The 107,770-nt window shown below is 63.4% G+C and carries 113 protein-coding genes, 1 tRNA gene, 1 pseudogene and 1 riboswitch (1 of these 116 cut by a window edge); of the genes and pseudogenes, 54 read left to right on the top strand and 61 right to left on the bottom strand.

Going from position 1 to position 107,770, the window contains the following annotated elements:
- Positions 1-85 precede the first annotated feature (85 nt).
- Entirely contained in the window at positions 86-1,678 is a 1,593-nt protein-coding gene (locus NKI67_RS21830) for an alkaline phosphatase family protein (RefSeq protein WP_352646711.1), read from the bottom strand.
- A gap of 208 nt (positions 1,679-1,886) precedes the next feature.
- Between NKI67_RS21830 and NKI67_RS21825 the strand changes: the two genes are divergently transcribed.
- The 4 genes from NKI67_RS21825 (at position 1,887) to NKI67_RS21810 (ending at position 5,001) form a co-directional block, all read left to right on the top strand.
- Entirely contained in the window at positions 1,887-2,819 is a 933-nt protein-coding gene (locus NKI67_RS21825) for a VOC family protein (RefSeq protein ID WP_352646709.1), read from the top strand.
- Positions 2,820-2,829: 10 nt separating this feature from the next.
- Positions 2,830-3,465 (top strand): alpha/beta hydrolase, encoded by a 636-nt coding sequence (locus tag NKI67_RS21820; RefSeq protein WP_023678554.1) that lies wholly within the window; start codon positions 2,830-2,832, stop codon positions 3,463-3,465.
- Positions 3,458-3,757: a GNAT family N-acetyltransferase gene (locus NKI67_RS21815; protein WP_023678555.1), complete on the top strand. Its 300-nt coding sequence runs from the start codon at positions 3,458-3,460 to the stop codon at positions 3,755-3,757. Before NKI67_RS21820 ends, NKI67_RS21815 begins: the two co-directional genes overlap by 8 nt.
- A 185-nt stretch (positions 3,758-3,942) precedes the next feature.
- Complete coding sequence (locus NKI67_RS21810; RefSeq protein ID WP_023678556.1) at positions 3,943-5,001, top strand: dipeptidase; 1,059 nt, start codon at positions 3,943-3,945, stop codon at positions 4,999-5,001.
- Between the two features lie 42 nt (positions 5,002-5,043).
- On the opposite strand, the gene NKI67_RS21805 is transcribed toward NKI67_RS21810, so the two are convergent.
- Both NKI67_RS21805 and NKI67_RS21800 read right to left on the bottom strand, forming a co-directional pair.
- Positions 5,044-5,304, bottom strand: coding sequence for a hypothetical protein (locus tag NKI67_RS21805; protein ID WP_023678557.1), 261 nt, complete (start codon positions 5,302-5,304; stop codon positions 5,044-5,046).
- A 2-nt stretch (positions 5,305-5,306) separates the two neighbouring features.
- The gene (locus NKI67_RS21800; RefSeq protein ID WP_352574940.1) at positions 5,307-5,522 is read right to left on the bottom strand and encodes a hypothetical protein; all 216 of its coding nucleotides are present in this window, start codon (positions 5,520-5,522) and stop codon (positions 5,307-5,309) included.
- Between the two features lie 113 nt (positions 5,523-5,635).
- Between NKI67_RS21800 and betI the strand changes: the two genes are divergently transcribed.
- From betI to NKI67_RS21775, 5 genes and pseudogenes are all read left to right on the top strand, one after another.
- Positions 5,636-6,352, top strand: a complete 717-nt coding sequence (betI, locus tag NKI67_RS21795) for a transcriptional regulator BetI (protein ID WP_502909355.1) — start codon at positions 5,636-5,638, stop codon at positions 6,350-6,352.
- Between the two features lie 76 nt (positions 6,353-6,428).
- Positions 6,429-7,730, top strand: coding sequence for a flavin monoamine oxidase family protein (locus NKI67_RS21790; protein WP_352589800.1), 1,302 nt, complete (start codon positions 6,429-6,431; stop codon positions 7,728-7,730).
- 20 nt (positions 7,731-7,750) lie between these two features.
- A pseudogene (locus NKI67_RS21785) lies at positions 7,751-7,933 on the top strand (aspartate aminotransferase family protein); the annotation flags it as partial.
- Positions 7,934-8,099: 166 nt separating this feature from the next.
- The gene (locus tag NKI67_RS21780; protein WP_502896713.1) at positions 8,100-8,246 is read left to right on the top strand and encodes an SDR family oxidoreductase; all 147 of its coding nucleotides are present in this window, start codon (positions 8,100-8,102) and stop codon (positions 8,244-8,246) included.
- 155 nt (positions 8,247-8,401) lie between these two features.
- Positions 8,402-9,196: an inositol monophosphatase family protein gene (locus tag NKI67_RS21775; RefSeq protein WP_352570624.1), complete on the top strand. Its 795-nt coding sequence runs from the start codon at positions 8,402-8,404 to the stop codon at positions 9,194-9,196.
- Here NKI67_RS21775 and NKI67_RS21770 read toward each other — a convergent pair.
- The 8 genes from NKI67_RS21770 to NKI67_RS21735 form a co-directional block, all read right to left on the bottom strand.
- Entirely contained in the window at positions 9,186-10,262 is a 1,077-nt protein-coding gene (locus NKI67_RS21770) for an ABC transporter ATP-binding protein (RefSeq protein WP_352589796.1), read from the bottom strand. The genes NKI67_RS21775 and NKI67_RS21770 overlap by 11 nt on opposite strands.
- Positions 10,262-12,550, bottom strand: a complete 2,289-nt coding sequence (locus tag NKI67_RS21765) for an ABC transporter permease (RefSeq protein ID WP_352574854.1) — start codon at positions 12,548-12,550, stop codon at positions 10,262-10,264. Before NKI67_RS21765 ends, NKI67_RS21770 begins: the two co-directional genes overlap by 1 nt.
- A gap of 3 nt (positions 12,551-12,553) precedes the next feature.
- A complete protein-coding gene (locus NKI67_RS21760; protein ID WP_023678566.1) occupies positions 12,554-13,582 on the bottom strand; it encodes an ABC transporter substrate-binding protein in 1,029 nt (342 codons plus the stop codon).
- Positions 13,583-13,763: 181 nt separating this feature from the next.
- On the bottom strand, positions 13,764-16,295 hold the full coding sequence (locus tag NKI67_RS21755) for an NAD-dependent epimerase/dehydratase family protein (RefSeq protein ID WP_352646705.1): 2,532 nt from the start codon (positions 16,293-16,295) through the stop codon (positions 13,764-13,766).
- A 190-nt stretch (positions 16,296-16,485) separates the two neighbouring features.
- Positions 16,486-17,373: an arginase family protein gene (locus tag NKI67_RS21750; RefSeq protein WP_198023590.1), complete on the bottom strand. Its 888-nt coding sequence runs from the start codon at positions 17,371-17,373 to the stop codon at positions 16,486-16,488.
- 376 nt (positions 17,374-17,749) lie between these two features.
- Complete coding sequence (locus NKI67_RS21745; RefSeq protein WP_023678569.1) at positions 17,750-18,250, bottom strand: DUF6496 domain-containing protein; 501 nt, start codon at positions 18,248-18,250, stop codon at positions 17,750-17,752.
- A gap of 122 nt (positions 18,251-18,372) precedes the next feature.
- Positions 18,373-19,050, bottom strand: a complete 678-nt coding sequence (locus NKI67_RS21740; RefSeq protein WP_352621582.1) for a dienelactone hydrolase family protein — start codon at positions 19,048-19,050, stop codon at positions 18,373-18,375.
- Positions 19,051-19,061: 11 nt separating this feature from the next.
- Positions 19,062-19,796 carry a phosphoribosyltransferase gene (locus tag NKI67_RS21735; protein ID WP_023677861.1) on the bottom strand — a complete coding sequence of 245 codons (735 nt, stop codon included), beginning with the start codon at positions 19,794-19,796 and terminating at the stop codon, positions 19,062-19,064.
- Here NKI67_RS21735 and NKI67_RS21730 point away from each other — a divergent pair.
- Positions 19,795-20,523, top strand: a complete 729-nt coding sequence (locus NKI67_RS21730) for a CBS domain-containing protein (protein WP_352646703.1) — start codon at positions 19,795-19,797, stop codon at positions 20,521-20,523. The two genes, NKI67_RS21735 and NKI67_RS21730, sit on opposite strands and share 2 nt — an antisense overlap.
- Positions 20,524-20,611: 88 nt before the next feature.
- On the opposite strand, the gene NKI67_RS21725 is transcribed toward NKI67_RS21730, so the two are convergent.
- Positions 20,612-21,091, bottom strand: a complete 480-nt coding sequence (locus NKI67_RS21725; RefSeq protein ID WP_023677863.1) for an Hsp20/alpha crystallin family protein — start codon at positions 21,089-21,091, stop codon at positions 20,612-20,614.
- Positions 21,092-21,356: 265 nt separating this feature from the next.
- Between NKI67_RS21725 and NKI67_RS21720 the strand changes: the two genes are divergently transcribed.
- Both NKI67_RS21720 and NKI67_RS21715 read left to right on the top strand, forming a co-directional pair.
- Positions 21,357-21,794 carry a DUF2267 domain-containing protein gene (locus tag NKI67_RS21720; protein WP_023677864.1) on the top strand — a complete coding sequence of 146 codons (438 nt, stop codon included), beginning with the start codon at positions 21,357-21,359 and terminating at the stop codon, positions 21,792-21,794.
- A gap of 49 nt (positions 21,795-21,843) precedes the next feature.
- Positions 21,844-22,314 carry a YbhB/YbcL family Raf kinase inhibitor-like protein gene (locus NKI67_RS21715; RefSeq protein ID WP_023677865.1) on the top strand — a complete coding sequence of 157 codons (471 nt, stop codon included), beginning with the start codon at positions 21,844-21,846 and terminating at the stop codon, positions 22,312-22,314.
- Between the two features lie 21 nt (positions 22,315-22,335).
- Here NKI67_RS21715 and NKI67_RS21710 read toward each other — a convergent pair whose 3' ends face one another.
- From NKI67_RS21710 to NKI67_RS21680, 7 genes are all read right to left on the bottom strand, one after another.
- Positions 22,336-23,811, bottom strand: a complete 1,476-nt coding sequence (locus NKI67_RS21710) for an FAD-dependent oxidoreductase (RefSeq protein WP_352621584.1) — start codon at positions 23,809-23,811, stop codon at positions 22,336-22,338.
- A 1-nt stretch (position 23,812) separates the two neighbouring features.
- A complete protein-coding gene (locus NKI67_RS21705; protein WP_352646701.1) occupies positions 23,813-24,808 on the bottom strand; it encodes a hypothetical protein in 996 nt (331 codons plus the stop codon).
- 351 nt (positions 24,809-25,159) lie between these two features.
- Positions 25,160-26,530: a TRAP transporter large permease gene (locus NKI67_RS21700; protein WP_352458292.1), complete on the bottom strand. Its 1,371-nt coding sequence runs from the start codon at positions 26,528-26,530 to the stop codon at positions 25,160-25,162.
- Positions 26,531-26,533: 3 nt separating this feature from the next.
- A complete protein-coding gene (locus NKI67_RS21695; RefSeq protein WP_352458293.1) occupies positions 26,534-27,634 on the bottom strand; it encodes a TRAP transporter small permease subunit in 1,101 nt (366 codons plus the stop codon).
- A gap of 58 nt (positions 27,635-27,692) precedes the next feature.
- A complete protein-coding gene (dctP, locus tag NKI67_RS21690) occupies positions 27,693-28,976 on the bottom strand; it encodes a TRAP transporter substrate-binding protein DctP (RefSeq protein ID WP_352458295.1) in 1,284 nt (427 codons plus the stop codon).
- Positions 28,977-29,381: 405 nt separating this feature from the next.
- Positions 29,382-29,458, bottom strand: a tRNA-Arg gene (locus tag NKI67_RS21685).
- Positions 29,459-29,505: 47 nt separating this feature from the next.
- Positions 29,506-30,198, bottom strand: coding sequence for a winged helix-turn-helix transcriptional regulator (locus NKI67_RS21680; RefSeq protein ID WP_352457625.1), 693 nt, complete (start codon positions 30,196-30,198; stop codon positions 29,506-29,508).
- Between the two features lie 174 nt (positions 30,199-30,372).
- On the opposite strand from NKI67_RS21680, the gene NKI67_RS21675 reads away from it, so the two are divergent.
- The 4 genes from NKI67_RS21675 to NKI67_RS21660 all read left to right on the top strand — a co-directional run bounded on the left by NKI67_RS21675 (position 30,373) and on the right by NKI67_RS21660 (position 31,962).
- The gene (locus tag NKI67_RS21675) at positions 30,373-30,699 is read left to right on the top strand and encodes a DUF1330 domain-containing protein (protein ID WP_023677873.1); all 327 of its coding nucleotides are present in this window, start codon (positions 30,373-30,375) and stop codon (positions 30,697-30,699) included.
- Between the two features lie 121 nt (positions 30,700-30,820).
- A complete protein-coding gene (locus tag NKI67_RS21670; protein ID WP_352574899.1) occupies positions 30,821-31,351 on the top strand; it encodes a hypothetical protein in 531 nt (176 codons plus the stop codon).
- 135 nt (positions 31,352-31,486) lie between these two features.
- A complete protein-coding gene (locus NKI67_RS21665; RefSeq protein WP_352451191.1) occupies positions 31,487-31,777 on the top strand; it encodes a hypothetical protein in 291 nt (96 codons plus the stop codon).
- A gap of 41 nt (positions 31,778-31,818) precedes the next feature.
- Positions 31,819-31,962 carry a glycine zipper domain-containing protein gene (locus NKI67_RS21660; protein ID WP_198023575.1) on the top strand — a complete coding sequence of 48 codons (144 nt, stop codon included), beginning with the start codon at positions 31,819-31,821 and terminating at the stop codon, positions 31,960-31,962.
- Between the two features lie 72 nt (positions 31,963-32,034).
- Here the strand turns inward: NKI67_RS21660 and NKI67_RS21655 are convergent, their stop codons facing one another.
- Positions 32,035-33,198 (bottom strand): M20 aminoacylase family protein, encoded by a 1,164-nt coding sequence (locus NKI67_RS21655; RefSeq protein ID WP_352574901.1) that lies wholly within the window; start codon positions 33,196-33,198, stop codon positions 32,035-32,037.
- 270 nt (positions 33,199-33,468) lie between these two features.
- Between NKI67_RS21655 and NKI67_RS21650 the strand changes: the two genes are divergently transcribed.
- Together NKI67_RS21650 and NKI67_RS21645 are read left to right on the top strand one after the other, a co-directional pair.
- A complete protein-coding gene (locus tag NKI67_RS21650) occupies positions 33,469-34,647 on the top strand; it encodes a D-alanyl-D-alanine carboxypeptidase family protein (RefSeq protein ID WP_352646723.1) in 1,179 nt (392 codons plus the stop codon).
- Between the two features lie 4 nt (positions 34,648-34,651).
- Entirely contained in the window at positions 34,652-35,779 is a 1,128-nt protein-coding gene (locus tag NKI67_RS21645; protein WP_352646698.1) for a CobW family GTP-binding protein, read from the top strand.
- A gap of 157 nt (positions 35,780-35,936) precedes the next feature.
- On the opposite strand, the gene NKI67_RS21640 is transcribed toward NKI67_RS21645, so the two are convergent.
- From NKI67_RS21640 to NKI67_RS21620, 5 genes are all read right to left on the bottom strand, one after another.
- Complete coding sequence (locus NKI67_RS21640) at positions 35,937-36,209, bottom strand: sulfurtransferase TusA family protein (RefSeq protein WP_352646696.1); 273 nt, start codon at positions 36,207-36,209, stop codon at positions 35,937-35,939.
- A 5-nt stretch (positions 36,210-36,214) separates the two neighbouring features.
- Complete coding sequence (locus tag NKI67_RS21635; RefSeq protein WP_352646721.1) at positions 36,215-37,540, bottom strand: L,D-transpeptidase family protein; 1,326 nt, start codon at positions 37,538-37,540, stop codon at positions 36,215-36,217.
- A gap of 212 nt (positions 37,541-37,752) precedes the next feature.
- Positions 37,753-38,703 (bottom strand): acetyl-CoA carboxylase carboxyltransferase subunit alpha, encoded by a 951-nt coding sequence (locus tag NKI67_RS21630; RefSeq protein WP_352451195.1) that lies wholly within the window; start codon positions 38,701-38,703, stop codon positions 37,753-37,755.
- A gap of 99 nt (positions 38,704-38,802) precedes the next feature.
- Complete coding sequence (locus tag NKI67_RS21625; RefSeq protein WP_352621597.1) at positions 38,803-39,720, bottom strand: site-specific tyrosine recombinase XerD; 918 nt, start codon at positions 39,718-39,720, stop codon at positions 38,803-38,805.
- The gene (locus tag NKI67_RS21620; protein ID WP_023677884.1) at positions 39,717-39,866 is read right to left on the bottom strand and encodes a hypothetical protein; all 150 of its coding nucleotides are present in this window, start codon (positions 39,864-39,866) and stop codon (positions 39,717-39,719) included. Before NKI67_RS21620 ends, NKI67_RS21625 begins: the two co-directional genes overlap by 4 nt.
- Positions 39,867-40,024: 158 nt before the next feature.
- On the opposite strand from NKI67_RS21620, the gene NKI67_RS21615 reads away from it, so the two are divergent.
- Genes NKI67_RS21615 through NKI67_RS21600 form a run of 4 tightly spaced genes read left to right on the top strand, consistent with a single transcriptional unit; the run spans position 40,025 to position 43,506 of the window.
- Entirely contained in the window at positions 40,025-40,627 is a 603-nt protein-coding gene (locus NKI67_RS21615; RefSeq protein ID WP_352457618.1) for a shikimate kinase, read from the top strand.
- Entirely contained in the window at positions 40,624-41,766 is a 1,143-nt protein-coding gene (gene aroB / locus NKI67_RS21610) for a 3-dehydroquinate synthase (protein WP_023677886.1), read from the top strand. Before NKI67_RS21615 ends, aroB begins: the two co-directional genes overlap by 4 nt.
- Positions 41,763-42,659 carry an HlyC/CorC family transporter gene (locus NKI67_RS21605; RefSeq protein WP_023677887.1) on the top strand — a complete coding sequence of 299 codons (897 nt, stop codon included), beginning with the start codon at positions 41,763-41,765 and terminating at the stop codon, positions 42,657-42,659. Before aroB ends, NKI67_RS21605 begins: the two co-directional genes overlap by 4 nt.
- A gap of 40 nt (positions 42,660-42,699) precedes the next feature.
- Complete coding sequence (locus tag NKI67_RS21600) at positions 42,700-43,506, top strand: alpha/beta hydrolase (RefSeq protein WP_023677888.1); 807 nt, start codon at positions 42,700-42,702, stop codon at positions 43,504-43,506.
- 3 nt (positions 43,507-43,509) lie between these two features.
- Here the strand turns inward: NKI67_RS21600 and NKI67_RS21595 are convergent, their stop codons facing one another.
- The gene (locus NKI67_RS21595; protein WP_023677889.1) at positions 43,510-43,812 is read right to left on the bottom strand and encodes a BolA family protein; all 303 of its coding nucleotides are present in this window, start codon (positions 43,810-43,812) and stop codon (positions 43,510-43,512) included.
- A gap of 133 nt (positions 43,813-43,945) precedes the next feature.
- Here NKI67_RS21595 and NKI67_RS21590 point away from each other — a divergent pair, with 133 nt between their 5' ends.
- The 6 genes from NKI67_RS21590 (at position 43,946) to NKI67_RS21565 (ending at position 49,656) form a co-directional block, all read left to right on the top strand.
- The gene (locus NKI67_RS21590; protein ID WP_036238769.1) at positions 43,946-44,575 is read left to right on the top strand and encodes a J domain-containing protein; all 630 of its coding nucleotides are present in this window, start codon (positions 43,946-43,948) and stop codon (positions 44,573-44,575) included.
- A 123-nt stretch (positions 44,576-44,698) separates the two neighbouring features.
- Entirely contained in the window at positions 44,699-45,685 is a 987-nt protein-coding gene (gene cobS, locus NKI67_RS21585) for a cobaltochelatase subunit CobS (protein WP_352451201.1), read from the top strand.
- An 11-nt stretch (positions 45,686-45,696) separates the two neighbouring features.
- Positions 45,697-47,595, top strand: coding sequence for a cobaltochelatase subunit CobT (cobT, locus tag NKI67_RS21580; RefSeq protein WP_352646694.1), 1,899 nt, complete (start codon positions 45,697-45,699; stop codon positions 47,593-47,595).
- A complete protein-coding gene (locus tag NKI67_RS21575) occupies positions 47,592-48,617 on the top strand; it encodes an esterase-like activity of phytase family protein (protein ID WP_352570587.1) in 1,026 nt (341 codons plus the stop codon). The genes cobT and NKI67_RS21575 overlap by 4 nt, the downstream gene beginning before the upstream one ends.
- Before the next feature lie 188 nt (positions 48,618-48,805).
- Entirely contained in the window at positions 48,806-49,174 is a 369-nt protein-coding gene (locus tag NKI67_RS21570) for an ArsR/SmtB family transcription factor (RefSeq protein WP_352646719.1), read from the top strand.
- A complete protein-coding gene (locus NKI67_RS21565) occupies positions 49,171-49,656 on the top strand; it encodes an SRPBCC family protein (RefSeq protein ID WP_352646692.1) in 486 nt (161 codons plus the stop codon). The genes NKI67_RS21570 and NKI67_RS21565 overlap by 4 nt, the downstream gene beginning before the upstream one ends.
- Before the next feature lie 57 nt (positions 49,657-49,713).
- Here NKI67_RS21565 and NKI67_RS21560 read toward each other — a convergent pair whose 3' ends face one another.
- The 3 genes from NKI67_RS21560 to rpmB form a co-directional block, all read right to left on the bottom strand.
- A complete protein-coding gene (locus NKI67_RS21560; RefSeq protein WP_352646690.1) occupies positions 49,714-50,388 on the bottom strand; it encodes a spermidine synthase in 675 nt (224 codons plus the stop codon).
- A 2-nt stretch (positions 50,389-50,390) separates the two neighbouring features.
- Entirely contained in the window at positions 50,391-51,071 is a 681-nt protein-coding gene (locus NKI67_RS21555; RefSeq protein ID WP_352646688.1) for a queuosine precursor transporter, read from the bottom strand.
- A gap of 82 nt (positions 51,072-51,153) precedes the next feature.
- Positions 51,154-51,450: a 50S ribosomal protein L28 gene (gene rpmB / locus NKI67_RS21550; RefSeq protein ID WP_006328411.1), complete on the bottom strand. Its 297-nt coding sequence runs from the start codon at positions 51,448-51,450 to the stop codon at positions 51,154-51,156.
- A 789-nt stretch (positions 51,451-52,239) separates the two neighbouring features.
- Between rpmB and NKI67_RS21545 the strand changes: the two genes are divergently transcribed.
- Genes NKI67_RS21545 through NKI67_RS21535 form a run of 3 tightly spaced genes read left to right on the top strand, consistent with a single transcriptional unit; the run spans position 52,240 to position 54,628 of the window.
- Entirely contained in the window at positions 52,240-53,031 is a 792-nt protein-coding gene (locus NKI67_RS21545; protein ID WP_352646687.1) for a DUF3108 domain-containing protein, read from the top strand.
- Positions 53,032-53,072: 41 nt separating this feature from the next.
- Positions 53,073-53,960: an aromatic amino acid exporter YddG gene (gene yddG, locus NKI67_RS21540; protein ID WP_352646686.1), complete on the top strand. Its 888-nt coding sequence runs from the start codon at positions 53,073-53,075 to the stop codon at positions 53,958-53,960.
- Entirely contained in the window at positions 53,957-54,628 is a 672-nt protein-coding gene (locus NKI67_RS21535; RefSeq protein ID WP_352646684.1) for a lysoplasmalogenase family protein, read from the top strand. The genes yddG and NKI67_RS21535 overlap by 4 nt, the downstream gene beginning before the upstream one ends.
- A 4-nt stretch (positions 54,629-54,632) precedes the next feature.
- On the opposite strand, the gene NKI67_RS21530 is transcribed toward NKI67_RS21535, so the two are convergent.
- Both NKI67_RS21530 and gloB read right to left on the bottom strand, forming a co-directional pair.
- On the bottom strand, positions 54,633-55,061 hold the full coding sequence (locus tag NKI67_RS21530) for a cupin domain-containing protein (RefSeq protein ID WP_352591166.1): 429 nt from the start codon (positions 55,059-55,061) through the stop codon (positions 54,633-54,635).
- Positions 55,062-55,082: 21 nt separating this feature from the next.
- Positions 55,083-55,850 (bottom strand): hydroxyacylglutathione hydrolase, encoded by a 768-nt coding sequence (gloB, locus tag NKI67_RS21525; protein ID WP_352451211.1) that lies wholly within the window; start codon positions 55,848-55,850, stop codon positions 55,083-55,085.
- 98 nt (positions 55,851-55,948) lie between these two features.
- On the opposite strand from gloB, the gene NKI67_RS21520 reads away from it, so the two are divergent.
- The 3 genes from NKI67_RS21520 to NKI67_RS21510 all read left to right on the top strand — a co-directional run bounded on the left by NKI67_RS21520 (position 55,949) and on the right by NKI67_RS21510 (position 59,564).
- Positions 55,949-56,731 carry a class I SAM-dependent methyltransferase gene (locus NKI67_RS21520; protein ID WP_352646682.1) on the top strand — a complete coding sequence of 261 codons (783 nt, stop codon included), beginning with the start codon at positions 55,949-55,951 and terminating at the stop codon, positions 56,729-56,731.
- A gap of 117 nt (positions 56,732-56,848) precedes the next feature.
- Positions 56,849-58,681 (top strand): ABC transporter ATP-binding protein/permease, encoded by a 1,833-nt coding sequence (locus NKI67_RS21515; protein ID WP_352646680.1) that lies wholly within the window; start codon positions 56,849-56,851, stop codon positions 58,679-58,681.
- 76 nt (positions 58,682-58,757) lie between these two features.
- Positions 58,758-59,564 carry a DUF1194 domain-containing protein gene (locus tag NKI67_RS21510; protein ID WP_023677905.1) on the top strand — a complete coding sequence of 269 codons (807 nt, stop codon included), beginning with the start codon at positions 58,758-58,760 and terminating at the stop codon, positions 59,562-59,564.
- An 18-nt stretch (positions 59,565-59,582) separates the two neighbouring features.
- On the opposite strand, the gene NKI67_RS21505 is transcribed toward NKI67_RS21510, so the two are convergent.
- Both NKI67_RS21505 and NKI67_RS21500 read right to left on the bottom strand, forming a co-directional pair.
- On the bottom strand, positions 59,583-60,608 hold the full coding sequence (locus NKI67_RS21505) for an RNA polymerase subunit sigma-70 (protein WP_352577240.1): 1,026 nt from the start codon (positions 60,606-60,608) through the stop codon (positions 59,583-59,585).
- Positions 60,609-60,650: 42 nt separating this feature from the next.
- Positions 60,651-61,397, bottom strand: a complete 747-nt coding sequence (locus NKI67_RS21500; protein ID WP_352452472.1) for an SDR family NAD(P)-dependent oxidoreductase — start codon at positions 61,395-61,397, stop codon at positions 60,651-60,653.
- A 192-nt stretch (positions 61,398-61,589) separates the two neighbouring features.
- Here NKI67_RS21500 and NKI67_RS21495 point away from each other — a divergent pair, with 192 nt between their 5' ends.
- Positions 61,590-61,952, top strand: coding sequence for a DUF1330 domain-containing protein (locus NKI67_RS21495; protein WP_352646717.1), 363 nt, complete (start codon positions 61,590-61,592; stop codon positions 61,950-61,952).
- A gap of 25 nt (positions 61,953-61,977) precedes the next feature.
- Here the strand turns inward: NKI67_RS21495 and metW are convergent, their stop codons facing one another.
- Positions 61,978-62,592 carry a methionine biosynthesis protein MetW gene (metW, locus tag NKI67_RS21490; protein ID WP_023677909.1) on the bottom strand — a complete coding sequence of 205 codons (615 nt, stop codon included), beginning with the start codon at positions 62,590-62,592 and terminating at the stop codon, positions 61,978-61,980.
- Positions 62,593-62,707: 115 nt separating this feature from the next.
- Positions 62,708-63,877 (bottom strand): homoserine O-acetyltransferase MetX, encoded by a 1,170-nt coding sequence (gene metX, locus NKI67_RS21485; protein WP_023677910.1) that lies wholly within the window; start codon positions 63,875-63,877, stop codon positions 62,708-62,710.
- A gap of 92 nt (positions 63,878-63,969) precedes the next feature.
- A riboswitch (SAM riboswitch) is annotated at positions 63,970-64,047 on the bottom strand.
- Between the two features lie 138 nt (positions 64,048-64,185).
- Here metX and hisC point away from each other — a divergent pair.
- Positions 64,186-65,295: a histidinol-phosphate transaminase gene (gene hisC, locus NKI67_RS21480; RefSeq protein WP_023677911.1), complete on the top strand. Its 1,110-nt coding sequence runs from the start codon at positions 64,186-64,188 to the stop codon at positions 65,293-65,295.
- Positions 65,296-65,301: 6 nt separating this feature from the next.
- Positions 65,302-66,237 (top strand): prephenate/arogenate dehydrogenase family protein, encoded by a 936-nt coding sequence (locus NKI67_RS21475; RefSeq protein WP_352646677.1) that lies wholly within the window; start codon positions 65,302-65,304, stop codon positions 66,235-66,237.
- A 134-nt stretch (positions 66,238-66,371) separates the two neighbouring features.
- Here the strand turns inward: NKI67_RS21475 and NKI67_RS21470 are convergent, their stop codons facing one another.
- Complete coding sequence (locus NKI67_RS21470; protein WP_352621622.1) at positions 66,372-67,373, bottom strand: DUF2125 domain-containing protein; 1,002 nt, start codon at positions 67,371-67,373, stop codon at positions 66,372-66,374.
- 114 nt (positions 67,374-67,487) lie between these two features.
- Between NKI67_RS21470 and NKI67_RS21465 the strand changes: the two genes are divergently transcribed.
- Positions 67,488-68,021: a gamma-glutamylcyclotransferase gene (locus tag NKI67_RS21465; RefSeq protein WP_352616048.1), complete on the top strand. Its 534-nt coding sequence runs from the start codon at positions 67,488-67,490 to the stop codon at positions 68,019-68,021.
- Positions 68,022-68,065: 44 nt separating this feature from the next.
- Here NKI67_RS21465 and NKI67_RS21460 read toward each other — a convergent pair whose 3' ends face one another.
- Positions 68,066-69,046 (bottom strand): quinone oxidoreductase family protein, encoded by a 981-nt coding sequence (locus tag NKI67_RS21460; protein WP_023677915.1) that lies wholly within the window; start codon positions 69,044-69,046, stop codon positions 68,066-68,068.
- Positions 69,047-69,390: 344 nt separating this feature from the next.
- Between NKI67_RS21460 and NKI67_RS21455 the strand changes: the two genes are divergently transcribed.
- Entirely contained in the window at positions 69,391-70,338 is a 948-nt protein-coding gene (locus tag NKI67_RS21455; protein ID WP_352570571.1) for an aldo/keto reductase, read from the top strand.
- A 78-nt stretch (positions 70,339-70,416) separates the two neighbouring features.
- Complete coding sequence (locus tag NKI67_RS21450) at positions 70,417-71,037, top strand: LysE family transporter (RefSeq protein ID WP_352456698.1); 621 nt, start codon at positions 70,417-70,419, stop codon at positions 71,035-71,037.
- A gap of 27 nt (positions 71,038-71,064) precedes the next feature.
- Here the strand turns inward: NKI67_RS21450 and NKI67_RS21445 are convergent, their stop codons facing one another.
- Both NKI67_RS21445 and NKI67_RS21440 read right to left on the bottom strand, forming a co-directional pair.
- Positions 71,065-71,865, bottom strand: coding sequence for a lysophospholipid acyltransferase family protein (locus tag NKI67_RS21445; RefSeq protein ID WP_352456697.1), 801 nt, complete (start codon positions 71,863-71,865; stop codon positions 71,065-71,067).
- A gap of 107 nt (positions 71,866-71,972) precedes the next feature.
- A complete protein-coding gene (locus NKI67_RS21440; protein ID WP_352570569.1) occupies positions 71,973-72,881 on the bottom strand; it encodes a LysR family transcriptional regulator in 909 nt (302 codons plus the stop codon).
- A 131-nt stretch (positions 72,882-73,012) separates the two neighbouring features.
- Here NKI67_RS21440 and NKI67_RS21435 point away from each other — a divergent pair, with 131 nt between their 5' ends.
- Positions 73,013-73,633 (top strand): pyridoxamine 5'-phosphate oxidase family protein, encoded by a 621-nt coding sequence (locus NKI67_RS21435; protein WP_352570568.1) that lies wholly within the window; start codon positions 73,013-73,015, stop codon positions 73,631-73,633.
- Between the two features lie 15 nt (positions 73,634-73,648).
- Here NKI67_RS21435 and NKI67_RS21430 read toward each other — a convergent pair whose 3' ends face one another.
- From NKI67_RS21430 to ftsE, 3 genes are all read right to left on the bottom strand, one after another.
- Complete coding sequence (locus NKI67_RS21430) at positions 73,649-74,413, bottom strand: YdcF family protein (protein ID WP_352570567.1); 765 nt, start codon at positions 74,411-74,413, stop codon at positions 73,649-73,651.
- 88 nt (positions 74,414-74,501) lie between these two features.
- Positions 74,502-75,485, bottom strand: a complete 984-nt coding sequence (locus NKI67_RS21425; protein WP_352646673.1) for a cell division protein FtsX — start codon at positions 75,483-75,485, stop codon at positions 74,502-74,504.
- A complete protein-coding gene (ftsE, locus tag NKI67_RS21420) occupies positions 75,478-76,137 on the bottom strand; it encodes a cell division ATP-binding protein FtsE (RefSeq protein WP_023677923.1) in 660 nt (219 codons plus the stop codon). Before ftsE ends, NKI67_RS21425 begins: the two co-directional genes overlap by 8 nt.
- A 236-nt stretch (positions 76,138-76,373) precedes the next feature.
- On the opposite strand from ftsE, the gene NKI67_RS21415 reads away from it, so the two are divergent.
- The 3 genes from NKI67_RS21415 (at position 76,374) to NKI67_RS21405 (ending at position 77,962) form a co-directional block, all read left to right on the top strand.
- Positions 76,374-76,664: a hypothetical protein gene (locus NKI67_RS21415; protein WP_352646671.1), complete on the top strand. Its 291-nt coding sequence runs from the start codon at positions 76,374-76,376 to the stop codon at positions 76,662-76,664.
- Between the two features lie 186 nt (positions 76,665-76,850).
- Entirely contained in the window at positions 76,851-77,393 is a 543-nt protein-coding gene (hpt, locus tag NKI67_RS21410) for a hypoxanthine phosphoribosyltransferase (protein ID WP_254816654.1), read from the top strand.
- A gap of 197 nt (positions 77,394-77,590) precedes the next feature.
- Entirely contained in the window at positions 77,591-77,962 is a 372-nt protein-coding gene (locus NKI67_RS21405) for a response regulator (protein ID WP_023677925.1), read from the top strand.
- A gap of 19 nt (positions 77,963-77,981) precedes the next feature.
- On the opposite strand, the gene NKI67_RS21400 is transcribed toward NKI67_RS21405, so the two are convergent.
- Positions 77,982-78,932 carry a DMT family transporter gene (locus tag NKI67_RS21400; protein WP_352646669.1) on the bottom strand — a complete coding sequence of 317 codons (951 nt, stop codon included), beginning with the start codon at positions 78,930-78,932 and terminating at the stop codon, positions 77,982-77,984.
- A gap of 223 nt (positions 78,933-79,155) precedes the next feature.
- Here NKI67_RS21400 and NKI67_RS21395 point away from each other — a divergent pair, with 223 nt between their 5' ends.
- On the top strand, positions 79,156-80,013 hold the full coding sequence (locus NKI67_RS21395) for a LysR substrate-binding domain-containing protein (protein WP_023677927.1): 858 nt from the start codon (positions 79,156-79,158) through the stop codon (positions 80,011-80,013).
- A gap of 73 nt (positions 80,014-80,086) precedes the next feature.
- Here the strand turns inward: NKI67_RS21395 and NKI67_RS21390 are convergent, their stop codons facing one another.
- A complete protein-coding gene (locus NKI67_RS21390) occupies positions 80,087-82,702 on the bottom strand; it encodes a TIGR02302 family protein (protein WP_352646665.1) in 2,616 nt (871 codons plus the stop codon).
- A 210-nt stretch (positions 82,703-82,912) separates the two neighbouring features.
- Positions 82,913-83,854, bottom strand: coding sequence for a threonine/serine dehydratase (locus NKI67_RS21385; RefSeq protein ID WP_352646663.1), 942 nt, complete (start codon positions 83,852-83,854; stop codon positions 82,913-82,915).
- 63 nt (positions 83,855-83,917) lie between these two features.
- Here NKI67_RS21385 and NKI67_RS21380 point away from each other — a divergent pair, with 63 nt between their 5' ends.
- A complete protein-coding gene (locus NKI67_RS21380; protein ID WP_352646661.1) occupies positions 83,918-84,220 on the top strand; it encodes an ArsR/SmtB family transcription factor in 303 nt (100 codons plus the stop codon).
- A gap of 10 nt (positions 84,221-84,230) precedes the next feature.
- Here the strand turns inward: NKI67_RS21380 and lysA are convergent, their stop codons facing one another.
- The 3 genes from lysA to argH all read right to left on the bottom strand — a co-directional run bounded on the left by lysA (position 84,231) and on the right by argH (position 87,193).
- A complete protein-coding gene (gene lysA, locus NKI67_RS21375) occupies positions 84,231-85,499 on the bottom strand; it encodes a diaminopimelate decarboxylase (RefSeq protein ID WP_352646658.1) in 1,269 nt (422 codons plus the stop codon).
- A 15-nt stretch (positions 85,500-85,514) separates the two neighbouring features.
- Positions 85,515-85,721, bottom strand: a complete 207-nt coding sequence (locus NKI67_RS21370) for a hypothetical protein (protein ID WP_023677931.1) — start codon at positions 85,719-85,721, stop codon at positions 85,515-85,517.
- A gap of 71 nt (positions 85,722-85,792) precedes the next feature.
- Complete coding sequence (gene argH, locus NKI67_RS21365) at positions 85,793-87,193, bottom strand: argininosuccinate lyase (protein WP_352570557.1); 1,401 nt, start codon at positions 87,191-87,193, stop codon at positions 85,793-85,795.
- Positions 87,194-87,228: 35 nt separating this feature from the next.
- On the opposite strand from argH, the gene tlpA reads away from it, so the two are divergent.
- The gene (gene tlpA / locus NKI67_RS21360; RefSeq protein ID WP_023677933.1) at positions 87,229-87,912 is read left to right on the top strand and encodes a thiol:disulfide interchange protein TlpA; all 684 of its coding nucleotides are present in this window, start codon (positions 87,229-87,231) and stop codon (positions 87,910-87,912) included.
- A 2-nt stretch (positions 87,913-87,914) separates the two neighbouring features.
- Here tlpA and NKI67_RS21355 read toward each other — a convergent pair whose 3' ends face one another.
- Positions 87,915-90,347 (bottom strand): bifunctional diguanylate cyclase/phosphodiesterase, encoded by a 2,433-nt coding sequence (locus NKI67_RS21355; RefSeq protein ID WP_352646656.1) that lies wholly within the window; start codon positions 90,345-90,347, stop codon positions 87,915-87,917.
- 298 nt (positions 90,348-90,645) lie between these two features.
- On the opposite strand from NKI67_RS21355, the gene ugpB reads away from it, so the two are divergent.
- The 4 genes from ugpB to ugpC all read left to right on the top strand — a co-directional run bounded on the left by ugpB (position 90,646) and on the right by ugpC (position 94,854).
- Positions 90,646-91,956 carry a sn-glycerol-3-phosphate ABC transporter substrate-binding protein UgpB gene (ugpB, locus tag NKI67_RS21350; protein ID WP_352570556.1) on the top strand — a complete coding sequence of 437 codons (1,311 nt, stop codon included), beginning with the start codon at positions 90,646-90,648 and terminating at the stop codon, positions 91,954-91,956.
- 81 nt (positions 91,957-92,037) lie between these two features.
- Entirely contained in the window at positions 92,038-92,922 is an 885-nt protein-coding gene (gene ugpA / locus NKI67_RS21345) for a sn-glycerol-3-phosphate ABC transporter permease UgpA (protein WP_023677936.1), read from the top strand.
- Between the two features lie 8 nt (positions 92,923-92,930).
- Complete coding sequence (gene ugpE, locus NKI67_RS21340; RefSeq protein ID WP_352570555.1) at positions 92,931-93,779, top strand: sn-glycerol-3-phosphate ABC transporter permease UgpE; 849 nt, start codon at positions 92,931-92,933, stop codon at positions 93,777-93,779.
- Between the two features lie 7 nt (positions 93,780-93,786).
- Positions 93,787-94,854 carry a sn-glycerol-3-phosphate ABC transporter ATP-binding protein UgpC gene (ugpC, locus tag NKI67_RS21335; RefSeq protein ID WP_352452447.1) on the top strand — a complete coding sequence of 356 codons (1,068 nt, stop codon included), beginning with the start codon at positions 93,787-93,789 and terminating at the stop codon, positions 94,852-94,854.
- A 22-nt stretch (positions 94,855-94,876) separates the two neighbouring features.
- Here the strand turns inward: ugpC and NKI67_RS21330 are convergent, their stop codons facing one another.
- The 3 genes from NKI67_RS21330 to NKI67_RS21320 form a co-directional block, all read right to left on the bottom strand.
- Positions 94,877-95,959: an ABC transporter ATP-binding protein gene (locus NKI67_RS21330; protein WP_352570553.1), complete on the bottom strand. Its 1,083-nt coding sequence runs from the start codon at positions 95,957-95,959 to the stop codon at positions 94,877-94,879.
- Positions 95,956-97,539, bottom strand: coding sequence for an ABC transporter permease (locus tag NKI67_RS21325; protein WP_352570552.1), 1,584 nt, complete (start codon positions 97,537-97,539; stop codon positions 95,956-95,958). Before NKI67_RS21325 ends, NKI67_RS21330 begins: the two co-directional genes overlap by 4 nt.
- A 169-nt stretch (positions 97,540-97,708) precedes the next feature.
- The gene (locus NKI67_RS21320) at positions 97,709-98,716 is read right to left on the bottom strand and encodes an iron ABC transporter substrate-binding protein (RefSeq protein WP_352577252.1); all 1,008 of its coding nucleotides are present in this window, start codon (positions 98,714-98,716) and stop codon (positions 97,709-97,711) included.
- A 202-nt stretch (positions 98,717-98,918) separates the two neighbouring features.
- Between NKI67_RS21320 and NKI67_RS21315 the strand changes: the two genes are divergently transcribed.
- Both NKI67_RS21315 and NKI67_RS21310 read left to right on the top strand, forming a co-directional pair.
- Positions 98,919-99,461 (top strand): sigma-70 family RNA polymerase sigma factor, encoded by a 543-nt coding sequence (locus tag NKI67_RS21315; protein WP_352570551.1) that lies wholly within the window; start codon positions 98,919-98,921, stop codon positions 99,459-99,461.
- A 1-nt stretch (position 99,462) separates the two neighbouring features.
- Positions 99,463-100,101, top strand: coding sequence for an NrsF family protein (locus tag NKI67_RS21310; protein WP_352646653.1), 639 nt, complete (start codon positions 99,463-99,465; stop codon positions 100,099-100,101).
- An 8-nt stretch (positions 100,102-100,109) separates the two neighbouring features.
- Here NKI67_RS21310 and NKI67_RS21305 read toward each other — a convergent pair whose 3' ends face one another.
- From NKI67_RS21305 to NKI67_RS21275, 7 genes are all read right to left on the bottom strand, one after another.
- Positions 100,110-100,988, bottom strand: a complete 879-nt coding sequence (locus tag NKI67_RS21305) for a 3-hydroxybutyryl-CoA dehydrogenase (RefSeq protein WP_352570549.1) — start codon at positions 100,986-100,988, stop codon at positions 100,110-100,112.
- 114 nt (positions 100,989-101,102) lie between these two features.
- The gene (locus tag NKI67_RS21300) at positions 101,103-102,032 is read right to left on the bottom strand and encodes an electron transfer flavoprotein subunit alpha/FixB family protein (protein WP_023677946.1); all 930 of its coding nucleotides are present in this window, start codon (positions 102,030-102,032) and stop codon (positions 101,103-101,105) included.
- Positions 102,033-102,187: 155 nt separating this feature from the next.
- On the bottom strand, positions 102,188-102,937 hold the full coding sequence (locus NKI67_RS21295) for an electron transfer flavoprotein subunit beta/FixA family protein (RefSeq protein WP_023677947.1): 750 nt from the start codon (positions 102,935-102,937) through the stop codon (positions 102,188-102,190).
- 208 nt (positions 102,938-103,145) lie between these two features.
- The gene (locus NKI67_RS21290) at positions 103,146-103,949 is read right to left on the bottom strand and encodes a rhomboid family intramembrane serine protease (RefSeq protein ID WP_352570548.1); all 804 of its coding nucleotides are present in this window, start codon (positions 103,947-103,949) and stop codon (positions 103,146-103,148) included.
- Positions 103,950-103,974: 25 nt separating this feature from the next.
- Positions 103,975-104,556 (bottom strand): cob(I)yrinic acid a,c-diamide adenosyltransferase, encoded by a 582-nt coding sequence (locus NKI67_RS21285; protein ID WP_023677949.1) that lies wholly within the window; start codon positions 104,554-104,556, stop codon positions 103,975-103,977.
- 29 nt (positions 104,557-104,585) lie between these two features.
- Positions 104,586-104,777: a twin transmembrane helix small protein gene (locus tag NKI67_RS21280; RefSeq protein WP_023677950.1), complete on the bottom strand. Its 192-nt coding sequence runs from the start codon at positions 104,775-104,777 to the stop codon at positions 104,586-104,588.
- A 23-nt stretch (positions 104,778-104,800) separates the two neighbouring features.
- Positions 104,801-105,667: an SDR family oxidoreductase gene (locus NKI67_RS21275; protein ID WP_352646650.1), complete on the bottom strand. Its 867-nt coding sequence runs from the start codon at positions 105,665-105,667 to the stop codon at positions 104,801-104,803.
- Positions 105,668-105,724: 57 nt separating this feature from the next.
- Between NKI67_RS21275 and NKI67_RS21270 the strand changes: the two genes are divergently transcribed.
- Positions 105,725-106,579, top strand: a complete 855-nt coding sequence (locus tag NKI67_RS21270) for a YihY/virulence factor BrkB family protein (RefSeq protein WP_031212039.1) — start codon at positions 105,725-105,727, stop codon at positions 106,577-106,579.
- Here the strand turns inward: NKI67_RS21270 and NKI67_RS21265 are convergent.
- Positions 106,546-107,436 carry a DMT family transporter gene (locus NKI67_RS21265; RefSeq protein ID WP_352570546.1) on the bottom strand — a complete coding sequence of 297 codons (891 nt, stop codon included), beginning with the start codon at positions 107,434-107,436 and terminating at the stop codon, positions 106,546-106,548. The two genes, NKI67_RS21270 and NKI67_RS21265, sit on opposite strands and share 34 nt — an antisense overlap.
- 149 nt (positions 107,437-107,585) lie before the next feature.
- Positions 107,586-107,770 carry the final stretch of a tRNA glutamyl-Q(34) synthetase GluQRS gene (gluQRS, locus tag NKI67_RS21260; protein ID WP_352619544.1) on the bottom strand. Its footprint extends 691 nt past the window's final position, so 185 of the gene's 876 nt are visible here — the last part of the coding sequence; its start codon lies off the right edge, out of view; its stop codon occupies positions 107,586-107,588.

Raw genomic sequence — 107,770 nt, 5'->3', positions numbered from 1 at the left:
AATCGATATAAACCGCTAATTATCATGCCATAAGCTGCGCACAGGCCGACACTTAAGCCCGCGCCGGCAAGGGGGGGGGCTTTGCTTATCTCGAGGGGAAGCCGGCGACATGGCCGGCAACGCCATTGTCCGTCAATTCGGCGAGCGCCAGCGACTGATCGAGATGCTCGGCCCGCCAGGCGAGCAACTTCTCGGCAAATTCCAGCCGTGCCAGCAGATAGGCTGGGTCGTCAGCGACATTGGTCAACTCGCGCGCATCCTTCTCCAGGTCGAAGAGCAAGGGCGGCAGGCCGCCGCCGAAATTCACATATTTGAACTTTTGCGTGCGGATGACGGCGAGATTGCACTGGCGTGAACCGATGCCGAAATACCGTTCGGCATCACCATCCGCGATCGAGCGGAAATCGAACTCCCAATGCGCCGCGTCGCGCCAATCGTCTGGCTCCGTCGCGTCCAGGAAAGGCGCCAGCGAGCGGCCGTCGAGATGCGGCAGCACTTCGCCGCCAGTGAGCTCGAGCCTAGTGAGATCGAGCAAGGTCGGTGCCAAATCCACCGCCTCAGTGAAGCGGTCGACACTGCTGCCGGCAGCCTTGCGGTGGCGCGGATCGCGAATGATCAGCGGAATATGGAAGCTGCCGTCGAAGAAACCGCCCTTGCCCAGCATGAAATGATCGCCCATCATCTCGGCGTGGTCGGAGGTCAGCACGATGACGGTGTCGTCCCATGCATCGGCCGCCTTGACCGCTTGCCAGACCCGGCCAAGCTGCGCGTCGACCTCCGAGATCATGCCGTAATAGAGCGCCCGGATGCGGCGAAAATTGTCGTCGCCCCAGTCGCGCACCTTGCCCTCCGAGCCGGGACGGAATTTCGACCGTTCCTGCCGGTCAAGTTCATAGGCGAGATAAGGGTGGCTTGCTGCTTCGGCCTGCCAGCTTTCGGCGCGGTCAAAAGCTGGACCAATGGCCGGATCGTACATGGCGTTGTAAGGCGCTGGCACGATGAAGGGCGGGTGGGGGCTGATGAAGGAAAGATGCGCGAACCACGGGGCATCGCGCTCCTGCTCGCCGAGCCAGCGGATGAATTCGCCGGCCAGGAAGGCCGACGGCGTCTCGTCCTTCGAATAGATTGGCGGACCGTTGCTGATCGCGCCGTCGTTTTCCAGGATTTCGCCCGCCGGGCGGTGAATGGCGGGGGAGCCGGCGCCGGCATCGACGCCGCGCGCCTTGAGCCATGACAGCCAGGGCTTCTGGTGCTCGGGCAGAAGCTGGCGCACGGTGAAGCCGGGCAGCACGCCTTCATAGCTTTTCAGCTGCGGGTCGCCAGGCGCCAGCGTGCGCGGGTCGCGCGCCATGTCGGTATAACCGAACAGCGTCGGATCATAGCCGAGGGCGCGTGCCCAGAGGGCTATGTTGCCGTGGCGGGCGTCGAGCGGCGTGCCGTTGCGGCAGACACGATTGTTCATCTGGTAGAGGCCGGTGTAGAGGCAGGCGCGCGCCGGCGAGCAAGGTGCGGCGCCGCCATAGTGCTTCTGGAACAAAACGCCCTCGGCAGCCAGCGCGTCGGCATTCGGCGTCCTTACCACCTTGTGGCCAGCAGCTGACAGGCAGTCGCCCCGCCACTGGTCGCAGGTGATCAGGAGAATATTGGGGCGTTTTCCACTCAACCGCTGTATCCTCATGCTGGCTACATGCGTCGCTCATGGAGCGCAATTTCGGCGAGTATGCAAGCCGGTCCAGTTTGCCGAATGGTGAACAAAACCTGCTTCGTCGTTCACTTTAACAGCACAGTCCATTCTGTGTTTGCCGCCTTTGCGGCCAGGAGGCGGATGCTCATATTTGCGTGGACAGCGGCAAGGGCCGCACCGGCACAAGGAAAGGAGCAGAAACATGCTCGACCAAGTCAAGGGCCTGCATCACGTCACCTCGATGGCCAGCGATGCGCGCCAGAACAATGAATTCTTCACCGGGACGCTCGGTCTGCGGCGGGTCAAGAAAACCGTCAATTTCGACGCACCCGATGTCTACCACCTCTATTACGGCGACGAGGTCGGCACGCCCGGCTCGGTGATGACCTACTTCCCGTTCCCGAACATCGGCAAAGGCCGCCATGGAATCGGCGAAGTCGGTACCACCGCTTACTCGGTGCCCGAAGGCACGCTCGGTTATTGGGAGAAACGGTTTGCCGAGCAAGGTGTCACTGGGCTGTCCCGCGAGGAGACGTTTGGCGCGAAGCGTCTTGCGTTCGCCGGTCCCGACGGCGACGGGTTTGCGCTGGTCGAGGACAGAGCGGACAACCGTGCGCCATGGGCCAAGGGTGGCATTCCCATCGACGAGGCGATCCGCGGCTTTCACTCGGTGTCGCTCAGGCTGAAAGATGGCGGCGCCACCGAAGAGCTGCTGAAATTCATGGGTTATGAGGAGGTCGACAAGTCCGGCAACGTCAGGCGGCTGGCGGTGAGGAACGGCAACGGCGCCGACGTCGTCGATATCGAATCGCTGCCAGGGGCCGGCTTCGCCAATCTCGGCGCCGGCTCGGTCCACCATGTCGCTTTCGCCGTCGAGAACCGCGCCAAGCAGATCGAAGTGCGCAAGGCGCTGCTCGATACAGGTTATCAGGTGACGCCGGTGATCGACCGCGATTATTTCTGGGCGATCTATTTCCGCACACCGGGCGGCGTGCTGTTCGAAGTCGCCACCAACGAGCCGGGCTTCGACCGCGACGAGGATACCGCCCATCTTGGCGAGGCGCTGAAGCTGCCGTCGCAACACCAGCATTTGCGGCCCTATCTCGAGCAGCATCTGCAGAAACTGGAAGACTGAGGGCAAGGTCATGAGCAAGGATTCGTATATTCACAAAGTGCTGCCCGGTTCGCCTGATGGACCGCTGCTCTTCGTCTTCCATGGCACCGGCGGCGACGAGGCCCAGCTTCTGTCGCTTGGACGCGATCTCGCGCCGCAAGCGACGATCGTCGCTCCGCGCGGCGATGTCTCGGAACAAGGCGCCGCACGCTTCTTCCGCCGGACCGGCGAGGGCGTTTACGATATGGGCGACATCACGCGAGCGACGGACAAGATGGCCGGCTTCGTCAAGGCACATGTCGAGACGGCAAGGCCATCTTCGGTGCTCGGCCTCGGTTACTCCAACGGCGCCAACATCCTGGCCTCGGTGCTGTTTGCCGAACCGTCGCTGTTCGACGCAACGGTGCTGATGCATCCGCTGATCCCGTTCGAGCCGGAGGTCAAGGGCAGCCTTGGCGGCAGCCGCATCCTGGTCACCGCCGGCAGGCGGGACCCGATCTGTCCGCCTGATTTGACGGCGCGGCTTGAAGCCTATTTGCGCGCCGATGGCGCCGATGTCACAGTCGAGTGGCATGACGGCGGCCATGAGGTGCGGCCGAGCGAGATCGAGGCGGCGCGGCGGTTGTTCGCCCTTGCGCCGGATGAAAGGACCGCAAGCCATGTCTGACCTATTGCCCGAGATCGAGATGGAGGACCGCGGCTCGAAGGGCCGCTACCTCCTGCGTGGGCCGGGCGGCGCCGAGGCTGAGATGACCTTCACCAAGATCGGCGAGCACCAGATCATCATCGACCATACCGAAGTGCCGGATGCATTTCGCGGCCAGGGCGCGGGGCTTCGCCTGGTCACCCGTGCCGTCGAGGATGCACGTGCGGCGGGCAAGACGATCATCCCGCTTTGCCCGTTCGCCAATGCCCAATTCCGCCGCCATCCGGAATGGGCGGACGTGCTGAAGCGGTAAGCACAGCCCCTCGATGAATGACAGGAGAAGGGGTGCGCGGCTTTACCGCGTGCCCCTTTGGCCATTGGAGGCGTACAAACACAGCGGCAACATGCGGGATTTGCGCAGAGCGCCAACCTTGCCTAAGTATTGCCAGCAACCGGCTCGCCGTCCGCGGCCCGACCACTTCAACCGAATGGCTCTCCATGACCGAATCCGATCTCGTTCCCGTCTTCGACGGCCACAACGACACGCTGCTCCGGCTCTACCAGTCGAAGGATGCGGACGTCGAAAAGCTGTTCGTCGAGGGGACGCCAGGTGGCCACATCGACCTGCCGCGCGCGAAGAAAGGCGGGTTTGCCGGCGGCATGTTCGCGATCTTCCCGCCGCCTGTCGAGAAATCCAAACGCGGCGCGGTGCCGCTGGCGCCGAGCGACAGCGAGCCCTTGCCACCCGAGATTCCGCGCGCCGATGCGCTCAACTCCACCGTAGCGATGGCCTCGATCCTGTTCAGGCTGGAGCGGGCTTCGGCACTTACTGTATGCCGCAGCGCCGGCGATGTGAGGAAGGCGATGGCGCAAGGCTCGATCGCGGCGGTCTTCCATATCGAAGGGGTCGAGGCGATCGACCCTGAGCTCACCCTGCTCGACGTTCTCCACGCAGCCGGCCTGCGCTCGCTCGGTATCGTCTGGAGCCGTCCCAATGCCTTCGGCCACGGCGTGCCGTTCCGTTTCCCGTCATCGCCCGATACAGGGGCGGGGCTGACCGATGCCGGCAAGGCGCTGGTGAAAGCCTGCAACCAGCTGAAGATCATGATCGATCTTTCGCATCTCAACGAAAAAGGTTTCCGCGACGTCGTCGAGATCAGCGACGCACCGCTGGTCGCGACCCATTCCAACGTGCACGCGATCTGCGGCCATTCGCGCAACCTCACCGAATGGCAGCTCGGCGCGATCCGCGACTCCGGCGGCATGGTCGGGCTGAACTTCGCCACCGGGTTCCTGCGCGAGGACGGCAGGATGAACGCCGACACCGGCCTCGACGTCATGGTGCGCCATGTCGATTCGCTGCTGCAGGCGCTGGGCGAAGACGGCGTCGGCCTAGGCTCGGATTTCGACGGCGCCATGATCCCGGCCGTGATAGGCGATGTTGCCGGCCTGCCAAGACTGCTCGACGCATTCGCGGCACGCGGCTTCGGGCGCGCGCTGATCGAGAAGATCGCCTATCGCAACTGGCTAGGCATGCTGGAAAGGACCATCGGCTAAGCGGGTGATGCCGGCTTGACCGGAACGCGTTTTGGGAGCGGACTATTCGAAACCCATGCGTTTAAGCCAGTCCTGGCCAATGCCGCGATCACGGATGATCGGCAGCGGATCCGTCGAATCCAGGCGTGCGCAGATGCGGTAGACCTCGAGCGTCTCGGCGTTCATCTCGCCGCGTTTGTAGAAGAACATGGCCGCGGCATAGCGGGTGCGGCCCGACCATTTTTCGCCGAGCGGCGTGTTGATCAGCTGCCACTGTTCGGCGGCTTCGGTGTCGAGTTCGGGACTGTCGGTGTCGTCGGCCATATTTAGAAATCCGCGGGCGGACTGGTGCGGCGGTCGAGTTTGATGACCAGCCGCGGCGCCAGTTTGGCACGCCTCAGCAGCTTTTGATATTGCAGCTCGCGCCTGGCGTAGATCTCGACCCAAGGTCCGCTGCAGGCGGGCTCGGCGGCGCTGATCTGGTCTGCATCGCCGGGATCGCTGCCTTTCGCCGACGGTGCCTTCGACGTCGTTTTCTCCAAGGATGCAATCTCGACGAGAACATTCGAATATGGGCAGCCGTGCAGAAGGTGCTTGACAGTGGCAAACACCGTCCCACTGATCTTCGCGGCCGAAGCCGATCGGCTAGCCGGCGATGCTGGAGACCATCACCCCGATGAAGACAACAGAGGCGCGCGAAGCCCTCCTCGAACCGGCGCGAAAAAGCGATTCCGATAAGCGCGGCCGCAAGGCGTCGAAAGAGACCAGGCAGCTTCAATTGATCGAAGCGACGATCGATTCACTGGCCAAGCGCGGCTATTCGGAGACGACGATGGCCGACGTTGCCGACGGCGCCGGCCTGTCTCGCGGCATCGTCAATTTCCATTTCGAGAGCAAGGAGAAGCTGCTCGTCGCGACCTTGCAATACATGTATGACGAGTATTCGGCGCATTGGCGCAGCGCCTTGCAAAAGGCCGGCGATGATCCCGCCTGCCAGTTGCAGGCATTGGTGGCGGCCGATTTCGACCGCTCGATCTGCAACAAGCGCAAGCTGGCTGCCTGGTGTGCCTTCTGGGGCGAGGCCAAATCGCGACCGAAATATCAGGCGCTGAGCAGCGCACGCGATGCCGTCTACCAGAACATCTTCATCGATCTTTGCGCGGCGCTCAAGCAGAGCGGCTTCTATGCCTATGAGCCGCAAGTCATGGCGCTGGCGCTCAGCGCCATGCTGGATGGTCTGTGGCTGCGTTTGATGATGGGCACCGAGGACGCCACACGCGAGACGGCGCTGCAGGCCGCGAACGAGTTCCTGTCTGCGGCATTCCCCAAGCACTATTCGAACTCTGCAGCCCGCGGTGGCAGGCCGGCGTGAACCATCAAAAAGAGGGTGGACCAGCAATGAAGACAATGATCCGGCCCCTGACATTCGAGAAGAGCAAGGCCGGCTAATGAAGTTCAAGATTGAACGAGCCGATGTGGCCATCGTCGGCGCCGGCTTCACCGGCCTGTCGGCCGCGCGTGAATTGAACCACGCCGGCATCGATGTCGTGCTGCTCGAAGCCCGCGACCGTGTCGGCGGCCGCGTCGAAGCCGTGCAGAACGGGCTCGGCGAGCGGATCGACAGCGGCGGCCAGTTCCTGTGCGAAGACATGCCGGAATTAATGGCGCTGGTGCGAGCGCGCGGCAAGACATTGGTCGAGACCCATGTCGCAGGCGAATTCGTCACGCAGCCGCGAATGAGCGAGGCGCAAGCCGGGCGCACTAACGGCACCGCGATGCGAATGCGCGAGCGGATGAATGCGATCGCACCGACCGACCCGACCATTGTCGGCTTGACGGTCGCGGCATGGCTCGATCGCCAGGCCGATCCCGACGATGCGAAGGCCGCCTTTCGGTCGATGATCGAGGGCCTGTGGTGCCTGGCAATGGAAAGGCTGCCGCTGTGGTACTTGATCGACAATGATCGCCGCATCACCAACGAGGTGTCGGAGCTGCAGTATTTCGTGGGCGAAACCATGCATTCGCTAGCGGATGATCTTGCGCGGGATCTCGGCGATCGACTGCGGCTGAATACAGCTGTCGAGGCCATTGAGCACGGGCCGGGAGGGGTTCGCGTCGTTTCGCCTGCCGGCGCGATCGAGGCACGAGCGGTACTGGTCGCCGTACCGCCGATGATGGCCTCGAGAGTGGATTTCGTGCCGCCGCTGCCGGCTGTGCTGAAGAGAGCCCTCGGCGTCTGGCAAAGCGGCGCGGTGATCAAAATGCTGGTGCGCTACCCCAAGGCTTTCTGGCGCGACAGGGGCTTGAGCGGCATGGTGATGTGGCGCGACCCGCACGGGCTTTTTGCCTGCGATGCCAGCAGGGACGAGGATCACGCAGCCCTTGTCGTCTTCATCGGCGGGCCGCTGGCGCAGCGCTGGCGGGATCTGGACGACGCGGCGTTGCGCGCAAAGGTGACGTCAAAGCTGGAAGAGGCGCTCGGTATCGAGGCGGCCGGCATCATCGATCTCAGTTATCGCGACTGGACTGGGGATCGCTGGAGCGGCGGCGGTTACAGTGATCTGATCGTCGATGCGACGGCAACCGATGCCGAACGCATTATCCGCGCCGGCGCGTCGCGGATCCATTTCGCCTCGTCGGAGCTGTCGCCATCATTTCCGGGCTACGTCGAGGGCGCCATCGTCGCCGGCCGCATTGCTGCGCTAAGAATTATTCAGTCTGCCATCGCCAGCAGAGCCTCGGGGTCATAAGCGAGGCGGATCAAGGTGCCGAGCGCATCGACGCGCATTGCCACGAGCTCGGCCTGCTGGTCCGGCCACTGATCAACATGCGCGTGATGTCGCCGCCATTGATCATCACGCGCGACCAGATCGACGACATGGTGTCGATCCTGCGCGAAGGCATTTCGCGCACGATGGACGATCTGCGCCGCGAAGGTGCCTGGCGGGGATAGGCGTTTATCGCCGGCAATCTCGCCATTGCTGACAACGATCGTCCGCGCCTACGATGTCCGGCAGGGGCCTCGATCGCCTGTCTCTGGCCGCATCTCTGGGGAAACAAAGCATTGATGACCTATCGGGCCTGTTCGGCCTCGCCGGTAAAACCGCCTTAATTTCCGGATTGAGCCGCGGCATTGGTCGGCCGCTGGCAACGTGGGCGAGGTCGATGAACTGGGCGGTGCCGCGATCTTCCTGGTTTCCGACGCGTCGAGCTTCATGACCGGCCAGATGATCTATGTCGACGGCGACATGACCGGACCCGTATGAGCGTGACTGTCGCTGTCGGGCGCATGGAAGATCGGTCGGCCTCGGGCCCGCCCCGCAAAAGGCAGGGCTCGTCATTTGCACACTCTTATCTTCACCGCTAAGCTTCTCTGGCTGGGGTATTTTCCTCAGATCACATTCGCCATCCCAAGGATATCATGACACCCGACACAGCAACGCGCGAACAGTTCGCCATCGATCTCGCGCGGCGCGCCGGCGCGCTCGGCCTGAAGTATTTTCGCGACCTCGACAGCCTCGCCATCGAGAGCAAAGGTCATCAGGACATGGTCTCGCAGGCTGACCGCGAGGTCGAGCTGTTCATCCGTGCGGCAATGAAAGCCGCCTACCCGACCGATGGAATTGTCGGCGAGGAGCATGCCTCGGTCACCGGATCGAGCGGGCATGTCTGGGTGATAGATCCGATCGACGGCACCGCGAACTTCGTGCGGGGCATCCCGGCCTGGTGCGTGGTCATCGCCTGCGCCAAGGACGGCGACACTGTCGTGGGTGTCATCCACGAGCCCTCTACCGGCGAAACGTTCCATTGCCGCAAGGGCGGCGGCGCTTTTCTCAACGGCAAGCCGATCAGGGCAAGCGCGGCCACCAGCCTGACCGACGGCTCGTTGGGCACCGGCTTTTCCAACCGCGCCGAAATGCAAAACGTCGCAACGCTCATCGGCTTGCTGTTTTCAAAAGGCGGCGTGTTTTTCCGTAACGCATCCGGCGCGTTGATGCTCGCCTATGCGGCCGCCGGCAGGCTGCTCGGCTATGTCGAAGAGCATATGAACGCCTGGGACTGCCTGGCAGGCATGCTGCTGGTGGAAGAAGCCGGCGGCACGATCGTCAAGCCCGACCCAAAGACGGTTCTGGAAAACGGCGCGCTGGTGATTTGCGCCGGCAGCGGTGTGTTCGCCCAGGTCCGCCAGCTCTGCGTGCAATCCTTCAAGCTTTGATCAGAACCGGTCCGCGCTCCGGAAAGCCGATGCCGACGCTGTCGCCTGCCTGAAACGGCGCATCGATGTTGTGCGATATTGCAAACACCTGGCCGTGCGGCGTGGCGATGACAAGCTCGAGATGGCTACCGATATAGGTGACCTTTTCCAGCCTGCCCGCGATCGTCCGTGGTGCACCGGCAGGGCCGATCTCGATGCGGCTCGGACGGACGGCCAGCTTCGCCGGGCCGACCAGCTGGCCTCGCGCCGGCAGTTTCAAGGCCAGCGAACCCAGCCGGACGGCAGCTTCATCACCTTCTACCGAAACCACCTCGCAATCGAGGATATTGGCTTCGCCGATGAAGTCGGCGACGAAAGCGTTGGCCGGTGCGTCGTAGAGTTCGCGTGGCGTGCCGTCCTGTGCGATCACCGCTTTGTTCATGACGATGATACGATCCGAAACCGCCAGCGCCTCTTCCTGGTCGTGTGTGACATAGACCACCGTCAGCCCAAGCTTGATCTGGATTTCCCTGATTTCCTCGCGCACGTGCCGGCGCAGCTTGGCGTCGAGATTTGACAGCGGCTCGTCGAACAGCAGCACTTGCGGTTCGAGCACCAGCGCGCGCGCCACCGCCACGCGCTGCTGCTGGCCACCCGACAGCTCGCTTGGCAGACGCGCCTCGAAACCGGTCAGGCCGACCAATTCCAGCCCGGCACGGGCCCGAGACGCAGCCTCCTTCTTGTCATGGCCGGAGAAGCGCAAGCCATAGGAGACGTTTTCCATCACCGTCATGTGCGGAAACAGTGCATAGGACTGGAAAACCATGGACACGTCGCGGTCGGTGGCGGGCAGGCGGGTGACATCTTTGCCGCCTATCAGAATGCGGCCGCTGGACGGCATTTCAAGGCCGGCGATCATGCGCAGCGTCGTCGTCTTGCCGCAGCCGGAGGGCCCGAGAAGCGTCACCAGCTTGCCGGCTTCGATCGCAAGCGAGATGTCGTCGACCGCCGGCATGCTGGCGCCCGGATATGTCTTGGTGACATGGTCGAAGGTTACCGAGGCGGCGTTGCTGCGAATTTCGGCCATCACCCGGCTCCTGCTATTGTGGTCGGGCCGCCGGCCGTTCCGGGCAGGCTGACATTGGTGCGCACGCTCCAGCCGCCGTCGCCCTGCTGGATGCCGCGCCGGCCGATATTGCGGCTGCCGACAAGCAGCTGCATCAAGCCAATTACCATCAGCATGACGACGATCAGCACCGTCGAATAGGCGATGGCGATGCCGTATTCATTGTTCTCGACACGTCCAACGATGTAGCTGGTCGAGAGATCGTAGCGCGCGCTGACCAGAAAGATGACGGCGCTGATCGCGGTCATGGCGCGCACGAAGGAATAGACGAGCGCCGCCAGCATTGCCGATCTCAGCAAAGGCAGGATGACGCGCCTGAAGGTCTGCCACGAGTTGGCGCCAAGCGTCAGTGAGGATTCATCCAGGCTACGGTCGATCTGCGACATCGAGGCGACGCCGGCGCGCACGCCCACCGGCATGTTGCGGAAGATGAACGACAGTACGAGGATGATGCCGGTCCCGGTCAGCTCGATCGGCGGCACGTTGAAGGCAATAATGTAGCTGACGCCGATGACGGTTCCCGGAATCGCGAACGAGAGCATGGTCGCAAATTCGAAGGCGTTCTTGCCGCGGAAATTCTGGCGGACCAGAAGATAGGCGGTCAGAAGCCCGATCCCGGCCGTCAGAGGCGCCGATATCAGCGCGATCTCCATGGTCGTCCAGAAGGAGCTCCATGCCGAGCCCGACCAGTGGATGCCGAATTCGTTCCAGCCGACGGAGAACGCCTTCCGGTAGTGCTCCAGTGTCAGGCTCTGGTCGACCCCCCACAGCTTGACGAAGCTGCCATAGAAGATCACCGTGTAGACCAGTACGGTGAATGCCGTCCACAGTCCGGCGATGACATAGAGCGCGTATGTCAGCCCGGCAGGCAAGCGCGGATGGACGCCGGCGTCGCCCTTGCCGGTGACGGTGGTGTAAGAGCGCCTGCCGATCCAGAAGCGCTGCGCATAAAAGGCGCCGAGCGTGAAGGCCAGCAGCACCAGCGCCAGGATCGCGGCAAGTGCCGCATCGTTCTGCGCGCCGACAATGGCAAAGAAGATTTCTGTCGACAGCACGTCGTAATTGCCGCTCAGCACCAGCGGATTGCCGAAATCGGCCATGCTCTCGATGAAGCCGAGCAGAAAGGCGTTGGCAAGGCCCGGCCGCATCAGCGGCAGGGATACGGTCCAAAAGGTCTGCCAGCGGCTGGCTCGGAGCGTCTGGGAGGCCTCTTCCATGGACGGGCTGACGCCTTCGACGACGCCCATCAGCACCAGGAAGGCGATCGGCGTGAAGGCGAGAACCTGGGCAATGAGCAGGCCGGGAAGTCCATATACCCAGCGTGTCGGCTGGAAACCGAAGAGACCGGCCACGCTCTGCGTCACTGCCCCTGACAGTCCGAACAACAAGATGATGGCAAGGCCGATGACGAAAGCCGGCGTGATGATCGGCAACACGGTCAGGGCGCGGAGCAGCTTGCCGTGGCGGAAACCGGTACGGGTCACGACCAGCGCGAACACCAGCCCCAGAAACATGGTCAGCAGGCCGACGAGCACGGCCAGCAGCAGCGAATTCCAGGCCACGCCGCAGCGGCTGCCGCCGGCAAGACAAGCCAGGCTCCACAGCCGCGAACTGAACAGCTTGGCCAGGAACGCGACAGGCGAGTAGCCGCCGTCGTCGGTCTGCATGGCATTGGCCAGCATCATCAGGATCGGCATGAAGATGAAAATGGCAACCATGGCGACGACAAAGCCGATCGAGCCGACGACGAAGACGTCGCCAGAGACGGCGCCGCGCGCGGCAACACCCAGGGTGAAAAGGAACAGAAAGGCACCGCTGACCAGCAAGGCGCCGTAGCCCATGCCGAATTGGCGGTCGCCAAGTTCGCCGAACAGGCTGGTGAGCCAGCCGAACTGCCAACCGCGCAGCCCGATGGCGAAGCCCTGGAACAACAGCCAGCCAAATCCGGCGGCGCCGACAATGATCAGCAGCCGGCTGAAAACCGGATCGGATTTGGTGCGGCCCCACAGAAGCAGCGGCACCACCAGCAGCAGGCCGAGCGGCGCCAGCCACAGTTTCTCGCCCTTGAGGGCCAGAACCAGTGCCGGCGCGAATTCGCTGTCGGACGGGTAACCGTCGAACAGCCAGGAAAAGCCGAAGAACCCGTCCTCGATGCCGTACCAGGGCAGCACGGCAAACCCCAGCCATCCGACCGCCATCCAAAGGACGGCGACCGGTTCAATCGGCCAGCGGGTTTCGCGGAAGCGCATCTGCTATTGCGGCAGCGATGCGACCTCCTCGTCCCATTTTTTCAGCAGCCGCTTCCGCTCTTCGCTCGAGCCGTACTTCTTGAAGTCGTAGTCGATCAGCTTGATGGTGGAGAGGTCGGGCGCCTTGTCGGAGGTTTTTGCCGCCTTGTTCGACGGAACCTGGAACGACCCCGCCTTTTGCGCCATGGACTGGACGTCGGCCTCGAGCGCCCAGTCGTAGAATTTTTTCGCAGCCTCCAGGTTCCGCGCCCCCTTGATGATCGATTCCGAGCCGATCTCGTAGCCGGTTCCCTCGCAAGGGGTGACCGGAACGATCGGGAAACCTGCGACGACCTGCGACACGGCGTCGTGGATGAAGACGATGCCGATGGTGGTCTCGCCGAGACCGGCGGCCTTGATCGGCGCCGAACCCGACTTGGTGTACTGGTTGACGTTCTTGTGCAGGGCTTTCATGTATTCGAAACCCTTGTCCTCACCAAACAGCTGAACGATGGTCGCCAGCATATTGTATGCGGTCCCCGAGGAATTGGGGTTGGCGACCTGGATGTGCCCCTTGTATTCGGGCTTGATCAGATCGGCCCAGCATTTCGGTTCGGGCAGATTGTTCTTGGCCAGCAAATCCTTGTTGTAGCCGAAGCCCAGCGCACCCGAATAGATGCCGACCGTGCGGTAGCCGGACGTTTCCGCCTGCTTGATCGCCCAGGGCTGCAACTGGTTGAGCAGCGGCGATTTGTATTCCACTGTCAGGCCCTCCTCGGATGCCTGCAGATGCGGATCGCCGGTGCCGCCCCACCAGATGTCTGCCTTTGGGTTGGCGGCCTCGGCGCGCAATTGCGCATAGATTTCGCCAGCGCTCTTGCGGGTCATATTGACGGTGATGCCGGTCTTCTCCTCGAACGCCCGCGCCGTCTGCTGGCACCAGACCTCGTCAACGCCGCAATACATGGTCAGGCTTTCGGCGGACGCCGATGACGACGCGGCCCACATACCGGCGGCGAGGATGCCGGCGCCGAGAATTGCCCTTTTTATCATGTTGAAATTCCTCCCTAAGTTATTTGCCGACTTATGAAACCCAGATACGCGGAAAATTCAAGTTGGAAGGGTACGGCCGCCTTTGCGCCTTTCGCCGACTTCCCGCTCGATATGTTCGACAGGTTGATGCGGATCAATCTTTGCAGTCACCTGGCCGATCGTCCAGCGCTGCTGAACATCCTCAGACGATGGCCCGGTCCCAGCCGCCATAATGCGCAGCGCTGCGCGTGCCGCGCGGCAGGCTGAGCCCGACCAGGAGGGCTCCGATCGCCAGATTGGCGAGGCTCGCGGCCGCACCGCCGGCGAGGATGAACGGAGAGAGGGCAATCCAGGCTCCAAGCGCGATGTTCAGAAAGCGGACGGCGCGCGCCACCTCGGCCATCGCGGTAACGGCTACCATGATGACCAGGCAGCCGATGACATGGTCGCTGAAGTAGAGCGGCGGGCTTGTGCCGAAGCTGAGCGGCGTGATCATCAGCAGGGCGCCGGCGAGCGTGCTGGCGACAAGGGTCCACGGGAAGTTCACACCGCCGGTGACGAAGTCCAGCGCCACTGCCGACAGCGGCCGGTCGAGGTCGGGCGTCGGCGTCTGGTCTTCCGAAAGTGCCGCTCCTCCGCACCAGAATGTGCGCCAGAACGGCTCTCCCGCCTGTTTGGCACGCCAAAGATACTGGCAGCTCGCCAGCACCTCGTCGACCGAATAGGGGATGAGCACGACGGTGACGGCAGCCTGGACGATGCAGAGCGTGCACAGCGCCCCGATGAGCGGTGGCTGGATGATGATGAAGCCGACGCTGACCACGCCGAGCGGGACGACCAGCAAGCCGAACAAAAGCACCATCCATGGCATGGTGCGCCAGCGGCGGCGGTCGCCGATCGCGCCGGCGAGGATATCCAGCGCATAGGCGAAGGCGCCCAGCCCGGCATCGGCGATCGGAAAGCCCTTGGAGACCCAGGAGGTGACCACCGCCTCGCTGCCATTGCCGGCCGGCGTTTCGCCCGGGCCGAAGAACGGTTCCCAAAGGCCATCGATATGGCCAAGCTGATAGGCGGCGAGATAACGCGAGACGAACAGGCCGACAAAGGCGAGGCCGATTATGGGAATGCGCTGGGTGAAGAGGGAGGGCGAATAGCTCCAGCCGAGCGGGCGGTCGTCATCGGCGGCAAGGGCACGCCGGCTGATACCCGGCGTCGGCGGGATCATCACCGCGAACGCGACGATCAGCATGCCGGCCAACGTGTCGGTCGCGTAGGCTCCGGCGCTGGTGGTCCAGAACAGCAGCGGCGCGAACATCACCCAAACCCCGATCGAGGCGGTGAGCCATTGCAGCCCGTGCCAGCGCCGGCGCATGCCGACAAGCGCCAGCGACAGGATGGCGAGGCCGGATACAATCTCACTGATGCCGAGCCTGCCGTCGCGCGTCTCCGGCGAGGCGATCTCATGTCCGAGCGCCGGCGGAATCGGTGCTGAAGCGGGATCGAACAGGCCGAGCGTGAAGGGCGACGCCACGAGCCACAGCCCGACCGCAACGTTGGTCAGCGGCGCCCAGAGCGTTGCGGCCCGGTGGCGTTCGGTTTCGGCCTCGACCTCGTCGTCCGAGCGCTCGAGCGGGCGCTGCAGCCGTTCGGCGGCCTGGTCGAGCTCGGGCGCGGAAGCGGCGACCGCCGACGGTTCAAGCTTGTTCTTCTTGTACCAGTCGGTAGGATCCGCCTTCAGCCGCCGGATCATTTCCGGCAATGTAGCGGTCAGGCTGTGCCGCGGCTTCCAGCCAAGCAGGCGCCTGGCGCGGGAGATGTCGATCTCGTAGTGATCGTCGGCGTTCTCGATCATCCATGGCTTGATGTCGGTCTCCTGGTCGAAAACCTTCTCCTGCATCCAGGCGCCGAGCTTCGTCACCTCTTTCGGCAGGGACAGGGTCCGCCAGGTCTCGCCGTGCAGGAGCTGCCCGATCTGCTTCTGCATCTCGTCGTAGGACGGCGTCTCTTCTTCGCCGATCAGCAGTACGGTCTCGTCGGGAAGCGCGCTGCGCCGGTCGACGGTGCGCACCACGGCGTCGACGAGATCGTCCAGATGCAGGTAGGGCTGGCCGGTGGTGATGTCGCCGGTGAAAAGATAGGCGGTCGGCATGCGCTCGAAAATGCGGGCGATCTGCTGGGCGATGAAGGCCGCGTGACAATCCTCGTCATAGACGCCCGCCAGTCGCAGGATCGCAACCTTGACGTTGCCGTGCTCTTTCAGGATCAGCGTCTCGGTCTCAGCCTTCGATCTCGGATAGGCCCAGGCCGGATCGATCGGAGACTCTTCGTCGATCCTGGCGCCCTTTGCCGGGCTCGCCGCATGCACCAACAACGTGCTCGAAAACACGAACTGCTCCGTCTCGAGCCCTCTCAGCGCGTTCAGCAGCCGGCGCGTTCCCTCGACGGTCACCGCGCCGTATTTCGGATTATCCTCGCCGGTCGTGTCGTAATAGGCCGCAAGATGGATCACCGAGGCAACGCGGCCGCCGCTCCGCTCGCGCACCTCGGCCAGTGCCTTCGCCACGCTCGCGTCCGAGGTAAGGTCGATCTCGATCGTCTCGACGCCGGGCAAGGATCGTCTGGCAACATCAAGGCCGATGATGTCGTAGCGCTCCATCAAGCCGCGAGCGATGGCTTGGCCCAGAAACCCGCTGCTGCCTGTGATCAGGACGGTGGGACGGGTTTTGCCGGTCATGGCGAATCTCCTTGGCGATAGCCGGGTAGAAGAGGCCGAATGCTTCGGTCGCACACTCGGAACCATGTTCGTTGAGAACGGTTCCCGATGAGGTAGCACCACAGAATGGGTGCGCGCGGCGATCCGTCAGACCGACGGCCATTCGTGCCGGCGGATTGCGTTCGTGCACAAGTGCAGGACTCCCATTGGTCTACCGGCCGCGAAGGGAAGCGACCAGAATGTCGATCAGCAGCTTGCCGCAGCGACGATCCGGATCGCGGTCGGGATCATAGATCGTCACCTCCATCCCAATCACGCGTGGATCGTTGCACCATGTGCGAAGGGCTTCGACAGCTTCGTCGGGCAAGACACCGCCGGCCTCCGGCGAATCGACAGCCGACATGATCTCGCTGTCCAGCACGTCGACATCGAAGTGAACGAATACACCCTCGACGTCCTGCCCTGCGACCGCGTCAAGCGCTATCCGTGCCGCATCGGCGATGCCGCGCCGCCGCACTTCTGCCAAATCCATCCGGTGAACATCGGTGTCGAAGATGGCCTTGGACGTGTAAGTCGCGGGGTCCTGCACATCGCGATAGCCAAACGCGACTACGTCGGCCTCACGGACCAAAGGAGTGTGCTCGCCGAAATCGGTCAGGAGCGTCGGGCCATGACCGGTTACGAAGGCCAAATCCATGCCCGCGGCTCCCTTTGACGGCGAGGTAACCGGCAATTTGAAATCGGTGTGCCCATCGAAGAAGATAAGGCCGTAGCGGCCACGACGCCGTAGCGCGAGCGCAGGGCCAAGCAACACACTGCAATCGCCGCCGAGCATGAGCAGGAACCCTCCCGAGTTCAGCTCCTCGTCGACCGCTTCGGCAAGCGTCTTGGAATACTGGCGCAGGGCCTGGGCATTGCGCACGCCCGTCGCAGGATCCACCTCAGGCCGATAAAGCGGAGCCCGAACCGAGCGCAACGGACCGGCGCCCAAACGGTCGGCGAGACCAAGCGATTGAAGTGCCTCCGGCGCCTTCCACACGCCGGGCTCCGGCCCACCCTCCTGCGGCATCAGCCCAAGATTAGAGGGCGCGCCGAGCAAAGCGATGTGTCTCGTCTGAGTGGTGGCTCGCGGCATTGTCGTGCTGGCAGCTGAGGTCATGATCAGAGTTCTCCGCGTTATGGGCGATACGCATCATGCTCAAGAAACAGGCTGCGCTTTCCTGACCGGTCTCCCGCTGCCCTTGCCGCCGAGTACCTCCGGTCGGTGTCACGCGTCAGGCAGCATCGCGAGCGACGAGTATTGCTCGTTCAGCGCCACCGTGTCGTCAGCGGTGATTTCGAAGTCGATGTTGTCCCGCAGATGCAGGCTCTGGTTCGCCTTGGGCAGCGGCGTTGTCCCGCGCTGCCGGGGCAGAGCTCGATACCGGTCGTTTGGGCCATATCGGATTTCCAGGAGGCGAACTGCCGTCTTTGGATTATGCGTGGTGTGCGCGCGTTCTGGCGGCCTTCTGCGCCGCCGCCTTCCTTCCGCTGGCGCCTTTCGTCTCGGCGGCCTTCTTGGCGGCGGCCGAGCGCTCCTCAGCCGTCCGGCGCGAGGCCGCACGCTTGGCCTGCTGCGCCAGCGCCTCGTGCGACGCCGTGCTCTTCGGCTCGTGCTCGAGCACCTTGGAGACGGCTTTCGAGACCCGCGGGCGGCGTTTCGGCGTGCGTTCACCCTGGCCGGCCTCATAGGCGTATTCGGCGCTTTTGCGCGTGCTCTCCTTCACCTTGCCCTTTTTGGGCGGGGGCAGGTCTACGCCTGCGCGTCTCGCCTCGGAAAGCCCGATGGCGATGGCCTGCTGGGTCGAGCGCGCGCCGTGCTCGCCGCGGCGGATTTTATCGATCTCCTCGTGCACGAACTCGCCGGCCTGTGTGCTCGGCGATTTGCCCTCGCGCTTGTCCTTTCGGGCCTTCTCGATGGTTTTCTTGTCTGGCATTGTCTTTCTCCCACATACGGGTTGCGACAGCCATTCGGGTTGCAGCTGCGCGCGGTCTTATGAGGATCATAACGCGTTGAGGACGCAAATGATCCCGGCACTGGTGATCCAAGCCCCAGCCGTCAGGACGTTGACGCCGATCTGTCCGAAACCAGATGGCGCAAGAACCATCGGCTCGCCAGACCCGCGACTTCGTCCAGGGCGCCAGGCTCCTCGAACAGATGTGTCGCGCCAGGGACGATGGCGAGCTCCTTCTCGCTGCGGAGCGCCGCCAGCGCCGAGCGGTTGAGTGCGATCACTTGCGTGTCCGCGCCTCCGACGACGAGCAAGGTCGGCGCCCGGACGCGCGGCAGGGCGTGCGCTGCAAGATCGGGCCGGCCACCACGCGAAACTACGGCCGCGGCCTGGTCGGGCCGCTCGGCCGCCGCCACCAGGGCGGCACCGGCGCCCGTGCTCGCGCCGAAATAGCCAAGACGCAACCCCGACGTGTCCGGCGAGGCGCCGAGCCAATCCGTGACGCCGACCAGCCGGTCGGCGAGCAGTCCGATATTGAAGCGCAACTCGGCCGTGACCTGGTCGATCCGCTCCTCTTCGGCCGTCAACAGGTCGATGAGGAAGGTGGCGAGGTTCGCCTCGTTCAGCCTTTCGGCCACGTGGCGGTTGCGCGGGCTGTGGCGGCTGCTTCCGCTGCCGTGGGCGAAGAGCACAAGGCCGCGAGCATCCGGGGGCAACGAAAGATTACCCTCAAGCGTGACAAGCCCCGCGGGAACATGCACGACGTGCTCGCTATCCCGGTCCATATCCACCTCCGCTATGTCGATCTGGTGCCAGGCGCCGGACCCGCGCTCGCGCGCCCAGCCAATTCCTCTTCGGAAGCGGCAGGCTTGTGGGAAGCCGCAGGCTTGGGCACGGACCTGGCGAGGAGCGCGCGGACCTCTTCATCGCTCGTCTGCGAGAAATCCACGTACCAGCGCCCGACACCCAGCAACGGCTCTGGTGTCGTCGCGCAAACGACCTCGTCGGCGTCCGCCCGCATCGCGTCGCAAGTGTCGGGGCTACCGACGGGAACGGCCGCGACAATATGGGCGGCGTGGTTTTTTCGCAGCGCCTTGATCCCGGCCCGCATGGTCGATCCGGTCGCAAGCCCGTCATCCACGAGGATAATGGTTCGTCCATTCAACTGCGGTGGGGGTCGCCCGTCCCTATAGAGGTGCTCGCGGCGCAGAAGCTCTTTTTCCTCCTTTGCAGCGACCGCGTCGATGACATGTGGCGGGATCGCGAGACCGTTGACGATTTCGTCGTTCAGGACACGTACACCTGAGGGCGCGATCGCCCCCATGGCCAGTTCCTCGTGACCGGGGACGCCGAGCTTGCGCACGACGAAGACGTCGAGCGGTGCCTTGAGTGCCTGCGCGACCTCGTAGCCGACCGGCACGCCGCCTCGGGGCAGCGCCAATACGATCACATCGTCGCGGCCGGCAAAGCGAACGAGTTCCCCGGCGAGTTGCCGCCCGGCCTCGCGGCGATCTGAAAAGATGATAGCCATGACCTTCAATCCGCGTGCATCTGTTTTCCCGGTGGATGTTTTTTTCACCAGCCTGCGGCCACATTCCGTGGGATGGCTGCGGCACCGGTACCATTTTGGAACTCGCTCGCTGCCTGGACGTTCCAAGAATAGTTTCGATCGCGAGGTGCCGGCACCGGCACGCGCCTCAGCGCGGATCGGGAAGATCGAAGATAGTGATCCGTACATGCCTCGTCCGGCCAGCTGGCAATCTAGCGATGCGTGGCAACAGGCCCGTCTGGCGACTTGTTGCCTCAGCAATCAGGGAAAGGAATATCCCATGCAAGTTCAGGAGATCATGAGCCGTCGGACCGAACTGGTCGGCCCGAACACGACAATCAGGGATGCCGCCCGGAAAATGCGGGCCGACAATCTCGGCGCCCTTCCGGTCGGCGAGAATGACAGGCTGGTCGGCATGGTGACAGACCGCGACATCGTGATGCGCGGCGTCGCCGAGGAGCGCTCAGCCGGCAACACGACCGTTCGCGAGGTCATGTCCGAGCATGTCTATTGGTGCTTCGATGACGCCGATATCACCGATGCGGCGAAGATCATGGCCAAGCATCAGGTGCGTCGTCTTCCGGTGATCAATCACGACAAGCGCCTCGTCGGCGTCATTGCCCTGGCCGACCTCGGGCGGACCGATGAGGAAGCCGCCAAGATCGCTCTCGAAGGCGTTTCCGAGGCAACGGACGATCCCCGGCGGTAGACGCTCGCCTGGGCGGTTGCCGCCGTGCTTGCCGTTCTTCTCCATCTGGGCTGAACGCCGCCTGCTCAGGCAGCCTTCAGTTTGGCAACTATCGCGCTTTCACTTCTATGCGGCGTGTCTTGTCCTTTGCAGCGGGGTTCTTGGGAAGCTCGACAGCCAAAACGCCGTTCCTGAAAGTGGCCTGCACCTTGTCGGCATCGATCTCCGCTTCCAGGGGGATGGTCCGCTGAAACCGGCCATAACTGCGTTCGCTGTAGGTGCGGCCGCCGTCGCCTTCCTTGTGCTCCGAACGCTTCTCGCCCGTGATAAAAAGGGTGTTTTCGCGCAGCTTGAGCTCAACGTCCTTCTGCTCGAGCCCCGGCAATTCGGCGGTGACCTTATAGGCTTGGTCTGTTTCATGTACGTCGACGCTCGGCCAAAGATCGCCGGCCGTAGTCGCTTCGGCCATCGGCGCGAAGAAGTCGTCGAACAGGCGGTCGATCTGCCGGTGGAATGACGTGAGCGGGTCGCGCGCGGATGGGTAGAGGCTGCGCGATGGCGTCCGGGGCGCCAAATCGTGATGTGCCATGGTTCTTCTCCTGTTTTTTGTGTCTGCATCACTCGTCGCCATGTGATCGGCGACGGCAAACAAAACTCGTCCACCCATGAGGATGTTCCGGGTGCCGGCCAAGAAAGGTGGTCGAAAAACAGCGGCAAAAAAGCCGGCCCGAATTCCCCCATGACGGGACCTCCGACAATAAATGCGCATCAGGACATGCGCATCGGGGAACAACGGGCAGGTACGGCTGTTTGGTCACATCACCTAGTCGGATTTGAACGGAAGGAGGATTTCGATGAATGCCACCGGACTCGACGTATTCGACAAGACACTGCAGACCACGAACATCTGGCTCGACGAGATCATGGACGAGATTGGACCGGATCGGCAGGTCGCCTGGCACGTTCTCGGAGCGGTGCTGCACGCCCTGCGCGACCGTATGCAGCCGGATCTTGCAGCCCACCTCGGCTCGCAGCTGCCGATCCTGGTGCGCGGCGCCTTCTATGACCAATATCAGCCTTCCAAAGCTCCCGAGAAGATGCGGTCGCTCGACGAGTTTCTGGCCAAGATCAAGGCGGAGCTGGAATTTACCCGTCCGGTCGATTCCAAGGATGCATTCAGGGTCGTGTCCAAGGTGCTCGCCCATCACGTCGGAGAAGGACAGATGCACAAGGTCTGGGAATCCCTGCCAGGCGAGATAAGACGCGTCGCCGAAGCTCAGCAAGCGGCGTGAACGGCGCAGGCGCGGGCTTCTCGGTCGCAACCTCCTTGGGGAAATAGCAATGCCACTCACCCTTATCAGCCCGGCGTTCCGGGCAGGCGGAAGACTTCCCGAAAAATATGCGCGTGACGGCCAGAACGTCTCGCCGCCGCTGAAGTGGTCCGGTGTCCCGGATGGTACCAAGAGCCTTGTTCTTGTCGTGCGGGATCCCGATGCACCAAGCGGAATTTTCGGGCACTGGGCGGTGTTCAACATCCCGCCGGATGCCGGCGGACTCGCCGAGGCCGAAGACGGCAAGCCCGGCCCGTCGGCACTCAGGCAAGGCACCAACGATTTCGGCAATGCCTATTACGATGGTCCGCAGCCGCCTGCAGGGCACGGCGTCCACCATTACCACTTCCTGCTGGCCGCGCTCGATGTGCCGAGCCTCAGCGTACCAGGACAGGCGGGCGTGCATCAGGTCTGGAAGCAAGCCCAGAAACACGCATTGGAGGAGACGGAGTTGGTCGGAACCTACGAACGGCCGGCGTGACGCGGGCCGTGTCGGCCGCCTTCACAATGTAATCTGGGCAAGCGGTTTTCGGGCAGGGCCGTGGATGACCGAACCGTCGGCGGCGAAGATCGAGCCGTGGCAGGGACAATCCCAGGTGTGGTCCGCATTGTTCCAGGTTACGGTGCAGCCCTTGTGGGTGCAAATCGCCGAAACCGCCTGGAGTGCGCCTTCGGTGTCTCTCCACGCCGCAATCTTTTCGTCTCCCCTGACGATCACGCCACCCATGCCAGGCGCAATGTCGTGGGTGCTCGAGACTATCGATTGACTGCGGCCGTTCTTGTGGAAGTCCTCGGGATAGGGCCGCGCCGGATCGTAGAGTTTTTGCCAAGGGCTCGGGCGGCCGCAGATCAGGTCGGCGATCATCGTGCCCACGGCCGTCCCGTTGGTGATGCCCCAGGCGTTGAAACCCGTGGCAATGTGGAAGCCGGCGGCCTTGGCGGGATCGGGCTCGCCGGCATATGGAATCCTGTCGGCCGTATCATAATCCTCGTTGCACCAGCGCCACGCGACGTCGCCGACCGGAAGGTTCTTTCTTGCCCATTTTTCCAGTTCGACAAACCGCCTCGCCACGTCGCCGTCCCAGCCGGTGTTGAACTTGGGGCCGAGCGTGACCAGCAGTGGACCTTCGGCATCACGGCCCGTCCGGATGGAATGCGTCGGGTCGTCGATGCCGATGAACATGCCGTCGGCAGGGAGGGGATCATCGATCCGAAAGGCCATGGCGGTGTGGCAGCGCGGTTGCGTCCGGTTCGCCATGCCGACGGGGCTCTTCACCGTCATGTTGGTGGCGACGACGACGTGCCCGGCATCAACGGCGCCGCCATCTGTGACGACGCGCCAGCGGCTTGCCTCGTCGATCGAGGTGGCGCGGCTGTTTTCGAAGATCCGACCGCCACGGGCCGTCACCGCTTCCGCCAGGCCAACCAGATACATCGCCGGATTGAACTGCGCCTGGTCGGGGAACCGTAATGCCGCCGCCGTTTCGAAAGGCAGCGGTACGCGTTCGAGGACCTCGGCCTCCAGCCCGACCTGGCGCGCTGCCTTCGCCTCGGCCGCGACCTCCGCGCGCCGGCTTTCATCGCAGGTGTAGCTATAGGCGTCCTTGCTCTCGAGATCGCAGGCGATAGCGTAGTTGTTAACCCAGTCGCGGATTTGTCGGGCGCCGGCGGAATTCGCATCGGCATAGGTCTGCGCCAGGTCCCGGCCTACGCTGTCAATGAGATGACGATAGATCAGCGCATGCTGCGTGGTGATCTTGGCCGTCGAGCGGCCGGTCACCTGGCCACCTGTCCGCAAGCCTTCCAAGACGATCACCGACCGGCCCGTCTCGCAAAGGCGAAGCGCCGTCGTCAGCCCGACGATTCCAGCCCCCACGACAACGGCGTCCGCACGGACCAAACCTTCGAGCTGGGGATAGTTCGTGGAGGTGGCCGTCGCCACCCAACAGCTCCCCGGTTTTCCCAAGAGAGTGGCCATTTCAACCGCGTTCCTTGCTTTTGCTTTTCGATGCACTTTCATCGACAACCGCGCCGGCTGAGGAACGTTCCCCAGGTTCGTCGCTTTCAATCGTTCTCTCGCCACCCCGGGTCAGAAAAGCACCGGGAAGGTGCGAGGTGCAGGCCATCACCCAGGTGATCGCCTCGCGGTCGTATTCGTCGCCGGAGCGCCAGTCCTCGAAGAAGGCGTTCAGCCTATCGACACGCCCCGGCCAGATACCGGCGGCCTGCAGGCCGAGCGAAACGCCGTAATTGGTGAAGGCGAACTTGGTATCGCGCAGCCATGGCGCGCGGCTGAAATAACCGGGCGGGTCGACCCACATCGTTTCCAGGGTTCGCAGCGAACGCCTCGTCTGGGCCTCGGCCCACGGCTCGTCGGGAAAGAAATGGGCGAGCCACAGCATCATGCCGAGGCCGAGGTCCTGGTCGATGTCGAGGCTGCGCCAATCGCGCTCCATCAGGTCACGCATCTGCGCGATCTCGGGCGCCAGTTCCTCGTCGTCGAGCATTCGGTAAGAGACGTAGCCGTCATAGGCATCCATGCTGCCGAGGCCGTAGCCGGGGTAAGGACCGCTCAAATCCTCCTGCATCTTCCAGATCACGCCGCGGCCGGGGACCACAAATGCCGGGTGAATGCCGCGCGCCAGCGCAATGCCGCGCTTGCGGTATTCCGGCTTCAGATCGCCGAGACGCGCCAGGGCGAACAGCCACATCGCCAGATAGTGGAAATACTGGCCGTCGCGATCCGCCGCTTCGCCGATCCTCAGTCCGCGCCGGCGGCCGAGCATACGCTCGACATCGGCCACCAGCCGCTCGGCTTCGCCCAGCCAGCGCTCTTCGCCAGTTTCCGCATAAAGCGAGACGTAGAGCACGACCCCGAATGCATCGGTCCACAGATATCGCAAGCCGTTGGGCCAGATGCCTTCGCCGCGCATCCAGTCGAGTTTTTGCAGGACATAATCGACGTCACGCAGCATTGCACCAAGCCCCGAATCCACGGCAGACTTTGCCGATGTTCGGTTCCATGCGATTGCGGGCATACGGCATATCTGCCTCCGCTCCGGTTGGCCTTAGCCAGATACCGCGAAACGATCTGATCGGCGGCAGGTTCCTTGGCCATCTCGGCAAGGACAGATGGGGCGGCATTCCCGGGGCGGCGTAGGCGAGATAACCAAGACTGGTCGAGTGCGATACACGCACTCGCAGCCAGGATTGTTTCAAGAAGCGATCTCATGACGACGCGCAAAGGAAGGCAAAAAGGTGACGCCGTTCAAGCAACAAGCTATCAAATTCGACTAATCCTCGGTGTCGGCAAGCCGCAAATGTGGTCAATTGCCTCCGTACATGACCTTCGGGAGCCAGACGACGATTGAGGGGAACACGATGCACAGTCCCACTCCGATCGCCTGCAGGCACAAGAAGGGGACTGCGGATCGAAAGATCGTCGCCATCGAGATCTCCGGCGGCGCAACGCTCTTCAGATAGAACAGCGAATAGCCGAAAGGCGGGCTAAGGAACGCCATCTGCATGTTGACCATGAAAATGACACCATACCACAGTGGCACGTCTTCAGGAGCCACACCGGCTAGCCCAAACGTGCCGCTGAATTCGAGTGGCTTTAGGATGGGCAGAAATATCGGTACGGTGAGAAGGAGAATGCCCACCCAGTCCAGAAACATGCCCAGGACGAACAGAATGATCATCATCAGAACAAGAACGCCGTAAGGCGCCAAGCCTGTTCCGAGTATCGATTCGGCTACGAAGTTCTGCCCACCTTTCAGGATAAAGAAACCGACGAACATGGTGGCGCCGAAGAATATCCACATGACCATCGCCGTGGCCTTGAGCGTCGCGACACAGGCCTCCCGGATCGTGTCCCAGGTCAGGCGCCGATGTGCGGCGCAGACGATGAAAGCCCCGAACGTACCGATGCCGGCGGCTTCGACCGGCGTGGCAATGCCCATGAAGATGACCCCGAGCACAAGCAGGATCAGCAGTATCGGCATGAACGTCCGGCGCAAAAGCTTGAGTTTTTGGGCGAAGTCAATGCGCTCGTTCGGCGGCAACGCCGGGCCGAGTTTGGGGTCGATGTAACAGCGCGCCGTCACGTAGGCGACATACATCCCGGACAGCAGCAGCCCGGGAAATACCGACCCGATCAAAAGCTCGCCCAGCGACTGCTGCGCCACGACGGCATAGACGATCGCCATGACGGAAGGGGGTATGAGAATGCCAAGGGTCCCGCCAGCAAGAAGCGAGCCGCAGGCGAGCTTGGCGTCGTAGTTGCGGCGCAGCATGGCCGGGAGCGCGATCATGCCCATCGTCACTTCCGTCGCCCCGACGACACCGACCATCGCGGCCAGCAGCGTGCAGGAGATCACCGTGGCCGATGCGAGCCCGCCTTTGAGTCCGCCCAGCCATTTGTAGACGACATCGAACAGCTCCTCGATGATGCCCGCCTTCTCGAGAATCGCGGCCATGAAGATGAAAAGCGGCACCGCCGAGAGCTGATAATCCGTCATGAACGGGAAGACCCGAGACGGCAGCATGTTCAGCATGGCCGAATTGCCGAACAGAAAGAGGAAAAGCACGGCAAGGCTGCCGGTGCAAAAGGCCATCGGCAATCCGAGCAGCAAAAGTACGCCCAGACCCCCGAACATCAATATGCTGAGCCACAGGATCGGAAGCTCGAGGCCCATCGCTCAGCCGATCCTTCCAAATGCAGTGGCGATGTCTCGCATCAGCCGGGATAGGCCCTGAAGCAACAGGAGCGCTGCCCCGATGGGGATCGCGAGCTTTACCGGCCAGTATTGGATGCCCCATTCGGTGAATGAGCGTTCGCCAACCGCCGTGGCATCGCTCGCAAATCGCCATCCTGTGACCAGCATGGTGCCGGTGAACAAGAAGAAGAAGGCCGAGGTGATGATGTCGCAGACAGCACGACCGCGTTCGGAGAGATGGCTGTAGACGATGTCTACCCTGACATGCGTTTCGTCACGGTAGGCATAGGCGCCTGCCAGCATGTACTGGATGCCGAACATAAGAAACATGCTTTCATGTACCCAGTTGGTCGGTGAGTTGAAAACAAAACGGGCCACCACTTCGTAGTAGTACGCCACCACTGCGAGAACCGACCAATACGCGACGAACTCGCCCGTCACGCGTACCAGCCAGTCGACCGGCTGGAACAACGCGAGCGGTTGCTTGACGGGCGTGGCTGGCACATCGACTACGAGCGGATGGTCGGCCGCGGCGCGCGCGATCTCACGGGTGCGGGTGCGCCGCACAAGACCGGGTATTAGAAGGGCGTCGCCTGCGAGAGCGAGACCAAGCAGGAGTCCGGCAATTCGGCCAATGCTGTTGGCGCGCTCGAGCCCATGGGCGGCGGCGCTCAGATTATCGCGCGCCACCGTGGCGTCTGCCTCAGCTTTCGCCAGGCGATCGGCAGCGCCTTCTTTGCTGGCTGCTACATCTGCCTTGGCACGCGGCAACAGCCTTTCGGCGTGTTCGCTCTGGGATCGCGCGAGCGACACTGCCTCACGTCCGTCGCGTACCTGGGCGCTCGTCCAAAGCACTGCAATGAACAGCGGGATAAAAATGAATCCCCACCTGCTCTTCAGATAAAACCGGTGCATGCCGAGGAAGCCTGCAGTGACCAGGAACAGGTAAGCAAGAAAGAGATTTGGACGGCCGGCATCGCGCTGTGCCCGCTCGCGATGGACAAGGAAGACCGCAACGAGCGGGAAAAGCACGAGGCTTGACCAGTATAGCCAGTGCGGCAGCACAAATGTGAGTGAGGGCATCGGCGACTGCCTCTTGCAGGAGAGTGCGCCCGCCCGGACAGGACGGGCGCGGAGAGCCTCAGAGGTTGATCGACAATCCCTGATACATGTCCGGCGTCACGTAACCGACGGTCGGGTTCTCCATCACCTCAAGCTGCAGTTTGAAGATGCGCGCCGCGTCCTTATCCTTGTTGGCCCACTCGAACCAGATTGGCACCGCGATTTCCTGGAACTTCTGGAGGTCCTCCGGTCCAAGCCGATTGATTTCAATGCCGGCATCCAGGAATTTCTGCCAGGCCTCCATGTCGGCCTTCTGGATGGCCCCGAAATGGACATTGGAATAGACTTGGATTTCGTCTTCCACGAACTTCTTGAGGTTGTCCGGGAGTTGGTTCCAGACATTCATGTTGACGGCAAAGTCCATCAGGTCGACGGGCTGGTACACGGACATCAGACCGGCTGGGCCCATGGAAATGTACTTGGTCACCTGCTGGAACCCGAGCGCCCAGTTTACCGCCGGCCCAGTGTAATCGGCTGCATCGATCGTGCCTTTCTCCAGCGCGGAGAACACCTCGCCGCCCGGCAGCAGCGTCGTCTTGGCGCCGGCTTTTGCGAATGTCTCGGCGATCATGCCGCCAGGTACGCGCAGCTTCAGGTCTCTGAAATCCTCGATCGAGCGGATCGGTGTCTTTGAGTGGATGATGTTCGGGCCGTGATGAATGCGGTTGACGTAGTAAAGACCTTGTTTCGCATAAAGGTCGCGCGCGGCCTGCAGACCACCTTTCGAATAGAAAAAGATGTCCCATTCGTGCGGATAGCGTAGCCCCATCGTGTAAGAGGAGAGGAACGCCGCAGCGGGAAGCTTACCGGCCCAGTAAAGTGAAAACGAGTTCATCGCTTCCAGAACGCCGTTCTTCACCCCGTCGAGGAGTTCGAAGTCACCAACGATGTCCTTTGCCTTGAACGGCTGAAATTCGAGTTGGCCTCCGGTCTTTTCCTTGATGGCCCCACACCAGCTCTGGAAAGTTTCAAGTCCGACGCCAGCCGGCCACGAGGTTTGAATTTTCCAGATGATTGTGTCAGCGGCTCCTGCCCTTCGAACCCAGGGAGCGGTAACCGCCGTCGCCGTCAGCCCGGCGACAAGTCCGCTCGACTTCAGAAAGCTTCGCCTTGATTTGGAATGCGATTCTCCGTCCATTGTCTTCCTCCCTGTTCGGCAAGCGGACAAACGATAGGCCCACCGCCGTCTCAAAAACTGAAAACTAATGACACACCCTTTTTGAGGGATCAGAGCATGCCAGCGCCACGAACGACAGAGAAAGAAACGGCGCAGCATGCAAATAACATAGCGCGACGCAAGCATTTTCAACCACTGCGCGCCCGACCCGTAATATGCTCGTGCGTTTCAATAAATCCACGGTTTTAGTGGGTTATCGGCTAGTCAACGCGGCGTTCCTTCGGCTTATACGAAGCTCGGTGCGGCTTCCGTCCCTGCTTCTCAAGCCGAAACATTGGCCAGGTGACTGCACTCCATGGTCCTGGTCTGCGTCGAAACGCCAGCGGTGCTGACTGCCGCCTTGGTGGCAAAGGCAATGCAACGGATTTGGAGCGCTGACTGCATTGCGGCTTGGATTTCATTCCAAAGAACTCTCCAACTTCCGGTCGTGCGGCGCTGATCGTGCCAGAACCATAGGATCTGCAAAAATTCGCCGTACTATTCCTCAGAAAAAAGTACGGCGGCAATTTCGCGCTAAGTACTTGAAAAACATGGTGATCCCGACAGGAATCGAACCTGTGACCTACAGATTAGGAATCTGCCGCTCTATCCTACTGAGCTACGGGACCATCGCGCCCGACACATAACCGCTTCGGGACGTTTCGCCAAGAGGCAGCTAGGCAGCTCGCTTGGGTTCGACCGCGAACGGGCTCAGGCCCAGCCAGGTCTGCATTTTGCGCGCGATGTCCTGGTCTCCCGTCAAGATGACTTTCGGCCCGGCCTTCTCGACGGTGATCAGCCCCATCCAGATTTCGGTCATAGTGTGCAGGTCGGTCGAGACGTAGAGATCGACATCGAAGCCCGGGTCGTACCAGCAGAGGTCGACCTCGCCGTGCTTCTCGACGATCAGCCACCACGACCGTTTCGAGGCGGGGAGCTCCTGATACAGAAATTGTATCACCGTGCGCCCGTCGGGCAGCGGCGACGCGTTGAGGTTGCGCCGCATGTCCCACATCAGCAGCGACGGATCGAGGTTCTTCAGCGACAGCCGCGACTCGACCCATTTCTGCCCCCAAAAGCCCATCGCCTCGACAACGGAACGCAGATCCCTGCCTGCCTCGGTCATCCGGTATTCGAAGATGCCTTTCTCGCCGCGCACCTCCTTGCGCTCGACGATCCCGGCCAGCTCGAGCTCCTTGAGGCGTTGCGACAGAAGGGTCGGCGACATTTTGGGGACGCCGCGGCGCAGATCGTTGAAACGGGTCGAGCCCGCCACCAATTCGCGAAGCAGAACCATGGTCCAGCGGGTGCACAGCACCTCGGCGGCCATCGATAGCGGGCAGAACTGCTTGTATCCGGACTGGGTCATGATGTTGCCTTCCCCTCAAACTCAGCCGGGATCATAGGCCTTCCCCCGCGGCACGGCGAGTACAGAAACTGTACCACACCAGTACAGATCGCGGACTGGCTGGCGCCGGCCTTGCCGTGCGAGCCCTTGGCCGCTGCACGGGATACCCCTGTGCACGACCAGGAGACATGACCCATGACCGCTTACGTTATCGCAGACATCAAGGTGAGGGACCCGAAGTGGATGCCGGCCTATGCCGCGTCGGTCCACGACCTCGTTCACAAGCACGGCGGCAGATATCTGTCGCGCAGCGGCAATGTGAAGACGCTCGAAGGCAAGCCGCTCGACACGACGCTGATAGCCTTGATGGCGTTCCCGACCGAGGCAGCGGCGCGCGCCTTCACCGACGATCCTGCCTACGCGCCGTTCGTTTCGGCCCGTCAGGGCGGCAGCGACAGCCGTTTCCAGCTGATCGACAACTCCGATCTGGCTGGGACGATCCCGTATCTGCCGAAGGGATGATCCTTCCGGGCATTCGTCGCATCGGGACAGGGATCTCCCAGCAACAACAGCCACAGCGCCCACCTGCCGGACCTCCTTACCTCCGGCGGCCAGCCGGGCTGTGCTTTTCAAGAAGAATGGAATGACTATGACAATCAACTTTCGCAATAGACTTCTCGCTGCCGCGGCGCTGCTGTCGGCCTGCACTGCGTTGGCGCAGGCGCATCAGGCAGCGCCCGCGTCCGGTCCCAATCCGCTGGCCGACAAGGTACGCGCGGCCAACAGCCGCTTCGAGAATGTGGCGGCGGCGACCGCCGAGGGCTATGCGCCCATTCCTTGCGCCAGCGGCATCACCGGCGGCGCCATGGGCATCCATTACGTCAATCCCGGCTACCTCAAGGACGACGCTGTCGATGTCGCCAAGCCGGAAGCGGTGATGTACGAGCCGATGGCCGACGGCACGCTAAAACTGATCGCGGTCGAATACATCACCTCGAAAGGCCCGGCCTCGCTCGATGGGCATCTGTTCAACTTCAACAGCGCGCCCAATCGCTATGGCCTCGGTCCGTTCTATGAGCTGCATGTCTGGGCCTGGAAGGGCAACCCGACCGGCGCGTTCGCCGATATGAACCCGAACGTGTCGTGCGAACCGACGACTGCTGTCAGCCAGTAAGCAGCCGAGCCAGGCGGCGCCGACGCCGCCTGGCCGCGCTGAATTGCGGGGCAGCCGGCAACGGGCGCAAAGACGGCTCAGATAGCGGAACTTTCGGGATGCCGGCGCGCTTTAGTGTCCCGAAGGAGACACCGCATGAGCGCCACCAAAGAGTTCTTTGAAACCTGGCTGCAGGAGAATGTCGGCAATCTGCCCGCCGAGAGCGAGGTGAGCGTCGCCGTCCTGGCGCAGCAATTCGAGCAGGATGCCGATGCTGCCGGCTATGGCCACGAGGTTCGCGAAGACGAACTCGGCAATATCCAGGAGGCGATCGAGGCAGCCCTGACGAAGGCGAGGACAGGCGAAGAGCCGCAGGCTGCCGACGACAATGAGCTGGCGCCGGTCATGGAGGCGCTGGAGGTCGAGGATCCGAAGAGCGGACCGTAGCGGTTGCGGCTCTTCCCTTCCACGCTACATGACCGGGCATAATGGATGCCAAACACCTCACACTCGGCGTCGTGATCGGCGTGGCTATCGGCGTCGTGTTGGACAACATTGTTGCGGGCATTGGTATAGGTATTGCTCTGGGCATTGCCTTCGGCCTTGCCCGGAAGTCGTCCGGCCGGAAGTGACCAGCAGAACATGTCCTGCCCGGTTTTGCCGCCCAGAGGTGCGGCGGTTGCCGCACCGCCGATGCCGAATGGCTACGCCGCCAGCGCTGTTTCCGCCAGCTTCACCCAATAGCTCATGCCGTGCGGGATGACCTCGTCGTTGAAGTCGTAGGCTGGGTTGTGCAGGCCGGCGGTATCGCCATTGCCGATGAAGATGAAGGCGCCCGGCCGCGCTTCAAGCATGTAGGAGAAATCCTCGCCGCCCATCACCGGCTGGATCGCGCGGTGCACATGGCTGTCGCCGGCGACGTCGGCCGCGATGTCGCTGGCAAAGACCGTCTCTTCTGGATGGTTGAAGGTGACGGGGTAATTGGCATTGTAATCAACCTCGATTGTCGCGCCGAAGGCAGCGCCCAGGCCTTGGCAAAGTGCGCGGATGCGCTCTTCGGCCTTCTTGGCGACTTCCCTCTTCAGCGTGCGTACGGTGCCGGCGATCTCGGCGGTCTCGGGAATGACGTTATAGGCGTCGCCGGCGTGGAATTTCGTCACCGAGACGACCACCGCCTCGACCGGATCGGTGCTGCGCGAGGCGATCGTCTGCAATGCGCCGACGAGCTGGCTGGTGATGACGATCGGATCGATGGTGCCGTGCGGCATCGCCGCGTGGCCGCCCCGGCCCTTGACGGTGATGGTGAATTCGGCGGTCGCCGCCATGATCGGGCCGGGCCTGATGGCGAACTGGCCGACCGGCAGGCCCGGCATGTTGTGCATGCCGAAAACCTTGGAGATACCGAAGCGCTCCATCATACCGTCCTTGACCATCTCGTTGCCGCCGCCGCCGCCCTCTTCGGCCGGCTGGAAGATGACCGCGACGGAGCCGGCGAAATTGCGCGTTTCGGCGAGGTATTTGGCGGCACCCAACAGCATCGCGGTGTGGCCGTCATGACCGCAGGCGTGCATCTTGCCGGGGACGGTCGAAGCATAGGATTTGCCGGTGATCTCGTTGAGCGGCAGGGCATCCATGTCGGCGCGCAGGCCGATGGTCGAGCCTTCGCCGTGGCGGCCGCGGATGATGCCGACGACGCCGGTCTTGCCCAAACCCGTCACGATATCGTCGCAGCCGAAAGCCTTCAGCTTCTCGGTGACGAAAGCGGCGGTCTTGAAGACGTCGAAATTCAGCTCCGGCGTCTGGTGCAAATGGCGGCGCCAGCCGGCCACCTCGTCCTGCATTTCGGCGGCTCGGTTCAGGATCGGCATGATGGTTCCATTTCGCTGTTGGAGCAGGCGGTCTTGGCCTGCTGCTTTGCAATTGTGCCTGCTGCCTTGCAACCATGCACGCTGCTTTGCATTGTGCTGCTGCTTCCACATTGTGATCGGCAGCACTTTGCCATGTTGACGTCACATAGAGTAAATAGCACCGCGACTGTGGTCCGGGAACAGAGGGCCGGACCATTATCCTGGCGATCGTGTAACGAAATCTTACGGAGCCAGGTGGGACTGCGGCAAGAGGCTATTTCGGTTTTCATGATGCGCTACAGGCATTTCCTCAAACTGTTGGTGGCGGGCACGGTGGTGCTTGCGTCGCTGGCCGGGCCCGCCTTGGCCAATCCGACAATCCTGTTCGACCTGAACAGCGGCAAGATCCTGCAGCACCAGGAGGCGTTCAGGCGCTGGTACCCGGCTTCGCTGACCAAGCTGATGACCGCCTATGTGGCGTTTCGGGCGATTGCCGCGGGCGAGGTCCAGCTCGATTCGCCGATCAAGGTAACGAAACATTCTGCCGGCGAGCCGCCGAGCAAAATGGGCTTCAACCCGGGCTCGGTGATGCGGTTGGACAATGCGCTGAAGATGATGCTGGTCAAATCGGCCAACGATATCGCCATGGCGGTCGGCGAGAATATCGGCGGTTCGCAAGCGGCTTTCGCCGAACGCATGAACGCCGAAGCGCAGAGGCTCGGCATGAGCGGGTCCCATTTCGTCAATCCGAACGGGCTCTATTCGCCGGACCAGTATACGACAGCGCGCGATCTCGCTTTGCTGGTGATGGCGATTCGCAAGGAATTTCCGCAATATGCCCCCTGGTTCTCGATCGAAGGCCTTGCCGTCGGCAAGAAGGCGATCTCCAACTACAACCTGCTGATCGGCCGCTATCCGGGTGCCGACGGCATGAAGACGGGTTTCGTCTGCTCGTCCGGCTTCAACATGATCGGCTCGGCGACCCGCAACGGCCGCACCCTGGTCGCCGTAGTGCTCGGCGAGCAATCGGCCATTACCCGCGCCGAGGCGGCGGCAAAATTGCTCGACCAGGGCTTTGCAACGCCGGCGCCGAGCTGGCTGACGGTAGCGGCGCTGCCCGCCTATGGCGACACCATGTCGGCCAACGACATGAATGACGAAATCTGCAAGAAGAAGCCGGTCGAGGAGCAGTCGGAAACCGCACCCGCCGTCGGCGACAAGGGCAAGGACGTGCCGAAATCGCCCTATCAGGAAAAGCTCGACCATGTACCGACGCTGATCGCCGTCGGCCTCGGCGGCGCCACGGGACCGAAGCCGAAGGCGATGCTCGACGCCTCCGGGCAGGAATATGCCGACGTGCCGCTGCCGACATGGCGGCCGGACCGGGCGCCGCCGGCCGGCGCCGAGCCAGTTGTGGCCGGATCCGCCACCGCCGCGCAGGTCCAGCAGCCGGCCAAGGCGCTGAACTAGCCGCATGGCCGGCTTCCCGATCCCCGTTTCGGTGCTCACCGGCTTTCTCGGTGCCGGCAAGACGACGCTGCTCAACCGGCTGCTCCGGGATCCGGCGCTCGCCGACACCGCCGTCATCATCAACGAGTTCGGCGAGGTGGCGATCGACCATCTCCTGGTCGAGCAGGCCTCCGACGGCATCATCCAGCTCTCCGACGGCTGTCTCTGCTGCACGGTGCGCGGCGAGCTGGTCGACACGCTGGCTGACCTCGTCGACCGCCTGCAGACCGGCCGCATCGACCGGCTTGCCCGCGTCGTCGTCGAGACCACCGGGCTCGCCGATCCCGCCCCCGTACTGCAGTCGATCATGGCACACCCGGCCCTGGTCCAGGCCTTCCGGCTCGACGGCGTCATCACCCTGGTCGATGCCGTCAACGGCAATGCGACGCTCGATGCGCATGTCGAGGCGGTGAAGCAGGTGGCCGTCGCCGATCGCATCGTGCTCAGCAAGGCCGACCTGACCACGGATGCAGGCGATGTCGAGGCGTTGCGGGCGCGGCTCAGGCAGCTCAACCCGGGCGCCGTGGTGCTCGACGCGGGCGAGGCAAGCACCGCGACCCTGTTCGATAGCGGCCTCTACAATCCGGCCACCAAATCCGTCGATGTGCAGCGTTGGCTCGGCGAAGAAGCCGGCCACGACCATGACCACGGCGGGCATGACCACGGCGGGCATGATCACGACGGGCATGACCATGCCGACCATGATCACCATGACCACAGGCACGATTCCCGCGTGCGTTCGTATTCGCTGGTTCATGACGGGCCGGTGCCGTTTTCGGCAATCGAGATGTTCCTCGATCTGTTGCGCTCGGCGCATGGCGAGCGCCTTTTGCGGATGAAAGGCGTCATCGAGCTTGCAGAAGACCCGTCGCGGCCGCTGGTTATCCATGGCGTGCAGAAGATCCTGCATCCGCCGGTGCAACTGCCGGCCTGGCCGGACAGCCAGCGCGGCACCAGACTGGTGCTGATCACGCTCGACATGCCCGAAGACTATGTCCGGCGGCTGTTCGCCGCCTTCACCAACCGGCCGTCGATCGACACGCCGGATCGCGCAGCACTGGAAAGCAACCCGCTGGCTATTGCCGGATCGTGATCTCCCCCCTTGAGGGGGAGATGTCGCCGAAGGCGACAGAGGGGGTCGCCTCGGCTGGCGCGACCCCCTGTGGGACGAAAAAAAGATTGGTGCTTCACGCGCGGCGACCCCCTCTGGCCTGCCGGCCATCTCCCCCTCAAGGGGGGAGATTACGCGTTCAGCCGGCGCGCTCGACCAGGAAGCGGTGGCCGCCTGCCGCCGCCGCCGTTTCGATCAGCCGATGGCCGCTCTCGGCGCAGAAGGCGGGAATGTCGATGACGGCGAGCGGATCGGTGGTTTCGAGCCAGAGGCGGCTGCCCGGCTGCATTGCGGCCAGGCGCTTTTTTGCCTTGAGCACGGGCAACGGGCAGTTCAGGCCTTTGAGGTCGTAGACGGCGGCGGGGCTAGTTGAGGGCCTGTGTTCCTGTCCCCCATCGTCTTGCTCAAGCATGAAGTTCAGCCGCCAAACATGCCGAGCAGCTTTTTCTTCAACCTTGTCGCCGTGCTTTCGGCGTCCGCAGCCTGCGTTTCGACTGCCGGGGCGGCGTCCGATGGCGCTACGGTGGCGGTGGCGACAGGCATCTCTGCGGCGGTCTTGGCAGCTTCCTTTTCGGCGAGCGCCTGGGCTTTGGCAGCTTCCTTCTCGGCCAAGGCCTGTGCCTTGGCTGCCTGTTTCGCGGCCTTGGCCGCTTCTATGGCGGCAAGCCTTTGTTCCTCGGCCTTCTGCTTGGCGGCCTTTTCGGCATCGAGCGCCGCCATCTTGCGGCCCGCCGGCGAATCGATGCGGCCCATGCGCGCCGTTTCGGCCACGGTGCCGTCCGGGTTGAGCGAGGGCGGCTCGATCGGAACGCGTTCGCCGCGCGCACGCCGTTTCGACCAGTCGGAAACGATGCTGGCTTCCTTGATCCCGGCGATGGTCGGCTTGGGTGCCGGCACGCTGGCCTTCATGGCGCCGTTGAAGGCCGCCTCATAGGTGCTTTGATAGGCGTTGATGGCGCTCTTCAGCGAATCGGGCTGGGTGGTCGCAGGGCAAGCGCCGGTCGGATTAAAGGTCGAGCCGTCGGCCGCTACCTGGTTGAAGACGTAGCGCTTCTCGCAGACGTCGACTTTCGGCGGCACCTTGGTAACCTCGAAATTGTCGTAGCCGACCTTCAGCATCTTCCAGAATTCGTAGTTCGGGTCGTTGCGATAGCGCGCCATGTTGGCTGCGGTCATGCGGAACGGAAAAGCCTGGATCTGGAACTCGGTCTGGCCGCCCTGGAAGGCGTCGCGGCCGAAGGCGTAGATCTGCTCGATCTGCGCGTCGGTCATCGAATAGCAGCCAGACGACGAGCAGGCGCCATGGACCATCAGGTTGGAACCAGTGCGGCCATTGGCGCGGTCATAGGCGTTCGGGTAGCCGATGTTGAAGGACAGGTGGTAATTCGACCGCGGGTTCATCTGTGCCGGGCGGACCGTGTAAAAGCCTTCCGGCGCCTGGCGGTCGCCTTCGGTGAACTTCGGCCCGAGCTTGCCCGACCATTTGCAGATGTCGTAGCTGGCGACCAGGTCGTAGCGGCCGTTGGTCTTGGCCTTCCAGATTTCGAGCTTGCCTTCTTCCTTGAAGATGCGGGCCATCACCGAAGAGGTGCGGACCATGCCCTTGGCCTTCATCTCGGCCAGGATCTTGTCCGGCAGCGGCTTGTTGGCTTGCGGCGCAAAATCCTTCATCGAAGCATCATTGCAGCCGGCGACGCCGATCGCAGCGATCAGAACTCCGGTGCGGGCAAGCTTGGCAAACATGGATATGGCTATCGTCTTCATTTCTGCACCGCGGATGCCGCGGCTGCTAAACTGACCACTGACGGACCCTAAGCCCGTTAACCTTGAAAATTCCTTACCGCAATCATGCTGGCGCGTCCCCTTACGGCAAGCCCACTGAGCCGAATGCAGCGGCATTTTTGTGGCGAAACTGGTTCACGCCGCCACATTTCGGGCCGCGTGCCCGCCGGATGTTACAGATTGCGGCCCATCGCCAGGTATTTCTCGCGGCGATGCTCGCGGAAGTCGGTGTTGGCGCCGGAGAATTCCTTCATCGTCCTGGCGATGAGGTCGCCGGTGGCGGCGATCACCGTTTCGGGGGCGCGATGGGCACCGCCGAGCGGCTCGGCGACGATGGCGTCGATGATCTTCAGCTCCAACAGATCCTGCGCCGTGATCTTCATGTTGGTCGCAGCGTCCTTGGACCGCGTGGTGTCGCGCCACAGGATCGAGGCGGCGCCTTCCGGCGAGATCACCGAATAGATGGCGTGTTCGAGCATGTAGACGCGGTTGGCGGTGGCGATCGCTATGGCGCCGCCCGAGCCGCCTTCGCCGATCACCACCGAGATCGACGGCACCTTCAGGCCGAGGCAGGCCGAGGTCGAGCGGGCGATGGCTTCCGCCTGGCCGCGCTCTTCGGCGTTGACGCCGGGGTAGGCGCCGGCAGTGTCGACCAGCGTCAGCAGCGGGATTTGGAACCGGTCGGCGAGTTCCATCAGCCGCACCGCCTTGCGGTAGCCCTCCGGCCGCACCGAGCCGAAATTATGCTTCAGCCGGCTTGTCGTATCGGAACCCTTCTCCTGGCCGATAATTGCCACCGGCTCGCCACGGAAGCGGGCGAAGCCGCCGACGATCGCCTGGTCCTCGCCGAAATTGCGGTCGCCGGCGAGCGGCGTGAAATCGGTAAGCAGGCCCTTGATGTAATCGATGCAATGCGGCCTGTCCGGATGGCGCGCCACCTGCACCTTCTGCCATGGGGTCAGCGCCTTGTAGGCGTCGCGCAGCGCATCGCGCGAGCGCTTCTCGAGACGGGCGATCTCATCGCCGACATCGACCGCCTCGCCGTTCTCGGCAAGCTTCTTCAGCTCAAGGATCTTGCCTTCGAGATCCTGCACAGGCTTTTCGAAATCGAGGTAATTGTACATTCTTGGGCGAACCGGCAAGTCGGAAGGCAATGACTGACGCAAGCCTGAAAATGCAGGCTGGGCGCGGTGGAACGTCGTTCTCACATAGCGACATGACGCCTAGTCGGCAAGCGGATGATGATCGTTGACCAGATGCACCAGCCGCTCCTCCAGCACATGCGTGTAGATCTGCGTCGTTGAAATATCGGCATGGCCAAGCAACTGCTGCACGGCCCTGAGATCAGCGCCGTTCTGCAGCAGATGGCTGGCGAAAGCATGGCGCAGCACATGCGGCGATATCTTCGCCGTGGCAATGCCGGCCCGAGCGCCAAGCTCTTTCAGCTCGCGGGCAAAGACCTGTCTCGAGAGATAGCCGCTGTCGGAGGCAGCCGGAAACAGGAACGGGCTGTCGGCAAGAGCCGGCACCGCCCCCCGTGCGGCAAGCCATGTCCGCATCGCGGTGCGCGCCTTGGCCGACAGCGGCACCATGCGCTCCTTGTTGCCCTTGCCTCGCACCATGAAGAAGCGGTCGTCGCGCTGTGCCACCGTCACGGGAAGGCCGACCAGCTCCGAAACGCGCAAGCCGGTGGCGTAGAGCACCTCGACCAGCGCGTGCAGGCGCAGCGCCGCCAGCCTGTCGCCGTCATGCATGGAGGGGTCCACCGCCTCCTGCGCCGCGCGGTCGAGCAGCCGGCCGGTATCGGCCTCGCTCATCGTCTTAGGCAGCGGCCGGCCTTTCCTCGGACTGTCCAGCGTGCCGGTCGGATCGTCACCCCGCAGGCCTTCGGCGTAGAGGAACTTGAAGAACTGCCGGATCGCCGACAATTTGCGCGCCTGCGAGGTGGCGGCAAAGCCGCGCGCGGCGATGTCGTCGAGATAGGTACGGATGTCGGCGCTGGTGGCAGCGGCAAGCCCACCGCCGATCCCGACGGAAGCGTCTTCGAGGTCGCGGCGATAGGAGGAAAGCGTGTTTTCGGCCGCGCCGCGCTCGGCGCTCATCATCTCCAGGAAGGCTTCGATGCGGGCGGCGCTGTTCATTTTTTGGGATTGAGCTTTTCCGGAGGGATACGCACGCTCATTTCCGCCTTCCTCGGCTCGACGAACATGACCAGGGCGAACATCGCGCCATAGACAATGCCGGCCAGAATCGCGAGCGTCACGACAAAGCGAAACAGTGTTGGCATTAATTTTCGCCCGTCGTCTTATTCTGCATTTCCAACCCTGTGCCCTTATGAGACGCCAATCCGGCCAATTCAAGGGTGAAGCCCATAGTCCCGGTTGCGCCGCGCTTGACGCAAACAGGCTTTTGATGTCGATACGCCGCCAAAGAGGCCCTAGAAGCATGAACGCGCTACCAGCAAATCCTCCGGGCGAGAGCCATGCCGCGCTGCTCGGCCGGCTGGGCGGCCGTTCCATCGTCTTCGTCGGGCTGATGGGCGCCGGCAAGACGGCGATCGGCCGCAAGGTGGCGGCGATGCTGGCACTGCCCTTCATCGACAGCGACCAGGAGATCGAAACTGTTTCGCGCATGAGCGTCCCGGACCTGTTCGAGCGCTATGGCGAGGCGGAGTTCCGAGCACTGGAGCAGCGCGTCATCCTGCGTGTGCTGGAGCACGGGCCGCAGGTGCTGTCGACCGGCGGCGGCGCCTTCATGAACGCGCAGACGCGCGAGGCGATCGCCAGCCATGGCGTGTCGGTTTGGCTGAAAGCCGAGATCGACCTGTTGATGGAGCGCGTTTCCAAGAAACAGAACCGGCCGCTGCTGAAAAGCGCCGATCCACGCGCCGTGCTGGAACGGCTGATGGCGGAACGCTACCCGGTTTATGCCGCGGCCGACGTCGTCGTGCCGACCCGCGACGACCGCAAGGAGATCATTGCCGCCGAAGTGGTGGACGCGCTGCGCGGCCATCTCGGCGTTGCCGATATTGACGAGGTGCGGTCGTGAGCGCTGATGCAACGGTCTCTGTCGAAGTCGGGCTTGGCGAGCGTGCCTACAATATTTTGATCGGTCCCGGCCTGCTGTCACGCGCCGGCGCCGAGATTTCGCGCCGTCTGCCGGGGACGCGGGCGGCGGTCGTCACCGACGAAAACGTCGCGGCCGCGCATCTCGCGACGCTTGCGGCCGGCCTGGCAAGCGGTGGCATCCAACATGCCGTCATCACGTTGCCGCCAGGCGAAAAGACCAAGAGCTTTGCGCATCTCGAAGAGGTGGTCGACGGCGTGCTGGCCGCCAAGCTGGAGCGCGGCGACGTCGTCATCGCGCTCGGCGGCGGCGTCGTCGGCGACCTCGCCGGCTTTGCCGCCGGCATCGCGCGGCGCGGCATGAACTTCGTGCAGGTTCCGACCTCGCTGCTGGCGCAGGTCGATTCCTCCGTCGGCGGCAAGACCGGCATCAACAGCAAGCGCGGCAAGAACCTGGTCGGGGTATTCCACCAGCCTAGGCTGGTGCTGGCCGACACCGAAGTGCTCGACACGCTGCCAATCCGCGAGTTTCGCGCCGGCTATGCCGAACTGGCCAAATACGGGCTGATCGACCGGCCCGAGTTTTTCGCCTGGCTGGAAGAAAACTGGCGTCAAGTGTTTGCCGGCGGGCCGGAGCGGGCTGCGGCCATCGCCGAGGCCTGTCGTGCCAAGGCCGACGTCGTTGCCCGCGACGAGTTCGAGACCGGCGACCGCGCGTTGCTCAATCTCGGCCACACCTTAGGTCATGCGCTGGAGGCGGCGACCGGCTATGACGGCGCAAGGCTCGTGCATGGCGAGGGCGTCGCCATCGGCATGGCGCTGGCGCACCGCTTTTCGTCAAGGCTCAATTTGGCGAGCCCCGACGACGCGGCGCGTGTCGAGGCGCATCTTCGCGCCGTCGGTCTGCCCTGGCGCATGGCCGACATTCCCGGCGAACTGCCCGATGCCGAGACGCTGTTCTCCTTCATCACCCAGGACAAGAAGGTGTCGCGCGGCGCGCTGACCTTCATCCTGACGCGCGGCATCGGCCAGGCCTTTATCGCCCGGGATGTGCCGGCCTCGGAAGTGCTGGCGTTCCTCCGGGAGAACCATCCGGGTCGGCAGGAAAGCCGCCCGGGATGAGCCAGGCCGGCTGGATCGCGGCTGCCGTGCTCGCCGGCCTCGGCCTGCTGGGCTTCGTCTTGCGCCGGCGCCTGCTCGCCGCCTTCGGCTACGAGCTGCAACGCATCGAGCCGCAGCGCTCTGCGCGCGAGGAACTGCGCGGCGCCGTCGACGATTTCCGCCGCGACGGCCAGGTGGTGCGCGAGGACCGCGCCCGCATCGGCGGCCTGTTCGACCTCGAGGAGCTCGAAGTGTCGGACGTCATGGTCCACCGCACGAATATGCGCTCCGTCAACGCCGACGACCCGCCCGAAGCGGTGGTTCGCGAGATCCTGCAGAGCCCGCACACCCGCATGCCGTTGTGGAAGGGTTCGCTCGACAACATTGTCGGCGTGCTGCACGCGAAGGATCTGCTGCGCGCGCTGAACGAGGTCGGCAACGATTTTTCCAGGATCGACGTGATGAAGATCGCGTCGAAACCGTGGTTCGTGCCCGACACCACGACGCTTCAGGAGCAGCTCAATGCCTTCCTGCGCCGCAAGGCGCATTTCGCCATCGTCGTCGACGAATATGGCGAGGTCGAAGGGCTGGTGACGCTGGAAGACATCATCGAGGAGATCGTCGGCGAGATCGCCGACGAGCACGACATCGACATCCAGGGCGTCAAGCAGGAGGCCGACGGCTCCGTCGTCGTCGACGGCACGGTGCCGATCCGCGACCTTAACCGGGCGCTCGACTGGAACCTGCCGGACGAGGAAGCCACCACCATCGCCGGCCTTGTCATCCACGAGGCGCAGTCGATCCCGGACGAAAAGCAGGCCTTTACGTTTCACGGCAAGCGCTTCGTCGTCATGAAGCGCGACAAGAACCGTATCGCGCGGCTGAGGATCAAGCCGGCGATGCTTGGAGAATGACAGTGCGCACCTTGTGGCAGCCGTGGGCAGTCAGGAGTTGATGACGATCGATCGGCGAAGCCTGCTTCTGGCGTCGATGGCGGCGCTGCTGCCGGGACAGGCGGCGGCATTGCGGCTGCGTTCGCCGTCGCCCGAAACCTTCGACTATGGGCCGGCCAAGCTCGACATCTATTCCCGCGATGGCGCAAGCGGCCTGCCGGTCGTCTTCTTCGTCCATGGCGGCGCCTGGCGGGTCGGCAACCGCAACAATGTCAATTCCAAGCCTGGTTTCCTGCTCGACAATGGCTTCGGCTTCGTCTCGATCGACTACCGGATGCTGCCTGAAGCCGACGTCGCCACCCAGGCGGCAGATGTCGAACTGGCCTATCGTTACGTCCGCGCCAACATCGCCAGGCATGGCGGCGATCCGGACCGGATCGTCGCCATGGGCCATTCGGCCGGCTGCCATCTCGTCGCATTGACCGGGCTGCGCGGCGGCCTGCCCGGCGTCGCGGCGCTGGTTCTCGACGACACCAGGGCCTACGATCTGGAGGCGCTGGCCAGAAGCGGCGGCATGGCAGGGGTCTATGCCCGCGCCTTTCCCGATCCGGCGCAGTGGCGCGCGCTGTCGCCTGTCACCTATGTGGAAGGCCGCAAGCACCCGCCGACCTTCATCGCCCATTCGCGCGCGAAAGCCCGCGCGGCGGACGCGCAGGCCTTCGCCGAGCGTCTGCGCGCCACCGGAACCAAGGTCACGCTGTTCGACGGCAGCGACTATTCGCACATGTCGATCAATCGCGACTTCGGCACCGAAGGCGATGCATTGACCGCAGCGGTGATGGCCTTCCTGAGGGCGAGCCTCGGCTGAAATTTACCAGCGGGTCTTTTCACCGGGCGCCACCGGCTCGATTGCCAGGGCGTGGACGCCGGATTTCAACTCCTCGGCCAGCAGATCGTTGACTGCGCGGTGACGTTCGACGCGGCTCATGCCGGCAAAGGCGGGGGCGACGATGCGGACGCGGAAATGCGTCTCGCCAGTGCCGTCGAAGGTGGCGTGATGGCCGGAATCCACATGATGATGCCCGGCATGGAGATGGCTTTCGTTGATGACGTCCAGCCGTTCCGGCGAAAACGCCTTTTTCAGCTTACCTTCCATCGTTGCCTGTATGGACATCGCCGCTTCCCTTCACCACATCTATGTCATCGCACAAAATTCGCAATTCGCCGGTTTTATGCCGCGATTCAGCGGTTAGGGCGATCATCGCGAAAATGTCAATTCTTGTTTCGCATCAGCGAACAGCCCATAAATGGGTGAGATGAAGCCGTACCCAAAATATTTCGAGAAGATTCGCATCCGCCCGGAGAAGGACGCGGAGCTGAAGTCGCGTTCGCCGATCTGCCAGTGGGATGGCTGCAAGGAGGCCGGTACCCACCGTGCCCCGGTCGGACGGATGAAGGAAGGCGAGTATTTCCAGTTCTGCTTCGATCACGTGCGCGAGTACAACAAGGGCTTCAATTATTTCTCGGGCGTTCCCGACACCGAGATCGCCCGCTTCCAGAAGGAAGCCATGACCGGCCACCGGCCGACCTGGAAAATGGGCGTCAACGGTGCCTCGACGCGCTCCTCGCCCGACTTTGCCCAGGCGCGCTCCGGCCGCGCCGGCTACTACAATCGCATGCGCGATCCGTTCGACCTGTTCAAAGGCCCGAAGGACCCGCGCGAAGCACGCGAGCGCAAGGCCAAGCCGCTTGAGGCCAAGGCACTGGAAACGCTTGGCCTTGATACAAAGGCAACTGGCAAGGATATCAAGGCGCGCTATAAGGAACTTGTGAAACGCCACCACCCGGATGCGAATGGCGGCGACAGAGGTTCGGAAGACCGGTTCCGCGATGTGCTCCAGGCCTATCGCGTGCTCAAGCAGGCAGGTTTGTGCTGAGCGACCTTACGGTTCGTGTCGCTTTCCAACTTTCATAAGGTTGGAAAAGGCTCTAAGACCGCCCCCGAACAAAATCGATTGCCGGCGAAACGCGGCGTTTCGCTTGTGGAGACGTTGATAGAGATGAACAAGGTCGATCGCGACATCGCCAACCTGCCCGACACCACGGTGTCGGTGAAGGAGACATTCGGCTTCGACTCCAAGATGGTGGTGCCGGCCTATGCGGTGACGAGCGAGCATGTCCCCGACATCGATCCGGACTACCTGTTCGACAAGAACACGACCATGGCGATCCTCGCCGGCTTTGCCTACAATCGCCGGGTCATGGTGTCCGGTTACCACGGCACCGGCAAGTCGACGCATATCGAACAGGTCGCCGCCCGCCTCAACTGGCCCTGCGTGCGTGTCAATCTCGATAGCCATGTCAGCCGTATCGACCTCGTCGGCAAGGACGCCATCGTGGTCAAGGACGGGCTGCAGATCACCGAATTCCGCGACGGCATCCTGCCCTGGGCCTATCAGCACAATGTCGCGCTGTGCTTCGACGAGTACGATGCCGGCCGCCCGGACGTGATGTTCGTCATCCAGCGCGTGCTGGAATCGTCGGGCCGGCTGACGCTGCTCGACCAGAGCCGGGTCATCCGCCCGCACCCGGCCTTCCGGCTGTTTTCGACCGCCAACACGGTTGGGCTGGGCGACACCACCGGCCTCTACCACGGCACCCAGCAGATCAACCAGGCGCAGATGGACCGCTGGTCGATCGTCACCACGCTGAACTACCTGCCGCACGACAATGAAGTGAACATCGTGCTGGCCAAGGCCAAGCACTATCGCGATGGCAAGGGCAAGGAGATCGTCAACAAGATGGTGCGGGTCGCCGACATGACGCGCTCGGCCTTCATCAACGGCGATTTGTCGACGGTTATGAGCCCGCGCACGGTTATCACCTGGGCCGAGAATGCCGAAATCTTCGGCAATATCGGCATGGCGTTCCGGCTGACCTTCCTCAACAAATGCGACGAGCTGGAACGCTCGCTGGTCGCCGAGTTCTATCAGCGCGCCTTCGGCGAAGATCTGCCGGAATCGGCTGCCAATGTGGTGCTGGGCTAAGCAGAGTCTCGATGGCGGGTCCGGGCGACAACACGCGAAACAAATCCAAGACCGGCGCTGAGAACGACAGCTTCAAGCGCGCCGTCACCGTCTGCATGCGCGCCATTGCCGGCGACAAGGATCTTGAGGTCGGCTTCGCCAAGGACCGGCCGGCACTGGCCGGCAGCCGCGCCCGGCTGCCGGAATTGCCGAAGAAGGCATCGAAGGCGGATATCGCCATCACCCGCGGGCTCGGCGATTCCATGGCGCTGAAGCGCGCCTGCCACGATGCGCGCATCCACACCAGGCTGGCGCCGGAAGGCAAGCAGGCCCGCGCCATCTATGACGCGGTCGAGCAGGCCCGGGTGGAGGCGATCGGCAGCCGCGCCATGCAGGGCGTCGCCGACAATATCGGCTCGATGCTGGAGGACAAATACGCCAGGGCCAACCTCGTCGACGTCAAGGACAAGGCCGACGCGCCGATCGAGGAAGCGCTGGCGCTGATGGTGCGCGAAAAGCTGACCGGCCGCGCTGTGCCGAAAAGCGGCGAACGGCTGGTCGATCTCTGGCGGCCCTGGGTCGAGGAAAAGGCCAGCGCCGACCTCGACGGGCTGTCGGCAAAGCTCGATGACCAGCAGGCGTTCGCCCGCGTGGTGCGCGAGATGCTCGCCTCCATGGAAATGGCCGAGGAGCTCGGCGACGAACAGGAGACGGAAGACTCCGAGGACAACGACGAAAACCAGCCGCAAGGCGAGGAGCAGAGCGAGGAGGGCGGCGAAGACGATTCGGGCTCCGAGCAGTCGCAGTCCGAGGATACAGAGGCATCGTCGGACGACGAGCAATCGGCCGAGACAGAGGCCTCCGACGCCACCGCCGAGGATCTCTCCGACGATGACGACGCCGATGCGGAGACGCCCGGCGAGGCGCGCCGCAACGACAATCCCTTCACCAATCTGCCGAAAGAGATCGACTACAAGGTCTTCACCACGGCCTTCGACGAGACCGTAGGTGCGGAGGAACTGTGCGAGGAGGAGGAGCTCGACCGGCTGCGCGCCTTCCTCGACAAGCAGCTCGCCAACCTTTCCGGCGTCGTCGGGCGGCTGGCCAACCGGCTGCAGCGCCGCCTGATGGCGCAGCAGAACCGCTCCTGGGATTTCGACCTCGAAGAAGGCTATCTCGATCCGGCACGGCTGGTGCGCGTCGTCATCGACCCGATGCAGCCTTTGTCCTTCAAGCAGGAGCGCGATACCAAATTCCGCGACACGGTGGTGTCGCTGGTGCTCGACAATTCGGGTTCGATGCGCGGCCGGCCGATCACAGTCGCCGCCACCTGCGCCGACATCCTGGCGCGCACGCTGGAACGCTGCGGCGTCTCGGTCGAAATCCTCGGCTTCACCACCCGCGCCTGGAAGGGCGGGCAGGCGCGCGAGAAATGGCTGAAGGAAGGCAAGCCGCCGAACCCCGGCCGGCTCAACGATCTGCGCCACATCATCTACAAATCCGCCGACCATCCGTGGCGGCGGGCGCGCCGCAACCTCGGCCTGATGATGCGCGAGGGCCTGCTCAAGGAAAACATCGATGGCGAGGCGCTGCTGTGGGCGCACAACCGGCTGATCGCGCGGCCGGAGCAGCGCAAGATCCTGATGATGATCTCGGACGGCGCGCCGGTCGACGATTCGACGCTGTCGGTCAATCCGGGCAATTATCTCGAGCGGCATCTGCGCGCCATCATCGAGCTCATCGAGACGCGCTCGCCGGTCGAGCTTTTGGCCATCGGCATCGGCCACGACGTCACCCGCTACTATCGCCGCGCCGTCACCATCGTCGATGCCGAAGAACTGGCCGGCGCCATGACCGAGCAGCTGGCCTCGCTGTTCGCCGAGGAAACCGTGCGCGACACGCGGCGCGGCGGCATGCGGCGCGCCGGATGATTTTTTCCCGCGGCGGCTTTTGGCAGAAGCTTTTGGCCGCCATCGCGTTGTTCGGCATCACTTTGGCCCCGGCTGTCGCTGCCGGGCCGGCCTCGGTCGAGCCGGCCGAAATCTCGGCCCGGCCCATAACCCAGTTTCGCATCGGCAATGACGAAAAACAGTTCGGGCCGCTCGAATTCGTCGGCGGGCTCGAAATGACCTCGTCGACGCGCGATTTCGGCGCGCTGTCGGCGCTTCGTTTCCTCAAGCCAGGCAGCGATTTCATCGGCGTCGCCGACACCGGCTTCTGGTTCTTCGGCACCCTCGTCCACGATGCCGACAAGCGGCCTTCCGGCATCCAGAATTTTCGCATGCAGCAGATGGTCGATGCGGCCGGCCAGCCGATCGACGAGAAATGGGCGGTCGATGCCGAAGGCCTCGCGGTCAAGGACGGCATTGCCACGGTCGGTTTCGAGCGCGATCACCGTATCGCCGAGTTCAAGATCGATCCGGACGACATGAAGGCGCCGTTCAGGCAATTGGACTTCCTGATCCCGGCCTGGGAACTCCGCCGCAATCGCGGCTTCGAGACGGTCACCCGCGCCCATCCTTACGGGCAGCACGCGGGCGGGCTGGTCGTGGTGTCGGAAAAGAGCCTCGACAAGACCGGCAACATCTTTGCCGCGATCATCGAAGGGCCGCGCAAGGGCGTCTTCACCATCAAGCGCAATGGCGATTTCGACATCACCGACGGCGCCTTCCTGCCGGACGGCGACCTGTTGCTTCTGGAGCGCAGTTTTTCGATGGCCGGCGGCGTCAAGATGCGGCTGCGGCGCATATATGGCGAAAGCGTCGAGAAGGGCGCCGTCGCCGACGGGCCGGTGCTGCTCGAAGCCGACATGGGCTACCAGATCGACAACATGGAAGCGCTCGACGTCTGGACCCGCGACGATGGCGCGCTGATCGTGTCGCTGATGTCCGACGACAACCACTCGATCCTGCAGCGCAATCTTTACCTGGAATTTGTGCTGCACGAGGATTGACGCGCGACCGGCCTGCTGGCTGACAGCATCGCTGGCGTTTCCGCGCCGTTTTGCAACGCAGGCAATTTCCCTTGCAATTTCCCCTGGCAATGACCCGCGTCGCGGGTTTTCCAGCCGGCTCTCACCATCAGCAAAAATACTTTAGCCGTGACTTGACAATTTGTGTCATCGGCGAAATACTCAAGTCCATGCTTAAGTATTCCGAGATCGACAGCATCCTGCGGGCTCTTGCCGAGCCGACGCGCCGGGCAATCCTGGAAAGGCTGAGCCGCGGGCCGGCCACCGTCAGCCAGTTGGCGGAGCCGTTCGGCATGACCTTCGCCGCCGTGCTCCAGCACCTCCAGGCGCTGGAAGCGTGCGGGCTGATCCGCAGCGAAAAAATCGGACGCGTGCGCACCTGCCGGATCGAGCCCGGCGGGCTAGCCCCGCTCGCCGACTGGATCGCCGCGCGCCGCACGCCGGCCGAACGCCAGCTCGACCGTCTCGGCCAGATCCTGGCGGAGACTGACCAATCGAAAGCAACAATCCACGAGCAGGAAAAGGACGAAAAGAAATGAACCAGATTGCCCCTGTTAACGACGAGCACTCCGTCATCCATTCGACCTTCACGATCGAGCGGACCTACCCGCAATCGCCCGAACGCGTCTTCCTCGCCTTTGCCGACAAGGCGACGGTGCGGCGCTGGCGCGTCGAAGGTGACGGCTTCACCATCGCCGAGTTCACCTTCGATTTCCGTGTCGGCGGCGGCGAGGTTTCGCGGTTCAGCTACCAGGGCGGCCCGGAGATCAGGCTCGATGCGCAGTTCCAGGACATCGTCCCTGACCGGCGCATCGTATTTTCATACCGGATGGCGGTCGGGGCGCAGCCGCTGTCGGCGTCGCTCACCACGGTCGAGCTTGCACCTTCCGGCGAGGGCACCCGCCTGACCTATACCGAACAGGGTGCGTTCTTCGATGGCGTCGATTCAGAGCAAGGGCGCGAGGAGGGCACACGCGGGCTGCTGCAGGCGCTCGCCGCCGAGCTTCAGAAGGCGAAGTAGAGGTTCGTGGGCGTACCGGGCGGCGTCCAACAAGGCCCGCCCGGATTGCGAGGTGGCCTATTGCCCCTTGCTCGCGAGCCAGACGATGTGACGGGCGCCGCGCTTGCCGTGAGCCCGCACCTTGACCTCCTCGACCGTGAAGCCGGCCTGCTTGAGCCTTCGGGTGAAACCTGTGTCAGGGCCCTGCGACCAGACCGCCAGCACACCGCCGGGCTTGAGAGCTGCTCTCGCGCTGATCAGGCCGGCTGCGCTGTAGAGCGCATCGTTGGCCTTGTAGACGATGCCCTCGGGGCCGTTGTCGACGTCGAGCAGGATCGCGTCCCAGGCCGAAGCTTGCGATCGGATGAGCTGACCGACATCGGCCTCGCGAATGCCGACACGTCGGTCGTCAAGGCAACCGTCGAAAACTTCGGCCATCGGGCCGCGCGCCCACGCCACGACCGCCGGCACCAATTCGGCAACGGTGACCTGCGCATCGTCGCCGAGCTCGGCCAGCGCCGCGCGCAAGGTAAAGCCCATGCCGAGGCCGCCGATCAGGATGTTTGGGGTCCGGCGCCCGGCAATCCTTTGGCAGGACAGTTTCGCAAGCGCCTCTTCGGAACCGCTGAGCCGGCTGTTCATCAGCTCGTTCGCGCCAAGCATGATCGAGAATTCGCCGCCGCGCCGCTTCAGGCGGAGTTCCTGTCCGCCGTCAGGCGTTTTTGCCGAGTCAAGCTGGACCCAAGGGATCAAGGCTAGGCCGCCAGTGCCGGCTGGCTCCAGCGGGCGGCAAGCAGCCGGTAGGGGATCAGCGCCACCACCGCTATGACCAGCTTGACGCTGAGATCGCCGAGCGCCCAGGAGACCCAGCGCATCGTCTCGACCGGCAGCACGCCCATCAGCGGTGCGGTTTCCAGCGCAAAGCCGTCGTTCGGCCCGGCGAAGGCGAAAGCCGCCGCGAAGGCGACGGTGAAAAACACCACCGTATCGAAAACGGAGCCGACCAGCGTGCCGACGATCGGCGCGCGCCACCAGCTCTGCCGGCGCAGCCGGTTGAACACGGTGACGTCGAGCAACTGAGCGGTGAGGAAGGCGGCACCCGACGCCGCGGCAATACGCACCAGCCGGTCGGCGGCGGTCTCGAATTCGATCAGGCCGTGGCGAAACAGCAGCGGCGGGATGACGATCGAGCAGACCACCGCTGTCATGAAGCCGACAAAGACGATCCTGCGCGCCACCGCCGGGCCGTAGCGGCGGTTGGCGAGATCGGTGACCAGGAAGGAGAACGGATAGGTAAAGGCGCCCCAGGTCAGGATGTCGGCCAGCGACAGCCCGCCGATTGCGCCTTGCATCGGGAACTGCACGAGGATGTTCGAGGCCACGACGACGAGCGCCATGGCGGCCACGAAGGGCAGGTACCGCGAGAGGAAAATCATTTTTTTATCCTGGGTAATGGAACCAGCGGAACGCGATCCGGAGTTCGGACCACGCCCTTGAAGGCGGCTGCCGCCGAAAAACTCAGGCGGCCGGCTGTTCGGCGAGCTTCTTGGCGATCTGCTTCTTCAACAGGCGGGCGCGCTGCGACAATTCCTTGGCATCGGCCTTGGCCAGGAAGGCATCGAGGCCGCCGCGATGCTCGACCGAACGCAGCGCGTTGGCCGAAATGCGCAGGCGCACATTCTGGTTCAGCGCTTCCGAGATCAGCGTCACATTGACGAGATTGGGCAGGAAGCGACGCTTGGTCTTGTTGTTGGCGTGGCTCACATTGTTGCCGGACATGACTGCCTTGGCAGTGAGTTCGCAGGTGCGGGACATGGTTCTAACCTTCGGTTCTCGGTCCTGGCCAAACATTCGACCCGCGCCGGGTGGCGCGCGGTTTCGGTCAGGCGGCCTCATGGAAAAAGTTGGCGTTCCATAGTTGCATTTCGCCGAGGCGTCAAGCTTGGGGTTGCTTCGGGGATGGGGAATCGCACTTTCGGAGTAGGTGTCGTCGGTGAAGTTGCTGATCGCCCCCTCAGGAGGAGATGTTGCTGTCCCGCGGATCTCTCAAGACCTGGGTTCCTCGCCCACCGCGAAGCGGGGGAGAGGTGGCCCCGCCGCCGCCGGCGGGGGGGCGTTTGGGTGAGGGGGGTTAACCCGCTCCCGGGGCGCGGGGGGCCGGCCCCCCCACCCCCCCCGGCGGGGGGGGGGTGTGGGGGCCGCCTCGCGGCCGGAGAGGGGCCTTTTCGTAGAGCGCGGTTCCCCCTCTCCGTCTCGGCTTCGCCGAGCCACCTCTCCCCAACTTTCGTGGGGCGAGGAACGCAAGCTGGAGTGAAGCCGCAACCCTTTCCCTCTGCCGGGCCGAGGCAGATCGGCAAATTCGTCGAGGGCGCCACATTTTGTTCTTGCTTTGTGCCGGCAGCTATGCTACTAATTTCGGTATGGTGCTAATTGGCTCCAACGACCCGCCCGCCGAGGCGGGTTTTTTATTTTGGCCGTCAACCAGCCCCACCGTTGCCTGCCGACGGCGCCTTTCACATTAAGGCCGGAATTCAGCCTATAAGCGGTCGCACAGGGACATGCCAGACCGGAGCCGCCCGTCCGGTCGACAATCAAGGACCCGCCATGCCTCGTTCTTTCCTCCATGCCCTGGTCGTGCTGATGGCCGTCGCGCTGTCGACGACGGTTTCGGCCGCTGAGCCGCAATCCTTCACGGGCGAATATTCGGTGTCGTTCCTCGGCCTCTCCGTGGCCAAGGCGAAATTCTCCAGCCATTACGAGGGCGACACCTATTCGATCGAGGGCAGCGTTTCCGCCGCCGGGCTCGCCACTTTGTTCGACGATACCCGAGGCACGATCTCGTCGAAGGGCAAGATTTCGGGCAAGCAGTTGCAGCCGCAAGCGTTCCACGCCGACTACACGTCCGGCAAGAAGGCATCGATGATCGACATCCAGTTTGCCAACGGCGTCGTCACCTCGACCAAGGTCGTGCCTGAGCCGAAGAAGCGCAATCCCGAGAATTGGATACCGCTGGTCGGCAGCCATCTCGTATCGGTCCTCGATCCGATGGCCGCCACCGTCATCCATGCCGAAAGCCTCGACCAGGTCTGCGGGCGCACGGTGAAGCTCTATGACGGCGAAATGCGTGCCGATCTCAAACTGACCTACGAGTCCAAAGGGTCGATCTCGGTGGCCGGCTACAAGGGCGATACGGTCACCTGCAGGCTGGGCTTCGAGCCGGTGGCCGGCTACCGCAAGAACCGCAAGGTGCTGAATTACCTGAAGAAACGCAGCCGCATCATGGTGACGTTTGCACCGGTCGGCCAAAGCGGCGTATATGCGCCGATCCGCGCCACGGTCAGCACGCAAATCGGCCCGTTGACGATCAGCGCGGAGCGGTTCGAAGCAAACGAATAGGCGTGATGGTGCGCCGCCAACGATGGGCAGGGGGCGACGGTATGGCGCGCGCAACACTGATCGGCTTCTCCGCGGTCGCCATGTGGGCGCTGCTGGCGCTGCTTACGGATGCTTCGGGCGCCGTGCCGCCGTTCCTGCTTTCGGCAATCACCTTTACGATCGGCACTTGCGTCGGGCTGGTTGCCCGGCTGTTCATGCCGGCAGCCGATGGCGCCGCGAAGATACCGCGCCAGGTTTGGGTGATCGGCATTGCCGGCCTGTTCGGCTACCACTTCTTCTATTTCACCGCGCTGCGCAATGCGCCGGCCGTCGAGGCCAGCCTGATCGCCTATCTGTGGCCGCTGCTGATCGTGCTGGGGTCGGCGCTGATGCCGGGCGAGCGGCTGGCCTGGAACCACGTCGCCGGCGCGCTGCTCGGCCTTGCCGGCACGGTCCTGATCGTCACCAAGGGCGGCGGGCTTGCCTTCGATGCGCGTTATGCCTTCGGCTACGCCATGGCCGGCGCCTGCGCGGTGTTGTGGTCGTCCTATTCGCTGTTGTCGCGGCGCTTCCCGTCGGTGCCGACCAGCATCGTCACCTGGTTCTGCGCCGCCACCGCGGCACTTTCGCTCATCTGCCATCTATTGCTGGAAGAAACGGTGCTGCCCAACGGCGCCGGCCAGTGGCTGGCCGTGCTCGGCCTTGGTCTGATGCCGGTGGGGGCGGCGTTCTATGCCTGGGACATCGGCGTCAAGCGCGGCAACATCCAGGTGCTGGGGGCGGCGAGCTATGCCGCGCCGCTGCTGTCGACGCTGGTGCTGATATCAGCCGGCTTCGCCGAGCCGTCATGGCGCATCCTCGCCGCTTGCGTGCTGATCACCGGCGGCGCGGCACTGGCGGCGAAATCGCTGTTCCTGCGCAAGAGGGCCACGAGCGAGGCAAACGCATGATGCCGTTTCCCGGCGGCATCGATGCCAATGCCAATGCGACGCTGCTGTTTTCGCTGGCGGCGGCGGTGATTTACGCGTTCAGCCTTGGCATGCCGCCGCGCCTTTCGCGGTCGGCGGCAAGGACATTGGCGGTGGCGATGCTGGCGGTGCTGGTCGCGCAGCAGGGCGGCCCATGGCTGCTCGTCGCCGCGCTCGGCGCCAGTGCCATCGGCGACGCCTTCCTGTCGCGCGACGGCGAGAAGGCATTTCTTGGCGGCACGGCCAGTTTTCTTGCCGCGCACGTGCTTTACGTCGTGCTGTTCCTGCGTGCCGGCGGCGGCCTCGGGCTGCTTTCGGCCGAGCCGTGGCGGGCAGCGATCGTGCTGGCGATGATCGTGTCGGCGCTGGCGATGCTTTTCGCGCTCTGGCGCCGCATCGGCCCGGCCTTGCGTTTGCCGATTGGCATCCATGCCGCGGCGCTGCTTGGCATGGGCATTGCGGCGCTCACCCTGAACAGCGTCGGGGTCGTCGGCGGCGTCGTCCTGCTCATCCTGTCCGACGGGCTGCACGCCGTGGAAAAGTTCCTGCTGCCCGCCATCTCGCCGCACCGCATTTGGGTGCGCCATGCGGTCTGGGCGCTGTATTACGTCGGCCAGCTGGCGATCACGCTGGGTTTCCTGCTGGGCTAGGTGCCTAGGGCGTGCCCGGCAGCCAGCCTGGTTCGGCGAGTTCGAAGGCGGAGAAATCGAAACCCGGCGCCACGGTGCAGCCGACCAGGGTCCATTCGCCGAGGCTGCGTGCCGACTGCCACCAGCCTGCCGGCACGACGATCTGCGGCCGCTCGCCCGCGGCAAGCGCCGTACCGAGGATCTCCTCGATGACGGGACCGCCTTCCCGATGTATCGACAGCGCCAGCGGCGCACCGTCATAGAAATGCCAGACCTCGGCCGCGTCCTTGACCCGGTGCCAGGCCGACAATTGGTCCTTCTCGAGGAGGAAATAGATCGCCGTCGAATGGCCGCGCGTGCCTGCCGCGCCGTCGCGAAAGGTCTCGGCATACCAGCCGCCTTCCGGATGCGGCTTCAGGCCGAGCAGGGCGATGATTTCGGCGGAACTGGTCACGACCCTAGCTCCTGGTGCCGCTCAGAAATTGTCCTTGCGCTTGCGGATCTCGGCGAACACTTCGGCGTCGGAGGCCTTCTCCAGGCCGAGATGCCTGCGGATCGCCGGATCGTGCCAGCGCAGGAACGGATTGGTCGACAGTTCCTCGCCGATGGTCGTCGGCAGCGTCGGTTTGCCGTCGGCGCGCAGCGCCTCGACCTTGGCGGCGCGCTCTTTCAGCGCCGAATTGGTCGGGTCGACGGTGAGCGCGAAACGGGCATTGGCCAGCGTATACTCATGGCCGCAATAGATAACCGTCTCGGCCGGCAGCGCCGCGAGCTTCTTCAGGGATTCGTACATCACCGGCGGCTTGCATTCGAGCAGCCGCCCACAGCCGAGCGCAAACAGCGTGTCGGCGGCGAAAGCCACTTTCGACGCCGGCAGATGATAGGTGACATGGCCGGCGGTATGGCCGGGTGTGGCGATGACCTCGATCCGCTCGTCGCCGAGATGGACGACCGAGCCTTGCTCGACAGTTTCGTCGATGCCGGGAATCTTTGCCTTTTCGGCTTCCGGCCCGACAATGCGCAGCTTGAAACGCTCCTTCAGCGCCAGATTGGCCTCGACGTGGTCGAGATGGTGGTGAGTGGTCAGGATCATCGTCGGGGTCCAGCCGGTGCGCTTGATCGCCGCCAGGATGGGCGCCTCCTCGGGCGCATCGATGAGCGCCGTCTGACCGCTTTTCGGGTCATGCACCAGCACGCCGAAATTGTCGCTGCGGCACATGAATTGTTCGATCTCGACCGGCATCGCATCTCTCCCTTTATTGCCGCAGACATAGGGCGCCTGCCAGCCGATGTCATCTGCCTTTGTTGAACTTGGACTGCTTCGAAGCTACCGTTCCGCGCATGCATTCAGACATTGTCGATCTCCGTTCGTTTTATTCGACCACGCTCGGCCGCCTGGCCGAACGCTCGATCACCATGGCGCTGTCCTCGATATGGGCCGTCGTGCCCAACGAGCGGCTGGTCGGCCTCGGCTACACCTTGCCGTGGCTGGAGCGCTTCGGCAGCGATGCCGAGCGCGTCTTTGCCTTCATGCCGGCGACGCAGGGCGCGGTGGTCTGGCCGGCGACCGGGCCGACGGCGACCGCGCTGGTCTTCGACGAGGAACTGCCGCTGGTTGATTCCTGCATCGACCGCATGCTCCTCGTCCATTCGCTCGAACATGTCGAGAACCCACGCGAGACGCTGAACGAGATCTGGCGGGTGCTGTCGCCGGCGGGCCGTGTCGTCATCGTCGTGCCCAACCGGCGCGGTGTCTGGGCACGCTTCGAGCATACGCCTTTCGGCAATGGCCGGCCGTTCTCGCGCGGCCAGCTGACCGAATTGCTGCGCGAAGCGAATTTCACGCCGGCGGCGTGGTCCGATGCGCTGTTCTTCCCGCCGTCGCCGCGACGTTTCATGATGCAGTTCCATAATGTGCTGGAACGCGCCGGCCGGCGCTTCTGGCCGATCTTCTCCGGCGTTATCGTCGTCGAGGCGCAGAAGCGGCTCTATCAAGGCGTGCCGGTTGCCCAGCGCGCGTCCCGCCGCGTCTTCGTGCCGGTTCTCTCGCCGCATGGCGCGCCGACGCTTGGCCGGGCTGTCGCGGGCCGAACACCCGGCACCGCCAGGATGACGCGTTCGTGATCCGAGACGTGCTTTTTCACGCCTATCTGACGATATCAGGTTTGCTGTCCGATTGAAGGCCGTGCGGCCGATCCCTATGACCGGTTTGGCATTGCTCCGAATGCAAGGATTTAACCGATGGATGATCGTCCGGATGTCGAGGCCAGCGCCCAGAAGCTTGCCACGTCGATCGAAGCCAGCAGCCTGCGTGAGCAGCTGGCAACAATCAAGATAGCGCTGACCACCTCGCCGGTGCGAAAACAATTGCTTTGGGCATCGATCGGCATCGTCGCCGTCATCGTGGCGAGCTCGATCGGGCAGGTTCTGCTCAATCGCTGGAACCAGCCTTTCTACGACGCGCTGGCGCGGCGCGACATGCCGGCTTTCCTGCATCAGCTTCTGGTCTTTGCCGGCATCGCCGGCGGGCTTGTGGTGCTCAATGTCGGCCAGACCTGGCTCGACCAGATGCTCCGCCTGAAGCTGCGCGAGGCGCTGACGCTCGACCTGATCGACGAATGGATGCGGCCGGCGCGTGCCTTCCGGCTGACCCATGCCGGCGCCATCGGCGTCAATCCCGACCAGCGCCTGCAGCAGGATGCCGGGCATCTCTCCGATCTTTCCACCGGTCTTGGCATCGGCCTGCTGCAGTCCTGCATCCTGCTTGCCTCGTTCGTTGGGGTCCTGTGGTCGCTGTCTTCCGGCTTCGTCTTCCACATAGGCGGCCATTCGCTGGCCATACCCGGCTACATGGTCTGGGCGGCGATCCTTTATGCTGGCACCGCCTCCTGGTTGAGCTGGCTGGTCGGGCGACCGTTGATCCGCTTCAACAACGATCGCTATACGCGTGAGGCGGAACTGCGCTCCTCGGTGGTTCGCGTCAACGAGAATGTCGATGCCATCGCGCTGGCGCATGGCGAGGCCGATGCCAGGCGCCGGCTCGAATTCGATCTCGGCATGGTGCTGGGCGCCATGCGGCGCATCTACAGCGCCCAGATCAATCTTTCCTGGGTTACCGACACCTATGGCTGGATCACTGTCGTCGCACCGATCCTGGTCGCCTCACCGGTCTATTTCGCCGGCGATATCAGCTTTGGCGGCCTGATGATGGCCGTCGGCGCTTTCAACCAGGTCCATTCGTCGCTGCGCTGGTTCATCAACAATATCGGCGGCATCGCCGATTGGCGCGCTACGCTGATGCGGGTCGCCGACTTTCGCATCGCGCTTGGCGACACCGACGCGCTGCACCATACGGAAAGGCGCATTTCGTTCGGCGAAAACCCGGACGGCAGCCTGACCTTCGAGAAACTCGAGGTCGCCTCGCCGGAGGGATGCACCAAGCTTGCCGAGCCGCATGTCGAAATCCGCGCCGGCGACCGGGTCATGATCACCGGAGATCCGGGCGCCGGCAAGACGCTGTTCTTCCGGGCCATTGCCGGTCTGTGGCCATGGGGCAGCGGACGGATCGGCATGCCGGCCGGAGAAGCGCCGATCTTTGTTCCGCGTACCCCCTATTTCCCGCTCGGCAAGCTGCGCGAGGTGCTCAACCATTCAGACGGCGCGGCGGAGGCGAGCGATGCCGAGATCTCGGAGGTGCTGGCCGATGTCGGGCTGCAACGCCTGTCGTCCTCGCTCGATCGCTCGGCGCGCTGGGAGCGTGAGCTCAGCGACGACGAGCAGCGTCTGCTGGCCTTTGCCAGGCTGGCCTTGCGACGGCCGAAATGGGTGATCATCGACGAGGCGCTGGACGCGTTCGACGGCCCAACGCTGAGGCAAGTGCTGTCGATGCTGGAGAAGCGCCTTCCCGACGCCGCGATCCTCAATATCGGCCGCGGCCAGCACAATGCCCGCTTCTTCCGGCGGGCGTTGACCATCGTCAAGGATGCCGGCCAGCCGCCACTCAAGCCGGCCCGTATCAGGGCAGGTGCCATCGAACCGCCCCCGGTTGTCGTTTCGGCTGGCCGAAAGAAATAGAAGGCAAGCTTTATTTCGCCGCGATCGCGGCGAAAAACTGTCGCGATCGTTTCAGATGGGAACGTTCCGATCGGCCATGCTTGACGCTCTCGCCCTGCTCGCCTGCCTTGCCTGCACCCCGGCGGCACCTGCGGCCGCACCGGCCAATGCAATTGCCGTCGATGTCGAGCTGGTGCTGGCCGTCGACATCTCGCAGTCGATGGATGAAAGGGAGTTTGCCCTGCAGCGCGCCGGCTATGTCGCGGCGCTGCGCCACCCCGACTTCATCAACGCCGTGCGTGCCGGCACCTTCGGCCGCATCGCCATCGCCTATTTCGAATGGGCCGGCACCATCCGCGACGATGCGGTCATTGCCTGGCAGGTCGTCGACAGCAAGGAGAGCGCCAACGCTTTCGCCGACAAGATCGCGGCCCGCCCGTTCAGGAGCTTTCGCGGCACCTCGATTTCCGGTGCTGTGGCTTTCGGTGCCGAGCTTTTCAACGGCACGGCCTTCACCGGCAAACGCCGCGTCATCGACGTCTCGGGGGACGGCCCAAACAACACCGGCTTGCCGGTCACAACGGCACGCGATGCGGCGCTGGCGAAGGGCATCGTCATCAACGGGCTGCCGATCCTGATCAGCCCGTCACCCACCTTCAGCCATCTCGACCGGTACTATGCCGAATGCGTCACCGGCGGGCCGGGCTCGTTCGTGCTGCCGATCTATGCTGCTTCCGAATTCGCCACCGCCACTCGCCGCAAACTGATCCTCGAGGTCAGCGGCATCGAGTATCCCAAGGTGGATCCGAGGACGATCCGCATCGACGCACCGATCGACTGCCTGCAAGGCGAGCGCGACCGAAGGTTTTTCTCGGACCCATATTTCCCGGAACTCGACCGATAAGGCTGGCCCAGGGGTAAGCTAAGCTGGTGGCAGGCCGAAGGCCGGGAACAGAGATGGCCCGAGCGGCCCTATGAAGATCGTCAAGGAAGCGATCCCGCCCTCGGCTGCGTCGAACACATGCAGGGAATGGGCCCGCCATTCAGGGCCGTCGTGGCTGCGGGAATAAACCCCGACCGCCGGCTGGGCATTGGCACGGGTGGCCAGCGTGCGAAAGCCGCCAAACCTCGGCCAGACGGTCTCGAAGAAACCGCGGATCGCTTCGCGGCCTTGATACCATTCACGCCAAGGCGGCATGGTATAGATGGCGTCCTCACGCAGCAGCTCGATCAAGCTGTCGAGATTGGCGGCCTGCCAAGCCTGCATGTAGCGTTCGAGCAGCAGGCCTTCTTCGGGGCTGGGCCGTGATCGGCTGGCCGGCCGTCCCTGAGGATAGCGCGCTGCAAGGGTTGCGCGGGCGCGCTGCAACGCGCTGTTGATCGAAGCCGTCGATCCGCCCAGCAAACGCGCCGTCTCGACGGCCGACCATCCGAGGACGTCGGCAAGCAGCAGCGCGGCGCGCTGCCTGGGCGGCAGATCCTGGATCGCCGCGACGAAGGCGAGCTGGACGGCCTCGCGGCTCTCGTAACGGGCTTCCGGACCTGGCTCGCTGCCGGCAATGTCTGGAAGCTCGGCGTCGGGGTAGGGCTCCAGCCAGGCGATGTCGGCTACCGGCCCGCCTATGGCCGCCCCGTGCGAGGGCGGCCGTCCGGGTTCCCGGAGAATGCGACGCGCCCTCGACCTCGCCTTGATGGCGTTGAGGCAAGCGTTGGTGGCGATCATGTAGAGCCAACCGCGAACCGAACCTCGCCCGTCGAACTCTGATCTTGCGCGCCAGGCGCGAAGCAACGTGTCCTGGACGAGGTCGTCGGCCTCGTGCAGCGAACCCATCATGCGATAACAATGCAGCTTGAGCTCGCGGCGATGCGCGGCCGTGACCCTCTCGAAGGCCAGCCGATCGAGGATCGGCTGGCGTGATGGTTCCAGAGGTGGTTGAGCGTCTGTCATGTGGCTTGTGCGGTTACGAGCGAGCGTTGCATTACGCGCCCCTCAGGCGGCCGGGGCAAGCCCGCTGCCGCTCACCATGAAGGAACTGCCTTGCGGCTGGCCGGTGGCGAGTGCGACCACCGCCCGTCCGACATCGGCCGGCGTTTGCATGTCGGTCATGGCGGCGATGAAGTCCGCCGGCTGGATGCCCATATAGGCCGCTATGCTGTCGACGCCGGCCTTGCCCACGCCGGTTTCCGGCATGATGCGCATCGGCGCGAGCGCCATGAAGCGCAGGCCGAGGCCAAGCCGGTCGGCCTCCTTCTGGCTATGACCGGCCAGGAACATCTGCATGCGTTTTGCGCCGGCATAGCCGCCGGCGTTCGGTGGTCCGCCGGTCAAGGCCGCGCCGCTGGAGATCAGAACGATCCGGGTCCCCGGCTTGAGCGGACGCCGCAGAGCGGCCCGGCAAAACAGGAACGACGCCTTGACGTCCGTGTCCCAATTTGCCGAGAACGCCTTCCAGTTCTGTTCATGCACCGGCGCAGAAGGCGCCAGCGCACCTGCGCAGATCACCAGCACGTCCGGCTCAAGCGCGGCGAAGACCTTATCCGGGGCGGAGTCCACCGTAGCATCGACCGCGAGCGTCTTCACGCCCGAGACCTCCCAGGCAAATTGCGCCAGGGCCTGTTTTCCGCGGGCAACGGCCAGCACCGTCGCTTTCTCCTTGAGAGCCGCCTCCGCGATCGAGCGGCCGACACCACGGCTGCCTCCGACGACGACGACATTCTGATTTTGCAACGATCCCATGGATCACCTCTCGTTCCCGGCCGCCGGACCATCCAGGCGCGCTCATCGATAAGGACAGCGCAGGTGGGTGGAAATCATCGGTGCCAGGCGGAAATATCTTTCAGGTGACGGCAGCCGCGCTTCGTTTTTGTATTCAGTGTCATTACCTCTGGGGTAATCGACCAGCGCATTACGTCTCGGCAAACTGCTCCCATCAAGCCGGTTGTCCGGCCTTCGACCACAAGGAGATACGCCACGACCGCCTATGCCGTCGCCCATATGCGCCAGGTCACGCCGGGGCCGCAGATCGTCGAGTACCTGCACAAGATCGATGAAACGCTGGAACCGTTTGGCGGCCGCTTCGTGGTGCACGGAGGCGAGGTGGAAGTCGTTGAAAACACCTGGCCGGGCCACCTCGTCATGATCGAATTTCCAGACATGCAGCAGGCGCGCGCATGGTACCGCTCGCGCGCCTATCAGGAGATCTTGCCGCTGCGCACCGAGAATTCTCAGTCCGACGTGGTCCTGGTCGATGGCGTTGCGCATCCGCACAAGGCCACCGACGTTCTCGAATAAGGGGACGATCTGCGACGATTGGCTCTTATCGTTTCAGCAGAAACACCGCCTGCTGGCCGAAAAAATTCCAGAACCACCACGGCATCGAGAAGCCGATCCGCTGGCCATTGGCGTCGAGCGCGGTCGCCTTTTCCACCGTCGCGCCAAGCTCGTCGCACAGATTGACGAAATCGCGAATGGTGCAGAAATGGATGTTGGGGGTGTCATACCAGGAATAGGGCAGGTCCCTGGTCACCGGCATGCGGCCGTTGAAGAGCAACGAAAAGCGCACCCGCCAGTGGCCGAAATTCGGGAATGAGACGATGGCGCGGTTGCCGATCCGGAGCAGTTCGTCGAGCACCAGCTTCGGATTGCGTGTCGCCTGCAAGGTCTGCGACAAGACGACGAAGTCGAAGCCCTTGTCGGGATAGAATTGGAGATCCTTGTCGGCATCGCCCTGGATGACCGACAGGCCACGCGCCACGCATTCGTTGACGCCGCGCTGCGACAGCTCCAGGCCGCGGCCATCGACCTTCTTGGTCGCCTGCAGCAATTCGAGCAGCAGGCCGTCGCCGGAACCGACATCCAGCACCCGCGACTGCGGCGGGATGAGATCGGCGACGACTTCGAGGTCGACGCGCTGGGCGCGGTTGACGCTCATGCGTTCGCCTCTTGCCTGGCGCATGATCCTGATCCGAAAAGTCTGCAACTTTTCGGGGTCATGCGCTGATGCCTGGCGCATGGTCCTGATCCGAAAAGCCGGCAACTTTTCGGGGTCATGCGCCGAGCCCTCTCGCCCGAGCGGCCGAGGCGATGAAGCCTTTGATGGCGGCGAACAGTTCGGGCTCGTCGAGCAGAAAGGCGTCGTGGCCGCGGTCGGTCTCGATTTCGACGAACGATACCGAGGCGCCGGCCGCGTTCAGCGCGTGCACGACCGAGCGGCTCTCTTCGGTCGGGAACAGCCAGTCGCTGGTGAACGAAACCAGGCAGAAGCGCGTCTTGGTGCTGGCGAAGGCATCGGCCAGCCGGCCGCCATGGTCGGCGGCGAGATCGAAATAGTCCATCGCCCGGGTCATGTAGAGATAGGAGTTGGCATCGAAGCGATCGACGAAGGTCATGCCCTGATGGCGCAGATAGCTCTCGATCTGGAAGTCGGCATCGAAACCGAAGGTCAGCGCTTCGCGGTCCTGCAGGTTGCGGCCGAACTTGCGATGCAGCGCTGCTTCCGACAGATAGGTGATGTGGGCGGCCATGCGCGCCACCGCCAGCCCCTTTTCCGGCCGCTTGCCATGCTCGAAATATTTGCCGCCGTGCCAATCGGGGTCGGCCATCACCGCCTGCCTGCCGACCTCGTGGAAGGCGATGTTCTGCGAAGAATGGCGGGCGCCGGTCGCGATCGGCAGCGCCGAGAAGACGCGCTCGGGATAGCTGGAGGCCCATTGCAGCACCTGCATGCCGCCCATCGAGCCGCCAAGCACGCTGAACAACTGTTCGATGCCGAAATGCTCGACCAGCATCAACTGCGCCCGCACCATGTCGCGGATGGTGATGATCGGCAGGTCGAGCCCGTAAGGCTTGGCTGTGGCGGGATTTGTCGAGGCGGGGCCGGTGGAGCCGAGGCAGCCGCCGATGACGTTTGACGAGATGACGAAGAAACGGTCGGTGTCGATGATCTTGCCGGGGCCGATCAGCACTTCCCACCAGCCCGGCTTGCCGGTCACGGGATTGGTGTTGGCGACGTGCTGGTCGCCGGTCAGCGCATGGCAGACGAGGATGGCGTTGGAGCGCGCGTCGTTGAGCGTGCCATAGGTCTGGTAGGCGATCTGGAACGGCGACAGCAGCGTGCCGGCGTCGAGCTTGAGCGGCTTGTCGGCGCCGAAACGCAACACCGGGCTCGACGGCTGGTCGGCCTCGTTGTTGGTTTTTCGAGCGCGCAAAGCGACCATTACATCTCCTTGCCCGGCCTTCCGTTGTCCGCCGGTCTGGGCAACAGCCAGTCAGGGCAACAAAAAACCGGCCATGCCTTCGCAAAGCCGGTTACAAGATGCAAACGGCCCTTTAGCAAGTTGTTTAACGTGGCTGCAAGCCGACCGGCCAAATCACCACGGAACTGTTGCTGCTCTTCTAGGACCGACGCATGGCTTCGTCAACGGCAAGTTCTTGATCCCGAATTGCCGCCCCTCGACATTCCGAGCCACGGCTTGTATTTCCGCTGCGGCCTCCGGATGGAGGCACTCTCGACGGATTTCATGAAATGAGCCAGACACCGGATCAGACACGTCCAAGGCCCCGCGCCGGCATCATGGACATCGAAGCCTATGTGCCCGGCAAGAGCGCGGCGCCTGAAGGTGTCGCCAAGGTCCATAAATTGTCGGCGAACGAGAACCCGCTCGGTCCTTCGCCAAAGGCGATAGAGGCCGCGCGCGCGGTCGCCGACAAGCTCGCGGTCTATCCCGACGGCAGCGCCAGGCGCCTGAGGGAAGCGATCGCCGAGGTGCACGGGCTCAACCCGGCGAACATCGTCTGCTCCAACGGCTCCGACGAGATTCTGGGCCTGCTGGCGCAGACCTATCTCGCACCCGGCGACGAAGCCATCATCACCGAACACGGCTTCATGGTCTACAAGATCTACATACAGTCGGCCGGTGCCGTCCCGGTAACGGTCAAGGAGACCGATGAACGCGCCGACATCGATGCGATCCTCGCCGCGGTGACGCCGGCTACCCGGATCATCTTCCTTGCCAATCCAAACAATCCAACCGGCACCTACGTGCCGTTCCAGGAGGTGCGCCGCCTGCATGCCGGCCTGCCGCGAAACGTGCTTCTGGTGCTGGATGCAGCTTACGCCGAATATGTCCGGCGAAACGATTATGAAGCCGGCGTCGAGTTGGTGGGCAGCGCGGAAAACGTGGTCATGACCCGCACTTTCTCCAAATTGGGCCTGGGCGGGGCGCGGATCGGCTGGATGTATGCGCCAATGCACGTCATCGACGCGATCAACCGCGTGCGCGGGCCTTTCAACGTCAATGCGACGGCGATCGAGGCCGGCATCGCGGCGATCCACGACCGCGCCCATATCCAACGCAGCGTCGCGCACAACGAGACCTGGCTAGCCTGGCTGAGCGAGCAACTAAGCGGGCTCGGGCTGCGGGTGACGCCGAGCGTCGGCAATTTCATCCTCATCCACTTTCCCGAGGACAAAAAGCATTCGGCGGCGGCCGCCGACGACTACCTCAGTGCGCGCGGCTACATATTGCGGCGCGTTTCCGGCTACGGTTTTCCGAACGCGCTGCGCATGAGCATCGGCACCGAAGAGGCCAATCGCGGCGTTGTCGCAGCACTCGCGACATTCCTGAAAAGCTAGAACACCATGACCTCACCGATGTTCGAAAAGATCGCGCTGGTCGGCATCGGCCTGATCGGCTCGTCGCTGGCCCGCGTCATCCGCCGCGAGGGACTCGCCGGCCAAGTCGCGATTTCGACGCGCAGCGACGCGACGCTGGCACGCGCGAGCCAACTCGGCCTTGGCGACACCTATACGACGGATGCGAAAGAGGCGGTTCGCGATGCTGATCTGGTTATCGTTTCGGTGCCGGTCGGCTCTTCAGGCACGGTCGCCGCAGAGATCGCGCCGGCGCTGAAGAAGGGCGCCATCCTCACCGATGTCGGCTCGACCAAGGCGTCGGTGATCGCGCAGATGCAGCCGCACGTGCCTGATGGCGTGCTCTTCATCCCCGGCCATCCTTTGGCCGGCACCGAAAAATCGGGACCGGACGCCGGTTTTGCCGAACTGTTCGAGAACCGCTGGTGCATTTTCACGCCGCTGCCCGGCACCGATCCCGCAGCACTGGAAAAGCTCTCGGAATTCTGGCGCTGCTGCGGCTCCAACATCGACACGATGGACCCGCAGCATCACGACATGACGCTGGCCATCGTTTCGCACCTGCCGCATATCATCGCTTACAATATCGTCGGTACCGCCGACGATCTGGAGTCGGTGACCAAGTCCGAGGTCATCAAATACTCGGCTTCCGGCTTTCGCGACTTCACCCGTCTCGCGGCGTCCGACCCGACCATGTGGCGCGACGTCTGCCTGCACAACAAGGACGCCATTCTCGAAATGCTGGCGCGGTTTTCCGAGGATCTGTCCTCGCTGCAGCGGGCGATCCGCTGGGGCGACGGCGAAAAACTGTTCGACCTGTTCACCCGCACCCGCGCCGTCCGCCGCTCGATCATCGAGGCCGGCCAGGATATCGACATACCGGATTTCGGCCGCCAGGCAGTCGAACACCCGCCGAAGGGATAAGCCGCGGCAGGCCGATCGCAGGCCGGCCCGGGTTAGAGCGGTTCATCGTTTCACAGACACGCCGAACCGCTCTATCTCTTTGTTTTTGCGCAATTCCGGACGGAAAACCGTTTCACACTTTTCCTGGAATTGCTCTAGTCGAGCGGCTTGATCTTGCCGAGCGGGATGAAGCCGAGCGAGGCCTTGCCCCTGACGATCTTGAGCGGCATCGACGGCTGGTTGCCGAGCAGCGCCAGTCCGGCAAAGCCGGTCTGGATCTCTTTCTTCTGCTCGGGGATGGCGGTGGCGAGGATCGCCGCCACGGCCTTTGGATCATTGAGCCTGATCGTCAGGTCGGCATTTATGAGACCGTCGTCATCGACCGACAGCGGTCCGGAAACGGTGATGCGCGCAGTTCCGGACGACAGATCGAGCTCGTGGATTTCGGCCGCCTTGCCGCGCAGGCTCTTCGGATTTGCCTTGATCAGCGTGACGCCGTTCTTCAGCGTCACGTCGCCGCTGCCGTCGAGCGGCGGCAAGACGCGGCCGCCGATGGCCGCCGCGTCGATTTCAAGATCGGTGAAATTGCCGGCATAGTCGATGTCCGGGCCGTTTGGGCGCAATTGCCCGGTGGCGGTTCCGGCGCTGAACAGCGAGACGGGATCGGTGTCGTCTGCCGGATCGGTCTGGCCGGACAGGCCTTCTGCCTGCAGCGAGAGGCGCCTCGGCAGCGGCCAGGACAGCTTCATGTCGGCCCGCAGATCATCCCAGTCGATCCAGAGCGGGGTCATGCCGGGAACTGAGGTCCTGAGCGGCCCCCTGAGCTCGGCGGCAGGCGACAGAAGCCGGGTGATCTGCGTGGCGGCGTTGATCTTGCCTGTCGATGCCGCGACGTTGCGGCTGTCGTCCTCGTAAGCCAGGCTGTCGCAGGAAACGGTGAAGCTGAAGGGATAGCCGCTGACCGCGAGATTGGCGCAGTCGGCCTTGATGCCTTTGTCGTCGAGATCGGCGACCGCCTTTTTGGTTGCGCTCTCGACCAGGTCCGCCAGGTAGAACCAGCCCGCGCTGTAGATGCCGAACAGCACGAGAATGAAAGCGGCAAGCCACAACAGGCGGCGACGTTGGCTGGGCGGCGGGCGCTCGTCACTTGACGTCATGCTGCGGCTTTCGTTAACGCGGGGTGGCACGGGTGGGCTGTCGCTTGCGGCACCAACAGGTAGACGGACTGAAACACCACCGGTGAGGTAGTCGTCACAATCAGGCTTGGCGATATGGGCGATTTTTGGGTTTTTGGCTACGGCTCACTGATCTGGCGACCGGGATTCGCACATGTCGAGACGCGGCGCGCCCGCCTGCATGGCTACCGCCGTTCGCTGTGCGTCTATTCTTTCGTGCATCGCGGCACGCGCGAACGGCCGGGCCTGGTGCTCGGCCTTGACCGCGGAGGCTCCTGCATCGGGCTGGCGTTCCGGGTTCCAGGCGAGCTGCGCAACGAGGTCATTACCTATCTGCGCGAACGCGAGCTGGTCACCAACGTCTATCTCGAACGTGTGCTCAGCGTTCGCCTCGACAAGGGTGAAACGGATGGGGGCAAGACGGTCGACGCCGTCGCCTATGTCGTGGACCGCAGCCATGAGCAATATGCCGGTGCGCTCGACCCGGCCGAGGCGGCGGCCGTCGTTCGCGGCGCCGTCGGCCAGTCGGGGAGGAATGAGGATTACGTGCTCAGCACGCTGGAGCACCTCGAAGCACTGGGTATAAGCGACCACTGGCTGGAAGACGTGACGAGACGGATCGCGACGTAGCGCCTTTTATCGTTACCATGATGTTTTCGGTGTCGTGAAGCGGGCTACATCCTGAAAATCTGTTTTCCGAGATCGGCGCGATCCAGACTGTTTGCCACGGCAAGCTTGAACTCGGTCAGCGCGTGGAGACCGCCGACAGGGACGTGGAAGCCCGGCTGGCCGAAGGTGTCGATGATCTTGCGTAGGACAGGCCGGTCGGCTTCGGCAGGCGGCGAAAAGAAGTAGCGATAGATATTTGCCCTGATTTCAACGCCGCTCAGCAAGACATCGAAATTGTGCAGTTCGAAGCGCTCGGAACTCATGCCGCCATTGATCACCATCTGTCCGCCAAGCGCCAGGGTGCGGATCAATTCGCCGCTGACAGGTCCGCCGACATTGTCGATAATCCCGTTCAATCCGGCGCCACCGGTGATATCCATCACCGCTTCCCGGATGCTTGCCTTCAACTCCGAAAGGTCAAGAGTGGCGGCGGCGCCAAGCGCCTTCAGGTCGAAGCTTTGGTGCGAGCGCCGCACAAGAGCGATGACGTTGATGCCGCGTCGTTGGGCGAACTGCATCACCATTGTCGAAATTGACGAATAGCCGGCCGTGACAGCCAGCCACTGGCCAGGCCGCACACGGGAATCCACCAGCAGATCCCACGCGGTAATGGGGTTCACCATCTGCCCGGCGCGTTCGACCGGATAGCCGGCAGGCAACGGGATCAGCCATTCGGCGGGAATCGCCGCGTACTCGGCCCAACTGCCATAATAGCTGAATGCGACAAGCGTCCCCGGTTCCAGCAAAACGTCCGCGCCAACGGCTTCGACGATGCCGGCGCCATGGTTTCCCGTGATCTGCCGGGGAAAATGCGGCTTCTTCGGTTCGGGATAGAGGTTCTGGATAAACAGGAAGTCGCCCGGATTGATCGATGCCGAGACCATCCTGACCAGCACCTCGCCGTCGCCGATCCGCGGCATCGGCAGGTCGTCCACATAGAGCACGTCGCGCGGCGAGCCGATAGCGTCAAATACAATTGCTTTCATTCCGGTCTCCACAACAAACGATCCGGGGCAAACAGTCTGTGCTTGGCCAGATCGTGCCGAGACTTGCGTCGGCGCGGCGGAACCTACGGTCGGCCGGCAAAGGTCTGAATTGGCAGATTTGACAATCTATGTGCTAAACTTGCCAGATTGTTTCCTCAGAGGGTACTGGTTTGGAAATTCGGGACAGCGTCTTGAAGCCCGACACGGCGCGGCGGGTCGCGGTTTTGTGAAGCGCCGGCGGGCTGGAAAAGAGGCTATGCGTTTGACGTTGCCACGGTGCGACATAGGTTAGCTCGGTCGGCGGCTCCCACCCGCCCCAGCATGAATCACTATGGAGATCAGCCTTGCAGAAACGTCGTCTCGGTCGCACCGACCTATCCATCGCGCCATTGGTTCTGGGCGGCAATGTGTTCGGCTGGACCGCCGATGAGAAAACCTCGTTCGACCTGCTCGACCGCTTTGTCGACGCTGGCCTCAACGCCATCGACACGGCCGATTCCTATTCGCGCTGGATTCCCGGCCACGAGGGCGGCGAATCCGAAACCATTATCGGCAAATGGATGAAAAGCCGCGGCAACCGCGACAAGGTTGTCGTTATCACCAAGGTCGGTTCGGATATGGGGCAGGGCAAGAGGGATCTGTCCGCCGCCTACATCGAAAAGGCCATCGACGCCACGCTGAAGCGGCTGCAGGTCGATACAATCGATCTCTATCTGTCGCACTGGCCTGATCCGGCCACTCCCTATGAAGAAACGCTCGGCGCCTACCAGAAACTGCTCGACAAGGGCAAAATCCGTTATGCCGGCGCTTCCAACCTCGACGCCGCCCAGTTGCGGGCCGCACTCGACGTAGCAAGCCTGCGCGGCCTGCCGCGCTACGAGGTGCTGCAGCCGGAATACAACCTTTACGACCGCTCGTCCTTCGATGGTCCGCTGCGTGATCTGTGCGCGGCCGAGGACATCGGCGTCATCACCTATTTCAGCCTCGCCAAGGGGTTTCTGAGCGGCAAGTACCGCAGCGAGGCCGACCTCGGCAAAAGCCTGCGCGGTGGCGGTGTGAAAGGCTATCTCAACACCCGCGGCATGCGCATTCTCTCAGCGCTCGATGCCGTTTCAGCCAGACATTCGGCCAAGCCAGCGGAAGTGGCGCTTGCCTGGGTCATGGCACGGCCCGGCGTCACCGCTCCGATCGCCAGCGCGACGACGCTCGACCAGCTCGACAGCCTGGTGCGTGCCGCGTCGTTGCAGCTCAGCCCGGACGATATCGCCGAGCTCGACAAGGCCAGCGCATAGCCGCGCACGATCGTTCAAGACCGGCGCCGCTGCCTTGCCCTACCGTCCCTGCATCGTCGCAGGATGCAGGGACGTCGCATGGCCGGACAGGGTCTTCTCGATCAGCAGCTATGGCAGCAATTGCTGGCGCTTGTGCTGGCATCGGCCATCGTTATGGGCAGCCCGGGGCCGGCGACGATAAGTGTCACCGCGATCGGCGCCGCATTCGGCCTGCGCGATTCGCTCCGTTATGCCTCGGGAATCGTTGTCGGGACGGTCCTCGTGCTTTTGGTGGTGGCGACGGGCATCATGGCCGTTCTCACCGCGCTGCCGAAGCTCGCAGCGCTGTTGGCGGTCGCGTCAGCAGCCTACATCCTCTATCTGGCGTTCAAGATAGCGACGGCGCCGCCACTGGCGGCACGCATTGGTGGGGCGGCGCTTCCCACTTTCCTGGGCGGGTTCCTTCTGGCCGTTGCCAATCCGAAAGCCTATGTGGCGATTGCCGCCGTGTTTGCCGGCGCGTCTTCCGGCACCGGCGGTCTTGCTATTTCAGCCAAGCTGGCGGTCCTCGCCTTGATGATTGTTGCCATTCATCTCTTGTGGCTTCTCGCCGGCGCGGCTTTTGCACGTTTGTTGCGCAAACCCTTGGCGTCGCGGATCATCAATCTGGTGTTTGCCGTGACGCTGGTTGCGACGGCCGCGCTGGCTGCCCTGCCATAAGTCTTTGTGGCATCTGAGGCCGTTGTTTCAGCCTTTCAATTCAGGTTTCGCATCCAGCTCACCAAGCCGTTTCATTGCCGTCGGCGGCATCGGCGGCGGGTTCGGCGTCTGCGCCGCCTCGACGAGAAGCTGGTCGCAGGCGGCCTCCGTCTCGCCGATCAGCCGTTGCATAAATTCGTCCTTGCCGAGGCCGGGCGGGATCGGTGGCAGGAAGCGCGCCTTGATCGTGCCGGGATAGCGCAGGAACTTGCGGCGCGGCCAATAGAGGCCGGCGACGTGAGCGACCGGCACCACCGGAATGCCAAGTTGCGCGTAGAGTTCGACGATGCCGTATTTGTAGACCGGTTCGTCGCCCGGCGCCCGGCGGGTGCCCTCGGGATAGATGATCAGCTGGCGCGGATTGCGCGCCAATTCCTGTTTGGTCGCGGCGATCACCGTCTTCAATGCCTTCGAGCGGCTGCCGCGGTCGACAGGAATCATCCGCATCTTCAAAATGTACCAGCCGAAGAACGGGATCCAGGTCAGCTCCCGTTTCAATATGTAAACGGGATCGTCGAGATACGGCAGGAAAGCGATCGTGTCCCAGAAGGACTGGTGCTTCGGCGCCAGGATGAAGGAGCCTTCAGGCAGGTTTTCCTGGCCGGTGATCTCACTTCTGGTGCCGGCGATCTTGTCGTAGAGCCACATGCTGGTGCGCGACCAGAATTTCGGCACGAACCAGGCGCGATGGCGTGGCGACAGGAAATAATACGGGGTCCAGAGGATCATCTGGACGATCAAATTGAGGTAGAAGGCGAGATTGAACGCCAGCGAGCGGAAATACAGCATACAGCATGTGCCCGGTGAGGAGGTGTGCGTTGGTTACACCAAGCGCCGGCAAAAAGGAAACGCTGCGAGGCGGGCGATCGGCCCGGCCTTGCGATGGGCCGTCTTCTTCACGTTTGCCACGCGGCCTGCAGCAGGCGCTGTCTCAGGCGCGGGGCGGCGAAGTCGAGGAATGCGCGCAGCTTCACCGGCAGTAGCCCTTGGCCGGCATGGACGAGGCTCACCGGCCATGGGTCGGGCTCAAACTCTTGCAGCACCGGGCGCAGCGTACCCGACCGGACTGCGGCGGCGATCTGGTAGGAAAGCAGCCTCGTCACGCCGACGCCGGCAATCGCCGCATCGATCGCTGCCTCAGCGGTGTTGACCCGTAGCCTGGAGCGGACCGGCACGGCGAATTCGGCCTTGCCGGTGGCGAAGGTCCAACTGGCAGCGGTGAGCCCTTCAAAGGTGATGGCACTGTGCGCTGCAAGCTCTTGCGGCGTTTTCGGCGTGCCGTGCTCGGCGAGATAGGCCGGGCTCGCGCAAACGACGCGGCGGATTGAACCCAGGCGGGTGGCGATCAGGCTCGAATCGGCAAGCTCGCCGATGCGGATGGCGAGGTCGATGTGCTCTTCGACCAACTGGGTTATCCGGTCGGCGAGTGTCAGCCGCACACCTACCTCAGGATAGACGGAGAGGAAGCTGGTGACGACCGGCAGCACATGCAGGCGGCCGAAGACGATCGGCGCAGTGACGATCAGTTCGCCGGTCGGGGCATTGTATTCGCCGGCGGCTATTCGCTCGGCCTCGCCGACCTCATCGAGAATGCGACGACAGGCGGCGAGATAGGCGTGGCCTGCATCGGTCAGCGACAGCTGCCGCGCCGAGCGGTTCAACAGCCGTGTCTTCAGGTGCTTTTCCAGGTCCGAAACCTTGCGGCTGACCGTCGTCAGCGGAATGCCGAAGCGGCGCCCGGCAGCCGAGAGGCTGCCTGTCTCTGCCGCGGCAACGAAAAGCGACATGGACTGGAGGCGATCCATAGCTCTCCCGAAAAGTTGCCCTCCCGAAAAACGGAAGGATAGATTGCAGATATGGCATCTGCATCTCGAAGATGGAAGGACCTATTTCCTGACTAGCAATGCAGCGCAGCTCGGCGCTTGAGGAGGCTTCCATGAACGCTCACACCAGCGATGTTGCTTTCACCCCGACGGTGAAGGCGATTCAGGCGCGCAAGGGCTCGCGCCAGGCCTATGCCCGTGTCGAGGAGCGTGGCGGCTGGCAGGCGGCAATCACGCCCGATCTCGCCGCCTTCATCGAGGCGCAGACCAGCGTCTTTCTGTCGACCGCCAATGCGGACGGGCAGCCTTACATCCAGCATCGCGGCGGGCCTGCCGGTTTCCTCAAGGTGCTCGACGAACGGACGATCGGCTTTGCCGATTTTTCCGGCAACAGGCAGTTCATCACCCAGGGCAACCTCAGCGACAACCCACAGGCTTTCCTATTCCTGATCGATTATGCGCACCGGCAGCGCATCAAGATCTGGGGCAAAGCGCAAGTCGTCGAGGGCGATGCCGAGCTGACGGCAAAGCTGATGCCGCAAGACTATAAGGCGCGACCCGAGCAGGTCATCCTGTTTACGGTTTCGGCTTGGGATTCAAATTGCTCGCAGCACATCCCGCAGCGTTTCGAAGCGGCCGACGTGGCGGCGGCGCTGGGCGAACGCGACAAGCGCATCGAACGGCTCGAACAGGAGATCGCACGCTTGCGCTCGGGTGCAGCAGCTAGGGAATAAAAGTGCCGGTGCCGTTCAGCTTCCGCCCGCGGCGTCGGCCAGCGTGACGCCGTTGGGCGATTGCTTCACCGGCATGATGCCGCGCGCCAGCGCCAGCAGGTATTTGTTATATTCGGTGAACAGCACGCGTAGCGCTTCTGGCTTGGTCAGCCAGCCGCCATTCTCGAGGTTGGTGTTGACCACCGGATAGGGTTCGAGCCTGGCGCCGTGCAGCAGCCGGCCCATTTCCAGCAGGCTGCGCGGCATGTGATAATTGTTGGTGACGAGAATGACCGTGCCGTAGGCATGGTCCTCGACCCATTTGGCACTTTCCTCGGCATTGCCGATCGTGTCGAGCGCGGCGCGGTCGATGTCGACGCAGCAGGAAAACAGCCTCTTGTCGCCGCCGGTCGCGGCCTGAAGCTGGCGGCGGCTGGCGGAGGGATGGACGCCGCTGATCAGCAGCCGCTCGCCCTTGCCTAACGCAAGCAGGCCCATCGCAGCGTCGAGGCGCGACTGGCCGCCGGTCAGCACGATGATAGCGTCGGCCCTTGCCGGATTGGCGGGCGTAGTCAGGCGGCTGACGGTATTGGCGAACCAGCCGAAGCCGGCGACAAACAGCGCCATAAAGGCGAGCAGAAGGAGAGCCGAGATGCGCAAGGAGCGGGCTGCCAGCAGCCGCCCATGTTTGGCGAACTGACCCGGCTTGGCAAATTCATCAGGCTCGGCGAATACAGGCGGGCGCGCAACCAGCACTGGCATGCATCCAGCGGTATCGGTCGAGTCCCGAACGTCCATCATGAAATGGTTAATCCCGAAATACGGCCTTTGGTAGGAAAAAAATGCAATTTTCGTGACGATGCGTTTTCATCCGTGATCGATCTTTCCTTTAGCCGGCGTCCGGCTGGCGAATGTCGATGTCGCTGAGATAGGTAACCACGGTGAAATGGGAGGTTGCCGCCGTCAGCGCGCCGATCACCAGCACCATGACAGCGACCCCGAGATAACCCGCCGAGCCGATGGCGAAATTGCCGAATAGGGCGGTCGCCTGGTCGGCCAGCGGCGTTGCCATGTTGCGTGACGACCACCAGGAGAAGACGATGAAGACCAGGATCGCCGCGGCGCCGCCTGCCGCGGCGCCCTTCATGCCGGTGACCAGAAAATGCCGGCGGAATTCGCGCGCGATGAAGCGCGCCTCGGCGCCGACAAAATGCAGCACCTCGATGATGTGGCCATTGCCGGCCATGGCGCCGCGCGTCGCGAATACCACGGTCAGCACCGTCGCCGACAGCATCAGCGCCAGCACTGCAATACCGATCGTTACCGTGGTGCGGGCCATGGCAACCAGCCGGTCGACCCAGGTGCGATGATCGTCGAGCGAGGCACTCGGCAGCTTCGGCGTGATCGCCGCGCGCAGTGCGGCGAAATCGGGCGGACTATTCTCGTCGATGGTGATGATGATCAAGCGCGGCACCGGCAGCTCATCGATGTTCAGGCCCGAGCCCAGCCAAGGCTCGAGCAGCCGGGCCGTCGCTTCGCGGTCGACGATCCGGGCGCTTTTCACGCCAGGGAATTCGCCGGCGATCTGCGAGGCCAGCGCAAGTGCGGCCTCCATGTCGAGGCCGTCGACCGGCTTGATCTGGATGGTCGCCTCGCGCGAGATCTGGTTCTCCCAGACGGAGGCGGTGTCACGCACCAGCGTGACGGCGCCAAACGTCAGGCAGGACAGAAACGTCATGATGGCGATGACCAGCACCAGCGCCCGGCCGGCGATGTTCTGCGCCGGCACGATCGGCGCCATTTTGCGCTGGACGCGGGGCTTTGCCGCCGCGGCGTCCTGACCCTCGAAATGTTCGACGGAGAGCTCAGTCATAGATGTCCAGCCTTCCGCCGGCCAGGATCATTCGCCGTGCGTCGACCTGTTCCATCAGGCCGAGGTCGTGTGTGGCGATCACCACGGCGGTGCCCAGCCGGTTGAGCTCGATGAACAGCCGCAGCAAGCGTCGTGCCAGCGGCGGGTCGACATTGCCGGTCGGCTCGTCGGCGAGCAGGATCTCGGGCTGCTCGATCAACGCCCGGGCGATGGCGGCGCGCTGCTTCTCGCCGCCAGACAGCACCGGCGGCAGCACATGCATGCGCTCGCCGAGGCCGACCCATTTCAGCAGCTCGGTGACGTCGGTGCGATAGGTCGCCTCCTCGCGGCCGCGCACGCGCAGCGGCAATGCCACGTTCTCGTAGGTGGTCATATGGTCGAGCAGGCGAAAATCCTGGAACACCACGCCGATGCGTCGTCTCAGATGCGGCAATTCGGTACGCGAGATGCGCGAGCGGTCCTTGCCGAAAATGGTGATCAGGCCGCGTGTCGGCTTCAGCGACATGAACAAAAGCCGCAGCAACGTCGTCTTGCCGGCGCCTGAAGGTCCGCTCAGGAACTGAAAGGAGCGCTCCGGAATGTGCAAGGAGATGTCGCGGAGGATCTCCGGACCCATGCCATAGCGGAGGCCGACATTTTCGAAGCGGATCACTTTCGACGACCTGAAATTCTCGGCGGCAAGATGCCAGCCCTTTCTATGGAAAGACCATCGGCCGGCATGGTTAACCGACGGTTAATTTGGGGGCTTTTCGAGCGAGTCACAGGGGTTCCGGTGGGGAAGCGTTAACCATTTCCGTTTACCCAAAAGAAACGAACAGCGAACAGGTGCGGTAGTGTTGGGCCATGATGGCTGAGGATCGAACCGCGCGCCCGGTTTCCGGCGAAATCATGACCGATCCGGCCGCCGAGCCGGAACGCATCATGCGCGACGTGACCGCCGAGGTCATCGATGCCGATTATGAGGTGCTGCCCCGCCATTTTACACGTCCAGACTTTGCGCCGCTGCCTGCGCGCATGATGTCCATGCCTTCGATCGAAGGCATGGACATGTTGCGCAAGCCCGAAACCGCCGTCGAACGCCCATTGTGGGTGCATGGTGGGCCGATCTTCTGGATTGTCGGCGTCGGTGCCGCCTTTGCCGCCTTCTGGATTTCGGGCGGCCATGCGCTGGTTCGTTAGAGCGGCGCCAGAAAATCAACAGGTCACCAGATAAACGATCAGCGACGCGCTGCGGACACCCGACCGTTCGCGGGCGTCCTGCGAAAGATTTGGCCTTGCCAGCCGGCTCGACATGCCTAGAAACAGGTTGAAGACCGTTTTCGGTCGGCTTCGCCTACAAGGCGATCATTTCTGGAAGGGCAGCCAATGCCAGTTGTGCGCGGCAAGGACATCGAAGTCCTGTTTTCGGCGTCCGCCATCGCGCGGCGGAACCTGGAACTTGCCAAGGAGATCGCCGGGCACGACTACCACGACCTTCTGGTAATCTCGGTGCTGAAGGGATCGTTCATCTTCGCCGCCGATCTTATCCGTGCCATGCACGATGTCGGCCTGTCGCCGGAGGTCGAGTTCATCTTCATCTCCAGCTATGGCGCCGGCACGACCAGCGGTGAGGTGAGGGTGCTGCGCGACATCGACAACGAGGTCGCCGGTCGCGATGTGCTTTTGATCGATGACATTCTGGAATCCGGCAAGACGCTGAGTTTCACCCGCGACCTCATGCTGTCGCGCGGCGCGAGGAGCTGTGCCATCGCCGTGCTGCTCGACAAGCGCATGCGCCGCCAGACCACGCTCAACGCCGACTATGTCGGCTTCGACTGCCCCGATTATTTCGTCGTCGGTTATGGCATGGACGTCGCCCACGCGTTTCGCGAATTGCCCTTCGTCGGCATCGTCAAGGGCGACGCTTGAGGCCTTTTGATAATTCTACTCCGGCGGCCACCTGACGCAGTTTTCTGCGCTTCCGGTGCTCTCGGACTCGAACGTCCGCTCCGCTCCGGTTCTCGAAAACCACGCTATCTGACTTGGCGGAGCGAATTCTGAAAAGGCCTCATCGACCCTTGGCGCCTTCAGGAAACATCAACTTTTCCCCGCCAAATATCCTGCCCATGGCAAAGCTCCTGATCGTCGAGGACGATGAATCCGTCCGCACTCTCGCCGCTCGCGCGCTCGAACGCGCCGGGCATAATGTCACTGTTGCCGCCGACGGCGCACATGGCCTTTCTCTGATCCGGGCGGCGCAAGGGAGCTATGACCTTGTGCTGTCCGACATCCGCATGCCGGAAATAGACGGCATCGAGATGGCCAAGGCGGCAGCAGCGCTGTTCCCGGCGATGAAGATCATGCTGATGACCGGCTATGCCGACCAGCGCGAGCGCGCCGAGGAATTGGACGGCATTATTCTCGACGTCGTGCAAAAGCCGTTCACGCTGGCTGAAATCCGCGCCCGCGTCGAACAGGCGCTCGCCTGCTTCGCCTAAAGCCCAAGGCCGACCGCCTTCAGGCAGGGTCGCAGGTCGCCGTAATGGCTGGCGCGCCGCTCAGGCGCCGGCTGGCATTGAGCGCAAACAGGCCGGCGCCGATGATGAGGGCTGCGCCCGCCGCCGTCGCTGGTCGCGGCACTTCGGCAAAGAACAGAAAACCCCATAGCGGCGACCAGATGATACCGGTGTATTCGAAGGTGGCGACGCTGTTGGCGGGCGCCAGCCGGTAGGCCTGCGACAACAGGATCATGCCGGCCGAGGCAACGAAGCCGCATGCCCCCATCTTGAGGAGATCCGGCGTCGCCGGCCAGACCCATGGCCGGACGAGGAATTCGAGACTCGGATGCACGGCGTGGTCAATGCCTGCCAGCCAAAACAATGCCGCCACAAATGCGGCGCCGATCAGATAAGCGCCGTTCTGATAGAAAGCCATGACAGTCGAGGATTCGGTGTCGCCGATCTTGCGTGCCATCAGCTGCGAGAAACCGTAGAGCAGAGCCGAACCTAGCGACAGCAGCGCTGCCCAGTCGAACAAGCCGGCGCCCGGGCGCACCATCACCAGCACGCCGAGCATGCCGACCAGGACGGTGGCGAGCGCCTGCCAGGACACGCGTTCGCCGAGATAGGGGCCGGCCAACGCCATGATGAACAGCGGCGCCATGAAATAGAGCGCCACCGCGTCAGCCAGCGGCAGGGCGGCGATTGCCAGGTAGTAGGCCGTGTAGGAGGTGAACTGGATGAAGGCGCGCATCGTCAGCATGCCGAACCGCTTCGACAGGATCGCCTGCAATCCGACATCGGCGTGGACAAGGAAAACCAGGATCGGCAGGGCGACGATCGAGCGGATCGCTATCACCTCGGTGACCGGATAGTGGCTCGACACCGCCTTGACCAGCGGGTCCTGCAGCGAAAAGACCAGCACGCCGAGACAGAGGCTGAGGATGCCGAGCACAAGCCGATTCTGCATAGGCGCTCCTGTCTCCCGCGTGCGCGGCCGAAAGCAGGCCTGCATCCGGGTAAAAAGAACCCGCCACCGTTTCGGGCAGCGGGTACGAGTGAGGACTTTTGATTGGTCCGCAGCCGATTTCCCGGCCGCATATCCAATGGGTAAGGCGACTATCGTCCGCCGTTTGACATGTTGCAAACGAATTGGAATGATGCCAGCAATCAGATTTTCTTATGGCGGGCACATGCGACCCAATCTCGACAGCGACCTGTTGCGCACCTTCGTGGCGGTCGCCGACACCGGCAATTTCACCAAAGCGGCGGAGCGGGCCGGCCGCACCCAGTCGGCGGTCTCGATGCAGATGAAGAGGCTCGAAGGCATGATCGGCGACAGCCTGTTCGAGCGCGGGTCGCGCGGTGTAGCGTTGACGCAGCGCGGCGGCGAACTCATCGCCAACGCCAGGCGCATCGTTTCACTGCTCGACGAGACGGCGGCATCGATGGTCGCGGCGCCGCTTGGCGGGCCGGTGCGCATCGGTATCCCGGAAGAATATGGCCACGCGATCCTGTCGCGGGCACTCGGCGCCTTTGCCAAGCGCCATCCTCAGGTCGACATCACGGTCCGCTACGCGCATTCCGGTGCGCAGATCGCGGCGCTCGCCGCCGGCGAGCTCGATCTGGCGGTGGTGTTCGAATGGCAGGATCTGTCAGGCGGTGAGGTGCTGATGCATGACCCGACCGTATGGGTGACGTCGGAGCTGCATCACATGCATGAGGAGCGGCCGGTGCCGATCGCGCTCTACAATCGTGCCGGTTGGTGCAAGGATTTCGCCATAAAGTCGCTGGAACAGCGCGGTCTCGCCTATCGTGTCGCCTACACCAGCGATACCAATGGCGGCCTGCGGCTCGCCGTCACCTCCGGGTTGGCGATTGCGCCGATCTCGCGCAGCAACATCCCGGCCGGCTGCCGCGAGCTTACGGCCGCCGACGGGTTCGGCGACATCGATTCCTCGAACGTGGTGCTGCGGCGCAATCCGAACGCTTCCGGCGAGGCCATCGACGGCATGGAAGAGGCGATCCGCGAGGCGTTCACCAACCGTTAAAACGTGCCGCTCAGTCCGGCGGTGGCGGCCTCCACGGACCGCACGGCGATCTTCCGAATATTGGGGGGCAGCCTTACTTCAGCTCCAGCAACCGCTCCAGATAGCTGCGCTCGATATCCGGGCTGAGTGCGTTGCCGAGCCGCTTGCGGATCGCTTCGAGGATCTGGCGGGCACGCTGCACATCGATCTCGTCAGGCACTCTCACCGAACTTCCGTCATCGGGACCCTCGCTGGTGCGGGGCCGCCCGAGCGGGTCACGGTCGGCATTCTGCTGGCGCCCGCCCTGCCCGTTGCCGCCCTGGTCGCCTTGCATCGCCTGCAATTGCTTCATCATGTCCTTGGCGCCCCTGCGCAAGGCTTCCAATGCGCGGCCCTGGTGACCGACGGCCTGGTCGCCTTCGCCCTCGCCGAGCGCCTGTTCGGCATTGCCCATGGATTTGCCGGCCTCGCCAAACCCCTCATTGGGGTCGAGGCCCATGCCTTCGAGGCTCTTCCTCAATTGATCGAGCTCGCTCTGCAGCTTGCCCTGGCCTTCCTGCAATTGCTTCAGCGCATCAGCAAATTCCTGCGGCGTCATCGGCTTCGGCCGGCCGAGCGGATCGCGGTCGTCACCCGGGCCGGGCTTGCCCTCTTCGCCCATCGGGCCTGGCTCACCGTTCTCGCCGAGCTGCTCGTCGCGGTTCTGCCCGCGCTGTTGCTGGCCGCGCTGCATCTGGTCCATACGGAAAGTGTCGTTCATCATCTCCTGCTGGCGCCGCATGATCTCGCCCAGCTTGTCCATCTGCTGGCGCATCTCGCTGTCCTGCTGGCCGCCCTGTTGCTGGCGGCCTGCCTGCAGATTGTTCATCATGTCCTGCAACTCGGACAGCAATTGCTGCGCCTGGTCGCGATTGCCGGATTTCGCCAGGTTCTCGATCTGGTCCATCATGCGGTCGATGTCGCTCTGGCGCAGTTCCTGACCGTTCTGCTGCATCTGTGGCGCATTCGGATTCTGCTGCGCCCGCGCCGCGAATTCCTGCAGGAACTGGTTCATCGCCTCGCGCAGTTCCTTCATCGCCTTCTCGATCTCTTGGTCGCTGGCGCCGTTCTTGATCGCATCCTGCAGCGCCTGCTGCGCCTGGCGCAGCCGCTTCTCGGCCGCCGACAGATTGCCTTCCTCAATGCCGAGCGCGATCTCCCAGAGGTAAGCGACCTCGTCGCGCAACTGGTCGTCGCTGTCTGCCATCTTCAGCCGGGTGCGGGCGCTCATGATGGCGAGGTAGTGCGCCATGTTGTCGAACGTGTCTTCCGGCCTGAGCGTGATTGCATCCATCAGGTCGAGCACGCGGTCCTTGGCATAGGCGTCGAGCGCCAGTATGCGGCGCTGCTCGACCACAGCCCGCGCCAACGGGTTGGAGAATGGCCGCTCCGGCATCACCAGCGTCTTGGTTTCGCTGGTCGCCGTGTGTCCGGCACCGTCGGTGGCGACAAGCGACAGCTTGACGTTGCCACCTGCCCAGACATGGTCGGTCAGGTCCTTCGTCGTCTTAGCGGCATTGGCCTTGCCGCCGCGGCGCGGCAACGTCAGCGGCATTTCCGGCGGGCCATAGAGCGGATGCGCGTTGGGCACTTGCGGATCGGCCAACGCGAAAACCGCCTTGGCGGAGGCCGCGCCATAGTCGTCGTCGATCTGGTAGTTGAGCTCGAAGGCGCCGTTGACGGCGCGCTTCGGCTCGCCGACAAAGCGGATCTGCGGCGGCTTGTCGGGAATTATGGCGAAGGCCCAGCGGCCGAGCTCGCCGTCGCTGGACTGCAGCGTCAGCGTGCCGTCGGCCGTTAACTTGCCGCTGAACTGGCGCACGGTGGAAGGCGTTGCCGGACTTGCCTCAGTCTTGGCGGCTTGCGGCCCGGTCGGATCGATGGCGCGGGTGTTGCCGCCGGTGTCGGCGTAGCTCAGCGTTTCCTCGCCCGAACCGCCGGTGACGCGCAGCGACACATCGCTGCCCTCCGGAATCGTGAAGGTCGGCGGCGCTTGAGTGGCGTTGTTGGCCAGGACCGGGGCGTTCAGGAATACCGGCGGCCTGCCGGTATAGGCCGGCGGCGTCACCCAGGCATCAATGCGCGGCGGCACGACGTCGCGGGCGGCACGGGCAACAAAACCGTCGCTCAGCCTGCCGCCCGATGGCCCGAAGGAGAAGGCAAAGGCAGTGACCAACAAAAGCGCGGCAACGGCGCGCAGCGCCCACGGGTCGCGTTCCGGCACGCGTGTGCGCGGCACGTCGCCGCCAAGCTCGCCCAGCCGGTCGGCCATGCGCCGCTGATGCTCGCGCCACAGGGCTTGCGAAAAAATGCTTTCCTTGCCGCTCGGGCGATCGGTCTGGACCTGCACCGGGCTGTGCAGCAATCGGTTGGCCGCCTCGATGCGGCGGTCGACCTCGGCACTGGATGGCGTGCGGAAGAAACGCAGTGGATAGAGTGCGGCAAGCGCTGCGACGCCGAATGCCGTGATAAGACCGATCCGCGCCAGATCGGGCAAAAATGGGAACAGGCCGAGCCACGAAATGCTGAGGAACAGGCTGGCGACGATGATCGGTGGCAGCAGCAATGGCCAGCCGCGTTCGACGATTATCGAGACCTGCGTCCCCAGCCGGCTCAAGGCAAGGCGCCTGGCCAGACTGCGATCGCTGGTGAAAATGGGTCGTTGTGTCATCGGCCCTTCCTGGCCGGGCGGGATAGCCCAGGCCTCACGAGTCTATCGCATGGGCCCGAAAAGTCGATTTTCGGGAAGCACGATGCGAAGACCTAAAATCTTAGCGCACTCCGTGCGTCCAAGCGGATGCACATCGCCCTAAGGATACCAACAAACACGGCGAAGGCGAGGCGGTTCCCCAAAACGTGAACAATAATGCCCCGGATATTGTCAGAATTTCGCCGGATTGGCGTTTGCGCCGCAGACCAGTACGGCAACGCGCTCGCCTGCAGCCGGTGCGTAGCGGCCGGACAGGAGCGCCGCGAAGGCGGCCGCACCGCCCGGCTCGGAGATGATTCGCACGCGGTCCCACAGCGCCGCCTGGGCGGCGATAATGTCGTCGTCGCCGACCAGGATCGAGCGCTCGACGAATGCCTCGGCGATAGGAAACATCATTTCGCCGACACGCTTTGGCGCGAGCGAATCGGCGGCGATGCCCTCAGCCGGCGCGTCGACGGGTCGGCCCGCCTCGAAGGCGCGATGAAGCGTCGGCGCACCCTCCGGCTCGACCGCGATTATCCTGATGCGGCCGGAAAACCAGGCAGCGATGCCGCCGATCAGCCCGCCGCCGCCGACGGCGACCAGCAGGGTGTTGAGCTTCGGCAGGTCGGCCTCGATCTCGAGGCCGAGCGTGCCTTGCCCGACCAGCGTCTCCTCCTGGTTGAAGGCGTGGATCTGCAGCGCGCCGGATTTTTCGGCGAAGCTCTCGCTGGCGGCCAGCGCCTCGGCATAACGGGCGCCGCCGACGATCAACTCGGCGCCGTAGCCGCGGATGCGGTCCAGCTTGGCCTGCGGGCTCACTTCGGGAACAAAGATGGTCGCCTTGTGGCCGAGCCGCATGGCGGCATAGGCGACGGCGGCACCGTGGTTGCCGCCCGATGCGGCGACGACGCCGGCCGCAGGAACCGGCCGTTCGAGGAGATTGGTGAACGCACCACGTGCCTTGAACGAGCCGGAATGCTGCAAGCACTCAAGCTTCAGGTCGACAGGCAGAGGCGGGCGGCCGAAATCGGCCATGTCGACGCGCAGCACCGGCGTGTGGCGCACGAAGGGCCGGATGCGGGGTTCTATCGCCGCAATGCGCTCGCGTGTGATCGTGTGGCCGTGCAGCATGCTTTCACTCCCAGAGTTGACATTCAGAGTTGACATAACTTAGTAACTTGGCAAAGTGCCTAAATGCAAGAGATCGATGTCTTCAAAGCAATCGCCAACGAGCGCAGGCTGCAGATCCTCGATTGGCTGAAGGACCCGCGAGCGCATTTTCCGTCGCAGACGGACGGCGATCTGGTCGAGGACGGCGTCTGCGCGCTGCTGATCGCGGAAAAGCTGGGGATCACCCAGGCAACGCTCAGCGAGCATATGCGCGTGCTCACCCAGGCAGGGCTTTTGCGCAGCAAGCGCATCAAGCAGTGGATATTCTATCGCCGGAATGAGGACAGAATCGCCGAGACCAGGGCGCTCATTCAGCACCGGCTGTAGCTGCAGAGTTCTACTCCAACCAGTCCGGCACCGAGTCCAGTCCGATCAGCTCGTCATAGGTCTGGCGCGGGCGCACAACGTGGAAGCGGTCGCCGTCGACCAGCACTTCCGGTACCAGCAGCCTGGTATTGTAGGTGCCGGCCTGAACGGCGCCATAGGCGCCGGCGGTGGAGACAGCGATCAGGTCGCCGGATTTCAGCCGGGGCAGGTCACGGTCGAGCCCGAGATAGTCGCCGGTCTCACAAACCGGGCCAACGACGTCGACCTTCATGCGTGGTGCAGCGGCCGGCTGCTGCGACACCGGCCTGATGTCGTGGAAAGCGTCGTAAAGCGTCGGCCGGATCAGGTCGTTCATCGCGGCGTCTACGACGAGGAAGTTCTTGGCGTCGCCCTCCTTCACGAAGATCACCTGCGAGACCAGGATGCCGGCATTGCCGACGATCAGCCGGCCTGGCTCGAACATCACTTTCAGCCCAAGTTTGGCAACATGCTTCCTGACGATCTGGGCATAGGCATCGGGCAAAGGCGGCGGGTTGTTGTCGACGCGGTAGGGAATGCCAAGGCCGCCGCCGACATCGATGTGCTCGATGGCATGACCGTCGGAGCGCAAGGCGCCGACCAACTCCACCAGCAGCGCAAAGGCGTCGTCGAAGGGCTGCAATTCGGTGATCTGGCTGCCGATATGGGTGTCTATGCCGGTGACCTTGATGCCCGGCAGCTCAGCCGCGCGCGCATAGACCTTCCGCGCATGCTGCCACGGAATGCCGAACTTGTTCTCGGCCTTCCCAGTCGAAATCTTCTTGTGCGTCCTGGCGTCGACATCCGGATTGATGCGCAGCGAGATCGGCGCGACCTTGCCCAGCGCGGTGGCGCGGGCCGACAGCAGCTCCAGCTCCGGTTCGGATTCGACGTTGAAGCAGAGAATGCCGGCCGAGAGTGCGAAATCCATTTCGCGCGCGGTCTTGCCGACGCCCGAAAACAAGATCTTGCTTGCCGGGATGCCGGCCGCCAAAGCGCGGCGCAATTCGCCCTCCGAGACCACGTCGGCGCCGGCGCCGAGCCTTGCCAGCACCCTCAGCACGGCCTGGTTGGAATTCGCCTTCATGGCATAGCAGACGAGAGCATCGAGCCCGGCAAAGGCCTCGGTGAAGACGCGAAAATGCCTGGTCAGCGTCGCCGTCGAATAACAGTAGAACGGCGTGCCGACGCTGGCGGCGATGTCTGATATCGCCACGTCCTCGGCATGCAGCGCGCCGTCGCGGTAGTCGAAATGGTTCACGAGATTGGTCCGAAATCAGAGCAGCGGGTCGAGGATGAATTTCTTGTCCTCGACAGGTTTTTCCGGCTCCGGCGGCAAAGGTTGCTTGGCCTTCTCGGCGTCCTTGCGGGCCTGCACGGCTGCCGCGTACGGCGTGTCGAGCGCAGCCTTCCTGCCGCAGGCCGCAACGGTGGCCATTGCCGCCAGCAGCGTCAGCGTCACCAAAATCCTGCTTCCGGTCATCGTGCCATCCGTCCGAAACTGTTGCCCGCAGCCGCTTCTAGCCGAGTTTTGCGGCCATTGCACCCCGCGTCTTACGCCTTGGCGAGCCGCTTTTTCCAGTAGCGGATCTGCTTGCGCACCTCGGACGGCGCGGTGCCGCCGAAGCTCGTGCGGCTCTTTACAGAATTCTGCACGGCAAGAACCGAAAACACGTCGGCGCTGATACCGGGGTGAATGGACTGCAGATCCTCCAGCGAAAGCCTGTCGAGCCCGATCTTCCTGTCCTCGGCCAGCGCCACCGCCCGGCCAGTGATATGGTGCGCCTCGCGGAACGGCAGGCCGAGCGTGCGCACCAGCCAGTCGGCGAGGTCGGTCGCAGTCGAATAGCCGGCGCCGGCCGCCTTTTTCATCGCAGCAGTGTTCACCATCATGTCGCGCACCATGCCGGTCATTGCCGCCAGCATCAGGTCGAGCGTCTCGGCCGCGTCGAAGACGGATTCCTTGTCTTCCTGCATGTCCTTGCCATAGGTCAGCGGCATGCCCTTCATCACCGTCAGCAGGCCGACGAGATGGCCGGTGACGCGGCCGGTCTTGCCGCGCACCAGTTCGGCAGCGTCCGGGTTCTTCTTCTGCGGCATGATCGACGAACCCGTCGAGAAACTATCCGATAGCCTGACGAAGCCGAATTGCGGCGTCGACCAGATGATGATCTCTTCGGCCAGCCGCGACAGATGCGTCGCGCAGATCGCCGCCAAGCCCAGGAACTCGAGCGCGAAATCGCGGTCCGAAACACTGTCGAGCGAATTGCGCATCGGCTCGCGGAAGCCAAGCGCCTTCGCCGTCTGGTGCCGGTCGATGGAAAAGCTGGTGCCGGCAAGGGCGGCGGCGCCGAGCGGGCTTTCATCCATCCGCTCAATCGCATCGCGGACGCGCGACAGGTCGCGTGCAAACATCTCGACATAAGCCATGCAGTGGTGGCCGAAGGTCACCGGCTGCGCCGCCTGCATGTGGGTGAAGCCCGGCATCACCGTTGCCGCATGCTCCTCGGCCCGATCCAGGAACGCCGTGATCAGGCCCTTCAGCGCCTCGGCGACACGAAAGCATTCGTCCTTGACCCACAGCCTGAGGTCGACCGCCACCTGGTCGTTGCGCGAGCGGGCGGTATGCAGGCGGCCGGCGGCGGGGCCGATCAAATCGGCCAGACGGGCCTCGACATTCATGTGGATGTCTTCCAGCCTGGTCGAGAACTCGAAGGTGCCGGCCTCGATCTCTGCGAGGATCGTGTTCAGCCCGTGAGCGATTTTTTCTTGATCGGCCGCCGAAATAATGCCCGTTTGCGCCAGCATCTGGCTATGGGCGATCGAGCCGCGAATATCCTGCGCATAGAGTTTGCGGTCGAACGAGATCGACGCGTTGATCGCTTCCATGATTGCGGCCGGACCCGAGGCAAAACGTCCGCCCCACATCTGGTTGCTGGCCTTCTTGTCGTTCATCGCTATAACCCGTGCTCCGGAGCAGTTTTTGCAAAATGGCAGACGGCAATAGATTTTTCCCGGCTTTGCGTCTCATCCTCGCCGCTTTGGTTGCGGGCGTGCTGGCCGGCGCGGTCGCGGTATATGTCAGGGAAAGCAGTTCTGGCAACAAGGCGCCCGCGCAAGTGGCCGCCGGCGGCGGCAAGGACGACGTCGCCTGCGCCGCCAAGACCGACCGTGCCAAGAAGATCGCCGCCGCTGCCACCGGCCAAGTTGCCGCGCTTTTGCCGGCGGATCCGCCGCAATCGCTGAAAAGCCTTGCCTTCAACGGCCCCGACGGCAAGCCGACGACGATCGCCGATCATGCCGGCAAGACGGTGCTGCTCAATCTGTGGGCGACATGGTGCGCACCTTGCCGCGCCGAAATGCCGGCGCTCGATGCGCTGCAGAAGGAGATGGGCAGCGATGCGTTTCAGGTTGTTGCCGTCAACGTCGATGCCGGCGACGATGCCAAACCGAAGAAGTTCCTGGAGGACACCGGCGTCAAGTCGCTCGGCTACTATCGCGATGCCACGATGGCGCTGTTCAACGACGTCAAGACGCGCGGCCTGGCGCTCGGTCTGCCGGTCACCATGCTGATCGATGGGCAAGGCTGCCTGATCGCCCATATGAATGGCCCGGCCGAATGGTCGGGGCCGGATGCCAAGCGTCTGGTCGAGGCGGCGCTTCAGCCGGGATAGGCTCAGACCGTGCGCAGGCGCGGCTTGAGCACGGCAATGCTTGCGCCGCGTCGGCTGGCGGTGCGGATTGCCGGAGAGGCCACGCCCGTCAGTTCCCCGAATGTCTCGATCGGAGCCGGTTTGCCGAGGTAGTAGCCTTGCCCGATCTCGCAAGCCTCGGCGTCCAGGAACTGCAATTCACCCGGCGTCTCGATACCTTCTGCCAGAACCGGTAGGCCGAGACCGCGTCCAAGCCCCAGCACGGCGCGAACGATCGCCGCGAACTGGGCGTTCTTGTCGACCGATTTGATGAACGACCCGTCGATCTTGATCTTGTCGAAGGGAAAGGCGCTGAGGTTGGACAGCGAAGAATAGCCGGTGCCAAAATCGTCCATCGCCACATGCACGCCAAGCGCCTTGACCTGCCTCAAGGTTGCCAGCGCGCGCGGCATGTCCTTCACCAGGGCCGTTTCGGTGATCTCCAGTTCGAGCCTGCCGGGGGCCAGGCCGGATCTCGTCAATGCGTCGTGCACCTTGCGGCTGAAGTTCGGATTGTGAAGTTGCACGGCGGAGACGTTGACGGCGACCATCAGCGGGTTTGTCCAGCGAGCAGCATCGTTACAAGCCGTCGTCAGCACCCAGTCGCCTATCTGCGCGATAGCGCCACTGTCCTCGGCCACGGGGATGAAAACGGCCGGAGAAATGTCACCCCGCTCAGGGTGCTGCCAACGGACCAGGGCTTCGAAGCCGATCATCCTGCCGCCGCGGATCTCCTTCTGCGGCTGATAGACGAGGTGGAACTCCTTGCGGGCGATCGCCTGGCGCAATTCATGCTCCATCACGCGCTTGTCGCGGGCCGCGGTGCCCATGGCTATCTCGAAAAACCGATAAGTGTCCCTGCCTTCGGTTTTGGCGCGATGGAGTGCCGTGTCGGCATGGCTGATCAGGCCGGCCTGGTCTTCGGCATCCAGCGGAAAGAAGGCGATGCCGATGCTGGCCGAGACGAGGCCGGAGCCGACCGAAACCCTGTTTTCCTCCCGGATCGCCGCCAGCAAGTCCTCGGCTATCCGGCCTGCGGCCAGGGGGTCGGGGAGGTTCGGAGCTATGATGGCAAATTCATCGCCGCCGAGACGCGCGAGCATCTGTCCGTGGCGCGGGATGCCGGAAATGCAGTGCGCCAGCTTCTGCAGCATAGCATCGCCGGCCCCGTGGCCATAGAGGTCGTTGACTTGCTTGAACCGGTCAAGGTCAAGCAGCAGGAGCGCCAGATGTCCATCCTTGCCGCCACGATCCATCGAGGCGAATTCTGCTTCCAGCCGGGAAGAAAAGCTCCGCCGATTGGCAAGCCCGGTAAGCGGATCGAAATGCGCGAGGCGGAGGATCTCTTGTTCTGCCTTCTTGCGCTCACGGATGTCGCGAACGGCAAGCACCGTATGAGGCCTGCCGCAGTAGGTTATTTTCCTGGCGATCAGCTCGACAGGAATTCTCGCCCCGTCGCTGCCTCTTAACTTCGCTTCCTGCGCCTGTTCGCCGAAGCCGGACATATCGGCTGCGCTCTGTCCGTCGAAAAGCTCGCCGAATTGCATCGTGTTCAGGGTGGCTGTCGCTGTTCCGGTCAGCTTCGCCATACTGTCATTGGCGCTGACAATGCGGGTGCCATCGCAAACGATCAGACCTTCCACCGCCGCATTGGCGAGATCGTGCATGCGATCGGCCTCGAGCTTCTGGCGGCGAAAGCGCAGGTCGATCCATAGCGCGGCACCCGATAGCACAAGGATTATCAGGCTGGCGACCGCTGCGGCAAAGGCCTGGGAAATGGGCTCGATGGAATGTTCGGATATTTCAATCGAGGAGTCCGGAATGATCGACACCGCGGCCATCGCGATGAAATGCAAGCTGCAAATCGCCAGCGTCAAAAGCGCGGCGCCGCCGAAAGTCGCGAGCGCTGACGGACGGCGCAAGACGACAAGGAGCGCCAGTGCCGCGAGGGTCACGCCGGCCAGAAGCGATATCGCGACAAGGAGCAGGTTCCATACGACCCGGCCTTCGACCTCGAAAGCTGCCATGCCGATGTAGTGCATCGTCGCGATGGCGCCGCCCAGAATGGCGCCACCGACGAGGAAATGGTCGATGCCGCGGCGCAAGGTGGCGACCCACATCCCAAGCGCGGTCATGATAACGGCGGCGGCAAGCGAAAAGGCGGATAATCCCGGATTGTATGCGTTCGGGATTCCCGGCGTAAACGCGGTCATGGCGATGAAATGCGTCGCCCATATGCCGAACCCGGTCGAGGCCGCGGCGATCATCAGCCAGACAAGCCGGTTTCGCTCGGTCGATCGGCCGACATGCTTAAGGAGATTAACCGCTGAGAAGCAAGAAATTCCACAGACGAGTGCGGCGAGCGCAACCAGTCTCGGATCGTGCTGACTTACAATACAATTATAGACCGTCAGCATCCTGGTTCACTCGGTCTGCCAAAACTAACAGGGGAGGTGTGACTGATTAGCTCTTGGAGATTTTAACGAATGGTTAACCCGCGGGCCATGAGGCGGGTCTTTTCGGGGGAAAACCGACGCGCCGCTGCGCCGAAAAGACGGTGATGTGATTTCTGGCGCCCGGTTTCGGTAGCGAGTGCACTTTAGGAAGGAATGATGTTCATTGATCCGCAATAAAACCGTTGTCCGATTGTCATCAGCGCCACATATTGGCTTTGCGGAAGTGCCCCTTTCGCGAATGACAAACGGGAGATGAAACATGAAGTTCTTCGGCTTTGCGGCCGGTATCGCCGCGACCGTGACCCTGCTTTCCACCACCTCCGCCTTCGCCGTCACGCAGATCAGCTGGTGGCACGCCATGACCGGCGCCAACGCCGAGGTCGTCGCCAAGATCTCCAAGGATTTCAACGCCAGCCAGAGCGACTATGAGCTCGTTCCGGTGTTCAAGGGCACCTATCCGGAGACGCTGAATGCCGGCATCGCTGCCTTTCGTGCCGGGCAAGCGCCCGATATCCTCCAGGTGTTCGACGTCGGCACCGGCGTGATGATGGCGGCCGAGGGTGCGATAAAGCCGGTGGCCGATGTGATGACCGGCGCCGGGATGACTTTCGACAAGAGCCAGTATCTGCCCGGCATCGTCGGCTATTATTCGAAGCCGGACGGCACCATGCTATCGTTCCCCTACAACTCTTCCTCGCCGATCCTCTACTACAACAAGGACATCTTCCAGAAGGCAGGCCTCGACGTGAACAATCCGCCCAAGACGTGGAACGAGGTGTGGGAAGCTGCCAAGAAGATCAAGACGAGCGGCGCCTCCCCTTGCGGCTATACCTCGACCTGGCTGACCTGGATCCACCTGGAGAATTTCGCGGGGTGGAATGACGTGCCTTGGGCCACCCAGCAGAATGGCCTGGCCGGCGGTGATGTCGAACTCAAGATCAATGCGCCGATTTTCGTCAACCACTTCCAGGCGCTCGCTGACCTGGCCAAGGACGGCACATTCAAATATGGCGGACGCACCTCCGAAGCCAAGCAGATATTCCTCGCCGGCGAATGCGGCATCTTCACCGAATCGTCGGGCGGCCTCGGCGATATCGTCAAGTCCGGCATGAACTATGGCATCGGCCAGCTTCCTTACGACAGTGACGCCAAGGGTGCCCCGCAGAACACGACGCCGGGCGGTGCCAGCCTCTGGGTGTTCGGCAACAAGTCGGACGAGGAATACAAGGGTGTCGCCGCCTTCTTTGCCTATCTGTCCAAGACCGATGTGCAGGAATATCTGCACCAGAAGTCGGGATACCTGCCTGTGACGCTCGCCGCGTATGAGGCGACGAAGAAATCAGGCTTCTATGACAAGAACCCCGGCCGCGAGACACCCATCCTGCAGATGATCGGCAAGTCGCCGACCGACAATTCGAAGGGCGTGCGCCTGCCGAATCTGCCGCAGGTGCGCGATATCCAGAACGAGGAGCTGGAGAAGATGCTGGCCGGCCAGCAAACCGCCCAGCAGGCACTCGACAATGCGGTTGCGCGCGGCAACGCGGCGATCAAGGAAGCGCTGGAGAACTGACGGGATTATCTCGGTTAGTCGGTTGGAATATCGCCCACGCGAGCTAGCGTGGGCGATACCTGGATAGCGAGGGAAATCAGCCTGTCTCCACGCGTCGTCTTTCCCAACAAGATCCTGCCCTACCTGCTGGTGGCGCCACAACTCGCCATCACCCTGGTTTTCTTCTACTGGCCGGCCGGTCAGGCGCTTTACCAGTCGATGCTCAGGCAAGACCCGTTCGGGCTGAAGAGCAGGTTCGTCTGGTTTGCCAATTTCCGGAAGGTGCTGGCCGATCCGGCCTACCTCAACTCGATCAAGGTCACAGTAGTGTTCTCTCTTGCGACCGCGATCGTTGCCATGGTTGTGGCCCTGCTGCTCGCGGTCATGGCCGAGAAGGCCGTGCGCGGCAAAGGCCTCTACCGCACACTGCTGATATGGCCTTACGCCGTGGCGCCGGCGATTGCCGGCATGCTTTGGCTTTTCCTGTTCAATCCCTCGATCGGCTCGTTGGCCTATTTGCTGAGAAGCCTCGGCATCGTATGGGACCCGCTGCTCAACGGCACCCACGCCATGATCCTGCTGGTGTCGGCTGCTGCCTGGAAGCAGATCAGCTACAACTTCCTGTTCTTCGTCGCCGGCCTGCAGGCGGTGCCGAAAACGCTGATCGAAGCGGCGGCCATGGACGGCGCCGGCGAAACCAAGCGCTTCTGGACCATCGTCTTCCCGCTGCTTGCGCCGACAACCTTTTTCCTGCTGGTCGTCAACACCGTCTATGCCCTGTTCGACACGTTCGGCATCGTTCATGCCGTCACCGGCGGCGGGCCGGGCAAGACGACCGAGACGCTGGTCTACAAGGTCTACAATGACGGCTTCGTCAATCTGATCCTGGGCGATTCGGCGGCGCAGTCGGTCATCCTGATGGCCATCGTCATTGCGCTCACAGCGATCCAGTTCCGCTATGTGGAACGCAAAGTCCATTACGGCTGAGGGTAGCGATGATCGGCCAGTCCCCGCTCCGCACCTTCATCGCCCATGCCGTGCTCATCCTCGGCATATTGATCGTGGCTTTTCCGATCTACTACACCTTCGTTGCCTCGACGCACACGCTGCAAACGATCCTCAGGCCGCCCCTGCCGCTCTTGCCCGGCGGCCAGCTATGGAACAATTACAGCGAGGCGCTGTTCGGCGGCATCGGTCGTATCGGCGGGGTCAGCGTCGGCAGGCTGCTCCTCAACACCACGATCATGGCGCTCGGCGTTGCGGTGGGAAAGATCTTCATCTCGATCCTGTCGGCCTACGCGATCGTGTTCTTTCGCTTTCCGCTGCGCATGACCTTCTTCTGGCTGATCTTCATCACCTTGATGCTTCCAGTCGAGGTGCGCATCCTGCCGACCTACAAGGTGATGGTCGATCTCGGCATGATCGACACCTATGCCGGCCTGATCGTCCCGCTGATCGCCTCAGCCACCGCAACGCTGCTGTTTCGCCAGTTCTTCATGACCATACCGGGCGAATTGGTCGAGGCGGCGCGTGTCGACGGTGCCGGGCCATGGCGCTTCTTTTTCGATATTCTGGTGCCGCTGTCGCGGACAAACATCGCCGCGCTGTTCGTGATCCTCTTCATCTATGGCTGGACGCAGTATCTTTGGCCGCTGCTCGTCACCAACAGCAACGACATGAATACCATCGTCATCGCGCTGAGAAAGATGGTTTCCTTCGCCGATGCCGACACCCAATGGCACCTGGTGATGGTCACGGCAATGCTGGCCATCGTGCCGCCGATCCTGGTGGTCGTGCTGATGCAACGCTGGTTCGTGCGCGGTCTGGTCGAATCCGAAAAGTGAGAAGCCGATGGCGACCGTGGATCTGAAGGATGTCAGGAAAATCTATCCCAGCGGCGTCGAGGCCGTGAAGGGCGTTTCCATCGCCATTCCCGACAAGGAGCTTTGCGTGCTGGTCGGCCCCTCCGGCTGCGGCAAGTCTACGCTGCTGAGGATGATCGCCGGGCTGGAGACGATTTCTGCCGGTACAGTCGCCATCGACGGCAAGGTGGTCAACGCCATTGGCCCGACCGAGCGCGACATCGCCATGGTGTTCCAGAACTACGCGCTCTACCCACATATGAAGGTCTATGACAACATGGCCTATGGCCTGCGCAACCGCGGCACGCCGAATGACGAGATCGACAGCAGGGTACGCTCGACTGCCAAGGTGCTGGAGCTTTCGGCGCTGCTCGACCGGCGCCCGCGCGAGCTTTCCGGCGGTCAGCGCCAGCGCGTCGCCATGGGTCGCGCCATCGTGCGCAACCCGAAGGTCTTCCTGTTCGACGAACCGCTGTCCAACCTCGATGCGAAATTGCGCGGGCAGATGCGCATCGAGATCAAGAATCTGCAGCGCTCGCTTGGCGTCACCTCGGTTTATGTCACGCACGACCAGCTTGAGGCGATGACGCTGGCCGACATCCTCGTCGTCATGAACGCCGGCCTGGTCGAGCAGACCGGCGCGCCGCTTGATGTGTACGAGAAACCGGCCTCGACCTTCGTCGCTTCGTTCATAGGCGCACCGCCGATGAATCTGCTGGCGCTCACAGGGGCCTCCCCAAGCTCGGTATTGGCGGACGGTACTGTGATTGGCTTGGCGCCTCGACAGGGCAAGGCAGTGACACTAGGCTTTCGTCCGGAGGACGCCGATATCACCTTCGCGGCAGAGGCGCCGGCCGGCGCGCTCGCGCTGCCGGCAACAGTGGAAGCGGTCGAACCGGTCGGTGCCGAAAGCTTTCTCCATTGCGTGGCAGCCGGCAGCCGCATCGTGGTGCGCGTCTCAGGCCGCGCCAGCGCCAAGCCAGGCGACCAATTGCGCGTCGTGGCTAGGTCCGAAAAGCTGCATTGGTTCGATCAGGCGGGCAAACGGGTCGATTGAAGTCGGCCTTGCGCAAAACCGTTCAGGCAAACACATGCGCCTTGCCCGACACGGTCAGCCGGACGATCTCGCCGATCGCCGGCGCGTCCATGCCCGGCTTGCGCAGGATCAACGGCGTATTGCCGATGGCGGCGGCGTCGGGCGGATCGGGGCTGTTCAACAGACGCACCGCGATGGTGCACATCGAGCCGGCGAACTCCGATTCCGTCACCTCGCCGAACAGCATGTCCGGCGTGCCGGACATGCCTTCACGCGATGTGCGTTTCAGCAACACCTGCTCCGGCCGCAGCATGATGCGGGCGACGTCGCGCCGCTCCGAGCTGTCGACAGCGATGCGGCCGAGCGGCGAGATGGCGAAGCCATCGGCGATCCTTGCCGGCAGGACGATGGCGTCGCCAAGGAACTCGGCGACCATCCTGTCCTTCGGCTTGAAATAGAGCTCGCGCGGCGTGCCGACCTGCGAGAATTTGCCGTCGCGCATCACCGCGACCTGGCTGGCGAATGACAGCGCCTCGGCCTGGTCGTGGGTGACCAGGATGGTGGTGATGCCGGCGGTTTCAAGGAGCTCGGCCACGGCCTTGCGCATCGAGGCGCGCAGGCCGGTGTCGAGCGCCGAGAACGGCTCGTCGAGCAGCATCAGCCGCGGCTTCATGGCCATGGCGCGGGCGAGCGCGACGCGCTGCTGCTGGCCACCGGAGAGTTCGTGCGGACGGCGCTTCAGGATACCTTTGTCCAGCCCGACGACATAGGCGAGCTCGGCGATGCGCTCACTGCGCTTTTCCTCGTGACGCCCCATGCCGAAGCCGATATTGGCGGCGATGCTCAGATGCGGGAATAGAGCGCCGTCCTGCGCCACCAGCCCGATGCCGCGGCGATGCGCCGGCACGGCCGTGTCGCCTTCGGCCAGCACCTCGCCATCAAGCACGATGCGGCCCTGGTCCGGCGCCTCGAAGCCGGCGATCAGCCGCAGCAAGGTGGTCTTGCCGCAACCGGACGGCCCGACGACAGCCGTACGGCTGCCGCTGGCCACGCTGAGGTCGACGCCGGCAAGTGCTGCGACCGGCCCGTAGTGCTTGTGGATGCCGCTCAGCTCGAGAAAGCTCATCGCCCGGCCATCCGCTTCGACTGGACGTAGAGCAACCAGGTCAAAGGCAGCGACATCGCCACCATGATCAGGGCATAAGGCGCCGCCGACGCATAGTCGATCTCGCCGCTATAGGACCAGAACGCCATGGCCAGCGTGCGGGTGCCGTTGGGCGCCAGCATCTGGGTTGCGGTCAATTCGTTCATGATACCCAGCGCGACCAACGCCATGCCGGCTGCGGCGCCCGGCGCCGACAGGCGGATGGTCGTCGACCACAGCGCCTTGAGCGGCGACCGGCCGAGGCTGGAGGCGGCGCGTTCGAGCTCGACCGGCGCCTGTGCGATCGACGCCCTGAGGCTAATCAGGGCGCGCGGCAGGAACATCAGCGCATAGGCGACCAGGATGGTGAACAGGGTCTGGTAGAGCGGCATGGCGATACGCACGGCGATGGTGACCAGCGCCAGGGCGATGACAACGCCGGGCAACGCGCCGACGATATAGTTGCAGCCCTCCAGGACGCGTTGCAGCCGCCCCGGCGCGCGGATCGAAATCCACGCCATCGGCATTGCCGCGACGGTGGCGAGCAGCGCGCCGGCAATTGCTAGGAACAGCGTTTGGCCAAGCGCCAGGCCGATCTCGTCGAGCCGCCAGACATCGGCGCCGCCGGCCATGAGCCAGCGGCCGATAGTGGCGAACGGCACGCCGAGCGCCAGCAGCGTGGTAATGGCAGGCAGCAGCAGGCAAGGAATGGTGGCGCGCCCAAGGCCCGTGCGCTGCTGCTGGCGCGCAGCACCCGAACCGACGCGGGCATAGCGCTCCTCGCCGCGCACCAGCACCTCCAGCCCGAGCAGCACAAGGCAGCAGGTCACCAGCACGCCGGCCAGCATGTTGGCGGCGGGACCGTTGAAGGTCGACTGAAACTGGTCGACGATCGCGGTGGTGAAGGTGTCGAAGCGGATGAAGACATAGAGCCCGTATTCGGCCAGGAGATGCAGGCCGACCAGCAGGGAGCCGCCGCAAATGGCGAGCCGGAGCTGCGGCAGCACGACACGCCTGAACACACGCCACGGGCCGAGACCAAGGGCTGCCGCTGCATCCTCGAGAGCGGGATCGAGCCGGCGCAATGCCGCCGCCACCGGCAGATAAAGGAAGGGGAAATAGGCGATGACCGACACAAGCACGCCGGCCCACAGGCCGTGCAGTCTGGGCACCATGGTGACCCAGGCGTAACTGTGGACGAAGGCCGGAATGGCGAGCGGCGCCACCGACAGCCAGGCCCATAGGCGGGCACCCGGCAGATCGCTGCGCTCGGTCAGCCAGGCCAGCATGACCGACAGCACGATCGAGATCGGCACCGCCAACACCACAAGCAGGCTGGTGTTGACCAGAAGTTCGCCGACGCGCGGCCTGAACACCAGCGCCGCCACCGTTTCCCAGCCGGTCTGCACCGCCACCCAGACGATGAAGGCAAGCGGCAGCAGCGCGAAAAGCGAGACAAAGACGGCAGCCAACGCAATCCATGAGACCGACCAACGACGTGCCCGCACGGCCTTGGCGTCGGCCGGCAAGCCTGGGCGTGCGAGATCGATCGCGGATTGCATCAGATCAGACGTTGCGCCAGCTCCGCCCGGAGGCGGAAACGATCGGCGGCGGATAATCTCGCGGGTAGCTTGTGGTCATAGGCAAATGCCATCTTGAAAACAGAGCGCTCCTGTGGAAAGCGAATTCCCACAGGAGCGCAGTCGGTTGCCCTTTTAGGACGAACGCCGGCTAAAGCAAGCCGGCCGCCGTCATCAGGTCGGTCACCTTTTTCGAGTTCAGCGTCGTCGGGTCGACTTTCGGCGCCTGCAGATCGGCCAGCGGCACCAGCTTCGGATTGGACTCGGCGCCCTTGCCGACTGCGTATTCGAACGAATCGCCTGTTTTCAGCACGTCCTGGCCGCCATTGCCGGTGACCCATTTCAGGAAAGCCTGCGCTTCCTTCGGGTGCTTGCTCGAGGCCAGCACGCCGCCGCCGGAAATCGAGACGAAAGCACCGGGATCCTGATGCTTGAAATAGTGCAACTCGACGTTCTTGCTGTTCTCGCCGGTCTTGGCCTGATCGCCGTAGTAGTAATAGTGATAGATCACGCCGCCTTCGACCTCGCCGGCATTGACCGCCTTCATCACCGTGCTGTTGCCCTTATAGGCGGTAAAATTCTCCTTCATCGCCTTCAGCCATTCGGCCGTCGCCGCCTCACCCTTGAGCTGCAGAAGCGCGCTGACGATCGCCTGGAAATCGGCGCCGGAGGGCGAAGCGGCCCAGCGGCCCTTCCAGCTCGGATCGGCGAGATCGAGCAGCGATTTGGGCAGCTGGTCGGCGCTCAGCTTGGTCTTGTTGTAGGCAAAGACGGTGCTGCGCGCGGCGACGCCGACCCATTTGCCGCTCGCCGGCTGGTACTCCTGCGGAACCTGGGCCAGCGTCTCGGTGCCGACCGGTGCGAACAGGCCGGCCGCCTCGACTAATGCCATGGCCGGCGAATTCTCCGTCAGGAATACATCGGCGGGCGAAGCGGTGCCTTCCGCAACGATCTGATTGGAGAAATCGCTGTCGCCGCCATTGCGGACGGTAACCTTGATGCCGGTTTCCTTGGTGAATCCCTCCGCCCAGGCCTTGGTCAGGTTTTCGTGCTGGGCGTTGTAGACGACGATGCCCTCGTCCTCTGCTATTGCCGGGCCGGCGATCAGGCTGATTGCAAGTGCTGTCGCACCGGCAAGGGCGGAAAGAGCATATTTCATGGCGTCGTCCTCGATTTCGATGGTCTTTGGCTTGGCACGCTGCACCTACCAATACCTGACTGGTGCAGTCAACATTGCTGGCCCACTCAATCGCTCAAAAGGAGCAAACTTTCGTGATGCTCAGCTAATTTGCCTTGGACATTATTTCGCCGGCCCCGTAACAAATCAGCGCCGAGACGCGAATATCGGGGAGTGAACTCTTGTGAGCGGCAAGGACGAAGCCGAGCTTTCACGCCTGCTGCGGGCCGCGATCGCCGGAGACGAAAGGGCCTATGCCGACTTTCTGCACCGGATCGCCGCGCTCGTTCGTGGCTTTGCCCGGCGCAAGATCGTGCAGGGCGGGGTGGATCCCGAGGATGTCGTGCAGGAAACCTTGCTGGCCATTCATGTGAAACGACACACCTGGCGCCATGATGCGCCGGTGCTGCCTTGGGTCTATGCAATAGCCCGCTTCAAGCTGATCGATGCGTTCCGGCGGCGCGGTCGGCGGATCGAGATCGAGATCGACGAAATCGCCGAGACCTTTGCCGAGCCGGAATCGGAGACGGTGAGCGAGCGCGACATCAACCGGGCGCTCGACAGCCTGTCGCCGGCACAGCGTTCCGTCGTCTCGGCCGTATCGGTCGAAGGCCGGTCAATCGGTGAGACCGCGGCCAAATTCGGCATCAGCGAGACGGCTGTGCGGGTGTCACTGCACCGCGGGCTTGCCGCCATTGCCAAACGGTTCAGGGCGGGGCGGGAATAACATGAGGACCGAAGATCTCATCAAGGCGCTCGACGCCGATGCCCGCAGCAAGGCGCTGCCGCTAGGCACCGCCTGGTGGCTTGCCTCCGGCGTGGCCATCGTGATCGCGGCCGCGGTTTTCTGGCTGACGATTGGCCCGCGCCCCGACATTGCGATCGCCATGCACACGATGCGGTTCCTGTCCAAATTCGTCTTCACGATTGCTCTTGCCGCCAGCGCCTTTGTCCTGGTGCGTGGGCTGTCGACGCCCGGTGCATCGACCGGCCGGGCGGTGAGCTGGATGGTCGCCGCGCCGCTGCTGGTGATTGTGGCTGTGATTCTCGAACTCTTCGCCGTGCCTGCGTCCGACTGGGGCACGCGCCTGGTCGGCACGAACATGGTCATCTGCATGACCTTCATTCCGTTGATCGGGATCGGCCCGCTTGCCGTCTTTCTCGCGGTGCTGCGCCATGGCGCGCCGACAAGGCCGGTGCTTGCCGGTGCGGCCGCGGGCCTGCTTGCCGGCGGGCTGGCGGCGACCTTCTATGCGGCGCATTGCTTCGACGATTCGCCGCTTTTCGTCGGCACCTGGTATACGATCGCGGTCGCCATCCTTGCCGTGCTCGGGGCGCTCGGCGGACGACTTTATGTGCGCTGGTAGCGAGGCGATCAGCGTGTCGGAACGGGATGCTCGCCGCGATAGTCGTAGAAGCCGCGCCCGGTCTTGCGGCCGAGCCAGCCGGCCTCGACATATTTGACCAGCAGCGGGCAGGGGCGGTATTTCGAATCCGACAGCCCGTCATGCAGCACCTGCATGATCGACAGGCAGGTATCGAGCCCGATGAAATCGGCAAGCTGCAGCGGCCCCATCGGATGGTTGGCGCCGAGCTTCATGGCGGTATCGATGGCGTCGACCGAGCCGACACCTTCATAGAGCGTGTAGATCGCCTCGTTGATCATCGGCAGCAGGATGCGGTTGACGATGAAGGCCGGGAAATCCTCCGAGACGGTGATCGTCTTGTCGAGCTGCTTCACGTAGGTTTTTGCCGCCTCGAAGGTCTGGTCCTCGGTGGCGATGCCGCGCACCAGTTCGACCAGTTTCATCACCGGAACCGGATTCATGAAATGTATGCCGATGAAGCGTTCCGGCCGGTCGGTCTGCGAAGCCAGCCGTGTGATCGAGATCGATGATGTGTTCGTCGCCAGGATGGCCTCGGGGTTGAGCTGCGGGCAGAGCTGGGCATAAATCTTGCGCTTGACCGTCTCGTCCTCGGTCGCTGCTTCGATCACCAGATCGGCGCCCGCAAGGTCGGCCATGACCGGTGCCGCCGAAATGCGCGCCATCGCCTCATTGCGCAGCTTTTCCTCGAGTTTGCCGGAGCCGACCTGACGGGCCATGTTGCCGCTGATCGTAGCGATGCCCTTTTCGATGCGGTCGGGCGAAATATCGTAAACCAGCACCTTATAGCCCGCCAGCGCCGACACATGGGCGATGCCGCCACCCATCTGGCCCGCGCCGATGATGCCGATCGTCTCGATCTTGCTCATTACCCGATCCCGTCGAGGCCTTTGCGGCCCGTTTTTTGTGCAGTGCAAACTAAAAGGGCGGGGCGACTTCGTCTACCCCACCCCTCAGAATTTAATACGCTTTGGCAGAAGGCGTCAAAGCGCCTTTTGCAGTTCCGGCAGAATGACGAAGAGATCGCCGACGAGACCGTAGTCGGCGACCTGGAAGATCGGCGCTTCCTCGTCCTTGTTGATGGCAACGATCACCTTCGAATCCTTCATGCCGGCAAGGTGCTGGATGGCACCGGAGATGCCGACGGCAATATAAAGGTCGGGCGCTACCACCTTGCCGGTCTGGCCGACCTGCCAGTCGTTCGGCGCATAGCCGGCATCGACGGCGGCGCGAGATGCGCCAACCGCCGCACCGAGCTTGTCGGCGACCGGCAGGATGACCTCCTGGAACTTCTCGGAGGAGCCCAGCGCACGGCCGCCCGAGATGATGATCTTGGCCGAGGTCAGCTCCGGACGGTCGGTCTCGGAGAGCTTGTTCTCGACAAAGCTCGACAGGCCGGGATTGGCCGCCGCCTGGACCGTCTCGACCGGCGCGGAACCGCCCTCGGGTGCTGCCTGGAAGGAAGCGGTACGCACCGTGATGACCTTCTTGGCGTCACTGGACTGCACCGTCTGGATGGCGTTGCCGGCATAGATCGGCCGCTTGAAGGTGTCGGGCGACACGACTTCGATGATTTCAGATATCTGGGCGACATCGAGCAGCGCTGCCACGCGGGGCGCGACGTTCTTGCCCGACGAGGTCGCCGGCGCGATGATCGTCTCGTATGGCTCAGCAAGCGAAACGACGAGTGCCGCCAGCGGTTCGGCGAGACGCTCGGTCAGTTCGTCGGCGTCGGCGAGCAGCACCTTGGTGACGCCCTTGAGCTTGGCGGCGGCATCCGCTGCCGGCTTGGCACCTTTGCCGGCAACCAGCACATGCACGTCCGAACCGATCTGCAGCGCCGCCGAAAGCGCCTTGGCGGTCTGGTCGGAAAGCGCAGCGTTGTCGTGTTCGGCAATCAGAAGAATAGCCATGATGTTTTCCTGACTTTCGTCTTCGAGGCTCCTGAAATCCGGTCAGGCCGAGTCGAAAACGGTTGGTTTCGAGAACCGGAGCGGAGCGTACTTCAGTACGTGAGCACCGGAAGCGGAGAAACCGGCCGTTTGCAGGCCGGCCTCATCGGATTTCCTTAGAGCACGCCGGCTTCGTTCTTCAGCTTGTCTACCAGTTCGGCGACGCTCTTGACCTTGACGCCCGCCTTGCGGCCGCCCGGCTCCTCGGTCTTGATCACTTTAAGCCGCGGCTTGACGTCGGCGCCGTAATCGGCAGGGCTCTTCTCGTCGAGCGGCTTCTTCTTGGCCTTCATGATGTTGGGCAGAGACGCGTAGCGTGGCTGGTTCAGCCGCAAATCGGCCGTGACGATCGCCGGCATCTTCAGTTCCAGCGTCTGCAGGCCGCCATCGACCTCGCGCGTCACCGTGGCCTTGTCACCGTCGAGCACGATCTTGGAGGCGAAGGTGCCCTGCGCCCAGCCGAGAAGTGCGGCCAGCATCTGGCCGGTCTGGTTGGAATCGTCGTCGATCGCCTGCTTGCCGAGAATGACAAGGCCGGGCTGTTCTGCCTCGACGACGCCCTTCAGCACCTTGGCGACGCCCAGCGGCTCAGTCTGCTCGTCGGTCTTGACCAGGATGGCGCGGTCGGCGCCCATGGCGAGCGCCGTGCGCAAGGTCTCCTGTGCCTGCTGCGGCCCGATCGACACGACGATGATCTCTTCGGCCTTGCCAGCTTCCTTCAGCCGGATCGCCTCTTCGACCGCGATCTCGTCGAACGGGTTCATCGCCATCTTGACGTTGGCGAGTTCCACCGCCGAACCGTCCGCCTTAACCCGGACCTTGACGTTCGCATCCACAACCCGCTTCACGGGCACAAGGATCTTCATTTGCCTGTCACCTCTTTCACGATAGTCTCTTCACGCTCGTCGGGCGCGCTATAGCAGCGTGCACCTCTTCAGAGTTGTCGAAAGCCGACATTCCGGACGGAATTCTGGTCTTCGCCACGCCAGTAGGGTGGCGCTTCCGTAGTTGCGGCGACCCCGCGCGTCAATATCCGGGGCGCACTCGGATCCTCGGCGAAGCACTCAAATCGGTTCAGTCCGGACCGGAAACGGTCCCCCGGCCCCAGCGCGGCGCCGGCTGCGCAGGTTGTGGGTCGCTTGGCGCCGGCTCCACGGCTACGGGCACCGGACCGGCGACCACGGCCGGCTCCTCGTCTGCGCCGGCGAGTAGCGGTACGCCGCGGCTGCGCAAGACAAGCACCAGCACGGCTCCAGCGATGATGCCGCCGATATGGCAGGCCCAGGAAACCTGATCCTCGCCCCCCTGGGCGAACATGAAGATCTGGAACAGGATCCACAGGATCAGCGGGATGAAGGCCGGGATGCGCAACGGGATGCGCGCGAAGACCAGCACCCATACCTTCACCCGCGGATAAAGGATCAGATAGGCGGCGACCACACCGGCGATGGCGCCCGACGCGCCAATCAGCGGCACCGGCGAATCCCAGGCAACCAGACCCTGGAAGAAAGCGCCGGCGATGGCGCAAAGCAGGTAGAAGACGAGGTAGCGGACATGGCCGAGTGCATCCTCGACATTGTCGCCGAACACCCACAGGAACAGCATGTTGCCGCCGAGGTGGAAGATATCCGCGTGCAGGAAGGAATAGGTCAGATAGCTCAGGCTCTCCGGAATGACGACAAATTGCGGAGCGAGCTCGACGCTGTCATGCACAACCGACGGGATGAAACCGAGGCCCAGCACCGCGGCGTTGGCGAAATCCTCGCCGCCCAGTGTGGTGACAAAGTAGATCAGCACGTTGAGCGCGATCAGGCTGATCGTCACATATTGCAGCTTGATGTGCCGCAGCCGGTTGGTGTCGTAAAGCGGGATGAACATCGGGCCTCTCCCGCTTCCGGCGGATTCAGCGGTTCTTGCCGGGAACCCATAGCACGTCGGCATTTCCGTTGTCATTGACCGCGCGTGCGGCGACGAACAGAAAGTCCGAGACACGGTTGATGTATCTTATCGCCTCGCGGTTGACGTGCTCGTCCGGGTCTTGCGACAGCGCCACCATGATGCGCTCGGCGCGGCGGGCCACCGTGCGGGCGAGGTGAAGGGCAGCCGCTGCCGGCGTACCGCCGTTGAGCACGAAGGATTTGAGCGGCTCAAGGTCCTTGTTGAGGAGATCGATATCCTGTTCGATGCGGTCGGTCTGCGAGGCGATGATGCGCAACGGCTCGTAGTCGAGCGGCTTGCCATTATCGGGGACTGCCAGATCGGCGCCGAGGTCGAAAAGGTCGTTCTGGATGCGGCCGAGCATCGCATCGATCGCCGGATTTACTGCCGCGGTATGAATGCGGGCCATGCCGATGCAGGCATTGGCCTCGTCGACCGTGCCGTAGGCGTCGATGCGAAGGTCGGATTTCAGCCGCCGCTCGCCAGAGCCGAGGCCTGTGGTGCCATCGTCGCCAGTGCGGGTGTAGATCTTGTTGAGCTTGACCACGGGTTACCTCCCGGCTGGTGGCTGCTGCGTCACTTACGAGTGAAATACACCGCCAGCATGATCAGCACCAAGGCCACGAACTGCAACAGCACGCGCGTCTGCATCAGCTTGTTGGAGGTCATGCTGGAGCCGCCGCGCATCATGTTGATGAGGCCGCGGATCAGCACGATCACCACGGCGACCATGACGAGAACGGCGAGGATGTTGAAGACGGTTGCCATGGTGTGTTCCAGTTGGATTGCGTTCAGGCGCGTTTGGCGAGCAGACGGTAGAGTGCCGATGACGGCAGGATGCGTTTAAGGATCGCGCCGATCCTGGCCGGCACAGTTACCACATAATGCGGGCGCGGGCGCCGCGACAGAAGCGCATGGTGCAAGGCGGAATAAACCACCTCCGGCCCGGGCTTCAGCCGCGATGTGCTGCCGCCGGCCCGCAGCCGTTCGAGTTGCGCCGCATAGGCGAGGCGATGAACGGACTTCTCGTGATCGATATTCGCCAGGAACCACGCAAGGCTGTTGCTGGCGATCTTCGATTTCACCGGCCCCGGCTCGATCAGCGAAACATGGATTCCGCTGCCGAGGAGTTCTTGGTAGAGGGACAGCATCAGCCCTTCGATAGCGTGCTTCGATGCCGAGTAGGCGCCGCGGAAAGGCACCGGCGCGAGGCCGAGGATCGACGAGCAATGAACGAGACGACCATGGCCTTGGCGGCGCATCACCGGTACGACACGGCGAGTGAGGTCATGCCAGCCAAAGACATTGGCCTCGAACTGCTGCCGTAAAGCCTCGACCGGCAGGTCCTCGACGGCGCCGGGCTGTCCGTAGGCGCCATTGTTGAAGAGCGCATCGAGCCGGCCGCCGGTCCGTTCCAGCACCGACGCCACCAGCGCCTCGATCGATCCGGGCTCGGTGTAGTCCAGATAAAAGGCCTCGATGCCGTCGGCCTCGAGCGCAGCGATGTCTTCGGGCTTTCGGGCCGTTGCGAACACCCGCCAGCCTTCCTTCTTAAGAGCATGGGCGCAATAGCCGCCTATACCGGAAGAGGCACCTGTGACAATGATGGTGCGCAACTCTTCTCCGGGAGGAATGGTGGTTTGACCTAGGGTTGTCATTTACCGCAAACCCTTCCCATATTCGCGGCGTCGGGACAATCGAAGGGAACGCGGTTCTTGTTGCGGAAGATCGTAGCCCTCAAACGCGTCCTCTACGACGCGCTCGGCCATTTCAACACCGACGACGGCTGGGCAATGGCCAGCCATCTGGCGATCACCGCGCTGATGGCGCTTTTTCCTTTCCTGATCTTCGCCACGACGCTGGCGAGTTTTTTCGGCGCGCAGGCTTTCGCCGACACCGCCGTGCACCTTGTGTTCGACACATGGCCCGAGCAGATCGCCAAACCGATCGCGCGCGAGGTGCTCAACGTGCTTACCGTCCGGCGCAGTGACCTGTTGACCTACGGTATCGTGCTTGCCGGATATTTCGCCTCGAACGGCATCGAGGCGCTGCGCACCTCGCTCAACCGGGCCTATCGTGTCTCGGAAACGCGCGGCATCATCTACCGGCGGGTGCAGAGCATCATCTTCGTGCTGATCGCGACGGCCGGGTTTTTGGCCATCAGCGTGCTGCTGGTCTTCGCGCCATTGCTGGCACGGCTGGCCGAGTCGCATTTCGAATGGATAAAACCCTATATGGGCACGATCACGCTGTGGCGCTACGTCATCGCCTCTGTAGTCATCATCGGCGGCCTGTTCGCCGTGCATTTCTGGTTGCCGGCCGGCAAGCGCCGCCTCGTTTCGATCGTGCCTGGCATCATCTTCACGCTGGTCGGCTGGCTCATCGGGTCGACCATCTTCGCCGCCTATCTCGATCATTTCTCGTCCTATGTGACGACCTATGCCGGCCTCGCCTCGATCATGATCGCCGTCGTCTTTCTCTATATCGTCTCGGCGATCTTCATCCTCGGTGGCGAGCTCAACGCCGCGATCAGCCGCTATTTAGAGGCGCGTGCCCGCGTCGGCGGCTGAGCCGTCGCCAGCCCGACGCCGAGCGTCGCGATCGCCATGCCGGCGATCTGGAGCGGGCTCAAGTGCTCACCGAACAATGCCCAGGCGATGACCGCGGTGACAGCCGGGACGAGGTAAAACAGCGAGGCGACCTTCGACATTTCGCCGTCGCGGATCATCACCATCAACAGGAAGATGGCGCCGATCGACAGCACCAGCACGAGCCAGGCCATGGCGAAGATCAGTTCGCCGTTGACGAGGACCGTTCGGGTCTCGAAGGCGAGCGAGGCCAGAGCCATCACCGATGCGCCGCCGACATATTGCCAGAACGTGGCAGCCACCAGATCGCCGCCGGAAGCAAAGCGCTTCTGCCAGATGGTGCCGGCGCTCATGCCGAGTACCGAGACCAGCGAGGCGCCCAGTGTCTCGGCCGTCACGCCGCCGCCGAGCGCGCCGAGCTTCGGCCAGAGCACGATCACCACGCCGATCAACCCGAGGCCGAGACCGGCCCAGTGGCGCGGCAGGATGGCCTCGCCGAGAAGCCGGCCGGCGAGCACTGCCGTGATCAGCGGCTGCAGGCCGACGATCAGGGCTGAAAGTCCGGCGGGCATGCCCCGGTGGATTGCCCAGAACACGCCGCCGAGATAGATGCCATGCATCAGGATGCCGGCACCGGTCGCGTGCAGCGCCTCATCGCGGGTGGCGCGGCTCGAACCAAGTGCGGCCATCAAAGCGACAAGCAGGATTGCGGCCAGGACAAAGCGCGCGGCCAGGAACGTAAAGGGCTCCGCCCACGGCATGGCATAGCGCGCGCCGATGAAGCCGGTCGCCCACAGGACGACGAAAGAGGCGGGGATGAACCGCTTGAGGCTGTGCATTTCCGGAGGCCGCGATGAATTCGGGTGAGGGATCGACTGCGGCGACTGCTTAATGCCGTTCGGGCCGGCAAGCAAAACCAAACGGTTGATCCATAGAGTCATTTGAATTGAAGGAGCGCCGTTGATGGCCGCGAGCTCACCGGTCTAGTCTAGAGACCGACCAGCCGCTTGAGATCGGCGGGCGATGCGCCCGCCTTACGCTGGGCGGCAAGGCCGGTATTGCCAAGGCTCTTCGACAGTTTTCGTCCGTCCGGGCCGAGGATCAGGCGATGGTGAAAATAGGCCGGCTGCGGCAGGCCAAGCAGTTGCTGAAGCAGCCGCTGCACGCTGGTCG

It is taken from the genome of Mesorhizobium sp. M0408 (assembly GCF_040321495.1).
Lineage (GTDB): Bacteria > Pseudomonadota > Alphaproteobacteria > Rhizobiales > Rhizobiaceae > Mesorhizobium.
The sequence above is the reverse complement of the archived record's forward strand: the minus strand, read 5'-3'. Positions and strand labels throughout refer to the sequence as shown.

Bases quoted from the DNA above. Each gene is read 5' to 3' on its own strand.
- NKI67_RS21725 (WP_023677863.1), bottom strand. From the start codon at position 21,091: ATGGCACATCACGATTTGGCGCCCCGGACGCCATCGCGCAGCCTCTAC.
- NKI67_RS21515 (WP_352646680.1), top strand. From the start codon at position 56,849: ATGGATGATCGTCCGGATGTCGAGGCCAGCGCCCAGAAGCTTGCCACG.
- NKI67_RS21575 (WP_352570587.1), top strand. From the start codon at position 47,592: ATGATTTTTTCCCGCGGCGGCTTTTGGCAGAAGCTTTTGGCCGCCATC.
- NKI67_RS21790 (WP_352589800.1), top strand. From the start codon at position 6,429: ATGAAGTTCAAGATTGAACGAGCCGATGTGGCCATCGTCGGCGCCGGC.
- NKI67_RS21765 (WP_352574854.1), bottom strand. From the start codon at position 12,550: ATGCGCTTCCGCGAAACCCGCTGGCCGATTGAACCGGTCGCCGTCCTT.
- NKI67_RS21665 (WP_352451191.1), top strand. From the start codon at position 31,487: ATGAGCGCCACCAAAGAGTTCTTTGAAACCTGGCTGCAGGAGAATGTC.
- NKI67_RS21370 (WP_023677931.1), bottom strand. From the start codon at position 85,721: ATGACCGGAAGCAGGATTTTGGTGACGCTGACGCTGCTGGCGGCAATG.
- NKI67_RS21330 (WP_352570553.1), bottom strand. From the start codon at position 95,959: ATGAGCTTTCTCGAGCTGAGCGGCATCCACAAGCACTACGGGCCGGTC.
- NKI67_RS21655 (WP_352574901.1), bottom strand. From the start codon at position 33,198: ATGCCGATCCTGAACCGAGCCGCCGAAATGCAGGACGAGGTGGCCGGC.
- NKI67_RS21735 (WP_023677861.1), bottom strand. From the start codon at position 19,796: ATGGCTATCATCTTTTCAGATCGCCGCGAGGCCGGGCGGCAACTCGCC.
- NKI67_RS21770 (WP_352589796.1), bottom strand. From the start codon at position 10,262: ATGGCCGAAATTCGCAGCAACGCCGCCTCGGTAACCTTCGACCATGTC.
- ugpB (WP_352570556.1), top strand. From the start codon at position 90,646: ATGAAGTTCTTCGGCTTTGCGGCCGGTATCGCCGCGACCGTGACCCTG.
- argH (WP_352570557.1), bottom strand. From the start codon at position 87,193: ATGAACGACAAGAAGGCCAGCAACCAGATGTGGGGCGGACGTTTTGCC.
- NKI67_RS21715 (WP_023677865.1), top strand. From the start codon at position 21,844: ATGCCACTCACCCTTATCAGCCCGGCGTTCCGGGCAGGCGGAAGACTT.
- NKI67_RS21825 (WP_352646709.1), top strand. From the start codon at position 1,887: ATGCTCGACCAAGTCAAGGGCCTGCATCACGTCACCTCGATGGCCAGC.
- betI (WP_502909355.1), top strand. From the start codon at position 5,636: ATGCTGGAGACCATCACCCCGATGAAGACAACAGAGGCGCGCGAAGCC.
- NKI67_RS21435 (WP_352570568.1), top strand. From the start codon at position 73,013: ATGAACGCTCACACCAGCGATGTTGCTTTCACCCCGACGGTGAAGGCG.
- NKI67_RS21755 (WP_352646705.1), bottom strand. From the start codon at position 16,295: ATGACCGGCAAAACCCGTCCCACCGTCCTGATCACAGGCAGCAGCGGG.
- NKI67_RS21740 (WP_352621582.1), bottom strand. From the start codon at position 19,050: ATGGACCGGGATAGCGAGCACGTCGTGCATGTTCCCGCGGGGCTTGTC.
- NKI67_RS21630 (WP_352451195.1), bottom strand. From the start codon at position 38,703: ATGTACAATTACCTCGATTTCGAAAAGCCTGTGCAGGATCTCGAAGGC.
- NKI67_RS21405 (WP_023677925.1), top strand. From the start codon at position 77,591: ATGGCAAAGCTCCTGATCGTCGAGGACGATGAATCCGTCCGCACTCTC.
- NKI67_RS21660 (WP_198023575.1), top strand. From the start codon at position 31,819: ATGGATGCCAAACACCTCACACTCGGCGTCGTGATCGGCGTGGCTATC.
- NKI67_RS21470 (WP_352621622.1), bottom strand. From the start codon at position 67,373: ATGACGTCAAGTGACGAGCGCCCGCCGCCCAGCCAACGTCGCCGCCTG.
- NKI67_RS21300 (WP_023677946.1), bottom strand. From the start codon at position 102,032: ATGGCTATTCTTCTGATTGCCGAACACGACAACGCTGCGCTTTCCGAC.
- NKI67_RS21590 (WP_036238769.1), top strand. From the start codon at position 43,946: ATGGGTGAGATGAAGCCGTACCCAAAATATTTCGAGAAGATTCGCATC.
- NKI67_RS21310 (WP_352646653.1), top strand. From the start codon at position 99,463: ATGAGGACCGAAGATCTCATCAAGGCGCTCGACGCCGATGCCCGCAGC.
- cobS (WP_352451201.1), top strand. From the start codon at position 44,699: ATGAACAAGGTCGATCGCGACATCGCCAACCTGCCCGACACCACGGTG.
- NKI67_RS21760 (WP_023678566.1), bottom strand. From the start codon at position 13,582: ATGATAAAAAGGGCAATTCTCGGCGCCGGCATCCTCGCCGCCGGTATG.
- NKI67_RS21520 (WP_352646682.1), top strand. From the start codon at position 55,949: ATGCATTCAGACATTGTCGATCTCCGTTCGTTTTATTCGACCACGCTC.
- NKI67_RS21820 (WP_023678554.1), top strand. From the start codon at position 2,830: ATGAGCAAGGATTCGTATATTCACAAAGTGCTGCCCGGTTCGCCTGAT.
- NKI67_RS21305 (WP_352570549.1), bottom strand. From the start codon at position 100,988: ATGAGCAAGATCGAGACGATCGGCATCATCGGCGCGGGCCAGATGGGT.
- NKI67_RS21265 (WP_352570546.1), bottom strand. From the start codon at position 107,436: ATGCACAGCCTCAAGCGGTTCATCCCCGCCTCTTTCGTCGTCCTGTGG.
- NKI67_RS21565 (WP_352646692.1), top strand. From the start codon at position 49,171: ATGAACCAGATTGCCCCTGTTAACGACGAGCACTCCGTCATCCATTCG.
- NKI67_RS21545 (WP_352646687.1), top strand. From the start codon at position 52,240: ATGCCTCGTTCTTTCCTCCATGCCCTGGTCGTGCTGATGGCCGTCGCG.
- NKI67_RS21680 (WP_352457625.1), bottom strand. From the start codon at position 30,198: ATGACCCAGTCCGGATACAAGCAGTTCTGCCCGCTATCGATGGCCGCC.
- NKI67_RS21620 (WP_023677884.1), bottom strand. From the start codon at position 39,866: ATGCCAACACTGTTTCGCTTTGTCGTGACGCTCGCGATTCTGGCCGGC.
- NKI67_RS21615 (WP_352457618.1), top strand. From the start codon at position 40,025: ATGAACGCGCTACCAGCAAATCCTCCGGGCGAGAGCCATGCCGCGCTG.
- NKI67_RS21670 (WP_352574899.1), top strand. From the start codon at position 30,821: ATGACTATGACAATCAACTTTCGCAATAGACTTCTCGCTGCCGCGGCG.
- NKI67_RS21700 (WP_352458292.1), bottom strand. From the start codon at position 26,530: ATGGGCCTCGAGCTTCCGATCCTGTGGCTCAGCATATTGATGTTCGGG.
- NKI67_RS21475 (WP_352646677.1), top strand. From the start codon at position 65,302: ATGACCTCACCGATGTTCGAAAAGATCGCGCTGGTCGGCATCGGCCTG.
- NKI67_RS21385 (WP_352646663.1), bottom strand. From the start codon at position 83,854: ATGCTGCACGGCCACACGATCACACGCGAGCGCATTGCGGCGATAGAA.
- dctP (WP_352458295.1), bottom strand. From the start codon at position 28,976: ATGCTTGCGTCGCGCTATGTTATTTGCATGCTGCGCCGTTTCTTTCTC.
- NKI67_RS21400 (WP_352646669.1), bottom strand. From the start codon at position 78,932: ATGCAGAATCGGCTTGTGCTCGGCATCCTCAGCCTCTGTCTCGGCGTG.
- NKI67_RS21325 (WP_352570552.1), bottom strand. From the start codon at position 97,539: ATGCAATCCGCGATCGATCTCGCACGCCCAGGCTTGCCGGCCGACGCC.
- NKI67_RS21445 (WP_352456697.1), bottom strand. From the start codon at position 71,865: ATGCTGTATTTCCGCTCGCTGGCGTTCAATCTCGCCTTCTACCTCAAT.
- NKI67_RS21595 (WP_023677889.1), bottom strand. From the start codon at position 43,812: ATGTCCATACAGGCAACGATGGAAGGTAAGCTGAAAAAGGCGTTTTCG.
- NKI67_RS21320 (WP_352577252.1), bottom strand. From the start codon at position 98,716: ATGAAATATGCTCTTTCCGCCCTTGCCGGTGCGACAGCACTTGCAATC.
- NKI67_RS21640 (WP_352646696.1), bottom strand. From the start codon at position 36,209: ATGCTTGAGCAAGACGATGGGGGACAGGAACACAGGCCCTCAACTAGC.
- NKI67_RS21390 (WP_352646665.1), bottom strand. From the start codon at position 82,702: ATGACACAACGACCCATTTTCACCAGCGATCGCAGTCTGGCCAGGCGC.
- NKI67_RS21500 (WP_352452472.1), bottom strand. From the start codon at position 61,397: ATGGGATCGTTGCAAAATCAGAATGTCGTCGTCGTCGGAGGCAGCCGT.
- NKI67_RS21710 (WP_352621584.1), bottom strand. From the start codon at position 23,811: ATGGCCACTCTCTTGGGAAAACCGGGGAGCTGTTGGGTGGCGACGGCC.
- NKI67_RS21695 (WP_352458293.1), bottom strand. From the start codon at position 27,634: ATGCCCTCACTCACATTTGTGCTGCCGCACTGGCTATACTGGTCAAGC.
- NKI67_RS21675 (WP_023677873.1), top strand. From the start codon at position 30,373: ATGACCGCTTACGTTATCGCAGACATCAAGGTGAGGGACCCGAAGTGG.
- NKI67_RS21355 (WP_352646656.1), bottom strand. From the start codon at position 90,347: ATGCTGACGGTCTATAATTGTATTGTAAGTCAGCACGATCCGAGACTG.
- NKI67_RS21805 (WP_023678557.1), bottom strand. From the start codon at position 5,304: ATGGCCGACGACACCGACAGTCCCGAACTCGACACCGAAGCCGCCGAA.
- cobT (WP_352646694.1), top strand. From the start codon at position 45,697: ATGGCGGGTCCGGGCGACAACACGCGAAACAAATCCAAGACCGGCGCT.
- NKI67_RS21830 (WP_352646711.1), bottom strand. From the start codon at position 1,678: ATGAGGATACAGCGGTTGAGTGGAAAACGCCCCAATATTCTCCTGATC.
- metW (WP_023677909.1), bottom strand. From the start codon at position 62,592: ATGAGCGTCAACCGCGCCCAGCGCGTCGACCTCGAAGTCGTCGCCGAT.
- NKI67_RS21280 (WP_023677950.1), bottom strand. From the start codon at position 104,777: ATGGCAACCGTCTTCAACATCCTCGCCGTTCTCGTCATGGTCGCCGTG.
- NKI67_RS21450 (WP_352456698.1), top strand. From the start codon at position 70,417: ATGGCCGGACAGGGTCTTCTCGATCAGCAGCTATGGCAGCAATTGCTG.
- ugpE (WP_352570555.1), top strand. From the start codon at position 92,931: ATGATCGGCCAGTCCCCGCTCCGCACCTTCATCGCCCATGCCGTGCTC.
- NKI67_RS21645 (WP_352646698.1), top strand. From the start codon at position 34,652: ATGGCCGGCTTCCCGATCCCCGTTTCGGTGCTCACCGGCTTTCTCGGT.
- NKI67_RS21465 (WP_352616048.1), top strand. From the start codon at position 67,488: ATGGGCGATTTTTGGGTTTTTGGCTACGGCTCACTGATCTGGCGACCG.
- NKI67_RS21440 (WP_352570569.1), bottom strand. From the start codon at position 72,881: ATGGATCGCCTCCAGTCCATGTCGCTTTTCGTTGCCGCGGCAGAGACA.
- NKI67_RS21730 (WP_352646703.1), top strand. From the start codon at position 19,795: ATGACCTTCAATCCGCGTGCATCTGTTTTCCCGGTGGATGTTTTTTTC.
- NKI67_RS21415 (WP_352646671.1), top strand. From the start codon at position 76,374: ATGACCGATCCGGCCGCCGAGCCGGAACGCATCATGCGCGACGTGACC.
- NKI67_RS21430 (WP_352570567.1), bottom strand. From the start codon at position 74,413: ATGATGGACGTTCGGGACTCGACCGATACCGCTGGATGCATGCCAGTG.
- NKI67_RS21810 (WP_023678556.1), top strand. From the start codon at position 3,943: ATGACCGAATCCGATCTCGTTCCCGTCTTCGACGGCCACAACGACACG.
- NKI67_RS21295 (WP_023677947.1), bottom strand. From the start codon at position 102,937: ATGAAGATCCTTGTGCCCGTGAAGCGGGTTGTGGATGCGAACGTCAAG.
- rpmB (WP_006328411.1), bottom strand. From the start codon at position 51,450: ATGTCCCGCACCTGCGAACTCACTGCCAAGGCAGTCATGTCCGGCAAC.
- NKI67_RS21720 (WP_023677864.1), top strand. From the start codon at position 21,357: ATGAATGCCACCGGACTCGACGTATTCGACAAGACACTGCAGACCACG.
- yddG (WP_352646686.1), top strand. From the start codon at position 53,073: ATGGCGCGCGCAACACTGATCGGCTTCTCCGCGGTCGCCATGTGGGCG.
- NKI67_RS21625 (WP_352621597.1), bottom strand. From the start codon at position 39,720: ATGAACAGCGCCGCCCGCATCGAAGCCTTCCTGGAGATGATGAGCGCC.
- NKI67_RS21275 (WP_352646650.1), bottom strand. From the start codon at position 105,667: ATGACAACCCTAGGTCAAACCACCATTCCTCCCGGAGAAGAGTTGCGC.
- tlpA (WP_023677933.1), top strand. From the start codon at position 87,229: ATGGCAGACGGCAATAGATTTTTCCCGGCTTTGCGTCTCATCCTCGCC.
- NKI67_RS21600 (WP_023677888.1), top strand. From the start codon at position 42,700: ATGACGATCGATCGGCGAAGCCTGCTTCTGGCGTCGATGGCGGCGCTG.
- NKI67_RS21635 (WP_352646721.1), bottom strand. From the start codon at position 37,540: ATGTTTGCCAAGCTTGCCCGCACCGGAGTTCTGATCGCTGCGATCGGC.
- gloB (WP_352451211.1), bottom strand. From the start codon at position 55,850: ATGCCGGTCGAGATCGAACAATTCATGTGCCGCAGCGACAATTTCGGC.
- NKI67_RS21650 (WP_352646723.1), top strand. From the start codon at position 33,469: ATGCGCTACAGGCATTTCCTCAAACTGTTGGTGGCGGGCACGGTGGTG.
- NKI67_RS21705 (WP_352646701.1), bottom strand. From the start codon at position 24,808: ATGCTGCGTGACGTCGATTATGTCCTGCAAAAACTCGACTGGATGCGC.
- NKI67_RS21425 (WP_352646673.1), bottom strand. From the start codon at position 75,485: ATGACTGAGCTCTCCGTCGAACATTTCGAGGGTCAGGACGCCGCGGCG.
- NKI67_RS21815 (WP_023678555.1), top strand. From the start codon at position 3,458: ATGTCTGACCTATTGCCCGAGATCGAGATGGAGGACCGCGGCTCGAAG.
- hpt (WP_254816654.1), top strand. From the start codon at position 76,851: ATGCCAGTTGTGCGCGGCAAGGACATCGAAGTCCTGTTTTCGGCGTCC.
- NKI67_RS21460 (WP_023677915.1), bottom strand. From the start codon at position 69,046: ATGAAAGCAATTGTATTTGACGCTATCGGCTCGCCGCGCGACGTGCTC.
- hisC (WP_023677911.1), top strand. From the start codon at position 64,186: ATGAGCCAGACACCGGATCAGACACGTCCAAGGCCCCGCGCCGGCATC.
- metX (WP_023677910.1), bottom strand. From the start codon at position 63,877: ATGGTCGCTTTGCGCGCTCGAAAAACCAACAACGAGGCCGACCAGCCG.
- NKI67_RS21605 (WP_023677887.1), top strand. From the start codon at position 41,763: ATGAGCCAGGCCGGCTGGATCGCGGCTGCCGTGCTCGCCGGCCTCGGC.
- NKI67_RS21775 (WP_352570624.1), top strand. From the start codon at position 8,402: ATGACACCCGACACAGCAACGCGCGAACAGTTCGCCATCGATCTCGCG.
- NKI67_RS21535 (WP_352646684.1), top strand. From the start codon at position 53,957: ATGATGCCGTTTCCCGGCGGCATCGATGCCAATGCCAATGCGACGCTG.
- NKI67_RS21505 (WP_352577240.1), bottom strand. From the start codon at position 60,608: ATGACAGACGCTCAACCACCTCTGGAACCATCACGCCAGCCGATCCTC.
- NKI67_RS21395 (WP_023677927.1), top strand. From the start codon at position 79,156: ATGCGACCCAATCTCGACAGCGACCTGTTGCGCACCTTCGTGGCGGTC.
- NKI67_RS21555 (WP_352646688.1), bottom strand. From the start codon at position 51,071: ATGATTTTCCTCTCGCGGTACCTGCCCTTCGTGGCCGCCATGGCGCTC.
- NKI67_RS21745 (WP_023678569.1), bottom strand. From the start codon at position 18,250: ATGCCAGACAAGAAAACCATCGAGAAGGCCCGAAAGGACAAGCGCGAG.
- NKI67_RS21380 (WP_352646661.1), top strand. From the start codon at position 83,918: ATGCAAGAGATCGATGTCTTCAAAGCAATCGCCAACGAGCGCAGGCTG.
- NKI67_RS21510 (WP_023677905.1), top strand. From the start codon at position 58,758: ATGCTTGACGCTCTCGCCCTGCTCGCCTGCCTTGCCTGCACCCCGGCG.
- NKI67_RS21290 (WP_352570548.1), bottom strand. From the start codon at position 103,949: ATGTTCATCCCGCTTTACGACACCAACCGGCTGCGGCACATCAAGCTG.
- ugpC (WP_352452447.1), top strand. From the start codon at position 93,787: ATGGCGACCGTGGATCTGAAGGATGTCAGGAAAATCTATCCCAGCGGC.
- NKI67_RS21570 (WP_352646719.1), top strand. From the start codon at position 48,806: ATGCTTAAGTATTCCGAGATCGACAGCATCCTGCGGGCTCTTGCCGAG.